At 72.6% G+C, this 115,343-nt stretch carries 83 protein-coding genes, 2 pseudogenes and 1 riboswitch (1 of these 86 cut by a window edge); of the genes and pseudogenes, 45 read left to right on the top strand and 40 right to left on the bottom strand.

Annotated elements, in window-relative coordinates; genetic code table 11:
- Window positions 1-53 precede the first annotated feature (53 nt).
- The 4 genes from ACFUJY_RS05580 to ACFUJY_RS05565 form a co-directional block, all read right to left on the bottom strand.
- On the bottom strand, window positions 54-2,429 hold the full coding sequence (locus ACFUJY_RS05580; protein ID WP_383294938.1) for an ATP-binding cassette domain-containing protein: 2,376 nt from the start codon (window positions 2,427-2,429) through the stop codon (window positions 54-56).
- An 89-nt stretch (window positions 2,430-2,518) separates the two neighbouring features.
- The gene (locus tag ACFUJY_RS05575) at window positions 2,519-2,962 is read right to left on the bottom strand and encodes a helix-turn-helix transcriptional regulator (protein WP_383294935.1); all 444 of its coding nucleotides are present in this window, start codon (window positions 2,960-2,962) and stop codon (window positions 2,519-2,521) included.
- Between the two features lie 53 nt (window positions 2,963-3,015).
- Entirely contained in the window at window positions 3,016-4,059 is a 1,044-nt protein-coding gene (locus ACFUJY_RS05570) for a hypothetical protein (RefSeq protein WP_383294933.1), read from the bottom strand.
- 111 nt (window positions 4,060-4,170) lie between these two features.
- Window positions 4,171-4,986, bottom strand: coding sequence for an SAM-dependent methyltransferase (locus ACFUJY_RS05565; RefSeq protein WP_383294930.1), 816 nt, complete (start codon window positions 4,984-4,986; stop codon window positions 4,171-4,173).
- Window positions 4,987-5,178: 192 nt separating this feature from the next.
- Between ACFUJY_RS05565 and ACFUJY_RS05560 the strand changes: the two genes are divergently transcribed.
- Together ACFUJY_RS05560 and ACFUJY_RS05555 are read left to right on the top strand one after the other, a co-directional pair.
- On the top strand, window positions 5,179-6,552 hold the full coding sequence (locus ACFUJY_RS05560; protein ID WP_383294928.1) for a lipase family protein: 1,374 nt from the start codon (window positions 5,179-5,181) through the stop codon (window positions 6,550-6,552).
- Window positions 6,553-6,835: 283 nt separating this feature from the next.
- Entirely contained in the window at window positions 6,836-8,008 is a 1,173-nt protein-coding gene (locus ACFUJY_RS05555) for a macrolide family glycosyltransferase (RefSeq protein WP_383294925.1), read from the top strand.
- Window positions 8,009-8,082: 74 nt separating this feature from the next.
- On the opposite strand, the gene ACFUJY_RS05550 is transcribed toward ACFUJY_RS05555, so the two are convergent.
- Both ACFUJY_RS05550 and ACFUJY_RS05545 read right to left on the bottom strand, forming a co-directional pair.
- Window positions 8,083-9,045 (bottom strand): electron transfer flavoprotein subunit alpha/FixB family protein, encoded by a 963-nt coding sequence (locus ACFUJY_RS05550; RefSeq protein ID WP_383294922.1) that lies wholly within the window; start codon window positions 9,043-9,045, stop codon window positions 8,083-8,085.
- Window positions 9,046-9,094: 49 nt separating this feature from the next.
- Window positions 9,095-9,880 (bottom strand): electron transfer flavoprotein subunit beta/FixA family protein, encoded by a 786-nt coding sequence (locus ACFUJY_RS05545; RefSeq protein WP_164399387.1) that lies wholly within the window; start codon window positions 9,878-9,880, stop codon window positions 9,095-9,097.
- A gap of 109 nt (window positions 9,881-9,989) precedes the next feature.
- On the opposite strand from ACFUJY_RS05545, the gene ACFUJY_RS05540 reads away from it, so the two are divergent.
- Window positions 9,990-10,742, top strand: coding sequence for a TetR family transcriptional regulator (locus ACFUJY_RS05540; protein WP_383294920.1), 753 nt, complete (start codon window positions 9,990-9,992; stop codon window positions 10,740-10,742).
- A 130-nt stretch (window positions 10,743-10,872) separates the two neighbouring features.
- On the top strand, window positions 10,873-11,274 hold the full coding sequence (locus ACFUJY_RS05535; protein WP_383294918.1) for a Zn-ribbon domain-containing OB-fold protein: 402 nt from the start codon (window positions 10,873-10,875) through the stop codon (window positions 11,272-11,274).
- A gap of 4 nt (window positions 11,275-11,278) precedes the next feature.
- Here ACFUJY_RS05535 and ACFUJY_RS05530 read toward each other — a convergent pair whose 3' ends face one another.
- The 3 genes from ACFUJY_RS05530 to ACFUJY_RS05520 all read right to left on the bottom strand — a co-directional run bounded on the left by ACFUJY_RS05530 (window position 11,279) and on the right by ACFUJY_RS05520 (window position 13,841).
- The gene (locus ACFUJY_RS05530; RefSeq protein ID WP_383294916.1) at window positions 11,279-11,923 is read right to left on the bottom strand and encodes a response regulator; all 645 of its coding nucleotides are present in this window, start codon (window positions 11,921-11,923) and stop codon (window positions 11,279-11,281) included.
- Window positions 11,914-13,086, bottom strand: coding sequence for a sensor histidine kinase (locus ACFUJY_RS05525; RefSeq protein WP_383294913.1), 1,173 nt, complete (start codon window positions 13,084-13,086; stop codon window positions 11,914-11,916). Before ACFUJY_RS05525 ends, ACFUJY_RS05530 begins: the two co-directional genes overlap by 10 nt.
- 86 nt (window positions 13,087-13,172) lie before the next feature.
- Window positions 13,173-13,841, bottom strand: coding sequence for a DedA family protein (locus ACFUJY_RS05520; RefSeq protein ID WP_383294910.1), 669 nt, complete (start codon window positions 13,839-13,841; stop codon window positions 13,173-13,175).
- 287 nt (window positions 13,842-14,128) lie between these two features.
- Here ACFUJY_RS05520 and ACFUJY_RS05515 point away from each other — a divergent pair, with 287 nt between their 5' ends.
- Window positions 14,129-16,864 (top strand): cellulose binding domain-containing protein, encoded by a 2,736-nt coding sequence (locus ACFUJY_RS05515; RefSeq protein ID WP_383294908.1) that lies wholly within the window; start codon window positions 14,129-14,131, stop codon window positions 16,862-16,864.
- 106 nt (window positions 16,865-16,970) lie between these two features.
- Window positions 16,971-17,480 carry a hypothetical protein gene (locus ACFUJY_RS05510; RefSeq protein ID WP_383294906.1) on the top strand — a complete coding sequence of 170 codons (510 nt, stop codon included), beginning with the start codon at window positions 16,971-16,973 and terminating at the stop codon, window positions 17,478-17,480.
- 89 nt (window positions 17,481-17,569) lie between these two features.
- Here the strand turns inward: ACFUJY_RS05510 and ACFUJY_RS05505 are convergent, their stop codons facing one another.
- The gene (locus ACFUJY_RS05505; protein WP_383294904.1) at window positions 17,570-18,454 is read right to left on the bottom strand and encodes an SIS domain-containing protein; all 885 of its coding nucleotides are present in this window, start codon (window positions 18,452-18,454) and stop codon (window positions 17,570-17,572) included.
- Between the two features lie 184 nt (window positions 18,455-18,638).
- Here ACFUJY_RS05505 and ACFUJY_RS05500 point away from each other — a divergent pair, with 184 nt between their 5' ends.
- The 13 genes from ACFUJY_RS05500 to mmuM all read left to right on the top strand — a co-directional run bounded on the left by ACFUJY_RS05500 (window position 18,639) and on the right by mmuM (window position 29,892).
- The gene (locus ACFUJY_RS05500; protein ID WP_383294902.1) at window positions 18,639-19,439 is read left to right on the top strand and encodes a DeoR/GlpR family DNA-binding transcription regulator; all 801 of its coding nucleotides are present in this window, start codon (window positions 18,639-18,641) and stop codon (window positions 19,437-19,439) included.
- 334 nt (window positions 19,440-19,773) lie between these two features.
- Window positions 19,774-20,949, top strand: coding sequence for a Gfo/Idh/MocA family protein (locus ACFUJY_RS05495; protein WP_383294899.1), 1,176 nt, complete (start codon window positions 19,774-19,776; stop codon window positions 20,947-20,949).
- Window positions 20,950-21,227: 278 nt separating this feature from the next.
- Complete coding sequence (locus ACFUJY_RS05490; protein ID WP_383294896.1) at window positions 21,228-22,226, top strand: MBL fold metallo-hydrolase; 999 nt, start codon at window positions 21,228-21,230, stop codon at window positions 22,224-22,226.
- 62 nt (window positions 22,227-22,288) lie between these two features.
- Window positions 22,289-23,641, top strand: a complete 1,353-nt coding sequence (locus ACFUJY_RS05485) for an ATP-binding protein (protein WP_383294893.1) — start codon at window positions 22,289-22,291, stop codon at window positions 23,639-23,641.
- Entirely contained in the window at window positions 23,638-24,063 is a 426-nt protein-coding gene (locus tag ACFUJY_RS05480; protein ID WP_073966247.1) for a roadblock/LC7 domain-containing protein, read from the top strand. The genes ACFUJY_RS05485 and ACFUJY_RS05480 overlap by 4 nt, the downstream gene beginning before the upstream one ends.
- Entirely contained in the window at window positions 24,060-24,413 is a 354-nt protein-coding gene (locus tag ACFUJY_RS05475; RefSeq protein WP_018105822.1) for a DUF742 domain-containing protein, read from the top strand. Before ACFUJY_RS05480 ends, ACFUJY_RS05475 begins: the two co-directional genes overlap by 4 nt.
- Complete coding sequence (locus ACFUJY_RS05470) at window positions 24,391-25,005, top strand: ATP/GTP-binding protein (RefSeq protein ID WP_383294889.1); 615 nt, start codon at window positions 24,391-24,393, stop codon at window positions 25,003-25,005. The genes ACFUJY_RS05475 and ACFUJY_RS05470 overlap by 23 nt, the downstream gene beginning before the upstream one ends.
- On the top strand, window positions 25,002-26,276 hold the full coding sequence (locus ACFUJY_RS05465; RefSeq protein ID WP_383294886.1) for a cytochrome P450: 1,275 nt from the start codon (window positions 25,002-25,004) through the stop codon (window positions 26,274-26,276). The genes ACFUJY_RS05470 and ACFUJY_RS05465 overlap by 4 nt, the downstream gene beginning before the upstream one ends.
- 186 nt (window positions 26,277-26,462) lie before the next feature.
- On the top strand, window positions 26,463-26,861 hold the full coding sequence (locus ACFUJY_RS05460; RefSeq protein ID WP_383294883.1) for a cell division protein SepF: 399 nt from the start codon (window positions 26,463-26,465) through the stop codon (window positions 26,859-26,861).
- A 9-nt stretch (window positions 26,862-26,870) separates the two neighbouring features.
- A complete protein-coding gene (locus tag ACFUJY_RS05455) occupies window positions 26,871-27,230 on the top strand; it encodes a nucleotide pyrophosphohydrolase (RefSeq protein ID WP_383294880.1) in 360 nt (119 codons plus the stop codon).
- A 146-nt stretch (window positions 27,231-27,376) separates the two neighbouring features.
- The gene (locus ACFUJY_RS05450; RefSeq protein ID WP_383294877.1) at window positions 27,377-27,913 is read left to right on the top strand and encodes a DUF6099 family protein; all 537 of its coding nucleotides are present in this window, start codon (window positions 27,377-27,379) and stop codon (window positions 27,911-27,913) included.
- Window positions 27,914-28,010: 97 nt separating this feature from the next.
- On the top strand, window positions 28,011-28,934 hold the full coding sequence (locus ACFUJY_RS05445) for an LLM class F420-dependent oxidoreductase (protein ID WP_383294874.1): 924 nt from the start codon (window positions 28,011-28,013) through the stop codon (window positions 28,932-28,934).
- A gap of 13 nt (window positions 28,935-28,947) precedes the next feature.
- The gene (mmuM, locus tag ACFUJY_RS05440; RefSeq protein WP_383294871.1) at window positions 28,948-29,892 is read left to right on the top strand and encodes a homocysteine S-methyltransferase; all 945 of its coding nucleotides are present in this window, start codon (window positions 28,948-28,950) and stop codon (window positions 29,890-29,892) included.
- A 57-nt stretch (window positions 29,893-29,949) separates the two neighbouring features.
- Here mmuM and ACFUJY_RS05435 read toward each other — a convergent pair whose 3' ends face one another.
- Window positions 29,950-30,804, bottom strand: coding sequence for an RCC1 domain-containing protein (locus ACFUJY_RS05435; protein ID WP_383294868.1), 855 nt, complete (start codon window positions 30,802-30,804; stop codon window positions 29,950-29,952).
- Window positions 30,805-30,893: 89 nt separating this feature from the next.
- Here ACFUJY_RS05435 and ACFUJY_RS05430 point away from each other — a divergent pair, with 89 nt between their 5' ends.
- From ACFUJY_RS05430 to ACFUJY_RS05410, 5 genes are all read left to right on the top strand, one after another.
- Window positions 30,894-32,417: a 3' terminal RNA ribose 2'-O-methyltransferase Hen1 gene (locus ACFUJY_RS05430; protein WP_383294865.1), complete on the top strand. Its 1,524-nt coding sequence runs from the start codon at window positions 30,894-30,896 to the stop codon at window positions 32,415-32,417.
- Complete coding sequence (locus tag ACFUJY_RS05425) at window positions 32,414-34,993, top strand: polynucleotide kinase-phosphatase (protein ID WP_383294862.1); 2,580 nt, start codon at window positions 32,414-32,416, stop codon at window positions 34,991-34,993. The genes ACFUJY_RS05430 and ACFUJY_RS05425 overlap by 4 nt, the downstream gene beginning before the upstream one ends.
- Before the next feature lie 77 nt (window positions 34,994-35,070).
- Window positions 35,071-36,303, top strand: a complete 1,233-nt coding sequence (locus ACFUJY_RS05420) for an arginine deiminase (protein WP_383294859.1) — start codon at window positions 35,071-35,073, stop codon at window positions 36,301-36,303.
- Window positions 36,304-36,413: 110 nt separating this feature from the next.
- Window positions 36,414-37,415, top strand: coding sequence for an ornithine carbamoyltransferase (gene argF / locus ACFUJY_RS05415; RefSeq protein WP_383294856.1), 1,002 nt, complete (start codon window positions 36,414-36,416; stop codon window positions 37,413-37,415).
- 180 nt (window positions 37,416-37,595) lie between these two features.
- Window positions 37,596-39,020: an amino acid permease gene (locus ACFUJY_RS05410; RefSeq protein ID WP_383294853.1), complete on the top strand. Its 1,425-nt coding sequence runs from the start codon at window positions 37,596-37,598 to the stop codon at window positions 39,018-39,020.
- A 3-nt stretch (window positions 39,021-39,023) separates the two neighbouring features.
- Here the strand turns inward: ACFUJY_RS05410 and ACFUJY_RS05405 are convergent, their stop codons facing one another.
- Complete coding sequence (locus ACFUJY_RS05405) at window positions 39,024-39,443, bottom strand: ATP-binding protein (protein WP_383294850.1); 420 nt, start codon at window positions 39,441-39,443, stop codon at window positions 39,024-39,026.
- Between the two features lie 240 nt (window positions 39,444-39,683).
- Between ACFUJY_RS05405 and ACFUJY_RS05400 the strand changes: the two genes are divergently transcribed.
- Together ACFUJY_RS05400 and ACFUJY_RS05395 are read left to right on the top strand one after the other, a co-directional pair.
- On the top strand, window positions 39,684-40,511 hold the full coding sequence (locus ACFUJY_RS05400; protein ID WP_383294847.1) for an enoyl-CoA hydratase family protein: 828 nt from the start codon (window positions 39,684-39,686) through the stop codon (window positions 40,509-40,511).
- Window positions 40,508-42,793, top strand: a complete 2,286-nt coding sequence (locus tag ACFUJY_RS05395) for a bifunctional salicylyl-CoA 5-hydroxylase/oxidoreductase (protein WP_383294844.1) — start codon at window positions 40,508-40,510, stop codon at window positions 42,791-42,793. Before ACFUJY_RS05400 ends, ACFUJY_RS05395 begins: the two co-directional genes overlap by 4 nt.
- Here ACFUJY_RS05395 and ACFUJY_RS05390 read toward each other — a convergent pair.
- Genes ACFUJY_RS05390 through ACFUJY_RS05380 form a run of 3 tightly spaced genes read right to left on the bottom strand, consistent with a single transcriptional unit; the run spans window position 42,780 to window position 45,706 of the window.
- Window positions 42,780-43,211, bottom strand: coding sequence for a hypothetical protein (locus ACFUJY_RS05390; protein ID WP_383294841.1), 432 nt, complete (start codon window positions 43,209-43,211; stop codon window positions 42,780-42,782). The two genes, ACFUJY_RS05395 and ACFUJY_RS05390, sit on opposite strands and share 14 nt — an antisense overlap.
- Window positions 43,204-44,049 carry a PaaX family transcriptional regulator C-terminal domain-containing protein gene (locus tag ACFUJY_RS05385; protein WP_383294838.1) on the bottom strand — a complete coding sequence of 282 codons (846 nt, stop codon included), beginning with the start codon at window positions 44,047-44,049 and terminating at the stop codon, window positions 43,204-43,206. Before ACFUJY_RS05385 ends, ACFUJY_RS05390 begins: the two co-directional genes overlap by 8 nt.
- Before the next feature lie 4 nt (window positions 44,050-44,053).
- Window positions 44,054-45,706, bottom strand: coding sequence for an AMP-binding protein (locus ACFUJY_RS05380; protein ID WP_383294835.1), 1,653 nt, complete (start codon window positions 45,704-45,706; stop codon window positions 44,054-44,056).
- Window positions 45,707-45,835: 129 nt separating this feature from the next.
- Between ACFUJY_RS05380 and ACFUJY_RS05375 the strand changes: the two genes are divergently transcribed.
- Both ACFUJY_RS05375 and ACFUJY_RS05370 read left to right on the top strand, forming a co-directional pair.
- Entirely contained in the window at window positions 45,836-46,963 is a 1,128-nt protein-coding gene (locus ACFUJY_RS05375; RefSeq protein WP_383294832.1) for an acyl-CoA dehydrogenase family protein, read from the top strand.
- Window positions 46,960-47,361 carry a RidA family protein gene (locus ACFUJY_RS05370; RefSeq protein ID WP_383294829.1) on the top strand — a complete coding sequence of 134 codons (402 nt, stop codon included), beginning with the start codon at window positions 46,960-46,962 and terminating at the stop codon, window positions 47,359-47,361. Before ACFUJY_RS05375 ends, ACFUJY_RS05370 begins: the two co-directional genes overlap by 4 nt.
- A gap of 59 nt (window positions 47,362-47,420) precedes the next feature.
- Here ACFUJY_RS05370 and ACFUJY_RS05365 read toward each other — a convergent pair whose 3' ends face one another.
- Genes ACFUJY_RS05365 through ACFUJY_RS05345 form a run of 5 tightly spaced genes read right to left on the bottom strand, consistent with a single transcriptional unit; the run spans window position 47,421 to window position 52,792 of the window.
- Window positions 47,421-48,554, bottom strand: coding sequence for an FAD-dependent monooxygenase (locus tag ACFUJY_RS05365; protein ID WP_383294826.1), 1,134 nt, complete (start codon window positions 48,552-48,554; stop codon window positions 47,421-47,423).
- 52 nt (window positions 48,555-48,606) lie between these two features.
- The gene (locus ACFUJY_RS05360) at window positions 48,607-49,176 is read right to left on the bottom strand and encodes an ATP/GTP-binding protein (RefSeq protein ID WP_383294823.1); all 570 of its coding nucleotides are present in this window, start codon (window positions 49,174-49,176) and stop codon (window positions 48,607-48,609) included.
- Between the two features lie 6 nt (window positions 49,177-49,182).
- Window positions 49,183-49,605 (bottom strand): DUF742 domain-containing protein, encoded by a 423-nt coding sequence (locus ACFUJY_RS05355; protein WP_383294820.1) that lies wholly within the window; start codon window positions 49,603-49,605, stop codon window positions 49,183-49,185.
- Window positions 49,602-50,039 carry a roadblock/LC7 domain-containing protein gene (locus tag ACFUJY_RS05350; RefSeq protein WP_383294818.1) on the bottom strand — a complete coding sequence of 146 codons (438 nt, stop codon included), beginning with the start codon at window positions 50,037-50,039 and terminating at the stop codon, window positions 49,602-49,604. Before ACFUJY_RS05350 ends, ACFUJY_RS05355 begins: the two co-directional genes overlap by 4 nt.
- Window positions 50,036-52,792, bottom strand: a complete 2,757-nt coding sequence (locus ACFUJY_RS05345) for a nitrate- and nitrite sensing domain-containing protein (RefSeq protein ID WP_383294815.1) — start codon at window positions 52,790-52,792, stop codon at window positions 50,036-50,038. The genes ACFUJY_RS05350 and ACFUJY_RS05345 overlap by 4 nt, the downstream gene beginning before the upstream one ends.
- A 337-nt stretch (window positions 52,793-53,129) precedes the next feature.
- Here ACFUJY_RS05345 and ACFUJY_RS05340 point away from each other — a divergent pair, with 337 nt between their 5' ends.
- The 7 genes from ACFUJY_RS05340 to ACFUJY_RS05310 all read left to right on the top strand — a co-directional run bounded on the left by ACFUJY_RS05340 (window position 53,130) and on the right by ACFUJY_RS05310 (window position 63,831).
- Window positions 53,130-56,039 carry a Na+/H+ antiporter subunit A gene (locus ACFUJY_RS05340; RefSeq protein ID WP_383294813.1) on the top strand — a complete coding sequence of 970 codons (2,910 nt, stop codon included), beginning with the start codon at window positions 53,130-53,132 and terminating at the stop codon, window positions 56,037-56,039.
- On the top strand, window positions 56,036-56,650 hold the full coding sequence (locus ACFUJY_RS05335) for a Na(+)/H(+) antiporter subunit C (RefSeq protein ID WP_383294811.1): 615 nt from the start codon (window positions 56,036-56,038) through the stop codon (window positions 56,648-56,650). The genes ACFUJY_RS05340 and ACFUJY_RS05335 overlap by 4 nt, the downstream gene beginning before the upstream one ends.
- Complete coding sequence (locus ACFUJY_RS05330; RefSeq protein ID WP_383294808.1) at window positions 56,647-58,302, top strand: Na+/H+ antiporter subunit D; 1,656 nt, start codon at window positions 56,647-56,649, stop codon at window positions 58,300-58,302. Before ACFUJY_RS05335 ends, ACFUJY_RS05330 begins: the two co-directional genes overlap by 4 nt.
- Window positions 58,299-58,940, top strand: a complete 642-nt coding sequence (locus ACFUJY_RS05325) for a Na+/H+ antiporter subunit E (RefSeq protein ID WP_383294805.1) — start codon at window positions 58,299-58,301, stop codon at window positions 58,938-58,940. Before ACFUJY_RS05330 ends, ACFUJY_RS05325 begins: the two co-directional genes overlap by 4 nt.
- Complete coding sequence (locus ACFUJY_RS05320; protein ID WP_383294802.1) at window positions 58,937-59,272, top strand: monovalent cation/H+ antiporter complex subunit F; 336 nt, start codon at window positions 58,937-58,939, stop codon at window positions 59,270-59,272. The genes ACFUJY_RS05325 and ACFUJY_RS05320 overlap by 4 nt, the downstream gene beginning before the upstream one ends.
- Complete coding sequence (mnhG, locus tag ACFUJY_RS05315) at window positions 59,269-59,622, top strand: monovalent cation/H(+) antiporter subunit G (protein ID WP_383294799.1); 354 nt, start codon at window positions 59,269-59,271, stop codon at window positions 59,620-59,622. Before ACFUJY_RS05320 ends, mnhG begins: the two co-directional genes overlap by 4 nt.
- A 135-nt stretch (window positions 59,623-59,757) precedes the next feature.
- Window positions 59,758-63,831 (top strand): molybdopterin-dependent oxidoreductase, encoded by a 4,074-nt coding sequence (locus ACFUJY_RS05310; RefSeq protein WP_383294796.1) that lies wholly within the window; start codon window positions 59,758-59,760, stop codon window positions 63,829-63,831.
- 7 nt (window positions 63,832-63,838) lie between these two features.
- Here ACFUJY_RS05310 and ACFUJY_RS05305 read toward each other — a convergent pair whose 3' ends face one another.
- Together ACFUJY_RS05305 and modA are read right to left on the bottom strand one after the other, a co-directional pair.
- Window positions 63,839-65,746: an ABC transporter permease gene (locus tag ACFUJY_RS05305; RefSeq protein WP_383294794.1), complete on the bottom strand. Its 1,908-nt coding sequence runs from the start codon at window positions 65,744-65,746 to the stop codon at window positions 63,839-63,841.
- Between the two features lie 18 nt (window positions 65,747-65,764).
- Window positions 65,765-66,529 carry a molybdate ABC transporter substrate-binding protein gene (gene modA, locus ACFUJY_RS05300; RefSeq protein WP_383294792.1) on the bottom strand — a complete coding sequence of 255 codons (765 nt, stop codon included), beginning with the start codon at window positions 66,527-66,529 and terminating at the stop codon, window positions 65,765-65,767.
- 176 nt (window positions 66,530-66,705) lie between these two features.
- Between modA and cbiE the strand changes: the two genes are divergently transcribed.
- Together cbiE and cobM are read left to right on the top strand one after the other, a co-directional pair.
- On the top strand, window positions 66,706-67,980 hold the full coding sequence (cbiE, locus tag ACFUJY_RS05295) for a precorrin-6y C5,15-methyltransferase (decarboxylating) subunit CbiE (protein WP_383294789.1): 1,275 nt from the start codon (window positions 66,706-66,708) through the stop codon (window positions 67,978-67,980).
- Window positions 67,977-68,726 carry a precorrin-4 C(11)-methyltransferase gene (cobM, locus tag ACFUJY_RS05290; protein ID WP_383294786.1) on the top strand — a complete coding sequence of 250 codons (750 nt, stop codon included), beginning with the start codon at window positions 67,977-67,979 and terminating at the stop codon, window positions 68,724-68,726. The genes cbiE and cobM overlap by 4 nt, the downstream gene beginning before the upstream one ends.
- A gap of 17 nt (window positions 68,727-68,743) precedes the next feature.
- On the opposite strand, the gene ACFUJY_RS05285 is transcribed toward cobM, so the two are convergent.
- A complete protein-coding gene (locus tag ACFUJY_RS05285; protein ID WP_383294783.1) occupies window positions 68,744-69,859 on the bottom strand; it encodes a cobalt-precorrin-5B (C(1))-methyltransferase in 1,116 nt (371 codons plus the stop codon).
- Between the two features lie 11 nt (window positions 69,860-69,870).
- On the opposite strand from ACFUJY_RS05285, the gene ACFUJY_RS05280 reads away from it, so the two are divergent.
- Entirely contained in the window at window positions 69,871-70,629 is a 759-nt protein-coding gene (locus ACFUJY_RS05280) for a cobalt-precorrin-6A reductase (protein ID WP_383294781.1), read from the top strand.
- Here ACFUJY_RS05280 and ACFUJY_RS05275 read toward each other — a convergent pair.
- The 3 genes from ACFUJY_RS05275 to cobG are packed head-to-tail and all read right to left on the bottom strand — an operon-like array spanning window position 70,614 to window position 74,163.
- Window positions 70,614-72,146 (bottom strand): precorrin-2 C(20)-methyltransferase, encoded by a 1,533-nt coding sequence (locus ACFUJY_RS05275; protein WP_383294778.1) that lies wholly within the window; start codon window positions 72,144-72,146, stop codon window positions 70,614-70,616. The two genes, ACFUJY_RS05280 and ACFUJY_RS05275, sit on opposite strands and share 16 nt — an antisense overlap.
- A complete protein-coding gene (locus ACFUJY_RS05270) occupies window positions 72,143-72,769 on the bottom strand; it encodes a precorrin-8X methylmutase (RefSeq protein ID WP_383294775.1) in 627 nt (208 codons plus the stop codon). Before ACFUJY_RS05270 ends, ACFUJY_RS05275 begins: the two co-directional genes overlap by 4 nt.
- A gap of 59 nt (window positions 72,770-72,828) precedes the next feature.
- The gene (cobG, locus tag ACFUJY_RS05265; protein ID WP_383294772.1) at window positions 72,829-74,163 is read right to left on the bottom strand and encodes a precorrin-3B synthase; all 1,335 of its coding nucleotides are present in this window, start codon (window positions 74,161-74,163) and stop codon (window positions 72,829-72,831) included.
- A gap of 140 nt (window positions 74,164-74,303) precedes the next feature.
- Window positions 74,304-74,380, top strand: a riboswitch (cobalamin riboswitch).
- 84 nt (window positions 74,381-74,464) lie between these two features.
- On the opposite strand from cobG, the gene cobN reads away from it, so the two are divergent.
- Window positions 74,465-78,124 carry a cobaltochelatase subunit CobN gene (gene cobN / locus ACFUJY_RS05260; RefSeq protein WP_383295404.1) on the top strand — a complete coding sequence of 1,220 codons (3,660 nt, stop codon included), beginning with the start codon at window positions 74,465-74,467 and terminating at the stop codon, window positions 78,122-78,124.
- A 4-nt stretch (window positions 78,125-78,128) separates the two neighbouring features.
- Here the strand turns inward: cobN and ACFUJY_RS05255 are convergent, their stop codons facing one another.
- From ACFUJY_RS05255 to ACFUJY_RS05245, 3 genes are all read right to left on the bottom strand, one after another.
- Window positions 78,129-78,824 (bottom strand): L,D-transpeptidase, encoded by a 696-nt coding sequence (locus ACFUJY_RS05255; protein ID WP_383294769.1) that lies wholly within the window; start codon window positions 78,822-78,824, stop codon window positions 78,129-78,131.
- 100 nt (window positions 78,825-78,924) lie between these two features.
- A complete protein-coding gene (locus tag ACFUJY_RS05250) occupies window positions 78,925-81,084 on the bottom strand; it encodes a SpaA isopeptide-forming pilin-related protein (protein ID WP_383294767.1) in 2,160 nt (719 codons plus the stop codon).
- A gap of 127 nt (window positions 81,085-81,211) precedes the next feature.
- Window positions 81,212-82,450: a ThuA domain-containing protein gene (locus tag ACFUJY_RS05245; protein WP_383294764.1), complete on the bottom strand. Its 1,239-nt coding sequence runs from the start codon at window positions 82,448-82,450 to the stop codon at window positions 81,212-81,214.
- A 401-nt stretch (window positions 82,451-82,851) separates the two neighbouring features.
- On the opposite strand from ACFUJY_RS05245, the gene ACFUJY_RS05240 reads away from it, so the two are divergent.
- On the top strand, window positions 82,852-84,990 hold the full coding sequence (locus ACFUJY_RS05240) for an RICIN domain-containing protein (protein ID WP_383295401.1): 2,139 nt from the start codon (window positions 82,852-82,854) through the stop codon (window positions 84,988-84,990).
- Window positions 84,991-85,005: 15 nt separating this feature from the next.
- Window positions 85,006-86,397, top strand: a complete 1,392-nt coding sequence (locus ACFUJY_RS05235; RefSeq protein WP_383294761.1) for a ricin-type beta-trefoil lectin domain protein — start codon at window positions 85,006-85,008, stop codon at window positions 86,395-86,397.
- A gap of 25 nt (window positions 86,398-86,422) precedes the next feature.
- On the opposite strand, the gene ACFUJY_RS05230 is transcribed toward ACFUJY_RS05235, so the two are convergent.
- The gene (locus ACFUJY_RS05230; RefSeq protein ID WP_383294758.1) at window positions 86,423-87,385 is read right to left on the bottom strand and encodes a helix-turn-helix domain-containing protein; all 963 of its coding nucleotides are present in this window, start codon (window positions 87,383-87,385) and stop codon (window positions 86,423-86,425) included.
- Between the two features lie 190 nt (window positions 87,386-87,575).
- On the opposite strand from ACFUJY_RS05230, the gene ACFUJY_RS05225 reads away from it, so the two are divergent.
- Window positions 87,576-88,106, top strand: a complete 531-nt coding sequence (locus tag ACFUJY_RS05225) for a putative immunity protein (protein WP_383294755.1) — start codon at window positions 87,576-87,578, stop codon at window positions 88,104-88,106.
- 19 nt (window positions 88,107-88,125) lie between these two features.
- Here the strand turns inward: ACFUJY_RS05225 and ACFUJY_RS05220 are convergent, their stop codons facing one another.
- The 5 genes from ACFUJY_RS05220 to ACFUJY_RS05200 all read right to left on the bottom strand — a co-directional run bounded on the left by ACFUJY_RS05220 (window position 88,126) and on the right by ACFUJY_RS05200 (window position 101,210).
- Window positions 88,126-89,550: a lamin tail domain-containing protein gene (locus ACFUJY_RS05220; RefSeq protein WP_383294753.1), complete on the bottom strand. Its 1,425-nt coding sequence runs from the start codon at window positions 89,548-89,550 to the stop codon at window positions 88,126-88,128.
- Window positions 89,551-89,931: 381 nt separating this feature from the next.
- Window positions 89,932-92,205 carry a UvrD-helicase domain-containing protein gene (locus tag ACFUJY_RS05215; protein ID WP_383294751.1) on the bottom strand — a complete coding sequence of 758 codons (2,274 nt, stop codon included), beginning with the start codon at window positions 92,203-92,205 and terminating at the stop codon, window positions 89,932-89,934.
- Window positions 92,202-99,173: a DEAD/DEAH box helicase gene (locus ACFUJY_RS05210; protein ID WP_383294748.1), complete on the bottom strand. Its 6,972-nt coding sequence runs from the start codon at window positions 99,171-99,173 to the stop codon at window positions 92,202-92,204. The genes ACFUJY_RS05215 and ACFUJY_RS05210 overlap by 4 nt, the downstream gene beginning before the upstream one ends.
- Window positions 99,174-99,279: 106 nt before the next feature.
- Entirely contained in the window at window positions 99,280-99,918 is a 639-nt protein-coding gene (locus tag ACFUJY_RS05205; RefSeq protein WP_346171113.1) for a hypothetical protein, read from the bottom strand.
- Window positions 99,915-101,210, bottom strand: coding sequence for an AAA family ATPase (locus ACFUJY_RS05200; protein ID WP_383294745.1), 1,296 nt, complete (start codon window positions 101,208-101,210; stop codon window positions 99,915-99,917). The genes ACFUJY_RS05205 and ACFUJY_RS05200 overlap by 4 nt, the downstream gene beginning before the upstream one ends.
- Before the next feature lie 215 nt (window positions 101,211-101,425).
- On the opposite strand from ACFUJY_RS05200, the gene ACFUJY_RS05195 reads away from it, so the two are divergent.
- On the top strand, window positions 101,426-102,472 hold the full coding sequence (locus tag ACFUJY_RS05195; RefSeq protein ID WP_383294742.1) for a beta family protein: 1,047 nt from the start codon (window positions 101,426-101,428) through the stop codon (window positions 102,470-102,472).
- Window positions 102,473-102,490: 18 nt separating this feature from the next.
- Here the strand turns inward: ACFUJY_RS05195 and ACFUJY_RS05190 are convergent, their stop codons facing one another.
- From ACFUJY_RS05190 to ACFUJY_RS05180, 3 genes are all read right to left on the bottom strand, one after another.
- Window positions 102,491-106,363 (bottom strand): AAA domain-containing protein, encoded by a 3,873-nt coding sequence (locus tag ACFUJY_RS05190; protein ID WP_383294740.1) that lies wholly within the window; start codon window positions 106,361-106,363, stop codon window positions 102,491-102,493.
- Window positions 106,360-106,779, bottom strand: a complete 420-nt coding sequence (locus tag ACFUJY_RS05185; RefSeq protein ID WP_383294737.1) for a hypothetical protein — start codon at window positions 106,777-106,779, stop codon at window positions 106,360-106,362. The genes ACFUJY_RS05190 and ACFUJY_RS05185 overlap by 4 nt, the downstream gene beginning before the upstream one ends.
- A gap of 102 nt (window positions 106,780-106,881) precedes the next feature.
- Complete coding sequence (locus ACFUJY_RS05180) at window positions 106,882-107,277, bottom strand: ATP-binding protein (protein WP_383294734.1); 396 nt, start codon at window positions 107,275-107,277, stop codon at window positions 106,882-106,884.
- Between the two features lie 194 nt (window positions 107,278-107,471).
- Here ACFUJY_RS05180 and ACFUJY_RS05175 point away from each other — a divergent pair.
- Together ACFUJY_RS05175 and ACFUJY_RS05170 are read left to right on the top strand one after the other, a co-directional pair.
- Window positions 107,472-108,331, top strand: a pseudogene (locus tag ACFUJY_RS05175) (helix-turn-helix domain-containing protein).
- Window positions 108,328-108,531 (top strand): annotated as a pseudogene (locus tag ACFUJY_RS05170) (DUF397 domain-containing protein). The pseudogenes ACFUJY_RS05175 and ACFUJY_RS05170 overlap by 4 nt, the downstream one beginning before the upstream one ends.
- Before the next feature lie 50 nt (window positions 108,532-108,581).
- On the opposite strand, the gene ACFUJY_RS05165 reads toward ACFUJY_RS05170, so the two are convergent.
- Window positions 108,582-113,768 (bottom strand): class I SAM-dependent DNA methyltransferase, encoded by a 5,187-nt coding sequence (locus ACFUJY_RS05165; protein WP_383294731.1) that lies wholly within the window; start codon window positions 113,766-113,768, stop codon window positions 108,582-108,584.
- A 13-nt stretch (window positions 113,769-113,781) separates the two neighbouring features.
- A protein-coding gene (locus ACFUJY_RS05160; RefSeq protein WP_383294728.1) for a DEAD/DEAH box helicase crosses the window boundary here: on the bottom strand, window positions 113,782-115,343 show its 3' portion. It continues 1,402 nt past the right edge of the window; only the last 1,562 of its 2,964 coding nucleotides appear in the window; the start codon falls outside the window, past its right edge — the gene reads right to left on this strand; the stop codon is at window positions 113,782-113,784.

Raw genomic sequence — 115,343 nt, 5'->3', positions numbered from 1 at the left:
CCATGTCCGCGCGCCCCCGGCCACCACGGGCCGGGGGCGCGCGACGAGGACGCTCAGGCGCCCACGTACTGCGCCAGGTGCTCGCCCGTGAGGGTGGAGCGCGCCGCGACCAGGTCGGCCGGGGTGCCCTCGAAGACCAGCGTGCCGCCGTCGTGGCCGGCGCCGGGGCCCAGGTCGATGATCCAGTCGGCGTGCGCCATCACCGCTTGGTGGTGCTCGATGACGACCACCGACTTGCCGGAGTCCACCAGCCGGTCGAGCAGCCCGAGCAACTGCTCCACGTCCGCGAGGTGCAGCCCGGTGGTCGGCTCGTCCAGCACGTACACCCCGCCCTTCTCGCCCATGTGCGTGGCGAGCTTCAGCCGCTGCCGCTCACCGCCGGAGAGCGTGGTGAGCGGCTGGCCGAGGCCGAGGTATCCGAGCCCGACGTCCACCAGCCGTTCGAGGACGCGGTGCGCGGCCGGCGTGTGCGCGTCACCGGCGCCGAAGAACTCCTCGGCCTCCGCGACCGACATCGCCAGCACCTCGCTGATGTCCCGTCCGCCCAGCCGGTATTCGAGCACCGACGCCTGGAACCGCTTCCCCTCGCACTCCTCGCAGACCGTGGCGACCCCCGCCATCATCGCCAGGTCCGTGAAGACCACGCCCGCGCCGTTGCACGTCGGGCACGCGCCCTCCGAGTTGGCGCTGAACAGGCCCGGCTTCACGCCGTTGGCCTTGGCGAACGCCTTGCGGACCGGGTCGAGCAGCCCGGTGTACGTGGCCGGGTTGCTGCGCCGCGAACCGCGGATCGCGCTCTGGTCGACCGTGACCACACCGTCCCGCCCGGCCACCGAGCCGTGGATCAGCGAGCTCTTCCCGGACCCGGCGACGCCCGTGACGACGGTCAGCACGCCGAGCGGGATGTCCACGTCGACGCCGCGCAGGTTGTTCGCCGAGGCGCCCCGCACCTCCAGCGCGCCGGTGGGCTCGCGGACGGAGTCCTTGAGCGCGGCCCGGTCGTCGAAGTGGCGCCCGGTGACGGTGTCCGAGGCGCGCAGCCCCTCGACGGTGCCCTCGAAGCAGACGGTGCCGCCGGCCGCACCGGCGCCGGGACCGAGGTCCACGACGTGGTCGGCGACCGCGATCGTCTCCGGCTTGTGCTCCACCACCAGCACGGTGTTGCCCTTGTCGCGCAGGCGCAGCAGCAGGTTGTTCATCCGCTGGATGTCGTGCGGGTGCAGCCCGGCGGTCGGCTCGTCGAACACGTACGTGGTGTCGGTCAGCGAGGAGCCGAGGTGGCGGATCATCTTGACGCGCTGCGCCTCACCGCCGGACAGCGTGCCGGCGGGGCGGTCGAGCGCCAGGTAACCGAGGCCGATCTCCACGAACGAGTCGAGGGTCTGCCCGAGCGCGGTGAGCAGCGGCGCCACCGAGGGCTCGTCCAGGCCGCGAATCCAGGCCGCCAGGTCGCTGGTCTGCATCGCGCAGGCGTCCGCGATGCTGATGCCCGCGATCTTCGACGACCTGGCGCCCTCGCTGAGCCGGGTGCCCTCGCAGGCCGGGCAGGTGGTGAAGGTGACCGCGCGCTCCACGAAAGCCCGGATGTGCGGCTGGAGCGAGTCCTTGTCCTTGGACAGGAACGACTTCTGGATCTTGGGGATCAGACCCTCGTACGTGAGGTTGACGCCCTCCACCTTGACCTTGGTGGGCTCCCGGTACAGGAAGTCCTGCATCTCCTTCTCGGTGTACTTCGCGATCGGCTTGTCCGGGTCGAGGAGGCCGGACTCGGCGTAGACCCGGACGGTCCAGAAGCTGTCGGACTTCCAGCCGGGGATCGTGAACGCGCCCTCGGCCAGCGACTTGGAGTCGTCGTAGAGCTGGGTGAGGTCGATGTCCGAGACGGTGCCCCGGCCCTCGCACTCGGTGCACATGCCGCCGGTCCGGTTGAAGGTCGCCTTCACGGTCTCCTTGTTGCCGCGCTCGACGGTGATCGCCCCGCTCGCCTTCACGGACGCGGTGTTGAAGGAGTACGCGCTGGGCGGGCCGATGTGCGGGGTGCCGAGGCGGCTGAAGAGGATGCGCAGCATGGCGTTGGCGTCGGTCGCCGTGCCCACGGTCGAGCGGGTGTCGCCGCCCATCCGCTGCTGGTCCACGATGATCGCGGTGGTCAGCCCTTCCAGGACGTCCACCTCCGGCCGGGCCAGGGTGGGCATGAAGCCCTGGACGAAGGCGCTGTACGTCTCGTTGATCAGCCGCTGCGACTCGGCGGCGATGGTGTTGAACACCAGCGAGCTCTTGCCGGACCCGGAGACGCCCGTGAACACCGTCAGCCGGCGCTTGGGGATCTCGATGCTGACGTCCTTGAGGTTGTTCACGCGTGCCCCGTGCACACGGATCAGATCGTGGCTGTCGGCGGCGTGCGGTCGCGTACCCGTGGCCCTGCTCATCGTGTCTCCCTGGATTGGCGGAGCCGCCGCACGGCCCCGTCGTCGCCGCCCGTCCTCACCGGCGGCCCTTCCCCGTACACCGCCTCACGCTACGGTGTCCCCGGCAGCGGGGCTTCTCGATTCCTGACCGGCCGCGTCACCTGCTTCGCGACGCAGGACGGCATCCCCGCGGTCGCCTGCGCCGCCTCCTGCCGGTAGACGCTCGGCGGCATCCCGACCAGCTCCGTGAAGCGCGTGCTGAACGTGCCGAGCGAGGAGCAGCCGACCGCGAAGCACACCTCGGTGACGCTCATGTCGCCCCGGCGCAACAGCGTCATCGCGCGCTCGATGCGCCGGGTCATGAGGTAGCCGTACGGGGACTCCCCGTACGCCCTGCGGAACTCGCGGCTGAGGTGGCCCGCCGACATGTGCGCGCCGCGCGCCAGCGCCTCGACGTTCAGCGGCTGGGCGTACTCGCGGTCGATCCGGTCGCGGACCCGGCGCAGCCGCGCGAGGTCGCGCAGGCCGTGCGCCGCGTCGGGTTTGCTCGTCACGCCCGAAGCGTACGTCGTGGGGGCGCGCGCCGCCCGGGTATCGCGCCCCCCGGTCAGGTGCGGGTCGCGGTGTCGCAGTCCGAGGCGTCGCGGTCCCCCATCCGCTCGTCCATCGACGTGCCCCGCTCGTACGGGTCGATCCTCTTGCCGTCGTCCGAGGGCCCCGGCTCCTTGCCGAACTCGGGGACGAAGTAGCCGGTGGTGTTGTCGCAGCCCCCGTTGGCGGAGTCCAGCCGGTACGACTTCAGCGAGAAGGTCCCCGGCGCGATGACGACCTTCTCCGGGTCGTCCCAGCTCATCACGATCTCCCGGCGGGCGATCGTCCGGGCGACCTCGTCGCCGTCCCCGGAGGCCCGCACGAGGGGGTAGACGAAGGTGACGTCGGCGGTGACCTCGACCGCGCCCCGCTCGCCCTCCCGGTAGGTGATCCGGCCGCGCGTCTTGATCACGTCACCGGCCAGGCGCGCGTACGAGGGGTCGAAGCGGCTGAACAGCAGCAGCGGGTCGTTCTTCCGGGTCGGGGTGTCGAAGGCGTTCGCCAGGTACTCCTTGACGTCGGCCTGCTTCGGGTTGAGCGCCGCGATCGCCTTCACCGGCCGTTCCCCGCGCAGCACCGCCGGATCGAGGCCGGCGTCGGAGAGGAAGGCGAGGCTGCTGTCGAGCGCGTCGGACACCTGCTTCTCGCTCATCCACCCGGTCGCCCGTGCGGAGGGCATCGTGATCCCGGCCGTCCCGGCGGCCCAGTGCTCGGCCGGTGAGCCCTTGAACGGGGCGTCCAGCGTGGGCTGTCCGGGCGCCGCCGCGGAGTCGCCCCCGCCGGGGAAGCCGAGCCAGCCGGCCGCCCGGCCCGGGACCAGCGCCACGACGAGCAGCGCGACGACGACCACCAGGCCCACCACGTACCAGACCCGGCCGCGCCGCCGGGGCGGCTGATGGCTGCGCCACACCGGGGGAGGGGCGCTGTCCTCGCGCAGCCGCTGGGCCACCATCCGGGCCCGGGCGGACGGTTCCTCGGGGGCGCCGGGGGTCCCGGCCTCGGCCTCCCGCAGGAAGCGTTCCCACTCCTCGTCCGGTATGGATGACCCGCCGTTGCCCACGTCGCGCTCCCGCCCCTTCCGGCCTGCCCGCCGGTCCGATTTTCCGTGCATCATCACACAGCCCGGTGACACCCACGTGTCAACCGGGCCGCTGCGGATGAGGCCCGGGCGCTACGGCTTGCGGCCGACCGCGACGTACCCGGGGGTGACGACCTCGCCCGTGCCGGGGACCGGCTCGCCGAGCTCCGGGTGCCAGGCCTCGGCGGCGACGATGCCCGGCTCCACGATCTCCAGCCCGTCGAAGAACGCGGCGAACTGGTCGCGGCTGCGCGGCGCCAGCGTCAGGGTGTTGGCCTTGTACATCTCGTCCACCTGGCGCGCCTCCTCCGGGTGGAAGTCGGCGGTGATCTGCGAGATGACCATGTAGCTGCCGGGCGCGAGGACGTCGGTCAGCCGGCTCACCAGCTCGTACGCGCCGTCCTCGTCGCTCACGAAGTGGAGCAGCGCGATCATCGACAGTGCGACGGGCTTGCCGAAGTCCAGGGTCTTGCCCGCGTGTTCGAGGATGGTGTCGACGTTCCGCGCGTCCGCCTGGACGTAGTCGATGACGCCCTCGGGCGTGCCCTTGAGCAGCGCCTCCGCGTGGGCCAGCACGATCGGGTCGTTGTCGCAGTAGACGACCCGGGTCTCGGGGGCGGCCGTCTGGGCCACCTGGTGCAGGTTCGGCTCGGTGGGTATCCCGGTGCCGATGTCGAGGAACTGGCGGACGCCCTGGGTGGACAGCCATCGGGTGGCACGGTGCATGAAGGCGCGGTTGATCTTCGCCATCACCGGGACGTTCGGTTCCACGGCCAGCATCTGACGGCCCATGGCCTCGTCGACCGGGTAGTTGTCCTTGCCGCCCAGGAACCAGTCGTACATCCGCGCGGGATGCGGCTTGCTGGTGTCGATGAGCGGGGCGGTGGGGTCGTTCTCCGGTCGGGACATGGCCAACTCCAGGGTGCGGGAGGCTGCGGATGATCAGCTCGGGCCCACCTTAAGCAACTTGGGCGCCGAGCAGGGAGAGTTCAGCCGCCGATGACAGTTACCAATGCGTAACTTACTGATGGGTTACCACCGGTAAGCCCTGCTGTTAGCTTGCGCTCACCCGTACTTCCGGAGCAGAGCGAGGAGTGAGCCTTGAGCCGCAAGGACCGTTCGCGTTCCACCCTTCCCCCACGCCGCGTCCGTCCCCTGCGCGCCGCGGCCGTCGCCGTGACCGCGGCGGCCTGCGTGGCCGCGTACGCCGCGCCCGCGTCCGCCACGGACGGCACCGAGCCCGTCGTGTCCCGGGGCGTGACCATCCCCGCCTTCTACACCCCGCCCGCCCAACTGCCCGCCGCCAACGGGGCACTGATCCGGACCGAGCCCCTGCCGCTCGCTCTGAGCCTGCCCGGCCTGGACGGCCGCCCGATGCCGGGCACCGCAACCCGCCTCATGTACCGGACGACCGACTCCAACGGGCAGCCGGCCGCGGTGACCGGCGCCTACATCGAACCCTCGGCCGCCTGGAAGGGCGGCGGCGCCCGCCCGCTCGTCGCGGTGGCCTCGGGCACCATGGGCCAGGGCGACCAGTGCGCCCCCTCGCTGGCCCTCCAGCACCCGCTGACCGCCACCACGGAGACCGTGTCGATCGGCTACGAGACCCTGTCCGTCTACCGGTTGCTGTCCGCCGGTGTCGCCGTCGTCGTCACCGACTACGTGGGCCTGGGCACCACCGACCGCCTCCACACCTACGTCAACCGGGTGGACGAGGGCCACGCGCTGCTCGACGCGGTGCGCGCCGCCCACCAGCTGCCCGCCACCTCGCTCACGCCCGACTCGCGGACGGGCCTGTACGGCTACAGCCAGGGCGGCGGGGCCAGCGCGTCGGCCGCCGAGCTCCAGCCCTCGTACGCCCCCGAGATCCAGCTCGCCGGTACGTACGCCGGGGCCCCGCCCGCCGACCTGACCGCGACCATGAAGGGCATCGACGGCAGCGCCCTGGCCGGCGCCCTCGCCTGGTCGATCAACGGCTTCGCGCAGGCCGACGCCGACCTGCGGGACGTCGTGGAGGCCAACATCAACGACGCCGGGCGGGCCGCGCTGAAGGACGCCTCGACCATGTGCGTCGGCGACGCGATACTCGGCTACGGCTTCGCGAAGAGCACCAAGTGGACCACCACCGGCAAGTCCCTCGGCGAGATCATCGCCGCCGAGCCCAAGGCGCGGGCCGCGCTCGACAAGCAGCGCATCGGCACCCTCAAGCCGTCCGGCCCGGTGCGGGTGGCGACCGGCACCCAGGACGACATCGTGCCGCACGCCCAGGCACGTCAGCTCGCCGTCGACTGGTGCCGCAAGGGCGCCGACGTCACCTACGACGCCGTCATCCTGCCCAACCTCGGCGACAAGATCCTCACCAACCACATGGTCCCGCTCATCACCGACCAGGGCGACGCCATCTCCTGGATGACCGACCGCCTCGCCGGCAAGCGGTCCGTCTCCAACTGCTGGTCGATGCCGATCCAGCCCTGACCCCGCAGTCCCCGCCCGCCCCGGTCCACCCGGGGCGGGCTTTCCCGTGCACCGCAGGTGGACGGGCCGCCGCCCGGAAAGCGCGTGCGCGCGGACCGGGCGGCGGTTAGGGTCGCCGAATGAACATCGTCCAGCTCTACGGCTGACGCGGCGGGGGGGGCACGCTCCCGGCCCCGTCCGGCACACCGCGCACCCGCGCCCACCGCCCGGCCGACGCCAGGGTGGCGACGCGGCGGTCTGCCGTATCCACTTCCGCCGCAGAACTGAAACGAGTTGATTCCTCATGTCACGTCGCCGTGCCCACATCGCCATGGTCGGCATCCCCGCCGTGAGCCATGTGCTGCCGAGCATCGAGATCATCCGCGAACTGGTCGCCCGCGGCCACCGCGTCACCTACGCCAACGACCCCGTGATGGCCGAGCGCATCGAGGCCACCGGCGCCACCTTCGTGCCGTACGGCTCCGTGCTCCCGGTCGGTGACCACCACTGGCCCGACGACCCGATCGCCGCCATGGGCCTCTTCCTGGACGACGCCGTCCAGGCCCTGCCGCAGCTGCGCGCCGTCTACGACGAGGACCCGGCCGACCTCTACCTGTACGACATCGGCGCCTACCCGGCCCGGGTGCTGGCCGAGTCCCAGAACCGCCGCCTGATGCAGCTCTACCCGACCTTCGTCGGCTGGCGGAGTTACGCCGAGGACGTGGCGGCCCAGCTGTGGGCGCTGCCCGGGGCCGACGCGTACCGGGCCAGGTTCACCGAGTGGCTGGCCGGGAACGGCGCGACCACGCTGGACATGGAGGACTTCACCGGGCGTCCCGGCAACACGCTCGCCCTGATTCCCCGGGCGATGCAGCCGCACGCGGACGACGTGGACATGGACACCGTCACGTTCGTCGGGCCGTGCTTCGCCGGGCGCGGCGAGGAGACCTGGACCCGGCCCGCCGGGGCCGAGAAGGTGCTCCTGATCTCGCTGGGCTCGGCGTACACCAACCGCCCGGAGTTCTACCGCAACTGCCTGGCGGCCTACGGCGACCTGCCCGGCTGGCACGTGGTGCTCCAGGTCGGCAAGCAGACGGACCTGGCGGAGCTGGGCACCGTACCCGGCAACGTCGAGGTGCACCGGTGGGTGCCCCAACTGGCCATCCTCCGGCAGGCGGACGCCTTCGTCACGCACGCCGGGATGGGCGGCAGTTCCGAGGGCCTGTACAGCGGGGTGCCGATGATCGCCGTGCCGCAGGGCGTCGACCAGTTCATGAACGCCGACAGGCTCGTGGAGCTGGGCGTCGCCCGCCGCGTCGACACCGACGACGCCACCCCGGAGGCCCTGCGCGAAGCGCTCACCGCACTGGTCGGCGACCCGGAGGTGGCCCGGCGGTCGGCGCGGCTGCGCGCGGACGCCCGGGCGGAGGGCGGCACCCGGCGGGCCGCCGACCTGGTGGAGGAACTGCTCGGCTGAAACGGGCCCGGCCGGGGCGGTGAGCGGTTCGTCCGCACTCACCGCCCCGGCCGGGCGCGACAGCCGAGGGGGTATCAGCCCTTGCGGGTGTTGATCTCCTCGGTGAGCTGGGGGACGACGTCGAAGAGGTCGCCGACGACGCCGTAGTCCACGAGGTCGAAGATCGGGGCCTCGGCGTCCTTGTTGACCGCGACGATCGTCTTCGAGGTCTGCATCCCGGCCCGGTGCTGGATCGCGCCGGAGATGCCGGAGGCGATGTACAGCTGCGGGGAGACGGACTTGCCGGTCTGGCCGACCTGGTTGGTGTGCGGGTACCAGCCCGCGTCCACCGCCGCGCGCGACGCGCCCACCGCGGCACCCAGCGAGTCCGCGAGCGCCTCGATGACCGCGAAGTTCTCCGCGCCGTTCACGCCGCGGCCACCGGAGACCACGATCGCGGCCTCGGTCAGCTCCGGACGGCCCGTCGACTCACGCGGCGTACGCGAGAGCACCTTCGTACCGGTCGCGGCGGCGGAGAACTCCACCGCCAGCTCCTCCACCGCACCCGCGCCCGCGGCCGGCTCGACCGGGGCGGAGTTCGGCTTCACCGAGATCACCGGCGTGCCGTGCGTGATCCGGGACTTCGTGGTGAACGAGGCGGCGAACACCGACTGGGTCGCCACCACACCCTGCTCGCCGGCCTCGACGTCGACCGCGTCGGTGATGATGCCGGACCCGATCCGCACCGCGAGCCGCGCCGCGATCTCCTTGCCCTCGGCGGAGGAGGACACCAGCACCGCGGCCGGGGACACCGCCGCGTACGCGGCCTGGAGCGCGTCCACCTTCGGCACGACGAGGTAGTCGCCGTACTCGGCGGCCTCGGACACCAGGACCTTGACCGCGCCGTGCTCGCCGAGCACACCCGCCGTACCCGACGCGCCCGCGCCCACCGCGACCGCGACCGGCTCGCCGATCCGCCGCGCGAGCGTCAGCAGCTCCAGCGTCGGCTTACGGACCGCACCATCCACATGATCGACAAAGACGAGAACTTCAGCCATCAGACTTCCCTACTCCTGCACTTCAGCGACAACGACCACACGCGACGGGCTAGATGAACTTCTGGCCGGCCAGGAACTCGGCCAGCTGCTTGCCGCCCTCGCCCTCGTCCTTCACGATCGTGCCCGCGGTACGGGCCGGACGCTCGGTCGCGGAGTCGACCGCGGTCCACGCACCCGCCAGACCCACCTGCTCGGCGTCGATACCCAGGTCGTCCAGGTCCAGGGACTTCACCGGCTTCTTCTTCGCCGCCATGATCCCCTTGAACGACGGGTAACGCGCCTCACCGGACTGGTCGGTCACCGACACCACCGCCGGCAGCGACGCCTCCAGCTCCTCCGACGCACTGTCCCCGTCACGACGGCCGCGCACCACACCGCCCTCGACCGACACCTGCGACAGCAGCGTCACCTGCGGCACACCCAGCCGCTCCGCCAGCAGCGCCGGAACCACACCCATCGTGCCGTCCGTCGACGCCATCCCCGAGATCACCAGGTCGTACCCGGTCTCCTCGACCGCCTTCGCCAGCACCAGCGACGTACCGAGCGCGTCCGTACCGTGCAGATCGTCGTCCTCGACGTGAACCGCCTTGTCCGCACCCATCGACAACGCCTTGCGCAACGCGTCCTTGGCATCCTCCGGACCCACCGTCAACACGGTGACCTCCGCGTCATCAGCCGCCTCCGCGATCTGCAACGCCTGCTCGACCGCGTACTCGTCCAGCTCCGACAGCAGACCGTCGACATCCTCACGGTCCAACGTCAGGTCATCGGCGAAATGCCGGTCACCGGTCGCGTCGGGCACGTACTTCACACAGACAACGATCCTCAAGCTCACGCCGGCTCTCCCTGTACCTGGTGGTGTCCTGCGGGAATTCTATGGCACTCAGTACCCTGCGTAAAGGTACCCAGTGTCGGCGAGCTGATTTCGGTGTTACGTTTCCGGCATGACCGAAGACCGCCGGCCGGCCAAGAAGCCCCCCATGCGTGACGTGCTCGCCGAGGCGGCCTTCGCACTCTTCCTGGAGCGCGGTTTCGAGCGGACCACGGTGGACGACATCGTCGCGCGGGCCGGGGTGGGGCGGCGGTCCTTCTTCCGCTACTTCCCCTCCAAGGAGGACGCGGTCTTCCCCGACCACGAGCGGTGCCTCGCGGACATGACCGCGTTCCTGGCGGACGCCGACGGAACGGACCCGGTCGCCACGGTGTGCGACGGCGCCCGGCTGGTGCTGCGCATGTACGCGGAGAAGCCCGAGTTCTCCGTGCAGCGCTACCGGCTCACCCGCGAGGTGCCCGGACTGCGCACGTACGAACTGTCCGTGGTGCGCCGTTACGAGAGGACCCTCGCCGGCTACCTGGAGCGGCGCTGGGCCGAGGACCCGGACGCCGGGCCCGACGCCGCGCTGCGCGCCGAGGTGATCGCCGCCTCGGTCGTCGCCGCGCACAACAACGGGCTGCGGTCCTGGCTGCGTTCGGGCGGCGAGGGCGACGCGGGGGCCGAGGTGGACCGGGCCCTCGAACTGGTGCGCGCGGTGTGGAGCGGGCCGGACGCGCGGCCCGCCGCACCCGCGCCGGAGCCGGAACCCGCCGCCGTGTCCTCCTCCGGGGGCGACGACGAGGTGATCGTCATGGTCGCGCGCAAGGGCGCCCCGATGTGGCGCGTGGTGCAGCACATCGAGTCCGCGCTCGGCACCGCCTGAGGGGCACCGCGCGACTCCTGTCGCCATTTTGCGGCACTCAGTGCCTTTACTCCTGGAACTAAGTGCCATACGGTGCCGGTGTGCCGTCGCCGGAGGTGCGGCGCACCGAGTCGAGCGCGGGAGGCGGAACGTGTTCAGTACCGGAACGGACGTGGGGCCACGGGTCGGCGAGGGCGTGGCGGCGCACAGCCAGGAAGGGCTCGTCTACCAGGTGTGCCGCTGGTGCCACACCGCCTCCTTCCGCAAACTCCTGTGCCCCGTCTGCGCGTCGAGCGACCTCGAATCCGCGCACAGCGACGGCCACGGCGTCGTCATCCGCTCCAACGTCGTCAACCGCTACTCGCGCGTGATGCGCAACGAGTCCCTGGTCCGCTTCCCCGAAGGCTTCGTCTACCGGTGCCGGATCGTGGGCGCGGCCCCCCACCTGGTGAACGTCGGTGACCGGGTGCGCCCTCTCGGCGGGCGCACCTCCGTGGCCGGCGAGGTCGTGCTCGAACTCTGCGACCCGCCCGGCTCGGCCGGCTGGTACTGAGGTCTCACCCCTCCAGATAGCGCAGCACGGCGAGGACGCGCCGGTTGTAACCGGTGGTGTGCGCGAGACCCAGCTTGTCGAAGACGGTGTTGAGGTTCTTCTCGACGGCACTCAACGAGATGTGCAGCTTCCGCGCGATGGCCGCGTTGGTGTGGCCCTGCGCCAGCGCCTCCAGGACGGAGTGCTCGCGCGGGGTCAGCCGCGACAGCGGATCACCGTGCGTGCTGCGGATGACCAGCTGCCGCACGACCTCCGGGTCGAAGACGGCCCCGCCCGCGTGGATGCGTTCCAGCGAGTCCAGGAACTCCTCCACCTGCGCGACCCGGTCCTTGAGCAGATACCCGACCCGCTCCGCGTTCTCGGCGAGCAGCTGGGCGGCGTAGTTCCGCTCCACGTACTGGGAGAGCACCAGCACGCCGACGTCCGGCCGCCGCGCCCGGATCTCCACCGCCGCGCGCAGCCCCTCGTCCTTGTGCGTGGGCGGCATCCGGATGTCGGTGACGACGACGTCCGGCGCGTGCGCCGCGACCTGCGACAGCAGCGACTCGGCGTCACCCACCGCGGCCAGGACCTCATGGCCCTCCTCGGTGAGCAGACGGACCAGGCCCTCCCTGAGCAGGATCGAGTCCTCGGCGAGAATCACACGCACGGCAGCTCCGCGGTCACGGTGGTGGGGCCCCCGGCGGGGCTGTCGACGTCCAGCATGCCGTCGATCGCGGCGACCCGGCCGCGCAGCCCGGCCAGCCCGCCGCCTTCCGGGTCGGCGCCGCCGCACCCGTCGTCCCGGACCCGCACGGACAGCACGCCGTCCCGCCGGGCCACGTCCACCACGACGCCCTCGGCGCCGGAGTGCTTGGCCGCGTTGTTCACCGACTCGGACACCACGAAGTACGCGGCCGTCTGCACGGGCGACGGCAGCTCCCCGGAGACCTCGTACACCACCCGGACCGGGATCGGGCAGCGCTCCGCCACCCCGCCCAGCGCCTCCCCGAGCCCCACGCTGTCCAGCGCCGTCGGATACACCCGCCAGGCCACCTCGCGGAGTTCGGCGAGCACCTCGCCCGCCTCCCGGTGCGCCTGCGCCAGCAGCGCGTCGGCGCGCTCGGCGTCCCGGGCGCGGCGGGCCCGGCCCAGCAGCATCGCCAGCGCGACCAGCCGCTGCTGCACCCCGTCGTGCAGATCGCGCTCGACGCGCCGCCGCTCCCGGTCCACCGCCCGCACCACGGCGGCCCGGCTGGCGGCGATTTCACCGATGCGCCGCCTCAGCAACTCCCGCTCATCCGGCCCGAAGCACTCCCGGGCCAGCCTGGCGTCCAGCGCGGCCAGTGAGAACAGCCCCTGCACGTCGAGGAAGAGCAGGACGGAACCGAGGGCCACCTGGGCCGGCAACTCGCCCCAGCCCAGCGTGGAACGGGCCACGCCCACCGCGAGCAGCCCGGCCAGCACCAGGCCGAACCCGAGCAGCGCCGTCACCACCGCGCACAGCAGCCCCGAGGAGATGCGGCCGGCCAGATAGCGGAGGACCTGCCGGTCGGAGGCGCGGTGCGCGGGGAACCGGTCACCGAAGAAGACGGACCGGCGCCACCGCTCGGCCTCCGCCAGCCTCCTGGCGCCCGCCACCAGGAGGCGGCGCGCGGGGACCCGGGTGCGGGGCCACAGCAGGAACGCCCCCAGGAGCGCCCCGGCCACCGCGAAGTACCCCAGCCCGGCGAGGGCCGTCGCGCAGCCGAGCAGCGTCCCCGCCACCCGGGACAACCGCCCCGCCGGGCCGCGGCCGGTCGCGCCCGGCACTCCCGCCGAATCCTCCAGCACCCTGCCCCGCCCCTCCGCCTCGCGCCCGGGGTCCCTGTGCGACGGCCCGGTCGGGCGAACCATAGTTCCCGGCCCGCTCCCCGGCATCACGCGCCCCGGCGGTGCCTCGCCCGCCCCGCCGCGCGGGCCCGGACGCGCACGACGACGTACAGCACGAGCGCCACCGCGACCAGCAGCAGTACCGCCTCGGAGAGCACGCCCACGTAGTCGCCGACGGTGTCCCACTGGTCCCCGAGCCAGTAACCCGCCAGCACCAGAACGGAGTTCCACGCCAGACTGCCCAGCGCGGTCAGCCCGAGGAACGTCGGCAGCGGCATGCGTTCCAGGCCCGCCGGCACCGAGATCAGGCTCCGGAAGATCGGCACCATCCGGCCCAGCAGCACCGCCTTCGTGCCGTGCCGCAGGAACCACGCCTCGGTGCGCTCCAGGTCGGCGGCCCCGACCAGGGGCAGCCGCGCCCACAGGGCGTGCACCCGGGCGCGCCCGAACAGCGCCCCGATCCAGTACAGGGCCGCCGCCCCCGCCACCGAACCGAGTGTCGTCCAGAAGAGTGCCGAGGCGAGCGACAGCACCCCCTGGCCGGCGGCGAACCCGGTCAGCGGCAGGATCACCTCGCTCGGCAGCGGCGGGAACAGATTCTCCAGGGCGATGGCCAGACCTGCCCCCGGAGCGCCGAGGGTGTCGATGAGGTCGGCCGCCCAGCCGGCGAAACCTCCGGCGGGTTCCTGGGGGAGAGCGAGCGGGACGGGGTGCATGCGGGGCTCCAGACGGACGGGCCGCCGGGGCGCCCTGCCCCGGCTCCCAGCCACGCTAGGAAGCCCCGGACCGCGCCGGTATGAGGGTCGCCGCCGTCCGGGGTGTGGTTTACCGCAGGGACGCCCGTCGAGGGCAGCACGCCCGAGTCATCCGATGAACCTTGCCTCTTCTCTTCTCCCGGAGGGGCGACGCCGCTACCATCGGGACGCGAAATGGGAGCGCTCCCACATCCGTTCACGCCCTTGACCGCCCTTGTCGGCGGACCCTGTTCGGAGAGGACGTTTCCGTGCGCTCAAGCGCAAGACCCTTTGCCACCCTGGTGGCGGCACTCACCCTCACAGCGGGGCTCTTCGCCGCCGGCGCCCCGGCGTCGGCGCAGGACAGCGACGCCGCGCCCGCCACCCAGGCATCCGATGTGTCCCTCGCGGCGGACACATACGACTGGAAGAACGTCCGCATCGACGGCGGCGGTTTCGTCCCCGGGATCGTCTTCAACCGGTCCGAGAAGAACCTCGCCTACGCCCGTACCGACATCGGGGGCGCCTACCGCTGGGACCAGGCCGGCAAGCAGTGGAAGCCGCTGCTCGACTGGGTGGACTGGGACCACTGGGGCTGGACCGGAGTGGTGAGCCTCGCCTCCGACTCCGTCGACCCGGACAAGGTCTACGCCGCCGTGGGCACGTACACCAACGACTGGGACCCGACCAACGGCGCGGTGCTGCGCTCCTCGGACCGGGGCGCGACCTGGAAGGCGAGCACGCTGCCCTTCAAGCTCGGCGGCAACATGCCGGGCCGGGGCATGGGCGAACGCCTCGCGGTCGACCCGAACAAGAACTCCGTGCTGTACCTCGGCGCGCCCAGCGGCAACGGCCTCTGGCGGTCCACCGATTCGGGCGCCACCTGGTCCGAGGTGACGGCCTTCCCCAACCCGGGCGACTACGCCCAGGACCCCACCGACACCAGCGGCTACGGCAACGACAACCAGGGCATCGTCTGGGTGACGTTCGACGAGCGCACCGGCAGCGCGGGCAGCGCGACCCAGGACATCTACGTCGGGGTCGCCGACAAGGAGAACACCGTCTACCGCTCCACGGACGGCGGGACCAGCTGGTCGCGGATCGCGGGCCAGCCGACCGGATACCTGGCGCACAAGGGCGTACTCGACTCCGACAACGGCTACCTGTATCTGACCCTGAGCGACACCGGCGGCCCGTACGACGGCGGCAAGGGGCAGATCTGGCGCTACACCACCGCGACCGGAGAGTGGAAGGACGTCAGCCCGGTCGCCGAGGCGGACACCTACTACGGCTTCAGCGGGCTCACCGTGGACCGGCAGCATCCCGGCACGGTGATGGCGACCGCGTACAGCTCCTGGTGGCCCGACACCCAGATCTTCCGCTCCACGGACAGCGGCGCGACCTGGACCCAGGCGTGGGAGTACACCAGCTACCCCAACCGCTCCAACCGCTTCACCCAGGACGTGTCCTCGGTCCCGTGGCTGACCTGGGGCGCCAACCCGTCGCCGCCGGAGACCACGCCCAAGCTGGGCTGGATGACGGAGGCGCTGGAGATCGACCCGTTCGACTCGAACCGCATGATGTACGGCACCGGCGCGACGATCTACGGCACCGAGAACCTCACCAACTGGGACTCCGGCAGCCAGTTCAAGATCACGCCGATGGTGAAGGGCCTGGAGGAGACCGCCGTCAACGACCTGGCCAGCCCGCCGTCCGGGGCGCCGCTGCTCAGCGCGCTCGGTGACATCGGGGGCTTCCGGCACACCGACCTCGACACCGTGCCGGACATGATGTTCACCTCGCCCAACCTCACCTCCACCACGAGCATCGACTTCGCCGAGAGCAGCCCGAACACGGTGGTCCGGGTCGGCAGCGCCGACGCCGCCCCGCACATCGGCTTCTCGACGGACAACGGCTCCAACTGGTTCCAGGGCTCCGAGCCGTCCGGGGTGACCGGCGGCGGCACGGTGGCGGCGGCGGCCGACGCGAGCGGCTTCGTCTGGAGCCCCGAGGGCGCCGGCGTCCACCACACGACCGGGTACGGGAGTGCGTGGTCGGCGTCGACCGGGATTCCGCAGGGTGCGACGGTCGAGTCGGACCGGAAGAACCCGAAGAAGTTCTACGGGTTCAAGGCCGGCACCTTCTACGTCTCCACGGACGGCGGCGCGACGTTCACGGCCAAGGCGTCGAGCGGCCTGCCCACCGAGGGCAACGTCCGCTTCAAGGCGGTCCCCGGCACCGAGGGCGACATCTGGCTCGCGGGCGGCGCCACGACGGGCGCCTACGGCCTGTGGCACTCCACCGACTCGGGGGCGACCTTCACCAGGCTGAGCGGCGTCGACGAGGCGGACTCCGTCGGCTTCGGCAAGGCGGCCGCGGGCGCCTCGTACCGGACGATCTTCGTGTCGGCGAAGATCGGCGGGGTGCGCGGCATCTTCCGGTCGACCGACGCGGGCGCCTCCTGGACCCGCATCAACGACGACGCCCACCAGTGGGGCTGGACCGGCGCCGCGATCACGGGCGACCCGCGCGTCTTCGGCCGGGTGTACGTGTCCACCAACGGCCGCGGGATCATGTACGGCGACTCCTCGGACGGCGACGGGGGCGGCACGGACCCGGGCACGGACCCGGGCACCGATCCGGGCACGGACCCGGGCACGGACCCGGGCACCGACCCCGGGGACGCTGCCTGTTCGGTGACGTACAAGGTCACCAACCAGTGGTCCGGCGGTTTCCAGGCCGATGTGACGCTCACCAACACGGGCAGCACGGAGCTGGACGGCTGGAAGCTCGCCTGGACGTTCCCGGACGGGCAGAAGGTCGGCCAGATGTGGAACGCGACGCCCGCGCAGGACGGGGCGAAGGTGACGGCCACCAACGTCTCCTGGAACGGCCGGGTGGCGCCGGGCGCGTCCGCGGGCTTCGGCTTCACGGGCACGCTGAGCGGCGGCAACACGGCACCGGACACCTTCTCGCTCGGTGAGGAGGTCTGCGCCACCGGCTGACGCGGGGCGCGGGGCCCCGCGTCGGGGGGCGGGCCGGGCGGCCCGGGCCCGTCCCCCGGCACGGCCTTACTGGCCCCGTACAGGTTCGTCGGCCATACTGCCCGCCGTGGACCAGCGCATAGACCCGAAGACCCAGCCCGCGTACGCCGCAGGGACCGACCCGGCGTACATCCCCGGTCTCACGACCCCCCGACCCGCCGAAGAGGTGGAGGAGGCGCCGGAGAACACTGAGGAGCCCGCCCCGGCGGACGCCGTCGCCGAGCCGGCCGACGAGGCGCCCGTGGCGCAGGAGGAGGACGAGGAGGAGCAGGAGGAAACCGACGAAGAGGCCGCCGAGGGGCCGTCGTTCGAGGTGAGCGACCGGCGCGGCTCGATCTCGGCCGGGCCCGGGGGTGTCCGTTTCACGCTCGACGACCAGCAGGCCGACTTCGGCTGGGACGAGATCGGCGCGGTCGAGCTGAAGCCGGCCCGCTTCGGGCGCCGATTCACCGTCACCGTCCACCTGTCGTCCCAGCGCTGGTTCAACGGCGAGGTCGAGGCGACGTCCCGTAGCAGCCTCAAGGAGTGGACCGAGGGCTTCGACGCGGTCCTGGACGCCCACTTCGAGGAGTCCTGACCGGGGGCGTTGCCCCCGGACCCCGGTCCTCGTGCGCCGGACGGACCGCATCCCGGCCCGTCCGGCGTACGCGGCGCGGTACGGCGGGATCAGGCGTCCGCCAGGACCACCGAGCGGGTCAGGTGGCGGGGGGCGTCCGGGTCGAGGCCGCGGGCGGCGGCGCGGGCCACGGCCAGGCGCTGGACGCGGACCAGGTCGGCCAGCGGGTCCAGGTCGCCCGCCACCCAGCGGGCGCCGGTCTCCAGGAGCTGTGCGCGCAGGCCCTCGGGCGCGGCGCCGAACATCCAGGTGGCGGTGGTGTCCGTGGCGATGGAGATCGGGCCGTGGCGGTACTCCATCGCGGCGTACGACTCGGTCCAGGAGAGCGACGCCTCCTTCATCTTGAGCGCCGCCTCGTTCGCGAGCCCGGCCGTCCAGCCGCGCCCGAGGAACGTGAACTGCGTGCAGTCCACCAGGCCCTCCGGCAGCGGCTCCGCGAGCGCCCGCTCCGCGTCCCGGACCACGGCGTCGGTGTGCAGGCCGAGGTGCGCGCGCAGCAGCGTCAGCAGCGTGGTGGCGAACCGGGTCTGGACGACGGACTGTTCGTCGGCGAAGTCGAGGACGACGACCGCGTCGGCGGCCGTCATCACCGGGGTCTCCGGGGCGGCGGTGATCGCCACCGTGGGCGTGGTGCCGCTCAGCCGGCCGAGGAGTTCGAGGACCTCCGTCGTGGTGCCGGAGCGGGTGAGCGCGACGACCCGGTCGTAGCGGCGGCGGCCGGGGAACTCGGACGCGGCGAAGGCGTCGGTCTCGCCCTGTCCCGACTCCTCGCGGAGCGAGGCGTATGCCTGAGCCATGTAGAACGAGGTCCCGCAGCCGACGACGGCGACGCGCTCGCCGGGCGCGGGCAGCACGGCCGCGTGACTCGGTGCCAGCTCCGCGGCGCGGCGCCAGCACTCCGGCTGACTGGCGATCTCGATCTCGACAAATGACACTCTGCGCTCCGTACTGGTGAGGGGATGCTCGATTACGCACGTTACCCGCGATGAGCGAGCATTATCAAGCATTCTGCTTGCACGGGGCTTGACTCGCGGGAGCCTTGTGCGACGCTTGCGCCTGTCCGGTGATCGCGCCCAAGGGGACGGGCGCACGCAGCCCGGACCCGTGAGGAGAACCGCCTTGTCCAGGGATGCCCGGTGGAACGCACTGCTGGAACTCGTAGGTAAGCACGGCCGGGTGGACGTCGAGGACGCCGCGAGGACGCTCGACGTCTCGGCCGCGACCATCCGGCGGGACCTGGACCAGCTCGCCGAGCAGCAACTGCTCACCCGTACCAGGGGCGGCGCGATCGCCCACGGCGTCAGTTACGAGCTGGCCCTCCGCTACAAGACGGGCCGCAACGCGCCGGAGAAGCAGGCCATCGGCCGTGCCGTCGCCGAACTCGTCGCGGTCGGCGAGGTGGTCGGCCTCACCGGCGGGACCACCATCACCGAGGTGGCCCGCTCGCTCGCCGTCCGCGCGGACCTGGTGGGGGAGGGGGCCGGCGGGGCGTCCGGGCAGCCGACGCTGACGGTGGTGACCAACGCCCTCAACATCGCCAACGAGCTGGTGATCCGGCCGCAGATCAAGATGGTCGTCACCGGCGGGGTCGCCAGGCCCCAGTCCTACGAGCTGACCGGCCCGCTGGCCAGTGGGGTGCTCGGCGAGATAACGCTGGACGTGGCCGTCCTCGGCGTCAACGCCATCGACACCGAACGCGGCGCGTACGTGCACCACGAGGGCGAGGCCAGCATCAACCGGCTGCTCGCCCAGCAGGCCCAGCGCGTGGTGGTCGCCGCCGACTCCTCGAAGATCGGCAAGCGGGCCTTCGCCCGGGTCTGTGACCTCTCCCTGGTCGACTTCCTGGTCACCGACCGGGGGATCGCCCCCGAGGCGTCCGCCCGCTTCACCGAAGCCGGTGTCACGGTCATCGCCGTCTGACCCCTGGTCGTACCCGCAGCAGGCCGCCGCGCGCACCACGCGCGGCGGCCCGCTCCTGCGTGCGCGCCCCGGTGCGTGAAGGGGAGCGCGATCAGGCACCACCACGCACGAGGGGCGGCGGTATCGACGGAAGCACCACGCATTCCGGTGCCGCGTGCCCGTAGATGTTCGTTGGCTCCCTGAAATGAACAACTCTTGCCACAACGGTGCGCGGTCGTGAACTATGTGCCTGTCGCCGCGGAGCCTCCTCGTACGACTTCCCGTGCGGCGCATCGTGCCGTTCGCCGGCAGGCGGCCTCCGCCCGCACGACCCGCACCAACTGAAGGGAATCCCGTGTCAGACCTGCGACTCGGCGTCATCGGGCTCGGCCTGCGCCGGTCCATCGCGATGTCGGCCCACCACCCCGGCAAGGGATCGGCGATCACCGCCGTCTGCGACCTCGACCCGGAGGTGCGCCGGCGCGAGGCCGAGCACTTCGGCGCCGAGACCGCGGTCGAGGACTACAAGGCGCTGCTCGGCCGGAACGACCTCGACGCGATCATCGTGGCGACCCCCGACGACACCCACGAGACCATCGCCGTCGACGCCCTGAGGGCCGGCAAGGCGGTCTTCGTGGAGAAGCCCCTCGGCATCTCCGTCGAGAGCTGCGACACCATCCTGCGCGCCGCGTACGAGACCGGCAGCCGGCTCTACGTCGGCCACAACATGCGCCACATGGGCGTCGTCCGGCTGATGCGCGACATCATCGTGCGCGGCGACATCGGTGAGCCCAGGACCGTCTGGGTGCGCCACTTCGTGGGCTACGGCGGCGACTACTACTTCAAGGACTGGCACGCCGACCGCACCCGCACCACCGGTCTGCTGCTCCAGAAGGCGGCCCACGACATCGACGTGCTGCACTGGCTGGCCGGCGGCTACACGCGGCGCGTCAACGCCCTGGGCGACCTGCTCGTCTACGGGAACCTGCCGCGCCGCGCGCCGGACACCCCGCGCCCCGAGAACTGGCTGCGCGAGTTCGACTGGCCTCCGACGGCCCGCAAGGACCTGCACCACATCGTGGACGTCGAGGACGTCTCGGTGATGAACATGCAGCTCGACAACGGCGTCGTGGCCGCCTACCAGCAGTGCCACTTCACCCCCGACTACTGGCGCAACTACACGGTCATCGGCACCGAGGGCCGGCTGGAGAACTTCGGTGACGGCCCCGGCGACGAGGTCAAGGTCTGGAACAGCGGCCCCAGCGGCTACCGAGCCGACGCCGACATCACCTACCGGGTGCCCGAGGCCAAGGGCTCCCACGGCGGCGGCGACAGCGGGATCATGCGGGAGTTCGTCCGCTTCGTCCGCGAGGGAGGAGTCACCGACACCTCGCCGGTCGCCGCCCGGATGAGCGTCGCCGCCGGTGTCCTCGCGACCCGCTCGCTGCGCGAGGGCGGAGCCCCCCACGAGGTGCCGCCCCTCGACCCCGAGCTGATCGCGTACTTCGAACGCGGCCAGGTCCGTTCCTGACGCTCAGGCCCTGGGCCACGGGTCCCCGGCGCACCGCTCCACGCGGTTGCGCCGGGGACCTTTCGTCATCTGTTTTCAGCCATGCTCAATGGGTAATCGGCCCCTTCCGGTTTGACAGCGCCGTATCCCGTAATAGTGACGAAGCCGGTCCGAAGTGGTCTCGTACGGTCACCACCCGGCCGCCCGCGCGACCGGTCAAGGGCTGTTTCAAGCCAATCGCGTGTCCGTATGGCCGGTCTCGAACGCGCGACCGGAAACCGGTCGGCATAATCGCGTCCATGTCGATCACGGGTGGGGATGTCGTTGACCTTGGCAGGGGCCTGTACGCCTGGCTCCCGCCGAAGCGTGGCTGGGGGCTGGCCAACTGCGGCCTGCTCGTCTCCCCCCGTGGCGCGCTGTGGATCGACACCCCGTACGACCCCGTGCTCGCCGGTCAGTTCCTCGCCGAGTCCACCAAGCGGCTGCCCGACGGCGTCACCATCGACCGGGTGATCGTCACGCACGCCAACGGCGACCACTTCTGGGGCGCGGGCGTGCTGCCGGACGCCGAGATCATCGTGACCCGCGAGGCCCGCGAGCACATCCACTACGAGCCCTCGCCGCAGCAGCAGCACGCGCTCGTCACCGGCGGCGACCCGGCCACCCCGCTCGGCGCCTACCTCGCCCGCCACTTCGGCCCGTTCGACTGGTCGCGGACCGAGCCCGTCCGGCCGACCACCTACTTCACGGGCGAGCTCGAACTGAGCCTCGGCGACTACCCGGTGCAGATCACCTCGCTCGCGCCCGCGCACACCACCGGCGACCTGATGGTCCACCTGCCCGCCCAGTCCACCGTGTTCAGCGGCGACATCATCTTCTCGTCGTCCCCCGAACAGCCCGGCGACCACCCGATCCACTGGGAAGGCCCGCTGAGCAACATCATCGGGGCCTGCGAACAGGTGCTGGCCACCGGTGCCGAAACGATCATCCCCGGTCACGGCCCCGTCCTGGACCGGGCCGGCGTCCGCGAGCACATCACGTACCTCGCATACATCCGCGAGCGCGCCCACACCCTGCACGCCGCGGGCGTCCCCTCCATCGACGCCGCCCGCCAGGTCATCGCCGAGGGCCGGTACCCCGGACTCGGCCTCCCCGAACGGCTGGTGGTGACCATCGGCAGCGAATACCGGCAGCTCGACGGCTCGGAGCGGCCCAGCGTGGTCCAGGTCATGACCGACGTCGCCACCGTCGCACACGAAGTGGAGCAGGTCAGTGAGCCGGCAGGCAGCGCGGGCTGACCGCGCGGTCCCGCCCGACGCGCGACGGCGGACCGACCCGACGAGAGAAACGCGGTAACGGCATGGCATGGATCGTCGCACTGATCGCCGTCGTCGCCGCGGTGGCGGGCTTCACCCGCGCCTACCGGACCGGCCTCTCCGAGCAGATGGCCGTCACCCGCGCCGAACTCGCCGAACGCCAGGCCAAAGCCGCCGAGGCCCGCACCGCCGCCCTCCTCGACGAGATCCGTCAGCTCGCACGCCGGCGCATACCCGCCGCCGCCCTCGCCCTCTCCCACCCCAGCGCCACCGTCCCCGGACTGCGCGAGGCGGCCGAGGTCGACGGCGGCGCCGCCCTCCTGCTCACCGAGGCCGTCCAGGCCGCGCGCACCGCCGTCCTCGAAGAGCGCGGACGCGTCGACGCCGCGGCCCGCGCCGCGATGCGCGGCACCTCCGCCAAGATCCAGTCCCTGCTGAACCAGTCCCAGCAGCTGCTGCACGAGCTCCAGCACGAGTACGACGACCCGCGCATCCTCCAGCTCGACTTCCGCAACGAACTCGCCCTGCGCCGCACCCAGTCCACCGCCGTCCTGTGCGACGCCTGGCCCGGCCTCGCCCGCCAGAACTCCCCCTTGGTCGAGATCGTCCTCGGCGCCCAGTCCCGCGTCGCCGGCTACGAGCGGATCAAGGTCTCCAACCACCTGCGCGACGAACGCCTCGCGCTCGCCGCCCGCGCCGCCGAACCCCTCGCCATCGCCCTGGCCGAACTCCTCGCCAACGCCACCGCGTACTCCCACCCCGACACCGACGTCCAGGTCACCGTCCAGCAGAGCGGCGGCCGGGGCGCGTTCCTCGTCGTGGACGACGCCGGCATCGGCATGGACGAGGACGCCCTCGAACGAGCCCGCGCCCTGCTCGCCGGCCCGGCCGAGGTCCTGCTCACCGAACTGGGCGACCCACCGCAGACCGGCTTCGCGGTCGTCGGCCGGCTCGTCGTGCAGTACGGCTTCGAATGCCACATCGAGGCGTCCCCGTTCGGCGGCATGCGGACGATCCTGCGCGTCCCGGCCCACCTGCTCACCGTGCTGGACGAGGACCGGAACCTCTCCGCCCTCGCCCCCGCCCCCGTAGCGGGCGCCGCCCCGGCCCAGCCCGCCCCGACCGGAACGGACACCCCCGCACCGGCCGCCGCCGAGCCCGCCGGACTGCCCAGCCGGCGGCGGCGGGCACCGCGCCGCACACCCGCCGCGGCCACCGCCGCCCGGGCCGCCGAACCGGCCGCGGACCGGATGCCCCGTACACCGGAGGCGGCAGGGGCTTCCTGGGCGGCCCTCCAGCAGGGCACCCTCAACGGCAGGAGCGTCACCGGGCAGCCGCCCGCACCGGACACCGGCGCCCCCGACCACCAGGACGACCAAGGAGACGACGAGAAGTGAGCGCCCCCAGCCCCACCTCAGGCGACCTCGCATGGGTGCTGACCCCGCTGCTTGAGCTGCCCGGAGTCCAGCACGCCGTGGTCGCCACCGGCGACGGCCTGGTCGAAGGCGCGTCCCCCGGCCTCGACCGGGCCTCCGGCGAACGGGTCGCCGCGATGACCGCCACCCTGCACGCCGCCGCCCGCGCCTTCACGACCGCCTTCACCGACGCCGAGGCCCCGCAACTGGCCCAGACCGTCGTGGAATCGGACCTGGGCTTCGCCATCGTCGTACCGGCGGGCCGCAACACCACCCTCGCCCTGTTCGCCGAACCCGGCGCCAAACTCGGTGACATCGCCTACCAGATGCAGGTCCAGGTCACCGCGCTCACCCGGGCGATGCACGCACCCGCCCGCCAACCGGACACCGCCGCCCGGCCATGACCCCCGGCCCAGCACGCCGCCTGATCCCCGCCTACCTGGTCACCGGCGGCCGGTCCCGCCCCGCCGGCCCCGCCCTCGACCGGCTCGCCGTCCTCGTACGCACCGACGCGCCCGTGCCCGACGACGCCGGTACCCAGGCCCGCAGACTCTGCGACCTGCTGGAACCGGGTGCCCTCACCGTCGTCGAGTGCGCGGCCCACCTGGACCTGCCGGTCAGCGCCACCGTCTTCCTGGCCACGGACCTCGCGGCCACCGGACTACTGCTCACCCGACCGCCGATACCCAGTGCCGGGCAGATCGACAGGTCGCTTGTCGAGAGGCTGCTCGATGGACTCCGCTCCCTCCCCTGACCGGACCGGCGTCGGCTACCTGCCGGCCGCCGCCCGGACCCTGATGAAACTCGTCGTCACGGGCCCCTTCGGCGTGGGCAAGACCACCCTGATCCGCACCCTCTCGGAGATCGCCACCCTCCACACCGAAGAGGCGATGACCCAGTCCAGCACCCGCGTCGACTCCACCGCCGGACTCCCCGACAAGACCACCACCACGGTCGCCATCGACTTCGGCCGCCTCACCGTCCCCGACGACCTCGTGCTCTACATGTTCGGCACGCCCGGCCAGGAGCGGTTCCTGCCCCTGTGGGAGGACATCGCCCGCGGCGCCCTCGGCGCACTCGTCCTCGTGGACACCCGGCGGCTCGCCGACTCCTTCGCCGTGATGGACATGGTCGAGGAGCAGGGACTGCCGTACGCCGTCGCGGTGAATCGTTTCCCCGACGCCCCCGCCCACAGCGACGACGTCCTGCGCAAACACCTCGACCTGGACGACACCACCCCGCTCATCCAGTGCGACGCGCGCGAACGCCGCGGCAGCATCGACGCCCTGATCGCACTCGCCGAACACGTGCTGACCCGCATGCCGCAGCCCGAGGACGCCTCATGACCACGTACGCACCGCCGCCGCAGCCCCTCGCGCTGTTCGGCCCGGCCTTCGCGGCCGACCCGCAGGGCCACTACCGCGCCCTGCGCGAGCACGGCCCGCTCGCCCCGGTGCGCATCGCCCCCGACGTCGAGGCGCTGCTCGTCACGGACTACCAGGCGGCCATCGACCTGCTCCGCGACACCCACACCTTCAGCAAGGACCCCCGCGCCTGGCAGGCGACCATCCCCCCGGACTCACCCGTGCTGCCGGTGCTCGGCCACCGCCCCACCGCCCTGTTCAGCGACGGCGCGGTGCACGCCCGCTATCGCGAGGCCATCAACGACAGCCTCGCGCTCATCGAACCGCACATCCTGCGCGCCGAGGTCGCCCGCGTCGCCCGCCAGCTCATCGGCCGGTTCGCCGCCGCCGGCAGCGGCGACCTCATCGCCCAGTACGCCCGACGGCTCCCCATGCACATCTTCGTCACCTGGTTCGGCGCCGACCCCGAGGACGGCGAACGCATCGTGGACGGCGTCGCCGGGATGATGAACTCGGCCGCCGACGCCGCCGCCGCGTACGCCGACCTGGTCGACGTCGTCACCCGCCTCGTCGCCGACCGCCGCGCCCGGCCGCGCCGCGACCTGACCTCGTACTTCCTGGCCCACCCGGCGGGGCTCGACAACGACGAGACGGTCCGCCAGATCACCCTCGTGATGAGCGCCGGCAACGACCCGATGACCAACCTCATCGGCAACGCCACGCTCCACATGCTCACCGACGAACGCTACGCGGGCTCCCTGCACGGCGGCGCGATGACCGCCCACGAGGCCATCAACGAGGTGCTGTGGCGCGACCCGCCGCTCGCCAACCTGGCGGCCCACTACCCGCGCCACGACACCGAGTTCCACGGCGTACGGCTGCGCGCCGGACAGCTCGTCCTGGTCTCCTACGCCGCCGCCAACTCCCAGTCCCCGCCGCCCGTCTCCGACGACGGCCTCCGGTCCGGGGCCAGCGCCCACCTCGCCTGGTCGGCCGGCCCCCACCGCTGCCCCGCCAAGCAGCCCGCCCTGCTCATCGCCATGACCGCCATCGAACAGCTCACCAGCCTCCTGTGCGACGCGGAACTCGCCGTGGCGCCCGGCGAACTGCTGTGGCGGCCCGGCCCGTTCCACCGCGCGCTGGCGCACCTCCCCATCCGCTTCACCCCGCTGGACACCACCGCCGCCCCGAGCGGCGCCATCACGGTCACGGACCCCTCGGACGTGATTCCGGCGGCGGCAATCGATTCCTAGGGCGTGTTTCGACAGGAGCGCCGTCCGCCCGCAGGGCGGGCCAGGCGTCGCCGGGCAGGCGGTACTGTCGAAACACGCCCTAGCCGTGTCGCTCGTAGGCCGAACGGGTGAGGGAGGGGACAATCGCCCGATGAACAGTGAGCGCAGCCGGCACAACGCCGACCGATGTGCGGACGGGGTGGTCCGGTGAGTAGGTACGACAGGTACGACGTCACGGACGAGCAGTGGGAAGGGCTGGCCCAGGTCGTACCGCTGCGCAGCCGCAACGAGTGGCCCTCCCGGGTGGACCACCGCACCGTCCAGGACGAGCCGGAGCCCGCCGAGCAGCGGCGCATGGTCGTGCTGCGGGTCCAGGTGTTCGCGGACGCCCGCGAGGTCGCGGAATACCTGGTCGCCCAGGTGCCCGTGCTGCTCGACCTGACCAGCGCGGAGAGCGATGTGGCCAAGCGCATCCTGGACTTCGCCAGCGGTGTCGTCTTCGGGCTCGGCAGCGGCATGCACCGGGTGGACCGCAACGTCTTCCTGCTGTCGCCCGCCGGCATGGAGGTCGAGGGCGTCACGGCGGCCGGGGTGCCCGGGGCGTAGGACGAGCAGGTGACCGAACTCGACGTACACACCCTCCAGCGGCGGCTGGCCGCATTCGCGGACGCGCGCGACTGGGGGCAGTACCACACCCCGAAGAACCTCGCCTCGGCGCTGAGCGTGGAAGCCGCCGAACTGGTCGAGATCTTCCAGTGGCTGACGCCCGAGCAGTCGGCGCGGGTCATGGAGGACCCGGCGACGGCGCCCCGCGTGGCCGACGAGGTCGCGGACGTGCTCGCGTACCTCCTCCAGTTCTGCGAGGTGCTCGGCATCGATGCCCTGTCGGCACTCGCGACCAAGATCGAACGGAACGAGTCGCGCTTTCCGGTCCCAGAATCAACGAGCGGCCAAGATCGTCACTCTTCGGAGTGATCGACTTGTGCACACTCGATTGAGTGTCCACAGATTTCCGAAATCCTCTGGCGTTCCGGTGCGGTCGCCCTCACTGTGGGTAATGAACGTGGTGAGCGGGTTTTCCGCGTCGATGAGCGGGTTTTCGTGTCGAACGGGGGCAGTCGATGGAAGCGGAACGGCTGGTAGCGGTCATCAGGCAGGCACTGGCGCAGAGCCGGGGCACGCCGGACATCATCGCCGAGGCGTGGCAGGCGCAGGCCCTGGCCCAGGCGGTCGGCAGCCGGCTGGCGGCCGGCGGCCCCAAGGAGCTGAGGGCCGAGGCGGGCGCCCTCAGCGAGATCGGGGGCCGGAGCAGCGGCGCGCTCGACCACCCCGCGGCCCGCGCCGGGGTGGCCCGCGCGGCGCGGCTGACCGAGGTCGCCGATCCCCGCGCGGCCCTGACGGGCCTGGCCGCGCTGCTCGGGGAAGTCGGTATAGCCCTGGTCGGGGTGGCGTGCGAGACCGATGAGCAGGGCCTGTACTGGCAGTGCATGGAGGCGATCGACGCCGCCGACGAGTCCACGGACCGGGTCCACTCCATGCTCCGTCTCCTCGACGAACGGGAGCGCGAGCGGCGCGAGGACCTGGAGCGCGGCCGGGAGTGCGACGGCCCGCACGGGGTGCTGCACGACCCGGTGGGCCCGGTGACCGGCATCCAGTGAGCGGCCCGCCCCCCCGGTACGCCCACCGGGGCCGCGACTTCATGCGGACGGTGCCCCGGAGCAGGGCCTACGGCGCCCGCGGGTGCAGGATGGAGGCATGGATCTTCGCATTTTCACCGAGCCCCAGCAGGGGGCGAGCTACGACACCCTGCTCACCGTCGCCAAGGCCACCGAGGACCTCGGCTTCGACGCCTTCTACCGGTCCGACCACTATCTGCGCATGGGGCAGGGCGACGGCCTGCCCGGCCCCACCGACGCCTGGATCACACTGGCCGGGCTGGCCCGTGAGACCAAGCGCATCCGCCTGGGCACGCTGATGACCGCGGGCACCTTCCGGCTCCCCGGTGTCCTCGCCATCCAGGTGGCGCAGGTCGACCAGATGTCGGGCGGCCGGGTCGAACTGGGCCTGGGCGCGGGCTGGTTCGAGGAGGAGCACACGGCGTACGGCATCCCCTTCCCGAAGGAGAAGTTCGGCCGCCTGGAGGAACAGCTGGCGATCGTCACCGGGCTGTGGGCGACCGAGGTCGGCAAGACGTTCAGCTATGACGGCACGTACTACCAGCTGAAGGACTCGCCGGCGCTGCCCAAGCCGGCGCAGGCCAAGGTGCCCGTGCTCATCGGCGGGCACGGCGCGAAGCGCACCCCGCGCCTCGCCGCCCAGTACGCGGACGAGTTCAACATCCCGTTCGCCTCGCTGGAGGACAGCGAGAAGCAGTTCGGCCGGGTCCGGGAGGCGGCCGAGGCGGCGGGCCGCAAGCCGGACGACCTGGTGTACTCCAACGCGCTGGTCGTCTGCGTCGGCCGGGACGACGCGGAGGTGGCCCGCCGGGCCGCCGCCATCGGCCGCGACGTGGTGGAGCTGAAGGCGAACGGCCTCGCGGGGTCGCCCGCCGAGGTGGTCGACAAGATCGGCCGGTACGCGGCGATCGGGGCGTCGCGGGTCTACCTCCAGGTGCTCGACCTGGACGACCTGGACCACCTGGAGCTGATCTCCTCCCAGGTCCAGTCCCAGCTGGGCTGAGAGCGGGGCCGCGATGACACCGGGGCCCGGGCGCCCGCTGGCCGCCGCGCTGGCCGAGGGCACGCTCGTCCTCGACGGCGGGCTCTCCAACCAGTTGGAGGCGCAGGGCTGCGATCTGTCCGACGCGCTGTGGTCCGCCCGGCTGCTCGCCGACGGACCCGGGCAGATCGAGGCCGCCCACACCGCGTACGTGCGGGCGGGGGCCCAGGTGCTCATCACGGCCAGTTACCAGGCGAGCTACGAAGGGTTCGAGCGGCGCGGAATCGGGCGGGACGAGGCGGCCGGGCTCTTCGCCCGCAGCGTGGAGCTGGCACGTCGGGCGGCCGGCACGGTCGAGCGGGACGTCTGGGTGGCGGCCTCGGTCGGCCCGTACGGGGCGGTCACGGCGGACGGGGCGGAGTACCGGGGCCGCTACGGGCTCAGCGTCCGGGAGCTGGAGCGCTTCCACCGCCCCAGGATCGAGGCGCTGGCCGCCGCCGGGCCGGACGCGCTGGCCCTGGAGACGGTGCCGGACCTGGACGAGGCGCGGGCACTGCTGCGGGTGGCGGGGGAGTACGGGCTGCCCGTGTGGCTGTCCTACACCGTGGCCGGGGGCCGGACCCGGGCCGGGCAGCCCCTGGACGAGGCGTTCGCCCTGGCCCGGGCGCACGACGAGGTGATCGCGGTCGGGGTCAACTGCTGCGCCCCGGCCGATGCGGAGGCCGCCGCGAGGGCGGCGGTCCGGGCGACCGGGAAGCCGGCCGTGGTCTACCCGAACAGCGGCGAGCACTGGGACGCGGGGGCCGGTGCCTGGACCGGGGCGGCCACGTTCACCCCGGACCGGGCGGCGTCCTGGGAGCGGGCCGGCGCCCGGCTGATCGGCGGCTGCTGCCGGGTGGGCCCGGAGGCGATCGCGGAGCTGGCGGCCGCGCGGCGGGGCGCGTCCGGGGACCCCACGGGGGGAGCCGGGGCGGGGTGACACCGCGTGGGCCCGCGCGGAGGTGCCGGTCGGCGTCGGGGGGCGTGGTCCGTGGGATTACCGCAGATGGATGCCGGACCAGGCGGCGACCTCGCACTGCCCGTCCGCGTTGTTCCCCGTGCTGACGACCGTGCCGTCGGTGCGCAGGCCGAGCGTGTGCGTCGAGCCCGCCGCCACGGCGACGATGTCGCGCCAGCCGCCGACCTCGCACTGCCCGTGCCCGTTGTCGCCCGCGGCGATGACCCGTCCGGACGCCGTGGCCCCGATGGTGTGGTAACTGCCCGCGTCCAGCGCCACCACGTCCTCCCACGCATCGACCGCGCATGCCCCGGCCGCCCGGTCGCCGGTGGCCACGGCGCGCCCGTCAGCCCGGAGGCCGACCGTGTGGAGGTACCCGGCCGAGACGTCGGCCAGGCCGCGCCACTCCGCCACGGCGCACTGCCCGCGCCGGTTGTTCCCCGTAGCCACCGCGGAACCGTCCGCCCGGACGCCGACCGAGTGCCAGTCACCGCACGAGAGGGCGACCACCTCGCGCCAGGGCCCCGCCTCGCACTGCCCTTCCGCACCTCGTCCGGTCGCCAGTACGCGGCCGTCGGCGAGCAGCCCGAGCGTGCGGCGCCAGCCCGCGGCCACGGCCGTGACGCTTCGCCAGCCGGAGACGTCGCACTGCCCGTCGCCGTTCCACCCCGTCGCCAGCACCGTGCCGTCCGAACGGAGGCCCACCGTATGGGACCTGCCCGCGTTCCTCGCGGTGTGGACGTTGCCCGCCGCGACCGAGACCACACCGTCCCACCGGCCGACACGGCACTCGGCGGTCGTGAGCGCGCTGCCCGCCGCGCACACGGTGCCGTCCCGGCGCAGACCGACCGAGTGACGCCGCGCGGCGGCCAGCACCGACGGGCGGATGAGCATGGCGCCTCCTGGAAGCTCGGTGGGAGCACGTGTGGCGGGACACGGAAATTGCCTGGTGGGAGGTGAGCGGTCGGATCATACTCACACGTGTGTTCCTGACGATCAGTACAACCGGCTCCCCGGAACGTCCCGCCACCGACCTCGGCTTCCTGCTGCACAAGCATCCCGAGCGGGCGCAGGCGTTCTCCACCTCCCACGGCACCGCGCACGTCTTCTATCCCGAGGCGTCCGCGGAGCGGTGCACGGCGGCCCTGCTGCTGGAGGTCGATCCCATCGCCCTGGTGCGCAAGGGGAAGGGCAAGGGCCGGGGCGGGGCGCCCGACTCGGCGCTCGCGCAGTACGTCAACGACCGTCCCTACGCGGCATCCTCGCTGCTGTCCGTCGCGATGAGCACCGTCTTCAAGTCCGCGCTGAGCGGTGCCTGCAAGGCGATGCCCGAGCGGGCGGCGGCCCCCATGGAGCTGCGGATCGAAGTGCCCGCCCTGCCGGCCCGTGGTGGTGCCGAGCTGGTGCGCAAGCTCTTCGGTCCGCTCGGATGGACGCGGGTGGAGGCGGAGGCCGTACCGCTGGACGAGACGTTCCCGGGCTGGGGCGACTCGCGCTACGTACGGCTGGTGCTCGAAGGCGAGCTGCGGCTCGCCGAAGCACTGCGCCAGCTGTACGTGCTGCTGCCGGTGCTGGACGACGCCAAGCACTACTGGGTCGCGCCGGACGAGGTCGACAAGCTGCTGCGGGCGGGCGAGGGCTGGCTGGCCGAGCACCCCGAGCACAAGCTCATCACCAGCCGGTACCTGGCGCGGCGCTGGGGGCTGACCCGGCAGGCGATGGAACGGCTGGAACTGGTGCGGCTCGCGGAGGCGGACGACCTCGACGTCGAGAGCGTCGACAACGCCGTGGACGAGGGCTCCGACACCGAGGAGCGGCCGGTGCCGCTGGCCGTGCGGCGCCGGGACGCCATCCTGGCCGCGCTCACCGCCGCCGGAGCGGGCCGGGTGCTCGACCTGGGCTGCGGACAGGGGCAGTTGGTGCAGGCGCTGCTGAAGGACCCGCGCTTCACGGAGATCGTCGGCCTCGACGTGTCCATGCGCGCCCTGACGATCGCCTCGCGCCGGCTCAAGCTGGACCGGATGGGGGAGCGGCAGGCGTCCCGCGTGACGCTGCGCCAGGGCTCGCTCACCTACACGGACAAGCGGCTCAAGGGGTACGACGCCGCGGTGCTCAGCGAGGTCATCGAGCACCTCGACCCGGAGCGGCTGCCCGCCCTCGAATTCGCCGTGTTCGGCTCCGCGCGCCCCCGCACGGTGCTCGTGACCACGCCGAACGTCGAGTACAACGTCCGCTGGGAGACCCTTCCGGCCGGGCACACCCGACACGGCGACCACCGCTTCGAGTGGACCCGGGCCGAATTCCGGGCCTGGGCCGAGGCGGTGGCCGGCCGGCACGGGTACCGCGTGGAGTTCGTGCCCGTCGGCCCGGACGACCCCGAGGTCGGCCCGCCCACGCAGATGGCCACGTTCTCCCTCAGCACCGACACCGCCGGCACGGCCCCCACCGGCACAGGCACGACCACCCCCACCACCGACGAGACCGAGAAGGAGGCGAAAGCCGCATGACCAGTACCAACGAGACCGGGCGCGCCCCGCACCGCACCCTCCCCGTCACCGACCTCTCCCTCGTCGTGCTCGTCGGGGCCAGCGGGTCCGGCAAGTCGACCTTCGCGCGGCGGCACTTCAAGCCGACCGAGGTCATCTCCTCGGACTTCTGCCGGGGCCTCGTCGCCGACGACGAGAACGACCAGAGCGCCAGCAAGGACGCCTTCGACGTCCTGCACTACATCGCGGGCAAGCGCCTCGCCGCCGGCCGGCTGACCGTCGTGGACGCCACGAACGTGCAGCCGGAGGCCCGGCGCCAGCTCGTACGCGTGGCCCGGGAGTACGACGTGCTCCCCATCGCCATCGTGCTCGACCTGCCCGAAGAGGTCTGCCTCGCCCGCAACGCGACCCGCCCGGACCGCGCCGACCTGCCCCGCCACGTCATCCAGCGCCACCGCCGCGAGCTGCGCCGCTCGCTGCGCGGCCTGGAGCGCGAGGGCTTCCGCAAGGTGCACATCCTGCGCTCCGAGGAGGAGGCCGAGCAGGCCGAAGTGGTCCTGGAGCGCCGCTACAACGACCTGCGCCACCTCACCGGACCGTTCGACATCATCGGCGACATCCACGGCTGCCGCTCCGAGCTGGACACCCTCCTCGGCAAGCTGGGGTACGTGGACGGCGCCCACCCCGAGGGCCGCACCGCGGTCTTCGTCGGCGACCTCGTGGACCGCGGCCCCGACAGCCCCGGCGTGCTGCGCCGCGTGATGTCGATGGTGGCCGACGGGAACGCCCTGTGCGTCCCCGGCAACCACGAGAACAAGCTCGGGCGCTACCTCAAGGGCCGCAAGGTGCAGCTGTCCCACGGCCTCGCGGAGACCGTCGAGCAGCTGGAACGCGAGGACGCGAAGGACCCGGAGTTCCGCAAGCGGGTCGGCGCGTTCATCGACGGGCTGGTCAGCCACTACGTGCTGGACGGCGGCCGGCTCGTCGTCTGCCACGCCGGACTGCCCGAGAAGTACCACGGCCGCACCTCGGGCCGGGTCCGCTCGCACGCGCTGTACGGGGAGACCACCGGCGAGACCGACGAGTTCGGGCTGCCCGTGCGCTACCCGTGGGCCGAGGACTACCGGGGCGGCGCCGCCGTGGTCTACGGCCACACCCCGGTGCCCAACACCTCGTGGATCAACAACACCATCTGCCTGGACACCGGTGCCGTCTTCGGCGGGAAGATGACCGCGCTGCGCTGGCCGGAGCGCGAGCTCGTCGACGTACCGGCGGAGCGGGTCTGGTACGAGCCGGTGAAGCCGCTGGCGACGGAGGCGCCCGGGGGCCGGGAAGGCCGGCCGCTGGACCTGGACGACGTACAGGGCCGGCGGATCGTGGAGACCCGGCACATGGGCCGCCTCGCCGTCCGCGAGGAGAACGCGGCCGCCGCCCTGGAGGTCATGAGCCGGTTCGCGGTCGACCCCCGGCTGCTGCCGTACCTGCCGCCGACCATGGCGCCCACCGCCACCTCGCGCGAGGACGGCTATCTGGAGCACCCGGCCGAGGCGTTCGGCGAGTACCGGGCGGCCGGCGTGGCGAAGGTGGTGTGCGAGGAGAAGCACATGGGCTCCCGCGCCGTGGCCCTGGTCTGCAAGGACGCCGCCGCGGCCCGGGAGCGATTCGGGACCGCGGACACCGGCGACGGCGGGCCCACGGGCGCGCTGTACACCCGCACCGGCCGCCCCTTCCTGGACGACGCCGCGCTCACCGAGACGGTGCTCGGGCGGCTGCGCGCGGCCGTGACCGCGGCCGGGCTGTGGGACGAGTGGGGCACCGACTGGGTGCTGCTCGACGCCGAGCTGATGCCCTGGTCCCTGAAGGCACGCGGCCTGCTCCGCTCCCAGTACGCGGCCGTGGGCGCCGCCTCCGGCGCGGTGTTCCCCGCCGCCACCGGGGCCCTCGCGGCAGCCGCGGCGCGCGGTGTCGACGTGGGCGCGCTCGCGGACCGGCAGCGGGACCGGGCCGAGGACGCGGCGGCGTTCACGCAGGCGTACCGCCGCTACTGCTGGGGCACCGACGGGCTGGACGGCGTGCGCCTGGCGCCGTTCCAGATCCTCGCCGTGCGGGGCCGCTCCCTCGCCTCCGTACCGCACGACGAGCAGCTGGCCTGGCTGGACCGGCTGGTGGAGCACGACCCCACCGGGCTGCTCCAGGTCACCCGGCGGCTCGTGGTGGACACCGCCGACGAGGCGTCCGTCCGCGCGGGCACCGACTGGTGGCTGGAGATGACCGGCCGGGGCGGCGAGGGCATGGTCGTCAAGCCGCTCGGCGCGCTCGTCCGGGACGGCAAGGGCCGCCTGGTGCAGCCCGGCATCAAGGTGCGCGGCCGGGAGTACCTGCGGATCATCTACGGCCCCGAGTACACCCGCCCGGACAACCTCGACCGGCTGCGCGGCCGCTTCCTCGGCCACAAGCGTTCGCTGGCCCTGCGCGAGTACGCCCTCGGCCTGGAGGCCCTGGACCGGCTCGCGGACGGGGAGCCGCTGTGGCGGGTCCACGAAGCGGTGTTCGCCGTCCTGGCGCTGGAGTCGGAGCCGGTGGACCCCCGGCTCTGAGACGCGCCGGGCCGGGCCGGCGGAACAGGCTGGCGATTCGCCGGGTGAACGGCGCGCCGCGCGGTGAGGATGTGGGCATGGGATTCCATGTCGACTCCGAGGCCGGGCGGCTGCGCCGCGTCATCCTGCACCGCCCCGATCTGGAACTGAAACGGCTCACGCCGAGCAACAAGGACGCGCTGCTCTTCGACGACGTGCTCTGGGTGCGCCGGGCCCGCCAGGAGCACGACGGTTTCGCGGACGTCCTGCGCGACCGGGGCGTCGAGGTGCACCTCTTCGGCGACCTGCTGCGCGAGTCGCTGGAGATCCCGGTCGCCCGGCGCCTCGTGCTGGACCGGGTCTTCGCCGAGAAGGAGTACGGACCGCTCGCCACCGAGCACCTGCGGGCCGCCTTCGAGGAGTTGACCGCGGCCGAGCTGTGCGAGGCGCTGGTCGGCGGGATGACCAAGCGGGAATTCCTGGAACGGCACGAGGAGCCGGTCTCGGTGCGCTTCCACGTCATGGACCTGGACGACTTCCTGCTCGGGCCGCTGCCCAACCACCTGTTCACCCGGGACACCTCGGCGTGGATCTACGACGGGGTCTCGATCAACGCCATGCGCTGGCCGGCCCGGCAGCGCGAGACGGTCCACTTCGAGGCGATCTACCGACACCACCCGTTATTCACCGGGCCGGAGGCGGGCGCCTTCCACCACTGGTCCGAGGGGCAGGACGACTACCCCTCCACCATCGAGGGCGGTGACGTCCTCGTCATCGGCAACGGCGCCGTGCTCATCGGGATGAGCGAGCGCACCACCCCGCAGGCCGTGGAGATGCTGGCCCGGGGGCTCTTCGACGCGGGCTCGGCCCGGACCATCGTGGCGCTGGACATGCCCAAGAGCCGGGCCTTCATGCACCTGGACACCGTGATGACGATGGTCGACGGGGACACCTTCACCAAGTACGCGGGCCTCGGCATGCTCCGCTCGTACACCATCGAGCCCGGCGACGGGCCGCGCGACCTCAAGGTCACCGACCATCCGCCCGAGCAGATGCACACCGCCATCGCCCAGGCGCTCGGCCTCGGCTCGATCCGGGTGCTCACCGCGACGCAGGACGTGCACGCGGCCGAGCGGGAGCAGTGGGACGACGGCTGCAACGTGCTGGCGGTCGAGCCCGGGGTCGTCGTCGCGTACGAGCGCAACGCCACCACCAACACGCATCTGCGCCGGCAGGGCATCGAGGTCATCGAGATCCGGGGCAGCGAGCTGGGCCGGGGCCGGGGCGGTCCGCGCTGCATGAGCTGTCCGGTCGTGCGGGACGCGGTCTGACGGGCGGCCGGGTCCGTACCGCAAGACGGCGCTGTATAGCGATGCATTGCGTCGTATACAGTTCCAGCGTTACGGTATGCGTCCCCCCGCCCGACCCAGGAGCAGTCACCATGGCCATAGATCTCGCAGGCCGCCACTTCCTCAAGGAGCTGGACTTCACGGCCGCGGAGTTCCGCGGTCTGATCGAGCTGGCCGCCGAGCTCAAGGCCGCCAAGAAGTCGGGCACGGAGACGCGGTCGCTGAGCGGCCGGAACATCGCGCTGATCTTCGAGAAGACGTCGACCCGCACCCGGTGCGCGTTCGAGGTCGCCGCCGCCGACCAGGGTGCCTCGACCACGTACCTCGACCCCTCCGGCTCCCAGATGGGGCACAAGGAGTCGGTCAAGGACACCGCGCGCGTCCTCGGCCGGATGTTCGACGGGATCGAGTACCGGGGCGACAGCCAGGCGGCCGTCGAGGAGCTGGCGGCGTACGCCGGGGTGCCCGTCTTCAACGGGCTGACCGACGACTGGCACCCGACCCAGATGCTCGCCGACGTGCTGACGATGACCGAGCACAGCGAGAAGCCGCTGGAGGAGATCGCCTTCGCCTACCTCGGCGACGCCCGCTTCAACATGGGCAACTCCTACCTCGTCACCGGCGCCCTGCTCGGCATGGACGTGCGCATCGTCGCGCCCAGGGCGTACTGGCCGGCCGAGACGGTCGTCGCCGAGGCCCGCGCGCTCGCCGAGAAGTCCGGCGCCCGGGTCACGCTCACCGAGGACGTGGCCGAGGGGGTGCGCGGCGCGGACTTCGTCGCCACCGACGTCTGGGTCTCGATGGGGGAGCCCAAGGAGGTCTGGGACGCCCGCATCGCCGCCCTCGTGCCGTACGCCGTCACGATGGACGTCCTGCGGGCGACCGGGAACGCCGGGGTGAAGTTCATGCACTGCCTGCCCGCGTACCACGACCTCGGCACCGGGGTGGGGCGCGAGATCCACGAGCGGCACGGGCTGAGCGAGCTGGAGGTCAGCGACGAGGTCTTCGAGTCCGAGCACTCCGTCGTCTTCGACGAGGCGGAGAACCGCATGCACACGATCAAGGCCGTGCTCGTGGCGACGATGGCCGGCTGACGGCCGGCGACCCCGCATGTTCATGCATCCAATTGGGTGAATATGCGGGCAGGTGTCTATGATGGTGCCGATTGGTGGGGTTCGAGCTCGCACGCTCGAACCCCCTTTTCGTGCGCGCGACGGCCCCCACCGCCCGAACGCGCCTCCCCCCACGCGTACCACCGGAAATGAGACACCGTCGTGAGCCCCCTGCGCCTCCCCGGCCCCCCGCACCGCGTCAAGGACCCGCACCGGCTGATCGCCGAGTCGGGCGCCGACCTGGAGGGGCACGGCCTCAAGCGCACCATGGGCCTGTTCCAGCTGGTGTGCTTCGGGGTCGGCGCGGTCGTCGGGACCGGCATCTTCGTGGGCCTGTCCGACAGCGTGGCGGAGGCCGGGCCCGCCGTCGTGGTCTCGTTCGTCCTCGCGGCCGTCACCTGCGTCTTCACGGCGTTCTCCTTCGCCGAGCTGGGCAGCGCCATTCCCGTCTCCGGCAGCTCGTACTCCTTCGCCTACGCCACGCTTGGCGAACGCCTCGCCTTCCTCGTCGGCTGGTGCCTGCTCCTGGAGTACGGCGTGTCGGTCTCCGCCGTCGCGGTCGGCTGGAGCCAGTACGTCAACGAACTCCTCGACAGCCTCTTCGGCCACCAGCTGCCCGCCGCGCTCTCCGCCGGACCGGCGGACGGCGGCGTGATCAACCTGCCCGCCGTGATCGTGGTCATGATGGCCGCGACGCTGCTGGTGCGCGGCGTACGGGAGAGCGCCGGGGCCACCGCCGCGATGGCCGTGCTCAAGCTGGTCGTCCTGGCCCTGTTCTGCGTCATCGCGTTCACCGCGTTCGAGCGCGGCAACCTCGCCCCGTTCGCCGCCCATGGCGCGGGCGGCATCACGGCGGGCGCGTCGCTGGCGTTCTTCTCGTACATCGGCTTCGACGCGATCACCACGGCGGGGGAGGAGGTCAGGAACCCCCGGCGCAACATCCCGCTCGCCATCATGATCTGCATCGGCCTGGTCACGCTGCTCTACTGCGCGGTCGCCCTCGCCGCGATCGGCGCGCTCGGCCCGGAGGCCGTCTCCGACAAGCCCGCCGCGCTCTCGCTGATCGTCGACCAGGTCACGGGCTCCTCCGTGGGCGGCGGTGTCATCGCCTTCGGCGCGGTCGTCGCCATCGCCTCGGTGGTCCTCGCGGTGATGTACGGGCAGACCCGCATCTTGATGTCGATGTCCCGGGACGGCCTGGTGCCGAGGGTGTTCGAGCGAGTTTCGCCGCGCACCGCGACGCCGGTCGCCAACACCTGGATCGTCGCCGTCGTCTTCGCGGTCCCGGCGGCCTTCTCCTCCCTCGACATGGTGGTGAACCTGACCACCATCGGCACGCTCGCCACCATGGTCGCCGTCAACGCCGCCGTCCTCGTGCTGCGCCGCCGCAACCCCGAGGTGCGCGGCTCCTTCCGGGTCCCGCTCTACCCGCTGAGCCCGCTCATCGGGATCGGCTTCTGCGTCTATCTGATGTACGGCACCGGCTGGACGACCTGGGTGCAGTTCGCCGTGTTCCTCGCGGCCGGCGCGCTCGTCTACGCGTTCTACGGGCACCGCCGCTCGCGGCTGGCCTCCCCGGCCGCATAGCGGCTACGCGGGCGGCAGCCGGAACCAGACCGCCTTGCCGCGCTCGGTCGGGCGGTGACCGCAGGACGAGCTGAGCGTGCGGATCAGCAGCAGCCCCCGGCCGTGCTCCTGCCACGGGTCCGGTACGTCGCCGGGCTCGGGGCGGGACAGGTCGCCGGGCGGGGCGGGGTCGCCGTCGTGCACCTCCACCTGGCAGCCGGCCGGCAGCAGCTCCACCACCAGCTCTATGGGGTCGTCGCCCGGGGTGTGCTCCACCGCGTTGGCGACCAGCTCGGCGGTCAGCAGTTCGGCGGTGTCGCTGTCGGCGGGGGCGTCGATGTCCGTCAGCACCGAGCGGATCAGCGCGCGGGCGATCGGCACGGCGGCCGTGGAGTGCGGCAGGGAGATGCGCCAGGAGGGGGGTGGCGGTCCGTCGGGGGGCACGAGGGTTTCCGTTCGGGTGAGCGCGGGGGTCCTGGGCTCAGACGGTTCCGCGCTCAAGACGTGTCGGGTCCAACCTTACGAAGCGGGGCGACGGCGACAAGGGCCTGCGGTCCGGCACAGAGGGGACGTTCGTCACTGGACCCCGTACGCGCCGATGTATCGCGTAGTCGTGACGGCAGTCACGTAACGGTGATAAATTCGGGGTCAGGCAGCAGCGACGGCCGAAGGGGACACCCCGCCATGAGCCCGTTCACCGGCTCCGCACCGCGTACGCAGCACTGGCGCCACCTGCGGGTCACCGCCGAGGACGGCGTCGCCACCGTCACCCTCGCCCGGCCCGAGAAGCTCAACGCCCTGACCTTCGGCGCCTACGCCGACCTTCGCGACCTGCTGGCCGAGCTGGCCCGGGAGCGTTCCGTGCGGGCCCTGGTGCTGGCCGGCGAGGGGCGCGGCTTCTGCTCCGGCGGCGACGTGGACGAGATCATCGGCGCCACCCTTTCGATGGACACCGCCCAGCTCCTGGACTTCAACCGGATGACCGGCCAGGTCGTCCGCGCGGTCCGCGAGTGCCCCTTCCCCGTCGTCGCCTCGGTGCACGGGGTGGCCGCCGGGGCCGGCGCCGTCCTCGCCCTCGCCGCCGACTTCCGCGTCGCCGACCCCACCGCCCGGTTCGCCTTCCTCTTCACCCGGGTCGGGCTCTCCGGCGGCGACATGGGCGCGGCCTATCTGCTGCCCCGGGTCGTCGGCCTCGGTCACGCCACCCGGCTCCTGATGCTCGGCGAACCGGTCCGCGCCCCCGAGGCCGAGCGGATCGGCCTGATCAGCGAGCTCACCGACGAGGGCGACGCCGACCGGGCCGCCGCCGCACTGGCCCGCCGCCTCGCGGACGGGCCCGCGCTCGCCCTCGCCCAGACCAAGGCGCTGCTCACCGCCGAGCTGGACATGCCGCTGGCCGCCGCCGTCGAGATGGACGCCGCGACCCAGGCCCTCCTGATGCACGGCGAGGACTACGCCGAGTTCCACGCCGCGTTCAGCGAGAAGCGGCCCCCCGCCTGGCGGGGCAAATGACCGCCGCCGGCCCGCACCGGATCGCGGTCATCGGCGGCGGGCCCGGCGGACTGTACGCGGCGGCGCTGCTCAAGCGCCTCGGCCCGGACCGCGAGATCACCCTCTGGGAGCGCAACGCCCCCGACGACACCTTCGGCTTCGGCGTCGTCCTCTCCGACGAGACCCTCGGCGGCATCGAACACGCCGACCCGGTCGTGCACCGCGCCCTCCAGCGCGAGTTCGTCCGCTGGGACGACATCGACATCGTGCACCGGGGCCACACCCAGACCTCCGGCGGCCACGGCTTCGCCGCCCTCGGCCGCCGCCGGCTCCTGGAGATCCTGCACGAGCGCTGCGCCGGGCTCGGCGTCGGCCTCCGCTTCCGTACCCAGGCCCCGCCCGCCGCCGAACTCGCCGCCACGCACGACCTGGTCATCGCCGCCGACGGGGTGCGCAGCGCCACCCGCGACGCCCACGCGGACAGCTTCCGGCCCCGGATCACCGGACACCGCTGCCGTTACATCTGGCTCGCCGCCGACTTCGCCCTGGACGCCTTCCGCTTCGAGATCGCCGAGACCGGGTACGGCGTGATGCAGCTCCACGCCTACCCCTTCGCGCGGGACGCCTCCACGGTCATCGTCGAGATGCGGGAAGAGGTCTGGCGCGCGGCCGGCTTCGACGCACCCGACCCGGCGGAATCCATCCGCCGGTGCGCCGAGATCTTCGCGGACGCCCTCGGCCACCGGCCGCTGCGGTCCAACAACTCCGCCTGGCTCACCTTCCGTACCGTCGTCAACGCGCGCTGGTCGCACGGGAACACCGTCCTCATCGGGGACGCCGCCCACACCGCGCACTTCTCCATCGGCTCCGGCACCAAGCTCGCCGTGGAGGACGCCCTCGCGCTCGCCGCCTGCGTCGAGGAGCAGCCCTCGCTGCCCGCCGCGCTCGCCGCGTACGAGAGCGAGCGGCGGCCCGTCGTGGAGTCGACGCAGCGCGCGGCGGCGGCCAGCCTCCGCTGGTTCGAGGAGCTGGGTACGTACGTGGACCAGCCGCCCCGGCAGTTCGCGTTCAACCTCCTCACCCGCAGCCGCCGCGTCACCCACGACAACCTCCGGCTGCGCGATCCCGCGTTCACGGCCGGAGTGGAGGAGGAGGCCGGCTGTCCGCCGGGCACCCCGCCGATGTTCACCCCCCTGCGGCTGCGCGGCCTGGAACTGCGCAACCGCGTGGTCGTCTCGCCGATGGACATGTACTCGGCCACCGACGGCGTCCCCGGCGACTTCCACCTCGTCCACCTCGGCGCCAGGGCGCTCGGCGGCGCCGGACTCGTCATGACCGAGATGGTCTGCGTCAGCCCCGAGGGCCGCATCACCCCCGGCTGCACCGGCCTCTACACCGACGAACAGGCGGCGGCCTGGACCCGGGTCACCGACTTCGTGCACACCGCGTCCCCGGGCACCGCCATCGGCCTCCAGCTCGGCCACTCCGGCCGAAAGGGCTCCACCAAGCTCATGTGGGAGGGCATCGACCAGCCCCTGGACCACGGCAACTGGCCGGTGACCGCCGCCTCGCCGCTGCCGTACGCGCCCGGGGTCAACCAGGTCCCGCACGCCCTGGACCGGGCCGGCCTGGACGAGGTCCGGGAGCAGTTCGCCGCCGCCGCCCGGCGCGCCGAAGCCTGCGGGTTCGACCTCCTCGAACTGCACTGCGCGCACGGCTATCTGCTCTCCGGCTTCCTCTCGCCGCTCACCAACCACCGCACCGACGCCTACGGCGGACCGCTGGCCCAACGCCTCCGCTTCCCCCTCGAAGTCTTCGACGCGGTCCGCGAGCGGTGGCCCGACGACCGGCCGATGACCGTCCGGATCTCCGCCACCGACTGGGCGGAGGGCGGCACCACCGCCGAGGACGCGGTGGAGATCGCCCGGGCATTCGTGGCGCACGGGGCCGACGCCATCGACGTCTCCACCGGCCAGGTCGTCCCCGGCGAGCGGCCCGAGTACGGGCGGTCCTACCAGACCCCGTACGCCGACCGCATCCGCAACACCCTGTGCGTGCCGGTGATCGCGGTCGGCGCGATCTCCTCCTGGGACGACGTCAACTCCCTGCTCCTGGCCGGCCGCGCCGACCTCTGCGCGCTGGCCCGCCCCCACCTCTACGATCCGCACTGGACGCTCCACGCGGCGGCCGAGCAGGGTTACACCGGCCCGGGCGCCCCCTGGCCCCTCCCGTACCGCGCGGGCAGCCGCACCCCGCCCACCGGCCGCACCGACGCCCCGAAGCCGCGCCTCACCCTGGGATGACCCGCAGGCACTCGTGGCACAGGCACGGGTCCGGGTGCGGGGCCGCGTGGTGGGTGTTCCGGCCCAGGCGCGCGGTCCGCTCCAGCCGCTCCGCCCACTCCACCGCCTCCTCGCGCGTCCACACGTGCCACTCCGCGCAGCGCCGCAGCACGGCGGGGGAGTACACCAACCGGGCCCGGAACGTGTGCAGATGGCGGGTGCCGGTGTCGATGGTGATCCAGTGACCGGTGTGCCGGCCGTGGCCGACCGCCGTCAGCTGCTCGTTGCCCATCCCCGGGTAGGTGTCCACCACGTAGACCTTCGCGCCCGGCCGGAACGCCTTGGTGCCGGAGCGGAACTCCTGGCCCAGCTCCCCGTACCGCCGCCACCGCACCACGTTGGCCGCGACCAGCCAGCGCGGCTCGGGGGCCTCAGCCACGGCCCGGCTGCGCGCCGGCCACCAGCCGTTGCGCGAAGTTTGCCCCCGCGTCCCGCAGCCGGTCGTGCAGCGCCCGGAACACCTCGGCCGATCTGGCACCCGGCCACCCCTCGGGCAGCAGCTCCCGGGGCAGTCCCGGGTCGGCGTAGGGCACCCGGCGCCAGGAGTCCAGCGCCGTCAGGTAGTCCCGGTAGGCCGCCTCCGGGTCGGCCGCCGCGTCGCCGCGCGCCTCCCAGGCCCTGAGCACCGGTTCGTGGCGCTCCAGGAAGCCGTGGTGGAGCCGGGCCACCGCCGCCAGGTCCCACCAGCGGGCCACGGCCTCCCGGGTCGCGCTGAAGCCCAGGTGGTCGCCCCGGAACAGGTCGACGTACGGGGCGAGTCCCAGCCGTTCCAGGGTGTGCCGGGTCTCGTCGTAGAGCCCCGCCGGGGCGATCCAGACACCGGGGGCCGCCGTGCCGAACCCGAGCCGGGACAGCCGTGAGCGCAGCAGGTGCCGCTTGTGGCGCTCCGCCTCGGGCACCGAGAACACCGCCAGCACCCAGCCGTCCGCCAGCGGTGGGTCCGGGTGGCGGTAGATGCGCCGGTCGCCGTCGTCCAGGAGCTGGCGGGCGTCCGCCGACAGCGCGTATCCGGCCGCCCCGTCCGCCGTGCGCCCGGCGACCAGCAGCCCGCGCCGCTTCAGCCGGGAGACGGACGAGCGTACGGCGGGGGCGTCCACACCGACGGCACCGAGCAGCCGGACCAGCCCGGCCACCGGCATCGGCCCGTCGCCGGGGGTGCGGCCGTACGCCCCGTACAGGGTGACGATCAGCGAACGGGGGGTGTGCGGTTCGACCATGTGATCATTCTCGGCCAAGCGCGGGCCCCGCCGCACCGGGTCCGCCCGCCCGGAGCCTGAACCGTTGCAGTTTCCCCGTGGCGGTGCGGGGAAGAGCCGGCAGGAACGTGATGCTGCGGGGGCACTTGTGCGGGGCCAGCTCCGCCCGCATGAACGTCCGCAGCTCGTCCGCGGTCGGCTCCGCGCCCTCCCGCGGCACCACGTAGGCCGCCACGATCCGGCCGCGCAGCTCGTCCGCCTGCCCCACCACCGCCGCCTCCGCCACGTCCGGATGGCGCAGCAGGGCCTCCTCGACCTCGGGGCCCGCGATGTTGTACCCGGAGGAGATGATCATGTCGTCGGCGCGGGCCACGTACCGGAAGTAGCCGTCCGCGTCGCGCACATAGGTGTCGCCGGTGATGTTCCAGCCGTGCCGTACGTAGTCGCGCTGCCGTTCGTCCGCGAGGTAGCGGCAGCCGACCGGGCCGCGCACGGCGAGCAGGCCGGGCTCCCCGTCCGGAACGGGCACGCCGTCGGCGTCCACCACGCGGGCCTGCCAGCCGGGGACCGGGACGCCCGTGGTGCCGGGGCGGATCGCGTCGTCGGCGGCCGAGACGAAGATGTGCAGCAGTTCGGTGGCGCCGATGCCGTTGATGATCCGCAGCCCGGTCCGCTCGTGCCAGGCGTGCCAGGTCGCCTCCGGCAGGTTCTCGCCCGCCGAGACGCAGCGGCGCAGCGCCGACAGGTCGTGCCCGTCGAGCCGGTCCAGCATCACCCGGTACGCGGTCGGCGCGGTGAACAGCACCGAGACACGGTGCTCCGCCAGGGCGGGCAGCAGCTGCTTCGGCCCGGCCTGTTCGAGCAGCAGCGCCGATGCGCCCGCCCGCAGCGGGAACACCACCAGGCCCCCGAGCCCGAAGGTGAATCCGAGCGGCGGGCTGCCCGCGAACACGTCGTCCGGCCGGGGCCGCAGGACGTGCCGCGCGAAGGTGTCGGCGATGGCCAGCACATCGCGGTGCAGATGCATGCAGCCCTTGGGCCGGCCGGTGGTGCCCGAGGTGAACGCGATCAGCGCCACGTCGTCGGACGCGGTGTCCACCGCCCGGTACGGGCCCGGCCGGGCGGCGGCCAGTCGCAGCAGGTCGTCCGGCGCCTCACCCCCGTACGCCGTGATGCGCAGCCCGGGCACCTCCGCCTGCGCCAGGTCCTCGACCGACCGCGCGTCGCACAGGGCGTGGCTCACCCGGGCGATCGAGCAGATGGTGGCCAGCTCGGACGCCCGCTGCTGCGCCAGTACGGTGACGGCGATCGCGCCCGCCTTCAGGACCGCCAGCCAGCAGGCGGCCAGACGGGGCGTGGTGGGGCCGCGCAGCAGGACCCGGTTGCCGGGGACGATCCCGAGGTCCGAGGTGAGGACATGGGCGATCCGGTCGACCAGGTCGCGCAGCTCCCCGTAACTCAGCACCCCGCCGTCCGGTGTGCGGAAGGCGGGGCGGGCGGGGCCGAGGCGGTCGGCCGTGCGGTCCAGGAGTTCGGCGGCGCAGTTGAGCCGGTCCGGGTAGTGCAGCTCGGGCAGCTCGAAGAGCAGGTCCGGCCACTGCTCCACGGGGGGCAGGTGCTCCCTGGCGAAGCCGTCGATGTGCGCTGAGGTCTTCGGGTCCGTGGTGTTCGCGTCCATGAAGGATCGCCCCCTTGTCGCCCTTGGAGCGTATCGTTTGGGTGACGGTAGTCAACGGTCCGCGATAAAGATGCTCAGGTGCCATCGATTTGAAAATTTTTGATCAGATTCGACCAGAGAGGCGCCGGTATGACGGCATTCTCGCTCGATCCGGCACAGTCCGCCTGGTGCGAGGAGCTGCGCACCCTGGCCCGTGACCGGCTCGCCCCGCTCGCCGCCGAGGGCGACCAGGGGCACGTCAACCGCCCGCTGCTCGCCGCCCTCGGCGGACTGGGCCTCCTCGACCGGCTGTTCGGCTCGGGCGCCCTGGACCTCTGCCTGCTGCGCGAATCGCTCGCCCGGGGCTGCACCGAGGCTGAGACCGCCCTGGCGCTCCAGGGCCTCGGCGCCTTCCCCGTGCTCCGCTCGGGCACCCCCGCCCAGCGCGAGCGATGGCTCCCCGGGGTCCGCGCGGGCCGCTGCGTCGCCGCCTTCGCGCTCAGCGAGCCCGGCGCCGGCTCCGACGCGGGAGCCCTCGCGCTCGACGCGGCCCCGGACTCCGGCGGCTGGCGGCTGACCGGCGAGAAGTGCTGGATCTCCAACGCGCCGGAGGCCGACTTCTACACGGTCTTCGCCCGCACCACCCCGGGCGCCCGCTCCCGTGGCGTCACCGCGTTCCTGGTCCCCGCCGACCGCCCGGGGCTGACCGGCACCGCCCTGGACATGCTCTCCCCGCACCCGATCGGGGCCCTGGCCTTCGACGGGGTCCGCGTCACCCCCGACGACCTGCTCGGCGAGCCGGACCGGGGCTTCGCGGTCGCCATGGACACCCTGAACCTCTTCCGCCCCAGCGTCGGCGCCTTCGCCCTCGGGATGGCCCGGGCCGCGCTCGACGCCACCGTGGAGCACACCGCGACCCGGACCGCCTTCGGTGCGCCCCTGTCCGCCCTCCAGGCGGTGTCGCACCAGGTCGCCGAGATGGCCACCCGCACCGAGGCCGCCCGGCTGCTGGTCTACGCGGCCGCCGCCGCCCACGACGCCGGGGAGCCCGGGGTGCCGCGCAGGGCCGCGATGGCGAAGCTGTACGCGACGGAGACCGCGCAGTACGTCGTGGACACCGCCGTCCAGCTGCACGGCGCCCGCGCCCTGCGACGCGGCCACCTGCTCGAACACCTCTACCGGGAGGTCCGCGCCCCGCGCATCTACGAGGGCGCCAGCGAGGTCCAGCGCACGATCATCGCCAAGGAGCTGTACGTGAACCGGGAGCCGACCGCATGAGCCCGATCCACCGCATCAACCCGCACGAACTCTCGCCCGCCTCCGGCTTCTCGCACGCGGTCACCGCGACCGGCGGCCGGCTCGTGTTCCTGGCCGGGCAGACCGCCCTGGACGAGCACGGCGCGGTCGTCGGCGACACCCTGCCCGAGCAGTTCACGACCGCGCTGGGCAACCTGCTCACCGCCCTGCGCGCGGCGGGCGGCTCGCCGGCGGACCTGGCCCGGGTCACGGTGTACGCCACCGACGTCGCCGACTACCGGGCCCACGCCCCGGAACTGGGCCGGATCTGGCGCCGGCTGGCCGGCCGCGACTACCCGGCCATGGCGGTCATCGGGGCGGCCCGGCTCTGGGACGAACAGGCCCTGGTCGAGCTCGACGGGACGGCGGTCCTGCCCTGAACGGCTCACGCCCCCGCCGGTCCCGGAGGCCGGGCCCGGCGGGGGCGTGACGAAGCGCGTCAGTACGGCTGCACCAGCACGTGCGCCGCGCCCGGGATGCCGGTCTTCAGCAGCTCGTCCTCCTCCGGCGTGGTCTCCCCGCCCGTCTCCTGCTTCAGCACCGCACGCGACATGGCCTGCACCCACATGGCACGCGGACGGCGACGGGCCTCCCACGCGTCCAGCGCCGCGTCGACGTCCGCCTCGGCGTCCAGCGACTCGGCGAGCACCAGCGCGTCCTCCACGGCCATCGCCGCGCCCTGCGCGATGTGCGGGGTGCTCGCGTGCGCGGCGTCACCGGCCAGGACCACCCGGCCCACGTGCCACGGCTCCTCGACCGTCACCTGGGAGATCCGGGAGTAGACGACCGCCTCCGGCCCGGTGACCGCGGCCAGCGCCTCGGCGACCGGCCCCGAGAACATCGCCAGCCGCTCCTTCAGCTGCTCGTGCGCGCTCGAAGGGTCCGGCCGGAAGTCCTCGGCCTCCGCGAAGACCGAGCCCAGGTACATCAGCTCGTCGGTGATCGGGGTGAGCAGCGCCTTCGCGGCCTGACCCGCGGTGCCCATCACGACACCCCGCACCTGCTCCTGGCGGGGCACGGTGACGCGCCAGTTGGCGAAGCCGGTGTACTGGGGGGTGTAGCGGTCCCCGTACAGCCGGGTGCGCAGCGGCGAGCCGATGCCGTCGAAGCCGACGACGAGGTCCCAGCGGCCGGCCGAGCCGTCGGACAGGGTGACGTCCACGCCGTCGCCGTCGTCGATGAGCTCGGTGATGGTCGCGCCGAACCGGATCTTCGCACCGGCCGCGGTGGCCGCCGCGTTCAGCACCCGGGCCAGCGCGGGGCGGGGGATGCCGTTGTTGGACGGGGCGTCGCCCATGCGCGGCTGCGGTATCTCGGCCAGGGTGTTGCCGGCCGGGTCCGCGATGGTCAGCACCTCCCACTCGAAGCCCGCCGCCAGGCACTCCTCCAGCACCCCGATCTCCCGCATCACGTGCAGGGCGTTCGACGGCTGGATGATGCCGACGCCGAGGGCGTCGAGCTCGTCGCGGAGCTCGGCCACCTCGACGGTGTGGCCCCGACGGGCCAGGGCGGTGGCGAGCGTCAGCCCGCCGATGCCGCCGCCGTGGATCAGGACGCGCAGAGGTGTTGCCATGTCGGATCTCTCCAGAGCGAGAAAGTGAGGGAAGGGGAGGGGCGGGCCGGGATCAGCCCGCCGCCACGGGCAGGCTCATCAGGTGGTCCACGAGGGCCAGCAGCACGTCCCGGCCGAACGGCCGCTCGCGTACGTCGCCGACCAGCAGCGGCACGTGCGGGTCCAGGTCCAGGGCGGCCCTGATCTCGTCCGTGGTGCGGGTGTTGTGCCCGTAGAAGCAGTTGATCGCGACGACGAACGGGATGTCCCGGCTCTCGAAGAAGTCGATCGAGGCGAAGCTGCTCTCCAGCCGTCGGGTGTCGGCGATCACGACCCCGCCCAGGGCCCCGTTGACCAGGTCGTTCCACATGAACCAGAAGCGCTCCTGGCCCGGTGTGCCGAACAGGTAGACGACCAGGTCCTGGCTGACCGTGATCCGGCCGAAGTCCAGGGCCACGGTCGTCGTGTCCTTCTGGCCGACGCCGGCCAGGTCGTCCACGCCGATGCTGGCCGTGGTGAGAAGCTCCTCGGTGCGCAGCGGGGCGACCTCGCTGACGGCCCCCACGAGGGTGGTCTTGCCGACGCCGAAGCCGCCGGCTATTAGGATCTTGACGGCGGCGGGCGCCGCCTGACTGGTGGTCATCTTGGGTCAGAGTCTCCGGAGTCCGTCGCGAACAGCGGCCAGTACGCCCATGTCGGCGCCGCCGGACGCCCGGGCCACCGAGAGCGGGGCCCGGGCGATCAGGAGGCCGGTGGCGACCAGGTCCGCCAGAAGGATCTTGGTCACCGAGATCGGCAGGTCGAGGTCCGAGGCGACCTCGGCGACCGCCGCGGGCCGCCGGCAGCGGTCCAGGATCAGCCGGTGCTCCGGCTGGAGCCGGCCCGGGCGGGCCGCCGCGCCGTGCTCGTCCCGCGGATCGTGCGCGGTCGTGAGCACGGTGATGAGGGTGAGGTCGTCCCGGTCGGGGGCCGTCCTGCCGCGGGTGATGGTGTACGGGCGCACCATCGTTCCCGCGGCGTCCTCGCCGTCGTCCTCGAAATCCCCCTGCCCGTAAGGCCAGTGGCCGGTCACGCCCGCGGCCTGTCCCCGGCGCCGAAGGCGTCGAAGTCGTCCCGCGCCGGGGTGCTGAGCTTCTGGCCGACCTGGAGTACGAGGTTGTGCATGGCGAGCGACATGATCTCGGCGTCCACCTCCTGGGAGGCGATGACGGCCAGGTGGGTGCCCTGGCCCGCCGAGATGATGAAGAGCCACAGGTCCGCCAGTTCGACGATCACCTGGTGGACGCCACCGCCGTTGAAGAGCTGGCCCACACCGCGGGCCAGGCTCTGCTGCCCGGTGCAGATCGCGGCCAGCCGCTCGGCGTCGGGCCGCGCGATGGTGCGCGAGTGGCTCACCACCAGCCCGTCGTCCGAGAGCAGGACGGCGTTGATGGTCTCGGCCACCGAGTCGACCAGACCGTCGAGGAGCCAGTCGAGATCCTGGCGAGTGGCGGTTGTGCGTGTCATGTCCGTTCTTCTCTCGTGAGGTCGGGCTGCGTCGGCGGCTCGTCGGTGACGCGGGCGGCGCGGGAGCGGCGCTGGAAGGCTCCGATGGCCGCGCCCGCGCGGTGCGGTGCGGTCCGGGGCGGCGGGTCCTCGGCCCTGACCCGCGGCCGGGCCGCGGCGGCCGGTGCGGACGGGTCGACCCGCAGTTCGTCGGCGAGGCTGGCCTGACGCACCCGGCGCGGCAACGGCGGCTCCCCGGCGGCCCCGGCCGGAAGGCCCGGCCCCGGCGCGGGCTCCGGGAGCTGTGCGGGCTGTACCGGCTGCTGCGTGGGCTGGGCGGCGTGCCCGGCGTGCCCCGGGTGCCCGGCGTGCCCCGGGTGCCCGATGTGACCCGGGTGCCCCGCGGCCGGTTCCGGCTGCGGGGGCAGGGACACCGGGAAGCCGTCCGCGTCCAGTTCGCCCGTCAGATACGTGTCCGGGTAGGGCTGCCGCGGAGCGCCGTACGGCTCCGCGGGCTCCGGGTACGCCTGGTGCGCGACCGGGTACTGCCCCTGGGCCGTCATGTACGGCTGTCCGCCGTCCGGGTACGCGCCCTGGTACGCGGCGTCGTCCTGCCGGACACCCCCGAACGTGTCGTCCCGGTGCCCGTACGCGTGCCCGTCCGTACCGTCGTACGGGCCCTCGGGTGCGGGTTCCGGTGCGGGCACGGGTTCCGGTGCGGGCGCGGCCGGCGTGTGCAGGGCGGTGACCCCGGCGAGTGCCCTGCCCCGGCCCCGGCTGGGCAGCGCGTCGGTGTCCCGGAGCGGGGCCGGGGCCTGGACGGGCTCCTGTGCCTCGGGGGCGGGGACGGCCACCGGACCGGCGTGCGGGCCGGGCACGGTGAGCGCGTCCGGGACCAGCACGACGACCCGGGTACCGCCGAACGCCGACCGGCGGAACTCCACCCGCAGCCCGTGCTGGTCGGCGAGGCGCGCGATCACGTACAGACCGAGGCGGATGTCGTCGGCGTGGGCCAGCACGTCCATCCGGGGCGGCCGGCTCATCAGCTCGTTGGCCGCGGCGAGCTGGTCCTCCTCCATGCCGAGCCCGCGGTCCTCGACCTCGATGGCCAGGCCCCGGCTCACCTGGGCGGCCCTGACCTCGACGGGGCTGGGCGGCCGGGAGAAGGTGAGGGCGTTCTCGATCAGCTCCGCCAGCACGTGCGAGACGGGTCCCACGGCCCGGGCGGCGAGCCACGGGGAGCCGTCCAGGTCCAGCACCACCCGCTGGTAGTCCTGCACCTCGCCCTGGGCGGAGCGCATGACGTCCAGCAGCGGTACGGGCTTGCGCCACCGCCGGTGCGGGGAGCCGCCCGCGAGGATCACCAGGTTCTCCTCGTACCGCCGCAGGCGGGCGGTGAGGTGGTCGAGGTCGAAGAGGCCGTCCAGCACCTCGGGGTCCTCGTGCTTGCGCTCCAGCTCGTCCAGCTTCTTCAGCTGCTGGCCGATGAGCTGCTGGGTGCGGCGGGCGATGCGCTGGAGCAGCCGTTCGAAGCCGCGGTGCTGGTCGGCCTGGTCGACGGCGGCGCGCAGGGCGCTGGTGCGGGCCAGGTCGAGCGCGTGGCCGAGCTGGGCCAGCTCGTCCGTCGCGCCGGGCTCGCCGCCGTCCCCGATCGCCCGGGCCTCGGCCTCGACGTCGATGCGCTCACCCTTGCCGAGCCGTTCGACCACGTCGGGCAGGGCCTTCTCCAGCTCCTCGGCCCGTTCCTGGAGCCGGCTGATCCGGCGGCGCAGGTTCCGGGAGAGCCGCCAGGTGAACCAGATGACCGCGACGACGGCGGCGAGGCCGACGACCGTGGTCAGGACGACCTTGATCAGGAGGGAGATGACACTGTCCTTGCCCTCCGCGACCACCACGTCGGTGCGGGCCTCCATCAGTTCGACCAGCTGGGGCGTGAGCTCGTCCATCGCCCCGCGCCAGTCCGCCTCCTTCGCGCCGAGGGCGACGGAGCCGGACGCGTCCGGGTCGGCCGGGCGCAGCACCTGGGCCTCCACCCGGGCCTTGGCCTTCCAGGCGGCAGAGCCGAAGACCTCCTGCCAGGCGGCCTTCTCGTCGGCCGGGAGATACGGGACGACCTTGGTCGTGTACTGGAACGACTGGGCGGAGACGGCCCGCCGGACCTCCTGGAGGTCCGCGGTGCTCAGCCGGCCCTTCGTCCACCCCCGGGCGAGCAGGGCGTCCGAGCGGGAGATCATCTCCTTGGCCCAGAACAGGTCGACCAGCGGCTGCGAGATCGTGGTGATCCGGCCGTTGTCGACATGGCTGAGGGCCGTGAAGAGCCTCAGGTCGACGGCGATCAGGTCCGTGTAGTAGCGGTACACGGCCTTCTGCTGGTCGTTGTCGCCCTCGTCCACGAGCGCCCGCTGGGCCGGGAGTTGGGTGATCGCCGTCCGGGCCTCGCCGACCGCGTCCCGTACCTCGCCGGGGGCGTCGTCGGTGTCGGTGTCGGACAGCGACTGGAAGCTGGTGATCGCCTTGTCGGTCAGCTTGCGCTGCTTGCGCAGCGCGTCGCTCGCCCCTCCCTTGCGGGCCAGCACCTCGGCGCTGAGCCGCCGTTCCTCCTGGAGGTTGTAGTACACGATGTTGGACGGCTGGCCGGCCTTCTGGGCCAACTGCCCTTGAGCCGCTTGCTTCTGGAAGTCGAGCAGAGTCTGACCACTGGTGACGGCCCAGAGGGCGGCCAGGGCAACACCGGGGACGACGGCCAGTACGAGCAGGGCCGTCCGCAGCGCCATTGTGGTCGAGCTGCTCCGCCGTGACGCGCGCGTGCGCAGGGCATGCTCCTTGACGTGGTACCGACCTCACGGCCGGTCAAATCCATTGAGAACCAGGACGGATAGATAGTAGTCACAGTGCAAAAAAGAAAAGGAAGTGGGATCACATGTTCAACATCTGTCGAGCACATGATCGCCATATCGCGGTGACGCCCCCTCCGATGTGACGGGCCGCCCGGGGTGCGGCGGGTCGGACGGGTGAAGCGGCGCCGGGGATATATCTGTATTTAGTGCCCTCTGTCCGCTCGGTAGCCCCGCAGACCCCGCCGCCCGCCGCCGCACCCCCCAGCCCCGCCGCATGATCGCGCTCATCGTCGCCCACTTCGTCCTCGCGGCCTTCGCCCGTCCGCTGGTGCGACGGCTGGGCGCGCGCGCCTTCCTCGTCCTCGCGCTGCCGCCCGCCGCCACCACCTGCTGGGCGTTCACCCGGTGGGAGACGGCCGCCTCGGGCTCCTCGGTCGACTGGTCCTGGGCCTGGATGCCCGACTACGGCGTCTCCGTGGACCTCCGCCTCGACGCGCTCGCCGAACTCATGGTGCTGCTCGCGTCCGGCGTCGGCACGCTCGTCCTGCTCTACTGCGCCTCCTACTTCAGCGACACGACACCCCGGCTGGCCGGCTTCGCCGGGAACCTCCTCGCGTTCGCCGGGGCGATGCTCGCCCTCGTGCTCAGCGACGACCTGATCTCCCTCTACGTCTTCTGGGAACTCACCACCGTCTTCTCGTACCTCCTCATCGGGTACGACAGCGAGCAGCGCCACAGCAGACGCTCCGCCCTCCAGGCGCTGACCGTCACCACGCTCGGCGGCCTCGCCATGCTCATCGGCTTCCTGATCGTCGGTCAGCAGGCCGGCACCTACCGCATCTCCGCGATCCTCGCCGACCCGCCGCAGGCGACCGCCGCCGTCCAGGCCGCCGTACTGCTCATCCTGTGCGGGGCCCTGTCCAAGTCGGCGGTCTGGCCGTTCAGCCTCTGGCTGCCCAACGCCATGGCCGCGCCCACCCCCGTCAGCGCCTATCTGCACGCCGCCGCGATGGTCAAGGCCGGGGTCTATCTGATCGCCCGGCTCGCCCCCGCCTTCGCCGACGTGCCCGGCTGGCGGCCCGTGGTCATGGTCTTCGGCGCCGCGACCATGCTCCTCGGCGGCTGGCGCGCCCTCAGACTGCACGACCTGAAGATCGTCCTGGCGTACGGCACCGTCAGCCAGCTCGGCTTCCTCACCCTCCTCGCGGGTGTCGGCAACCGCGACGCCGCACTCGCCGCCGCCGTGATGATCCTCGGCCACGCCCTCTTCAAGGCCCCGCTCTTCCTCGTCACCGGCATCGTGGACCACGCCGCCGGCACCCGCGACCTGCGCAAGCTCTCCGGCGTCGGACGCGCCCTGCCCCAGGTGTGCGCCGTCGCCGTGCTCGCCGCCGCCTCCATGGCCGCCCTGCCCCCGCTGCTCGGCTTCGCCGCCAAGGAGTCGGCGTTCGAGGCGCTGCTGCACGGCGGCACGGCGGACCGCTGGGCGCTCGGCATCACGGTCGCGGGCTCGGCGCTCACCGTGGCGTACACCGCCCGGTTCATCTGGGGCGGCTTCCTGCGCAAACCGGGGGTCGCCGACACCCCCGTGCACCGGGTCGGCCCGGCCTTCCTCGCCGCGCCCGCCGCGCTCGCCCTCTGCGGGCTCGTCCTCGGTCCCGGCGTCGGCTGGACCGACCGGCTGCTCAGCGCCTACGCCGACGCCTTCCCGGCCCCCGCCCACCCCTACCACCTCGCGCTCTGGCACGGCTGGGGCACCGCCCTCCTCCTCTCCGCCGCCGCCACCGCGGGCGGCGCGGTCCTCTTCGCCGCGCGCGACCGGGTCGCCCGGCTCTCCCGGCGCATCGCCTGGCCCACCGCCGACGGCGTCTTCGGCCAGCTGCTCCTGGGCCTGGAACGCCTCTCCCTCCAGGCCACCGGCTTCGTCCAGCGCGGCTCGCTCTCGGTGTACCTCGCCACGACCCTGCTGGTGATGCTCGCCGGACAGCTCGCCGTGCTCGTCGCCGACCGCCCCTGGCAGGGCGCCTCCGCGCCCCGGCTCTGGGACGTCCCGCTCCAGGGCGCCGTCGCCGCCCTCACCTGTGCGGCGGCCCTCCTCTGCCTCACCGTCAGACGCCGCATGAAGGCTGTCGTGCTGGCCGGTCTCACCGGCTACGGGACCGCCCTGCTGTTCGTCGTCCAGGGCGGCCCGGACCTGGCGCTCACCCAGTTCTGCGTCGAAACCGTGTCGATGATCGTGTTCGTGCTGGTCCTGCGGCGGATGCCGGTCCACTTCCAGGAGTCCGTCAGCACCTGGCGGCGGGCCGTGCGCATCCCGGTCGCCCTGGCCGCCGCCGCGACGCTCGGCGTGGTGGTCTGGGTCGCTGCCGCCGCGCGCACCGCGTCCCCGGCGGGCGCCGCCATGGTCGAGGAGACCGAGCACCACGGCCTCAAGGACGTCGTCGCCACCATCCTCGTCGACCTCCGGGCCTGGGACACCATGGGGGAGTCCGCCGTACTCGCCGCCGCGGCGATCGGCGTCACCAGCCTCATCTACCTGCACCGCCGCGCCGAAGGGACGGCCGCGCCCGCCGAGACGCGGGACCGCACCGCCTGGTCCGTGACCGCCGAGCCGCTGACCGGGGTGCCCCAGGGGGACGAGGGGGCGCCCGAGCGCGGCTGGCTGGCGGCCGGCGCCACGCTCGCCCCCGAGCACCGGTCCGTCGTCTTCGAGGTGGTGACGCGGCTGCTGTTCCACCCGATCCTGGTGCTCTCGGTCTACCTGCTGTTCTGCGCCGAGAACATGCCGGGCGGCGGCTTCGTCGGCGGACTGGTCGCCGGCCTCGCCCTGATCACCCGCTATCTCGCGGGCGGGCGCTTCGAACTCGCCGAGGCCGCGCCCCTGCAACCCGGCCTGTTCACCGGGCTCGGCCTCTTCGTCTCCACCGGCGTGGCCCTGATCGGCCTCTCCGACGGAACGGTCCTGCACGCCTGGACCTATCACGGCCACTGGCCGCTCGTCGGCGACTTCGAGTTCGGCACCCCGGTCATCTTCGACTGCGGCGTCTACCTGCTGGTCCTCGGCGTCGTCCTCGACATCGTGCGGGCCCTCGGCGCCAAGATCGACCGGCAGATCGAGCGCGCCGCCGCCGAGAAGGCCGCCGCCCGCCGGGCCGGACCCGAGCCGGGGGAGGCCACCCCGTGACCGTCAGCGCCTCGCTCCTGGCCACCGCGGCGGTCCTCTGCGCGGTCGGCGGCATCCTCATGCTGACCCGGCCCCTCACCCGCATCCTGCTCGGCGCGGTCATCGCCGGCAACGGCATCAACCTGTTCATCCTGTCCGCCACCGGCCGGGCGGGCCGCGAACCGCTGCTGTACGGCGTCGACCTCGGCCGGGTCACCGACCCGCTCCCCCAGGCCATCGCGCTCACCGCGATCGTCATCACCCTGGCCACTACCGCGTTCCTGCTCGCCATGGCCTACCGCGGTCACCAGCTGACCGGCACCGACGAGGTCCACGACGACCTGGAGGACCGCCGCATCGTCCTGCGCGCCGAGGTGCTGGACGAACGCGACGAACTGCGCGCGCGGTTCCGGGCCGACGGCGACCGCAGCGCCGAGGCGCGCCGCGCCTACCGCGCCGAACGCCGCCGCCTCCGGGCCCGGCTGCGCGCCGACCGCGCCCTCCAGGCCAGGGGCCGCGACGCCACCGGCGACCTGTGGCACGACGTCCTCGGCGCGGACCCCGAGGACTACGCGAAGAGCGCCGAGGACCCGCACGGGCCCGGAACCCACGACCCGGGAGGCACCGGATGAACGCCCTCGTCCCGCTGCCGGTGCTGCTGCCGCTCTGCGCGACCGGCCTGAGCCTCGCCTTCGGCACCCGGCTCAAGCAGATCCAGCGCCTCATCAGCGTCGCCGTGCTCACCGCCGTGCTCGGCCTCTCGGTCACCCTGATGATCGCCGCCGACACCGACGGTCCGCTCTCCGTGCACCTCGGGGACTTCGCGCCGCCGCTCGGCATCACCCTGGTCGCCGACCGGCTCTCCGGGCTGATGCTGACGGTCTCCTCCGCCGTCACCCTGTGCGTCCTGGTCTACTCCCTGGGCCAGGGCATGGCGGACCGGGACGAGGAGACGCCCGTCGCCGTCTTCCACCCCGCGTACCTGATCCTGGTCGCCGGGGTCTCGTGCACCTTCCTCGCCGGGGACCTGGTCAACCTGTACGTCGGCTTCGAGATCATGCTCGTCGCCAGCTTCGTCCTGCTGACCCTCGGCGGCACCGGTCCGCGCATCCGGGCGGGCTCCACCTACGTGATCATCTCGCTGTTCTCCTCGATGCTCTTCCTGACCGCCATCGCCATGACGTACGCGGCGACCGGCACCGCCAACTTCGCCCAGCTCGCCGAGCGCCTGGGCACGCTCCCCCTGGGCGTCCAGACCCTGATCCAGGCCATGCTGCTGACGGTCTTCGCCATCAAGGCGGCCGTCTTCCCGCTCGCCGCCTGGCTCCCCGACTCCTACCCGACCGCGCCCGCCCCCGTCACCGCCGTCTTCGCCGGGCTGCTCACCAAGGTCGGCGTCTACTGCATGCTGCGCACCGAGACCCTGCTCTTCCCCGGCAACCGGCTCGGCGACCTGCTGATGGCGGCCGCCCTCGCCTCGATGATCGTCGGCATCCTGGGGGCCGTCGCCCAGACCGACCTCAAGCGGCTGCTCTCCTTCACCCTCATCAGCCACATCGGCTACATGGTCTTCGGCATCGGCCTCGCCACCCGGGACGCGTACGGCGGAGCGATCGTCTACGTCGTCCACCACATCACCGTCCAGACCACGCTGTTCCTGGTCGCCGGCCTGATCGAACGCCGGACCGGCACCACCGAACTCACCCGGATCGGCGGCATCGCCCGGGCCGCCCCCGCCCTCGCCGTCCTCTTCTTCGTGCCCGCGATGAACCTCGCCGGCATCCCGCCGCTGTCCGGCTTCATCGGCAAGCTGGGCCTCATGCGCGCCGGCGTCGCCGACGGCGGGGTGTGGGCCTGGATTCTCGTCGCCGGCGCGACCGCGACCAGCCTGCTGACGCTGTACGTGATGGCCAAGGTCTGGAACCTCGCCTTCTGGCGGGCCGCGCCCCCGGGCCAGGCCGCCGCCGGCACCGTCCTGGAGTCCGACGACGACAGCGACGACGACGACGCCGACGAGGGCCCGGACCGGATGGCGGGCACCGGCGACGAGGGCGTCCGCGTCCGCCACCAGCCCGCCGGGCTCGCCGTCGCCGCCACCCTCCACGGCCACGCCGTCACCACCACCAGCGTGCTGCCCCGCCCGATGACCTGGGCGACGGCCGCCGCGGTCGGACTCGGCCTCGCCTTCACCGTGTTCGCCGGCCCGCTCACCTCGTACACCGACCGCGCCGCCGCCGAACTCCTCGCCCGCACGCCGTACACCCAGGAGGTGCTGGGCCCGTGAAACGCCTCGTCACCCTCTCCTTCCGGAACAAGGACCTGCCGCCGTTCAGCGCCGCGTTCGGCGCCCGGCACCGGAGGGTGCTCGACCTGCCGCTGATCGCCTGGCTCACCGTCATCTGGGTGCTGCTCTGGTCCAGCCTGAACTGGGCGAACCTGCTGACCGGGGCCGTGGTCGCGGTGGTCGTCTGCCTGGCCTTCCCGCTGCCCAAGGTCGACCTGGGGCTGCGGCTGCACCCCTGGGGCATCCTGCGGCTCGCCGGCTATCTGCTGTACGACATGTACACCTCCGGCATGAAGGTCACCCGGCAGATCCACGGCCGGCAGCCCCGCCGGGCGGCCGTCATCGCCGTACCGCTGCGCTGCCGCTCCGACCTCATGCTCACCGCGACCGCCGTCGGGGTGTCCAACGTGCCCGACAGCTCGGTCGTCGAGGTGCGCCGCGCCACCGCCACCGTCTTCGTGCACGTTCTGGACGGCCGGCCGGCCGAGCTGGCGGCAGCCAGGCGGTCCGTATGGCGCATGGAGGAGCTGATGGTACGGGCCTTCGGCACCCGTGACGAGATCGAGCGGGTCGCCGCCCCGCCCCCGGACCCGCCGGACACCGGCGAGCGGCCGGGCGGCCGGAAGGAGGGCACATGAGCGCGCCGGAGACCGTGGACCGGGTCCTGCTCATCGCAGCGGTCGTCGTGACCGTCGTCGCCGGCGCGCTGCTGCTCGCGCGCATCTGGCGCGGTCCGTCGATGCTGGACCGGGCCATCGCCCTGGACGTCTGCGCCGCGCTGATCATCGCCGGTCTCGGCGCCAAGTCCGCCTTCGCCCGCGACCCGTTCTACTTCCCGATCATGCTGGTCCTGGCGTTCCTCGGCTTCACCGGCTCGGTCGGCATCGCGCGCTTCATCGCCGTGCGCGACCGGCCCCCGGGCCATGCGCACGGGGAGCGGGCCCGGAACGGCGGGGAGGAGAGGCCATGAGCGTCTGGCTCCAGATCCTGGACACGGCGGGCGCGGCGCTGGTGCTGCTCGGAGCGGCGGTCTGCCTGCTCGGCGTCATCGGCATGCTGCGCCTGCCGGACGTCCTCTCCCGCAGCCATGCCGCGACCAAACCGCAGGCGCTCGGCATGCTCATCGTGCTCGCCGGGGTCGCGCTGCGGCTGCGCAGCGGCATGGACCTGGCGACGCTGGCGCTGATCGGCTTCTTCCAGCTGTTGACCGGCCCGGTCGCCGCGCACCTGGTCGCCCGCTCCGCGTACCGGACCGGGCAGGTCGACCATGCGGAACTGCTCTTCGACGACCTGGACGAACAGCTCACCGAGGAGACCTGACCGGCCGGTCTTCTCACACCGGCGGCCCGCCCGGTGTGCGACGAGCGTTACCGCCCATGATCGGCCGGTGCCACACCGGCGTAACGGCGCCTTCCTACCGTCGGAGCACGATCCGATTCACGGAAGGTCTCCCCGGTGCCCCCACAGAGCTCGTCGGCCGACGCCACTCAGGTCCGTACGGTCTGCTCGTACTGCGGGGTGGGCTGCGGCATGGTCCTCGACATCGCCGCAGGGCCCGACGGACGCCGTACGGTCCTCAAGGCGTCCGGCGACAAGGCCCACCCCGCCAACGCGGGGCGGCTCTGCACCAAGGGCGCGACCACCGCCGACCTGCTCGCCGCCCCCGGCCGGCTGACCACCGCCCTGGTGCGGCCGGAGCGCGGCGCGGAGCCCGTGCCGGTGGGCGTGGACGAGGCGGTCGCGTCCACCGCGCGGCGGCTGCGGGCGGTCATCGACACGCACGGACCGGACGCCGTCGCGTTCTACGTGTCCGGGCAGCTGGGCCTGGAGGCGCAGTACCTCGCGAACAAGCTGGCCAAGGGGTTCGTCCGCACCAACCGCGTCGAGTCCAACTCGCGGCTGTGCATGGCGAGCGCGGGCAGCGGCTACAAGCTGTCGCTGGGTGCCGACGGGCCGCCCGGCTCCTACGACGACCTGGACCGCGCGGACGTCTTCCTCGTCATCGGCTCCAACATGGCCGACTGCCACCCGGTCCTCTTCCTGCGCCTCCTGGACCGCGTCAAGGCCGGCGCCAAGCTGATCGTCGTGGACCCCCGGCGCACCGCCACCGCCGACAAGGCCGACCTCTTCCTGCGCGTCAACCCCGGCACCGACCTGGCCCTCCTCAACGGCCTCCTGCACCTGCTGCACGCCAACGGGCACACCGACCCCGCGTTCATCGCCGCGCACACCGAGGGCTGGGAGGAGATGCCGGAATTCCTGGCCGACTACCCGCCCGCCGCCGTCGCGGAGATCACCGGCGTCCCGGAGGACGACCTGCGACAGGCCGCCCGGTGGATCGGGGAGGCGGGGGAGTGGACGAGCTGCTGGACGATGGGGCTCAACCAGTCCACCCACGGCACCTGGAACACCAACGCGCTGATCAACCTCCACCTGGCGACCGGCGCGATCTGCCGCCCCGGCAGCGGCCCGCTCTCGCTCACCGGCCAGCCCAACGCCATGGGCGGGCGCGAGATGGGCTACATGGGCCCCGGCCTGCCCGGTCAGCGCTCCCTCCTGGACGACGAGGACCGCGCCTTCACCGAGGAGCTGTGGGGCCTCGCCCCCGGCACCCTCCGCGAGGACGAGTGCGGCCGGGGCACGGTCGAGATGTTCGAGCGGATGGCGGCCGGTGACATCAAGGCGTGCTGGATCATCTGCACCAACCCCGTCGCCTCCGTCGCCAATCGCCGCACCGTCATCGAGGCGCTGGAGGCCGCCGAACTCGTCATCACCCAGGACGTGTTCGCCGACACCGAGACCAACGCCTACGCCGACGTCGTCCTGCCCGGCGCCCTGTGGACCGAGACGGAGGGCGTACTCGTCAACAGCGAACGCAGCCTCACCCTGGCCCGCCCGGCCGTCGAACCACCCGGCGAAGCCCTCGCGGACTGGCGGATCATCGCCCGTATCGCCTGCGCCATGGGGTACGAGGACGCCTTCACGTACGACAGCGCCGAGGAGGTCTTCGAGGAGCTCAAGCGCGCCGCCAACCCCCGCACCGGCTACGACCTGCGGGGCGTGACGTACGAACGGCTGCGCACCGCCCCCGTCCAGTGGCCCGCGCCCACCGCCGACGGCCCGGACCGCAACCCCGTCCGCTACCTCACCCCGGACGGCGGCGGACCGGTCTTCCCGACCCCGACCGGACGCGCCCGCTTCTTCGCCCGCCCCCACGTCCCGGCGGCCGAGATGCCGGACGACGACTACCCCTTCCTGCTCAACACCGGCCGGGTCCAGCACCAGTGGCACACCCTCACCAAGACCGGCAAGGTCGACAGGCTCAACCGGCTGAACCCCGGCCCGTTCGTGGAGGTGCACCCCGAGGACGCGGAACGTCTCGGGCTCGCGGAGGGCGACTCGGTGGAGGTCGAGTCACGGCGCGGACGGGCCGTGCTGCCGGCCGTGGTCACCGACCGGGTGGCGCCGGGCTGCTGCTTCGCGCCCTTCCACTGGAACGACCTGTTCGGCGAGTACCTCAGCGTCAACGCGGTGACCGGCGACGCCGTGGACCCGGTCTCGTACCAGCCGGAGTTCAAGGTGTGCGCGGTGACGCTGACGAAGGTGGCGGCGGCGCCCGTTCCCGTCGCGGCACCTGTGGAGACCGCGACCCCGGCGTCCCCCGGGACCGCCGCCGTCTTCGGCCTGGACACCACCCCGCCCCCGGTCCTCGCCGAGCACGAGCGCCAGTACCTCGTCGGCTTCCTCGCCGGGCTGCCCCTGGGCGCCCCCGGCGTCCCCGTCCTGCCGCCCGGGGCACCCTTCAGCGCCGAGCACGCGCGCTGGGTGAACGGCGTCCTGGCCGGCATGTACTCGCGCACCGGGCCGCCCGCCGACGAGCCCGCGCCCGTCCCCGCCGACGGTCCCGGCCGCGAGGTCGTCGTGCTGTGGGCCTCGCAGACCGGCAACGCCGAGGAGTTCGCCGTCGCCACCGCCGACCGGCTCACCGCCACGGGCCACCGCGCCCGGCTCCTGGGCATGGACCAGGCGGACCCGCGCGCCCTGCCGCCCGCCGCCGACCTCCTCCTGATCACCAGCACCTTCGGGGACGGCGACGCGCCCGACAACGGCTCCGGGTTCTGGGAGGCCCTGACGGCGGCGGACCTCCCGCCCCTGGACGGCAGGCGGTACGCCGTCCTGGCCTTCGGCGACTCCTCGTACGACGACTTCTGCGGGCACGGGCGGCGGCTCGACCGGCGCCTGGACGAGCTGGGGGCCGTCCGCCTCGCCCCGCGCACCGACTGCGAACCCGACTACGAACCGTCCGCGCTGAGCTGGCTCGACCAGGTCCTCGCCGGCCTCACCGCCCCGCCCACCGCACCGGCCCCCGCGCCCCCGGCCGCCCCGGCGCCCACCCCGGTCCGCACCCCGAAGCCGGCCCCCGTCACCGCCCGGCTGGCCGGCAACCGGCTGCTCGGGCTGCCCGGCTCCGGCAAGGAGGTCCGCCGGTTCACCTTCGACACCAGCGGCACCGGGACCGCCCTCGACTACGCGGCCGGTGACGCGCTCGGCGTCCACGCCGTCAACCACCCGGACCTGGTGGCCGAATGGCTCTCCGTCACCGGCCTGGACGATGACGCCGAGATCACGGCCGGCGGCCTCGGCGGCCTCCGGCTCGGCGACGCGCTCCGCACCCGCCTGGACATCACCCGCCTGACCCCGGCCCTGCTCGGCTTCGTCACCGAACGCACCGGCGACCGGGACCTGAAGAAGATGCTGAGGCCCGACAACAAGGGCGAGCTGGCCCGCTGGTCCTGGGGCCGCCAGGCCGTGGACGTCCTCGCCGAGTACCCGGTCAAGGCCACCCCCGACGAGTGGGCCGGCATCCTCAAACCGCTCCAGCCCCGCCTCTACTCGATATCGTCCAGCCCGCTCACCGACCCCGACCGTCTCTCCCTGACCGTCTCCGTGGTCCGCTACGAGAACACCCACGGCCGCCCGCGCGCCGGGGTCTGCTCGCCGTTCCTCGCGGACGCCGGCCCCGACACCCGCGTCCCGGTCTTCGTCCGCCGCGCCCCGCACTTCCGGCCCCCGGCCCGCCCCGACGCACCGATGGTCATGGTCGGTCCCGGGACCGGCGTCGCCCCCTTCATCGGCTTCCTGGAGGAGCGCCGGGCCCGCCGAGACCCCGGGCCCAACTGGCTGTTCTTCGGGGAGCAGCACCGGGCCACCGACTTCTACTACGAGGAGGAGCTGACGTCCTTCCTCGCCGACGGCACCCTCACCCGCCTGGACACCGCCTTCTCGCGCGACCAGCGCGCCAAGGTCTACGTACAGGACCGGATGCGCGAGCACGGCGCCAAGCTGTGGTCCTGGCTGCGCGACGGCGCCCACTTCTACGTGTGCGGCGACGCGGCCCGGATGGCGAAGGACGTCGACCGGGCGCTGCGCGACATCGCCGTCGCCCACGGCGGGCTCGACCCGGAGGCCGCCGCCCTGTACGTGAAGCAGCTCGCCGCCGACAAGCGGTACGTCCGGGACGTCTACTGAGCCCCGCTCACAGCGCCACGAGGGTCACTTCGGTCGCCTTCACGCTGGTCCACACCGCCACCCCGTCCGCCAGGGACAGCTCGGCGGCGGCCTGCGGGGTGATCTCGGCGACCAGGTCCGGCGCGTGCTCCGAGCCCACCAGCACCCGGAGCCGGCTCCCGCCCGCCGTGATCTCGCGCACCGTCCCCGGCCACACGTTGCGCGGGCTCCCGCCCGGCTTCTCCCGGTGTACGGAGACGGCCTCGGGCGCGATGACGGCGAGCGCGGGCGCTCCGGCGGGCAGCGGGTCGGCCGCGACGAGGTGACCGCCGCCCGAGGGCGCCAGGCCGTCGGCGGTGGCGGTGCCGGGCCAGGCGTTGCGGCCCAGCATCCGGGCGACCCAGGGCGAGCGCGGGTGCCGGCTCACCTCGGCGGGCGGGGCGTCCTGGAGCGCACGGCCGTCCTCCAGGACGAGGACCCGGTCGGCGAGCGCGACGGCCTCCACGGGGTCGTGCGTCACGATGAGGCAGACGCCGCCGAACCCGTCGAGATGGCGGCGCAGGGTGTGCCGGACCTGGGACCGGGTCGTCTGGTCGAGCGCGGCGAGCGGTTCGTCCAGCAGCAGCAGGCGCGGGCGGGCGGCCAGCGCGCGGGCCAGTGCGACGCGCTGTGCCTGGCCGCCGGACACCTGGGCGGGGCGGCGTGCGGCCAGGTGCCCGACCCCGAGCCGGTCCAGCCACTCCCGCGCGGCGCGGCGGGCCTCGGCGCGCGGTACGCCCCGTGCGCGCAGCCCGTAAGCGGTGTTGGCGAGGATGCTCAGGTGCGGGAACAGGGCGCCGTCCTGCGGGACCCAGGCGACGCCCCGGCGGTGGGCGGGCAGGGCGGAGACGTCGGTGCCGCCCAGGAGGAGACGGGCACGGGCGCGCGGGGTGAGGCCGAGCAGGGCGCGCAGCAGGGTCGTCTTGCCGGCGCCGTTGGGGCCGACGACGGCGATGGTGGTCCCGGCCTCCGCGTCGAGCGTGAGCGTGTCGAAGCCGGTGACCTCGGCGTGGAGGGGACAGGGCTCCGAACCGGACGGCTCCGGGAGGGGCTGCCCGGGTACCGGCACGGCGTCGTCGTCCCCGGCCTCCCGCCGCGTCCGCTCCGGCGGCCTCCCCGTCCACCGCCCCCGCAGCGCGAGCAGCACCGCCATGGCGATGACGAGCAGCAGCAGGGACACCGAGGTCGCGGCCTCCGGGCTGTCCTGGAGCAGCAGGTACACCTGGAGGGGCAGGGTCTGCGTGGTGCCGGGGAGGTTGCCCGCGAAGGTGATGGTCGCCCCGAACTCGCCGAGCGCCCGCGCCCAGGTGAGCGCCGCTCCGGCGGCAAGGCCGGGGGCCACCATCGGCAGGGTGACCGTGAAGAACACCCGTAGCGGCGAAGCCCCCAGGGAGGCCGCGGTCTCCTCGTAGCGGGGGCGCAGCCCGCCGAGCGCGCCCTCCAGGCTGATGACCAGGAACGGCATGGCGACGAAGGTCGCCGCGAGCACCGCGCCGGAGGTGTGGAACGGCAGCGTGATCCCGAACCAGTCCTCCAGCCACGGCCCCAGCAGCCCCCGGCGGCCGAAGCCGAGGAGCAGGGCGACCCCGCCGACCGTCGGCGGCAGCACCATCGGCAGCAGCACCAGTGAGCGGACGAAGACCTTGCCGGGGAAGTCGACCCGGGCCAGCAGCCACGCCAGCGGCACCCCCAGGACGAGGGAGAGGGCCAGTGCCCAGCCGGAGACGACCAGCGACAGCGTCAGCGCCCGGGTGGTGCCCTCGCCGGTGAGGTGGGTGCCCAGCTCGCCCCATGAGGTCCGGGCCAGGATGCCGGCCAGCGGCAGCAGCAGGAACGCCACGGCCAGGAGCGCGGGGAGGGCCAGCAGGAGCGGCGCGCGGCCGCGGGGTCGGTTCATCGGTGCTCCTCGTCCCCGCTACGGCTGCTGGAAGCCCGCACCGGTCAGGATCGTGCGTGCCTCGGGCGAGGACAGCCACGTGACGAACGCCTCGGCCGCCGCGCCGTGCTCGCCGGCCTTCAGGGTCGCCGCCGGGTACGAGGCGACGGCGTTCTGCTCGTCCGGGATGTCGACCGAGCCGACCTTGCCCGCGGCGGCGGAGACGTCGGTTTTGTAGACCAGCCCGGCGTCCGCCTCGCCCAGTTCTACCTTGCTGAGCACCGCGCGCACGTTGGGCTCCTGCGACACCGGCTTCACGGTGATCTTCTGCGCGTCCAGGATCTGCTCGCTGTACCGGCCCACCGGCACCTCGGGCGCGGCGAGGACCACCTTCAGCCGGGTGTCCGCGAGGTCCCCGAGGCTCTCGATCTTCTCCGGGTTGCCCTTGCCGGTCGCGATGACGAGACGGTTCCTCGCGATGACCGTGGGCGTGCCGGTGTCCGACCTCAGGCCGTCCATCGTCTTCGTGTCGGCCGTGACCAGCACGTCGGCGGGGGCGCCCTGCTCGACCTGCGCGGCCAGCTCCTGCGATCCGGCGAAGGAGAACGTCACCTTCGTGCCCGGGTGCTCCTTCTCGTACGCCGCGCCCGCCTCCTTGAACACATCGGTGAGCGAGGACGCGGCGAGGACGGTGAGGCCGGTGCTCGTGTCGTCGGTGTCGCCGCCGCACGCGGTGAGGGGCGTGAGCAGGCCCACGACGACGAGGGCCGCAGCGGCGCGCCGCTGGGGGGAGGCAGGAGTCATGGAGAACAGCATGTGCCAAAGAGTATGGGTGATCACATCGCATTTACAGCCTTCCATGGGAAAACACATGGCAGGTGCGGCATCCTCTGGAGGAAGCTCCCAGGCACCCTGCGGGCCGCCCGTGACCGGCCAGTAGAGTGCGGGTGCGCCAGCCCCCGAGACCCGAGGTACCGTCCGTGACCCCCGAGCACCCCCGCCCGCCCGCAGTCACCGTGGTCGGGATCGGCGCCGACGGATGGGCCGGACTCACCGGACCGGCGCGCGCGGCACTGACGGACGCCCAGGTCCTCATCGGCGCCGACCGGCAACTGGGCCTCCTGCCACCGGAGTGCGCGGGCACCCGCGTGCCCTGGCCCTCGCCCCTGCGCCCCGCCGTCCCCGGCCTGCTCGCCGCGCACGCGGACCGCCGCATCGCCGTCCTCGCCAGCGGCGACCCCATGTTCTACGGAATCGGCCGGGCCCTCACCGAAGTCCTGGGCGCTGAACGGCTGCACGTCCTGCCGCACCCCTCGTCCGTCTCCTACGCCTGCGCCCGCATCGGCTGGCCGCTGGAGGACACCGAGGTCGTCACCCTCGTCGGCCGCCCCGCCGCCCGGCTGGCCGCCGCCCTGCACGAAGGGCGCCGGCTGCTCGTCCTCAGCGCCGACGCCACCACCCCGGGCACCGTCGCCGCACTGCTGCGCGACCACGGCTTCGGGCCCAGCCGCATGCGGGTCCTGGAACAGCTCGGCGGCGAGGACGAGGCGTGCGCCGAGGGCACGGCGGACACCTGGGACCACCCCGCCGGGGACCCGCTCAACGTCGTCGCCGTCGAGTGCCGGACCGCCCCGGGGACGCCGCGCCTCGGCGCCGTACCGGGCCTGCCCGACGAGGCGTACGCGCACGACGGACAGCTGACCAAGCGCCACGTCCGGGCCGCCACCCTCGGCGTGCTCGCCCCCGCCCCCGGCGAACTCCTCTGGGACATCGGCGGCGGCTCCGGGTCCATCGCGATCGAGTGGATGCGCGTCCACCCCTCCTGCCGGGCGGTCACCGTCGAACGCGACCCCGTCCGCGCGGTGCGCATCGCGGCCAACGCCGACCGGCTCGGCGTGCCCGGCCTCCGGATCGTCACCGGCCGCGCGCCCGACTGCCTGGACCGACTCCCCGCCCCGGACGCCGTGTTCATCGGCGGCGGCCTCACCGCACCCGGCCTCCTCGACACCTGCCTCGCCGCCCTCCCGCCCGGCGGCCGGCTGGTCGCCAACACGGTCACCCTGGAGTCCGAGGCGCTGCTCGCGGCCCGGCACAAGGCGCACGGCGGCGAGCTGGTCCGCCTCGCCGTCGCGCACGCCGTGCCCGTCGGCACGTTCACCGGCTGGCGCCAGGCGATGCCCGTCACCCAGTGGTCCGTACGCAAGCCCACGGACACCGCAACGGCCCCCGCACAACCCTCAGGAGACGACAGATGACCGTGTACTTCATCGGCGCGGGCCCCGGCGCCGCCGACCTGATCACGGTGCGCGGCGCGCGCACGCTCGCCGCCTGCCGGGTGTGCCTGTACGCGGGCAGCCTGGTGCCCCGCGAGCTCCTGGCCGAGTGCCCGGACGACGCCCGCCTGGTGGACACCGCGCAGCTCGACATCGACGCCATCACCGCCGAACTCGTCGCCGCGCACCGGGCCGGCCACGACGTGGCGCGGCTGCACTCCGGCGACCCCTCGGTGTTCAGCGCGGTCAACGAGCAGATGCGGCGCCTGGACGAGGCGGGCGTGCCGTACGAGGTCGTCCCGGGCGTGCCCGCGTTCGCCGCCGCGGCGGCGGCCCTCAAGCGGGAGCTGACCGTGCCGACCGTCGGCCAGACCGTCATCCTGACCCGGATCGCCCAGCGGGCCACCGCCATGCCCGAGGGCGAGGACCTGGCGACGCTCGGCCGCAGCGGCGCACTGATCGTCCTGCACCTCGCGGCCCGCTACGTGGACCGCGTCGTCGAGGAGCTGCTGCCGCACTACGGCGCCGACTGCCCGGCCGCCGTCGTCGCGATGGCCTCACGCCCCGACGAACTCGTCCTGCGCGGCACCCTGGACGACATCGCCGCACAGGTGAAGGACGCGGGCGTCCTCCGCACCGCCGTGATCATGGTCGGCCGCACCCTGGGCGCCGAGCAGTTCCACGACAGCCACCTCTACTCGCCCGCCCGCGACCGCCACAGCTGCTGATCTTCCGGCCGGGCGGGTCACCGGACGGGGCTGCGCCCCACCACGTTCCCCGCCCGGTCGACGCAGATCACGTCCACCGCCACCGGCGCGCCCCGCAGCACCGACAGCGCCTCGTCCCGCGCGGCCACGGCCACCAGATCGCCCAGCGGCACCCCGCGCGCCTGGCACAGCTGGAGCGCGGCGAGACCGGTGTTGGCCACGGCGATGCCGGCGGCCAGGGCCTCGTCGGCACCGCCGCGCCGGGCCAGCTCCGCCAGGTGCGCCTTGTCGACCTGGGAGCGCCCCGAGTGGAGGTCCAGATGGCCGGCGGCGAGCTTCGACAGCTTGGCGAACCCGCCGCAGATCGTGAGCCGGTCCACCGGGTGGCGGCGTACGTACTTCAGCACCGCGCCCGCGAAGTCGCCCATGTCCAGCAGCGCGATCTCCGGCAGCCCGTACTCGGCGACCACCGTCTTCTCCGAGGTCGAGCCCGTGCACCCGGCGACATGGGTGTGCCCGGCCGCGAGCGCCACGTCCACGCCCCGGCGGATCGAGTCGATCCACGCCGAACAGGAGTACGGCACCACGATCCCGGTCGTGCCGAGGATCGACAGCCCGCCCAGGATGCCCAGGCGCGGGTTCCAGGTGGAGCGGGCGATCTCCTCGCCGTCGTCCACGCCGATCGTCACCTCGACGTCCCCGGACCCGCCGTGCGCCGCCGCGACCTCGGCGACGTGGTCCCGGATCATCCGGCGCGGCACCGGGTTGACCGCCGGTTCGCCGACGTCCAGCGGCAGCCCCGGCAGCGTCACCGTGCCCACACCGGGCCCGGCCCGGAACACCACGCCCGAGCCCGGCGGCAGCGCCCGCACGGTCACCCGCACCAGGGCCCCGTGCGTCACGTCGGGGTCGTCGCCCGCGTCCTTCACCACGCCCGCCGTCGCCCGCCCGTCGGCCAGCTCCTCCACGGCCAGCGCGAACGCCGGGGTCTCGCCCTTGGGCAGGGTGATGGTCACCGGGTCCGGGAAGTCCCCGCTCAGAAGCGCCGTGTACGCGGCCGTCGTGGCGGCGGTCGCGCAGGCACCGGTTGTCCAGCCGGGCCGCAGACCGGTGTGCTTGAGTTGGGCGCCGCGCCCGCCTTTCGCCTCACTCATGGATGGTCCCCGTGCACGTACTGATTCTGGGCGGGACGACGGAGGCCCGTCGGCTCGCCGAGCTCCTGGTGGCCGAGCTGCCCGCCGGAAGCCGGGTCACCAGCTCCCTCGCGGGCCGGGTCACCCGGCCGAAGCTGCCGCCCGGGGAGGTCCGGGTCGGGGGCTTCGGCGGAGCCGACGGACTCGCGGACTGGCTCCGCGCGCACCGGGTGCACGCACTCATCGACGCCACCCATCCTTTCGCCGGGACGATCACCTTCAACGCGGCTGTCGCGGCCGCCGCCGCCCATGTTCCCCTGCTCATGCTGCGCCGGCCCGGCTGGGTGCCCGGTGCCGGTGACGACTGGCACCCGGTCGGCTCCCTGGCCGAGGCGGCCGGGGCGCTGCCCGCGCTGGGGCGGCGGGTGTTCCTCACCACGGGCCGCATGGGCCTCGCCGCCTTCGCGGGCCTGGACGAGCTGTGGTTCCTGATGCGGTCCGTGGACGCCCCGGAACCGCCGTACCCGGCCCGGATGGAGACCCTGCTCGACCGGGGCCCCTTCACCCTGGAGGGCGAGCGCGAGCTGATCCGCCGCCACCGGATCGACGTCCTCGTCACCAAGGACAGCGGCGGCGCCGCGACCGCCCCCAAGCTGACCGCCGCCCGCGAGGCCGGCATCCCGGTGGTCGTCGTCCGCCGGCCACCGGTCCCCGAGGGGGGTGCGGTGGCCGGCAGCCCGGAAGAGGCGCTGACCTGGCTGAACCGGCTGACGGATCAGTCCTCCGGGTAGCGGCGCGGCGTCCACACGATCTGCGTGCCGTCGCCCCGCCGCCCCCAGCGGGTCTGCGACGACCCGACGATCAGGATCGTGCGCATGTCCACCTCGGCCGGATCGAGGTCGCCCAGGCGCACGGTCCGCACGCTCTCGCCCGGCCCGCCGACGTCCCTGCCGAGGACCACGGGCGTGTCCGGCGAGCGGTGTTCGAGGAGCAGGTCCCGCGCCTTGCCGACCTGCCAGGTCCGGCTCCGCGAACCGGGGTTGTACAGCGCGAGCACCAGGTCCGCCGAGGCGGCTGCGGCCAGCCGGCGCGCGATGACCTCCCACGGCTTGAGCCGGTCCGACAGCGAGATCGTCGCGTAGTCGTGGCCCAGCGGCGCACCCGCCCGGGCCGCCGCCGCGTTGGCCGCCGTCACCCCGGGCAGCACCCGCACCGGCACGTCCGCGTACTCCTCCTGCGACGCCGCCTCCAGCACCGCCGTCGCCATGGCGAAGACCCCCGGGTCGCCGCCGGACACCACGGCGACCCGCCGCCCGCGCCGGGCCAGGTCGAGCGCGAACTCCGCCCGCTCCGACTCCACCCTGTTGTCCGAGCCGTGCCGGACCTGCCCCGGCCGGACCGGCACCCGGTCCAGGTACGTCGTGTAGCCGACCAGGTCGTCGGCGGCGGCCAGCGCGCCGCGCGTCTCGGGCGTCAGCCACAGCGGACCGGCCGGACCCGTGCCGACGACGGCCACCTCGCCGTCGCCCGGGGCGCGTTCGGGGCGGGCGTCGATCCGGCTCGGCAGCACGGCGACCGCGAAGTACGGCACCGAACCGGCGTCGGTGTCCGCGAGCTCGCCCAGCCGCTCACCGGCCATCGTGGCGCGCTCCACATAGCGGGCCTCGGGCAGCCGGCCCGACGCCTCGAACGCCCGGCGCACCGCGGGGAAGGTGCGGCCCAGCTTCATCACCACCGCCGCGTCGGTCGCGGCCAGCCGGGCGGTCAGCTCCTCCTCCGGCAGGGTGCCGGGCAGGATCGTCAGGACCTCCTCGCCCTCCGCGAGCGGGGTGCCGAGCCGCGCGGCGGCGGCGCTGACCGAGGTCACCCCGGGGATCACCTCGGTCGGGTAGCGGTCCGCCAGCCGCTTGTGCATGTGCATGTACGAGCCGTAGAACATCGGGTCGCCCTCGGCGAGCACGGCGACCGTGCGCCCCGCGTCCAGGTGCACCGCGAGCCGGGCCGCCGCCTCGGTGTAGAAGTCCTCCAGCGCGCCCCGGTAACCGCCCGGGTGGTCCGTGGTCTCCGTGGTGACGGGGTAGACCAGGGCCTCCTCGATGTGGTCGGCGCGCAGGTGCTTCGCCGCGATGGACCGGGCGATGGACCGCCCGTGCCGGGCGCTGTGGTAGGCCACGACGTCCGCCTCGGCGATGACCTCCACCGCGCGCAGGGTCATCAGGGCGGGGTCGCCGGGGCCGAGCCCGACCCCGTAGAGCCGTCCCGTCCGCCGCACGTCCGGCCGTCCCGTCTGCTGCTCGCTCACGGTCACTCTTCCTCGCTGGCGATGGCGTTGAGCGCGGCGGCGGCGATGGCGCTCCCGCCGCGCCGGCCGCGCACGATCAGGTGGTCAAGATCCGACGGGTGGGCGGCCAGGGCGTCCTTGGACTCGGCGGCGCCGACGAACCCGACCGGCACCCCGATGACCGCGGCGGGGCGCGGGGCCCCCTCCTCGATCATTTCGAGCAGCCGGAACAGGGCGGTCGGCGCGTTCCCGACGGCCACGACCGCCCCGTCGAGGCGGTCCCGCCACAGCTCCAGGGCGGCGGCCGAGCGGGTCGTGCCCAGCTCCGCCGCGAGCCCGGGCACCGCCGGGTCGGACAGGGTGCACACCACCTCGTTGTCCGCGGGCAGCCGCTTGCGGGTGACCCCGCTGGCGACCATGGCCACGTCGCACAGGATGGGCGCGCCGGCCCGCAGCGCCGCGCGGGCCCGGGCGACCGCGTCGGGCGTGTAGCCGAGGTCGCGTACGAGGTCGACCATCCCGCAGGCGTGGATCATCCGGACGGCGACCTGGCTCACGTCCGCGGGCAGCCCGGCGAGGTCCGCCTCCGCCCGGATGGTGGCGAAGGACTGGCGATAGATGGCCGGTCCGTCCTTCTCGTACTCGTACACAGTGGTGTCGCTCTCTTCTCAGGGCGGGGGGGTCGGACAGGGAAAGTGCGGGGAGGCGATCAGGTGTGCGGGGTACGGGCCGCCGCCACGGCGTCGGCCAGCGCGGCGGGGCCGTCGGCGACGCGCACCGGGGCGCCGTGCTCGCCGTCCCGGACGACGGACACCCGGTAGCCGCCGTCCGGGCCGGCGACGACGTCGACCCACGCACCGCGCGGGTGCCCGCACCGGCGCTCGCACCCGGACCAGTGGACGGGCAGGGCACGGTCGGGCCCCCCGGTGGGCAGCGCTGACGCGGCGTCACCCCGCACATCGGCCCGGGACTTCGCGCACCCCGGCCGGCCGATGCACGCGTTCACCCCGGACCACGGCGAGCCGGGCCCGGTGACCAGGCCCACGGCCTCCAACGCGTCGAGCGCTCCGGCCGCCCGCGTCCGCCGGACCCCGGGCACGACGACTCCGCGCCACGGGGTGAGCCGCAGTTCGCCGGCGCCGTGGTCCCGGGCGAGATCCGTCAGCGCACTCCACCGCGCCGCGTCCGCCCGGCCGAGGGGCAGCCCGACCGACAGCGCGTCCGTGCCCCCCGGGCTCGCCACCACCCCGAGCACCGGGGGAGCCCCGACCGGTACCGGCGCGGTCGCGCGGGCGACGGGCAGCCCGGCCGCATCCAGCCTCCGCACCACCTCGTCGAACAACGGCCCGGCACCCCCGGGCAGGTCGGCGACCCGCCACGCACCGGAAGCCTTCGCCATGGACAGGAACACCGTCGCCGCCAGCAACGCGGCGCGCGGCGCCTCGCCGCCCGGAATCCGGGCCACCGACTCCAGCGCCCCGACGCGCAGCTCCGCGTCCCCGTCCGCCCGCGCCCGCAGCGTCACATCCGCGCCCAGCGCGTCCACGTCGCCGCGCCCGTCGTCCAGCGCGAACAGGAACCGGCCCGACAGGCCGGCCGCCTCCTCGCTCGCGCACACCAGCGCGTCCAGCGCGGTCAGCCACGGGCGGACATCACGCGCGCCGTGCCCGTCGAGCCCGGCCAGCGGAGAGGTCACCACGTTGCGGACCCGCTCATGCCGCTCGGAGGGCAAAAGTCCCATTTCGTACATCCGGGAGGCCAGTTCGCCCCCGCACCCCGCACCCAGCCCGCGCAACTGCACATTGCCGCGCGAAGTGAGATACAGCTCACCATCGCCCAGCTCGCCGGCCAACTCCCGCAGCCCGTCCGCCTGCTCCACGGCGAGCACACCACCGGGCACCCGGACCCTCGCCAACGCCCCGTCGTCCGCCCGGTGCAGGCGCAGCGCACCGGGGCAGGCGTCGCCGCGCGACCGGAAACGGGCGTCGTCGGGCTGGGCGAAAGGGGGGGCTGGGGGAGGCATGGCGGCGAGCATACCGACCATCTCATCCGATCCGTATGACCCGTCTTCCGATCCGTATGACCCGTCGGGCAGCCCGGCCCGTACTATGCCTGCGGGGCCCGTCTTCGCGGACGGACCCCGGCGGACCTCCGGGTCCGTCGTCGCCACAGACGGCGACAGGGGAGGAAGCCCGGTGCGATTCCGGCGCGGTCCCGCCACTGTGAGCCCGGCCCCACCAGGCCGGGCGAGTCAGGAACTCCCTTCCCCGCAGGTTCGGCAGGTCCGAGCAGGGGATCTCGACACTGCCCGGGGCGTGGACACCCCGAGGAAGGCCAGACGCCGCATGATCCTGCTCCTGTCGACGTCCGACACCGACCTGCTGAGCGCCCGCGCCTCCGACGGGCCCGTCCGCTACCGGTACGCGAACCCCTCCCGCCTCCCGCTCCAGGACCTCCCCGCCCTCCTGGACGGCACCGACCTCGTCGTCGTACGCCTCCTCGGCGGGGTCCGCGCCTGGCAGGACGGCCTCGACCAGCTCCTGGCCACCGGCCGCCCCGTCGTCGTCCTCACCGGTGAACAGGCCCCCGACGCCCAGCTGATGGCCGCCTCCACCGTGCCCATCGGGATCGCCGCCGAGGCCCACGCCTACCTCGCGCACGGCGGCCCGGCCAACCTGGACCAGCTCGCCCGCTTCCTCTCCGACACCGTCCTGCTCACCGGCCACGGCTTCGAACCGCCCGCCGCCGCACCCTCCTGGGGCCCGCTGGAGCGCACCCCCCGGGCGGCCGGGGACGGCGCCCCCACGGTGGCCGTGCTCTACTACCGCGCCCACCACATGAGCGGGAACACCGCGTTCATCGAGACCCTGTGCCGGGCCGTCGAGGCCGAAGGCGCTAAGGCCCTGCCGCTGTACGTCGCCTCGCTGCGCACCCCCGAACCCGGACTCGTCGAGACCCTGCGCGGCGCCGACGCGATCGTCACCACGGTCCTCGCGGCCGGCGGCACCCGGCCCGCCGAGGCGTCGGCCGGCGGCGACGACGAATCCTGGGACGCGGGCGCGCTCACCGCGCTCGACGTGCCGATCCTCCAGGCGCTCTGCCTCACCGGCTCCCGCACCGACTGGGAGGACAACGACGAGGGCGTGTCCCCGCTGGACGCCGCGAGCCAGATCGCCGTGCCCGAGTTCGACGGCCGGCTGATCACCGTCCCGTTCTCCTTCAAGGAGATCGACGAGGACGGCCTGCCCGCCTACGTCGCCGACGACGAGCGCGCCGCCCGGGTGGCCGGCATCGCCGTACGGCACGCCCGGCTGCGCCACATCCCGAACGCCGAGAAGCGCGTCGCGCTCGTGCTGTCCGCGTACCCGACCAAGCACTCCCGGATCGGCAACGCCGTCGGGCTCGACACCCCGGCCAGCGCGGTCGCCCTGCTGCGCCGACTGCGCGAGGAGGGCTACGACTTCGGTACGGACGAGGTCCCCGGCCTCGCCTCCGGCGACGGCGACGAGCTGATCTACGCCCTCATCGAGGCGGGTGGCCACGACCAGGCCTGGCTCACCGAGGAACAGCTCGCCCGCAACCCGGTCCGCATCCCGGCCGCCGACTACCGCCGCTGGTACGCCACCCTCCCCGCCGAACTCCGCGAGGCCGTCGAGGAGCACTGGGGGCCGCCGCCCGGCGAGATGTTCGTGGACCGCTCGCGCAACCCGGAGGGCGACATCGTGCTCGCGGCCCTGCGCCGGGGCAACCTGCTCATCCTCATCCAGCCGCCGCGCGGCTTCGGCGAGAACCCGATCGCGATCTACCACGACCCGGACCTGCCGCCCTCGCACCACTATCTGGCCGCCTACCGATGGATCGCCGCCCGCGCCGACGACAACGGCTTCGGCGCCGACGCGATGATCCACCTCGGCAAGCACGGCAACCTGGAATGGCTGCCCGGCAAGAACGCGGGCCTGTCCGCCACCTGCGGCCCCGACGCGGCGCTCGGCGACCTCCCGCTGATCTACCCGTTCCTTGTCAACGACCCGGGCGAGGGCACCCAGGCCAAGCGCCGGGCGCACGCCACGCTCGTGGACCACCTGGTGCCGCCGATGGCCCGGGCCGACAGCTACGGGGACATCGCCCGCCTCGAACAGCTCCTGGACGAGCACGCCCAGATCGCCGCCATGGACCCGGCCAAGCTGCCGGCCGTCCGCGCCCAGATCTGGACCCTGATCCAGGCCGCGAAGCTCGACCACGACCTGGGGGTCGAGGACCGCCCCGAGGACGAGGGCTTCGACGACTTCATCATGCATCTCGACGGCTGGCTCTGCGAGATCAAGGACGTCCAGATCCGCGACGGCCTCCACGTCCTGGGCGCCGCGCCGACGGGGGCCGCCCGGGTCAACCTGATCCTGGCCATCCTCCGCGCCCGCCAGATCTGGGGCGGCACGACGTCCCTGCCGGGGCTGCGCGAGGCGCTGGGCCTGGACGAGTCGGCGGCGACCCGCACGGACGCGGACGCGGTGGAGGAGCGGGCCCGCGCCCTGGTCCAGGCGATGGAGGACGCGGGCTGGGAGCCCTCGGCCGTGGCTGCGGTCGCCCAGTCCGCTCCCGGTTCGTCGGCACGGGGCCACGCCCCGGACCCCGCTGCGCAATCGCCGCAGGGGCTCGATTCCGTCGCCGCGATCCTCGACTTCGCCGCCGAAGAGGTCGCCCCCCGCCTGGCCAGGACCACCGACGAACTGGACCACTGCGTTCACGCCCTCAACGGGCGCTTCGTCCCCGCGGGCCCCTCCGGCTCGCCCCTGCGGGGACTCGTCAACGTGCTCCCCACCGGCCGGAACTTCTACTCCGTCGACCCCAAGGCCGTTCCCTCCCGCCTCGCCTGGGAGACCGGCCAGGCCCTCGCCGACTCGCTCCTGGAGCGCTACCGCACGGACAACGGCGACTGGCCCGAATCCGTCGGCCTCTCCCTCTGGGGCACGAGCGCCATGCGCACCGCCGGCGACGACGTCGCCGAGGCGTTCGCCCTGCTCGGCATCCGCCCGGTCTGGGACGATGCCTCACGCCGCGTCACCGGCCTCGAACCGATCCCCGCCGAGGAGCTCGGCCGCCCCCGCATCGACGTCACCCTCCGCATCAGCGGCTTCTTCCGCGACGCGTTCCCGCACACCATCGGCCTCCTGGACGACGCCGTGCGCCTGGCCGCCTCGCTGGACGAACCCGCCGAGCTCAACCACGTACGGGCGCACAGCCAGGCCGACCTGGCCGAGCACGGGGACGAGCGCCGGGCCACCACCCGTATCTTCGGCTCGCGCCCCGGCACGTACGGCGCCGGGCTGCTCCAGCTCATCGACTCCCGCGACTGGCGCACCGACGCCGACCTCGCCGAGGTCTACACGACCTGGGGCGGCTACGCCTACGGCCGCGACCTGGACGGCTGCCCGGCCCGGGAGGAGATGGAGACCGCGTACAAGCGCATCGCGGTCGCCGCGAAGAACACCGACACCCGCGAGCACGACATCGCGGACTCGGACGACTACTTCCAGTACCACGGGGGAATGGTCGCCACCGTCCGCGCCCTGAAGGGGACCGCCCCGGAGGCGTACATCGGGGACTCGACCCGCCCCGAGACGGTCCGCACGCGCACGCTGACCGAGGAGACCTCCCGCGTCTTCCGCGCCCGCGTCGTCAACCCGAAGTGGATCGAGGCGATGCGTCGCCACGGCTACAAGGGCGCCTTCGAGCTGGCCGCGACCGTCGACTACCTCTTCGGCTACGACGCCACGACGGGCGTGGTCGCGGACTGGATGTACGACAAGCTGACCGAGACCTACGTCCTGGACCCGGCCAACCGCGCCTTCTTCGAACAGGCCAACCCGTGGGCGCTGCACGGCATCGCGGAACGTCTCCTGGAGGCGGAGTCGCGCGGCATGTGGGCCAAGCCCGATCCGGCCGTGCTCGAAGCGCTGCGCCAGGTGTTCCTGGAGACGGAAGGAAACCTGGAGGGCGAGGAGTAGGCCGTCAGCCGGCGGTGCCGGGCTTCACGCCCCAGACGTATACGACGTCGTCGAGCGCGAGCAGATCCCACAGCTTCGCGGCGTCGTCCACCGTCAGGTTGACGCAGCCCGCCGACCCGCCGCCGTCGTACAGATCGCCCGGGTGCCCGTGCAGTGCCTGACCGCCGTCGAAGAACTGCGAGTACGGCATGGGGGCGTCGTCGTAGAGGTCGGAGACGTGGTCGCGGTCGCGCCAGTAGATGGTGTGGCGGCCCGGCCGCGTCTCCTGCGCGTCGCGGCCCGTCCGGATGGGCACGGGCCCGAACACGACCTTGGTCCCCTTCTGCACCCACAGCAGCTGGCGGTCCATGTCGACGCAGGTCACCCGGCCGCTCTCGACGGGGCAGTTCCCGGCGGCGTTCGGGTCCGGCGCGGCCTCGACCACGAGCATCGCGCGGTACGTTCCGAGGTCGGCGAACCCGTCCGGGTGCGGGCGGCCCCGCTCGGTCTGGAAGGACCGGATGGCCCGGCAGTCGGCGTCGGACTGACGCCCGTCCACGGGCCGCCCGAGGTGCTGCTCCAGCTGCCGCTGGTACGGCCCGGCCGGCGCGGTGCACGCGGCGTCGCGGCCGGGGGAGGCGGCCGAGGGGGCCGCGGTGCAGAGCAGCGCCAGCGCCGCCGTGGCGACGGCGGCACCGGTGAGGCGGTGGGGACGGGACACGGCCGGACCTCCTGCGGGATCAAAGGGAGCGGTGTGGTGCCGAGCCAATCAGCACGAACGCCCGGCCGCCCACGCGTGGGCGGCCGGGCGGGTGACCGCGTCAGCCGCGAGCGGCCTTGTGCGTGTCGTCCTTGCAGTCCTTGCCCTTGCACGGCTCACCGCGGTCGTTGGCCAGCTCCACGGTGACGCCCTCCTCGCTGTTCTCCTCCGTCACCTCGAACGGCCCGGAGACGGGGTTCGCCGGCAGCACGTAGCCCTCCGGGACGGCGATCTCGCGCAGGTAGTACTCACCCAGCGGCAGGTCGTCGAAGGTGCACTGCCCGTCCTGGTCGGTCGAGCAGCCCGCGTCCGCGAGGGTGTCGGGGTCCGCCCCGTCCGCCTGGAGCCCGGGCACGTCGTTGCTCTCACGCCACAGCTCGAAGACGGCCCCCGGCAGCGGCTCCCCGTTCTTCGCGTCCGTCTTGTCCAGCGTCAGCGAACCCGTCACGGGCGGCACGGGTGTCCGGCTGTTGACGGCTTCGGTCTGGACGCCGTCCTCGGCGTTGTCCTCGGTGAGGGTGAGGGGTCCGAAGACGTCGGGGTCGGGGAGGTCGTAGCCGTCGGGGGCCTCGGTCTCGCGCCAGTAGTAGGTGCCGGGGATCGTGGTCGTGGTGCAGATGCCGTTGGCGGGGGTGGTGCAGTCGGAGACGTGGGTGTCGGGGTTGATGCCGATCGTCTGGAGGCCCGGGGTGTTGTTGGTCTCGCGCCACAGCTCGAAGTCGGCCCCGGCGAGCGGGGCGCCGGTCTCGGCGTCGGTCTTGCGGACGCGGACCTCACCGGTCACGGGCGGTACGGGCGTGCGGCTGTTGACGGCCTCGGTCTGGACGCCCTGGTCCGCGTTGTCCTCGGTCAGGACCAGCGGCCCGAAGACGTTCGGGTCGGGCAGCTCGTAGCCGTCCGGAGCTCCGGTCTCGCGCCAGTAGTACGTACCCACGGTCGTGGTGTCGGAGCAGACGCCGTCCGCCGGGGTGGTGCAGTCGGAGACGTGGGTGTCGGGGTCGGCACCGTCGGTCTGGAGGCCGGGCACGTCGTTGGTCTCGCGCCACAGCTCGAAGTCGGCCCCGGCCAGCGGGTCACCCGTCTCGGCGTCGGTCTTCAGCACGCTCACCGCGCCCGTCACCGGCTGCGGACCACCGCAGTCCGGGAGGTCGCCGTCGAAGGGGTAGGCGTGGAACTCCACCCCGGCGTTCTCGCTGGTGTGGGTGAGCGAACCGGTGGTGAAGAACCTGCCGTTCATACCGGGCAGGGTCACGGTGCTCATGGACGCCTGCTCGCCCACCAGGACGCTGCCCTGGAACTGCCCGGACCCGATGAAGGACGCCGTGGTGGCGTCGGGCAGGTTCCACAGCAGCCGCTCGCGGTACTGGCCCAGCGTGTCGCTCCCGCTGGTGGTGTTGATGACCCGGTTCTCCCCGATCACGTTGACCAGGACCGTCGCGCCGGCGGGGATGCCCGTGAACTCGATGGACTGGCTCCCGTTGGGGGAGTTCGGGTTGACCAGGTCGAAGTCGACGTTGAACACCTGGAGGCCGGACGTCCCGTCGCCGGTGAACAGCGTCCGGTAACCCTCGTTGACCGCCGTCCCGGTCGGCGTCCGGAGCTCGCCGTCCGGCCGCGCGTAGCACCGGCTGGCCGCCGTGAGCTCGTCGCGGAGGCCCACGTACGGGGCCGTCGCGTCGTCGTCCTGGACGGTCCTCCCGGTGACGGTCCCGGTCAGCGCGCCCGCGTAGCGCACGGTGCCCACCTCGTTGACGAGGCCGCCCGTCGTGTCCAGGGTCTGCCCGGCTGCGATGGTCACGTCCCCGCCGGCGGCCAGGAAGTCCGAGTCGACGGGCGGCGCGACGCGCGACCCCACCCCGACGATCCCGAGGTTGTACAGGCCGCCGGTGATCGGGTCCTTGTTCTGGTCGAAGTCGTCGAGCACGACGACCCGGCCCTCGGCCTCCGCCGCACGCCCCCGGACGAGGAAGTCGTCGCCCACGAAGATGTTGACGGCGTCGTCCCGGCCGGCGATGTCGCCGTTGTTGACGTCGGGGAACGGGTCCGGGCACTCGCCCGGCACACACGGCCCGAGACCCCCGGGCAGGGTGGCGGCGGCGGCCGGCGTCGCGCCCAGGCCGAACGTGAAGGCGGGGACGACGGCTGCCAGGACGGCACAGGCCGCACCCGTGGTGCGGGCGCGCGAGCGCAGCGTGGCCAGGCGCTTGGGCATGGGTTTCATGGCGGCATCCTGGGCGGCCCGGGTCTCCGCTCCGCGCGCGCGACACGAGGCGTTGGCCCATGCGGCGGGGCGGGGCCACCCGGACGGAGGGGCGACCCGGCCGGCCCGCCCCGGCCGGCCCGCCCGGTCAGGCCGGGCCGGTCCAGAGCTGGTTGGCGCTGCCGTAGCAGGTCCAGAGCTGGAGCCGGGTGCCGTTGGCCGAGCTGGGCCCGGTCGCGTCCAGGCACTTCCCGGACGCGGGGTTCACCAGCTCGCCGGTGCTCCGGTGCCGCCAGACCTGCGCCCCGGTGCCGTTGCACGCGTAGAGCTGCACCGCCGTGCCGTTCGCGGTCCCGGCCGCGGCCACGTCCAGGCACTTGCCGAGCGCCCTCAGCGTGCCGTCGGAGCCGGCCGTCCACCGCTGGGCGTCGGTGCCGTTGCAGTCGTAGAGCTGCACCGCCGTGCCGTCGGCGGAGCTCGCCCCCGCCACGTCGACGCACGTGCCGCCGTAGCCGGTGATCCGTCCGGTGGGGCCGTCGTCGGGCGGGGTGACCGGGCCGCCGTCCTGCCCGGCGGCCCAGGCGATCTCCTGGAGCAGCAGCCGGTTCTGCCGGTCGCCGGAGAAGGTGGAGGAGAGGGCGGTGTCCGTCGCGTAGTCCATCGCGTTGTGGCCGAAGTTGTTGTAGACCATCCGGTAGTCGCGGTTCGACCACACGATCGGGTAGTCCCCGCTGTACCACGTCTGGTCGGGGTCGGTGCCAATGGGGAACGTCGAGGGCGCCATGGACGCGAGGACGTCGATCGCGGGGTTCTTCCGCAGGTCGTTCTGCCAGCTGTACCACTCGCTGACCGACGAGGTGATGGTCGCCGGGAGCCCCGCCGTCGCCGGGTGCCCGGGGTCGTCCACGCGCAGCGTCTCCTGCGTGGGGCCCCAGGTGTTGGAGCGGAACCCGCCGGTGCCGAGGAAGGTGTCGTGGTACCAGGGCCAGTCGCCGGCGTCCGTGGTGAACGCGGACACGTGGAAGCCGACGAACCCGCCGCCGCCGCGCATGTACGACTGGAACGCGGAGCGCTGCGCGGCGGTGTGCGGGTAGTCGTCCAGGAACATGACCACCTGGTAGTCGGCCGGCTCGGTGCCGACGAGCCGGTTCCAGTCGGTCGTGGCGGTGTACGTGAAGCCGTGGGCGGCGCCCTGCTGGGCGAACCAGGCGTTCGCCTCGTGGTCGAAGCTGATGTGCGCCGCGTCGTAGGTGCCGTCGTAGAAGGCCAGCACCCGGAACGTTCCGGCGGCGGGGGCGGAGTGCGCCGGGGCGGTTTGCAGGCCGAGCACGAGCGCGGCGAGGGCGAGGAGCCGGAGCAGGAGTGCGGTGCCGTGTCTGACGCGCATGGGGGACTCCAGAGAGGGGCGGCGGAGCGCAGCGGCTGAGCAGACCGGAGTCTGCGCGTGTACACGACACCCCGTCAAGATATCTGTCAGGAAACTTTCCTGGCAGAAAATCGCGCACCCCTCGAACACCGCACGTCATCACACCTGACCTGCCCCTTCAGAAGGCGTACGGCCCTCCTGCGGGTTTCCATGGGCGCGGCCCGACTGCCTACAGAAGGTGAAGTGCCGGTCCGTGCGCAGGGGTTGACGAGTGGTCGGCGGCGGGCCTAGCTTCACGGCTTGAAATAAGCCGGACCGTGCCACCTGTCATGCACCTGACCCCACCCGGCGCCCCCACCACAGGAAGGCCCCCCATGCCGAGACCACCCCACCGCCGCAGACGGCGGGCCGCACCCCTGGCCATGACGGTGTCCGCCTCGCTGGTCGCCGCCGGGGCGCTCGTCGCCCTCGGCACCGGCACGGCGGGAGCCGCCACACCCGGTGCCCTGACCAACACCGGCAACGGCAAGTGCCTCGACGTCACCGACGGTTCGACCGCCGACGGAACGCCCGCCCAGATGTGGACGTGCTACCCCGGCAGCCAGAACCAGAGCTGGACCCTGAACAGCGACGGCTCACTGACCGCGAAGGGCAAGTGCCTGGACCTGGCCGCGAACGGCACGGCCAACGGCACCGCCGTGCACCTGTGGACCTGTTACGGGAGCGTCGCCACCCAGAAGTGGCGGCTGACCTCCGCCGGTGACCTGGTCAACACTGCCGTGGACAAGTGCCTGGACATCAAGGACAACAGCAACGCGGACGGCGCCCGGCTGCAGATCTGGGACTGCGCGGGCACCGGCAACCAGAAGTGGAGCTTCTCCGGCGCCGTGGACCCGACCGACCCCACGGACCCGCCCACGGGGAACAACCCGGACCTCGGCCCGAACACGGTGGTCTTCGACCCGTCGATGTCCGCCTCGTCCATCCAGTCGAAGCTGAACAGCATCTTCAGCCGGCAGCAGTCCAACCAGTTCGGCTCCCAGCGCTACGCGGTGCTGTTCAAGCCGGGCACGTACAGCGCGGACGTCAACGTCGGCTTCTACACCCAGGTCGCCGGCCTCGGCCTGTCCCCGGACGCGGTGAACATCAACGGGGCCGTCCACGCCGAGGCCGACTGGTTCCAGGGCAACGCCACCCAGAACTTCTGGCGCGCCGCGGAGAACCTGTCCGTCACCCCGAACGGCGGCAGCGACCGCTGGGCCGTCTCGCAGGCGGCCCCGTACCGCCGCATGCACGTGCGCGGGAACCTCAAGCTGGACGACGGCGGCTGGTCCAGCGGCGGCTTCATCTCCGACTCGAAGATCGACGGGCAGATCCAGTCGGGCAGCCAGCAGCAGTTCCTGACCAAGAACAGCAGGATGGGCTCCTGGTCCGGCTCCAACTGGAACATGGTCTTCGTCGGCGACCAGGGCGCCCCCGCCCAGTCCTTCCCGACCTACACCACCGTCGCCTCCGCCCCGGTCAACCGCGAGAAGCCCTTCCTGTACGTGGACGACGCGGGCGCCTGGAAGGTGTTCGTGCCCGCCGCGCAGACCAACGCCTCCGCCACCACGTGGAGCGGCAGGACCCAGGCGGGCTCCTCGCTGCCGCTGGACGACTTCTACATCGCCAGGCCCGGCGCGAGTGCGGCCGACATGAACGCCGCCCTGGCCGCCGGCAAGAACCTCCTCGTCACCCCGGGCGTCTACCACCTCGACCAGACGCTCGACGTCACCCGCCCGGACACCGTCGTCCTCGGCATGGGCCTCGCCACGCTCATCCCGGACAACGGCATCACCGCGCTCACCACGGCCGACGTCGACGGCATCAAGATCGCGGGTGTCCTGGTCGACGCCGGTACGACCAACTCCCAGACACTGATGCGGATCGGGCCCGACGGAGCGTCGGCGAACCACGCCGCCAACCCCGTCACCCTCAACGACGTGTTCTTCCGCATCGGCGGCGCGACCGTCGGCAAGGCCACCCGGTCACTGGTCGTCAACACCGACGACACGATCATCGACCACACCTGGATCTGGCGCGCCGACCACGGCAACGGCGGCACGGTCGGCTGGAACACCAACACCGCCGACACCGGGCTCGTCGTCAACGGCCGGAACGTCACCGCGTACGGCCTGTTCGTGGAGCACTACCAGAAGACCCAGGTCATCTGGAACGGCAACGGGGGCCGCACGTACTTCTTCCAGAACGAACTGCCCTACGACCCGCCCGATCAGAGCGCCTGGAAGAACGGGAACACCGACGGCTACCCGGCGTACCAGGTCGGCTCGGCCGTGACCAGCCACGAGGCGTGGGGCCTCGGCAGTTACGCGTACTTCAACGTCAACCCCTCGGTGGTCGAGGACCACTCCTTCGAGGTGCCCCAGACCTCCGGCGTGAAGTTCCACGACATGGTGACCGTCGTCCTCGGCGGCGCCGGAACGATCCGCCACATCATCAACAGCACCGGGGCGACGGTCACGCCCAGCAGCAACGTCGCGTACCTCACCACCTACCCGTAACCGGAGGGAACCCCCATGCCCGTATCCCGCAGCAGATGGCTCACCGCCCTGCTCGGCGTCGTGCCCCTGGCCGCCGCCGGCCTGGTCGCCACGGCCGCCGCCCCCGCATCCGCCGCCGCCAGGCCCGGCCCCGGCTTCCCCGCACACTACGCGGCCCCGTACGCGGAGATGTGGAACAGCCCGTCCAGCCTGATGAACGCGTACAACGCGACCGGCAACAAGTACTACACCCTCGCCTTCATCGTCAGCCAGGGCACCTGCAACGCCACCATCAACGGCGACACCCCGGTCACCGACTCCGGCTGGAACAACGCGATCAACAGCCTGCGCGCGGTCGGCGGCGACGTCATCGCGTCGTTCGGCGGCGCGAGCGGCAGCGAACTCACCTCCTGCGGCTCGGTGTCCGCGATGCAGGCCCAGTACAAGAAGGTCATCGACCAGTTCAACCTGACCCGCATCGACCTGGACATCGAGGGCAGTACCCTCGACAACACCGCCGCCAACGACCGCCGCAACCAGGCACTGGCCAACCTCCAGAAGGACTACGCGGCCCAGGGCCGGAAGCTGGACGTCGACTTCACCCTCCCGGTGAGCCCGAGCGGCCTGGAGTCCAACGGCATCGCGCTCCTGAAGAACGCCAAGAGCCACGACCTCGACGTCAACCTCGTCAACATCATGACCATGGACTACGGCCCCGCCATGGACATGGGCCAGGCCGCGATCAGCGCCGCGAACGGCCTGCACGGCCAGCTCGGCCAGATCTGGACCGGCAAGTCCTCCGCCGAGCTGTGGGCGATGGAGGGCAACTGCCCGATGATCGGAATCAACGACACCGCCGCCGAGGTCTTCACCGTCCAGGACGCCCAGGAACTCGAAGCCTTCGCCGCGAGCAAGGGCATCCAGGAGCTCACCTTCTGGTCCCTCGGCCGCGACAACCAGGGCGAGAGCGGCACCCCGCAGAGCACCTGGCAGTTCACCAACACCTTCAAGGCCCTCACGGGTGGCGGCGGCCCCGTCGACCCACCGGCCGGCACCACCGCCATCAAGGGCTACGGCGGCAAGTGCGTCGACGTCGCCGGCGCCAACAGCGCCAACGGCACCAAGGTCGACCTCTACACCTGCAACGGCACAGCAGCCCAGCAGTGGACCCGCACCGGCGACACCTTCCGCGCCCTCGGCAAGTGCCTCGACGTCACCGCCGCCGGCACCGCCAACGGTACGAAGGTGCAGCTCTACGACTGCAACGGCACCGCCGCCCAGTCCTGGACGACCGGCGCCAACGGCAGCCTGGTCAACTCCGGTTCGGGCAAGTGCCTCGACGTCACCGACTGGAGCACCGCGGACGGCAACCAGCTCCAGATCTGGACGTGCGGCGGCACGGCGAACCAGTCCTGGACCCTGGTCTGACCGGCCCGGCCCGGCGCGACCGGCCTCACCCGCGCCGGTGATGCTGATCGCGCCAGGCCCGTGGCGACACCCCGTACGCCGCCTTGAAGACCTTGCTGAAGTGGGCGGCGTTCAGGAAACCCCAGCTCCGCCCGATCGCCGCCACGGTGCGCGCCCGCCCGGCCGCCCCGGCCAGCTCCCGCTTGCACGCATCCAGCCGCTGGGCACGAATCCAGTCCCCGAGGCCGATCCCCGCCCGGGACAGCACGGTGTACAGATGCCGTACGGAGACGCCGTGCGCGGCAGCGATCCGCGCCGCCGACAGATCGGGCTCGGCGAGATGCTCCCGGATGTAGTGCGTGATCCGCAGGGCGAGCGTCGCCTCCATCGGCTCCTTCGCCGTCCCGGCGTCCGCGTGCCGGGATACCAGGACGGCGCGCAGCAGCTCCACGCTGGGCGCCAGCACGGCATCGGCACGGTCACTGCGGTGCAGCTCGTCGCTCCGGGCGAGCTGCGAGAAGTACGTGTACGCCAGCCGCGCGAGCGGGTCCCCGGCGCCGAACGTGAGCGTGGTGGTGTCCCGGATCAGCCGGTCCGGCAGCGCCAGCACGGAGAGGGGCAGCCGCAGGAAGTGGTGGTCGACCCCCTCGTCGAAGAGCAGGGTGTACGGGGCGTTCGACCGGAACACCGCGAACTCACCGGGCCCGACGACGCATTCGCGCCCGTTCTGCGCGCCCATCCCGGTGCCCGTCACCTGGAGACTGAGGAAGAGCGAGGGCTCCTCATCCTTCCGCACCAGCTGCCCGGTCCGCCGCAACGTCACCGCCGTCGACCGCGCCGAGCACACCCGCAACGGCCCGACCGCCCCCACCTCCATCCGCGCCCTGATCTCCCCGTCGGGCGCCCGGTGATCGATGTCCACCGGTACCACGGAGTCCCACACCGCGTGCCGGATGATCTCCTCCCGGTCCTGCGGCGGTATGTAGGCGGTGTCCAGCGCCGGACTCATGCGCGCCCCCTCGACATGAACGGTCCGGGACGAGTGTGGAGTACACGCTCCCACCGTGCAACGGCTGTGACGCACGGGGGACATGAAGACTCTTACCGGGCCGCCATGAAGGGGGCGCGACGCTCACGCGCGATCGTACGGTCAGGACGATCCGCGGACCCGCGGGACCGTCCGTGCGACGATCATCGGCATGACGAGCGACTTCGAACTGTCCATGGACGAGCTGAGAATCGTCGCCCGCTACGTCACCGAGGCGGCACAGGACGTCCTGCCGGTGTTCGAGGCCGCGCATCCGGGCGACGCGCGGCCCCGGGCCGCCGTCGCGGCGGCCCGGGAGTTCGTCGGGGGCGCGCCCAGGACCCGGCTCCAGCGCCTCACGTCGACGGACGCCCACCGCGCGGCCAGGGAGGCGGCCACGGAACCCGCCCGCCTCGCCGCGCAGGCGGCCGGCGACGCGGCCTCCGCCGCCTACCTGCACCCCATTGCCAAGGCCCACCAGGTGGGCCACATCCTGCGGGCCGCGGCGAACGCGGCCCGCATCGCGGAGATCGAGGCGGGGGAGGCACCCGAGGCCGCGGCCGGGGTGCTCGAAGCGGCGCGCGAACGGGCCGCCCCCGCCCTGATCGACGTCCTTTGCCGCTACCCTCCCGCACCCGGCGGCAGGAGCCGCCCCGCGCGACTCATGGCCGCGCTGGACGCCTCCCTCCGCCGGGCACCGTGACCGCGCGCCGCACCTGCGCTCAGCAGCTCACGGTGCCCCGCCGCAGGGCGTGTCCGCCGTCGTTCGCGTCGTCGGACCAGTACACCGGCTTCGACCCCGCCACGCACTCGTCCGCGTCGGCCAGGGCGAAGCCCTCGTTGTTGTAATCCGGCATGCCGCTCGGGCGGTTGTACGTCGCGCTCGGGGCGAACGCGCCCGTCGCGTCGACCGCGAGGGTCTGGTGCCGGCCGTCGCAGGTGTCGTCGCAGACCGCCCAGAGGCGGGACGCCTGGGGCTCCCACTGGAGCTCCATCACGCCGGACAGACCGCTGGCGAAGGCGGCGATCCGGGTGTACGCGCCGGAGTCGCCCAGGACATAGCCGTACACCATGCCCGTGCCCTCGACGCCGACGAAGAAGACCCCCCCGCCGTGGGCGCCGTAGCGGGCCGGGTCGTACGCCGTGCCCGTCGACGCGTCCTCGAAGCCGGCAGCGGTCAGCGCGCTGTCCGGGACCCGGGTCACCGCCTCCAGGCCGAGGTTGGAGCCGGTCGAGGGCAGATCGGAGGTGAGGTTCCACTCCTTGGTGGCGGTGAGCGACGAGCCCGAACCACTCACGTCGTACCTCAGCACCGACAGCCGGCTCGTGCCCGAGGCGTCCCCGTCGCGCTCGCTCGCGACGAAGATCCCGCCGGCGGCAGCGGTGACCCCCTCACTGTCCGGGCTGCCGGAGCCGCTCGGGAAACGCAGGGTCTTGCCGGAGGACCAGCCGTTCGCGGTGTTCGGCTTCCAGCCCCCGGACCCGTCCGGCACCAGGCGCCACAGCCTGCCGCTGTTCTGCGCCGCCCACAGCACCCCGCCGTCCTGGTAAAGCCCGCTCAGGTCCTCGCCGAACACGTCCGAGCCGTCCGCCGCGGCGACCGCACCGCCCCCGGGCCAGGCCGCGGGGGCCGTCGGGCCCTCACCCGTACCGCAGTCGTTCGCGGCGCCCAGCGTCACCGAGTCCGCCTGCCCGAACGCACCCGTGCCGTCGGGGCAGCGCGACCAGGACGGGTCCGCGTGCTCGCTCCACGAGAAGCCGTCCACCTGGGTCCGGCCGTCGGCCAGGTACAGCCGGGCCCGGTCGTCCGAGCCGAGACCGAACGCGCCGCTGACGTCGAACGCCCGGAAGCCGCCCGGCGCCAGCGTGGTTCCGGAGGGGATCTTGTACGTGTGGTCCTTGTCGTCGTCCTTCAGGACCCAGCCCGACACATCGACCGGCGCGGTGCCCCTGTTGTACAGCTCCACCGAGTCGTCGACGTCGCCGGTGGTCACCACCTCGTTGATGCGCACCTCGTCCGCCGCGGCCGCGTGCGCCGCCGGCACACCGGTCAGCGCCCCGGCGGCCAGCAGCGGCACGGCGACGAGGAAACGGGCGAGGGCGCGGGGCCGCCGTCGGCGGGAGGGCCATGTGGTCACGGAATCCATCCTGGGGTAGTCGTCGGGCGAGCGGCCCGACGCTCCCGGCCCAGCCCGAACGGGACGCCCTCCTGCGGGAGGCCGGCTCGCGAACGCCGGGCGAATTCTGCGGAGGCCTCCTGCCCCGACGCCGCCGGAACACGATCGCGCCCGCCCCGGCCCGCACGCGCGAACCGGGGCGGGCGCGGGCCTCGCCGGCGTGGCTCAGATGTCCCGGAAAAGACTTGGCGGTTATGTGACCTGCCACGATCCGTCTTCCTGAGTGACTGACCTGGGCAGATCGTCTTTCGACGGGTTTCACGGTCGTGCTCGTTGACTCGGCCGAAAGTCCCAGAGAAGTCCCAGAGGGCACCCACCGGGCGTGTTCGTGGGCTCTCGCCCAGCTCCGCGCTACTCCTGTTGCGTCAGCCCGGGGCCCAGGAACGGACTGGGGTTGCCGTGCCAGAAGACATCCACGCTGTCCCGAGCCCTGGTGGCTGCCACGAACAGCAGCGACCGGGCCCGCTGCATCTCGTGGCGGTACCTCACCGGGTCGCTCGTACGCAGCCGGCTCACCGCCTCGCGCGGCACCAGGCCGTCCGACACGCCCGCGATGATCATCCGCTGGTATTCGAGTCCCTTGAACCGGAACATCGTGCCGATGTGCACGCCGCCGTCGCCCTGCGGGCCGTCGGCACGGATCTCCACCGGCCGGATTCCGTGCGTGCCGAGCGTGTAGCCGATCTCGGCGGCCATTTGGTTCGTCGGCACACAGATGGCGATCTGTTCGTGCGGAATGGCCAGATCGGGGTCGGCGTCCCAGCCTGCGATGAGGGCCGCGATGCCTTCCCGCTCGGCGGCCCAGTCCGGGTAGGAGTGCCCTGACGGCTGCCGTCCGCTGAGTACGGACCGGTAGCCCGCCAGCGTCTCCTTGTCGCCGTCGAGGTCGTCGTAGTCCGTCTCGCCCAGCACGTCGAGCGCGGAGCGGAGAATCTGCCGCGTCGTGCGGTAGCTCAGGCTCAGCTTCGACGACCGGCCCCGGATGTTGATGCCCAGGCTGCCCAGCGTCACCTGGTTCTTGTAGATGCGCTGATGGGTGTCGCCGACCAGGAACAGGTCGTCCGCCTCTCGGGGCGCCATCGCGCGCAGCATCTTCCAGTGCGCCGGGCGCAGGTCCTGGGCCTCGTCCACCACGATGTGCCGGTACCGGTAGCGCAGCCAGCCGCCGGAGCCGTCCGCGACGTGGATGTTGTCGAGACCGCCGGCCTCCTCCCGCTGCCGCACGAGGGAGAGGATGCGCTGTTCGCGGCCCATCTCCAGCCGGGCGGCGCGCTCGGCGACCTGGTCCCAGGTCTGGCGTCCGAGCCGGTCCAGGCGCTGGGTGAAGCGTTCCGCGAGCTGCCAGATTGCGGCGCGCTCGCCCCGGGTGACGTTCCGGCCGCGGCCGGCCCGCCGGGCGCGGAAGTAGTCGGTGCGTGTGGCGACGGCCTGCCCCAGGATCACCTGGGTCCATTCGTCGTGCAGGAAATCGGGGTCCCAGCCTTCCTCGCCCAGCTCGTCGAGCAGCGCCCGCCATTCCCGTACGGCCTGGCTGTCGTCCATCACTTGCTTGCCGCTGCCCGGTTCGGCCTCGCGCACGATGCGCAGCGCCAGCTGGTCGACGTGGCTGACCTCGACCCGTGCCAGCAGCTCCTCGCCGCCCAGTTCCAGCAGGCGGGAGCGCAGGTCCGCGGCGAGGTTCTTGTTGTAGGTGGTGAGGAGGATCGGCTTGTCGCGGCCGGGCGGCAGCTGCCGCACCAGATGACGCACCCGGTGCAGGGCGACGATGGTCTTGCCCGTGCCGGGACCGCCGCCGACCCGGGCCGGACCCGAATAACGCCGTTGCACGAGCTTGGCCTGAGTGGGATGGAGGAAGACCTTCCAGCGGCTGAAGTCGCCGCCCTCCAAGGCTTCCCGGAGCGCCTCGTCGGAGGTGGTGACGACCGTGGCCGGGCGCTGCGCCGCGGCCTGGAAGTCGTCGGGGTCGACCGGCTCGGCGACGGCGACGGGCGTCGTCACCTGGTCGAGGACCTCGTCGTACGCCTTGCCGTCGAAGAGGGCGAGCAGGACCTCGCCGGTGAGCTGGGGCGCGTACTCGACGAGGCCGAGGAGCTGGTCCTCGGTGGTGAGCGTCCGGATGACCGGGAGCAGCGGCTCGGCGACGCCGAGCTCCGACAGCTGGGCGTCGGTCCAGAACGCGAAGAGCTCCTGCGGCTTGGCCGTTTCGGGCGCGGGAGCCTCGGGTGCGGTGGCCTCGGGTGCGGCCGGCGCCGACGCGGGCGGGGCGGGAAGCCGGCGGAGGACGCTCTCCTCCACGACTTCCAGGTCGACGTACTCGATGCCACCGGTGACCTGGTTGACCTGCGCCGACAGCCGGTCGTAGACGTCCTTGCGATGCTTGACGGAGACGATCAGCCAGTCGTCCTCGGCGAGCCGGATCAGCAGCGCCCGGTAGTCGTCGCTGACGCGCGCCGACCACAGCCGGCTGTCTCCCTTGAGCTGCTGGAGCTTGAGGCCGGTGGTGTGCGGGTTGGTCTTGAACTTGTGCTGGAAGTCGAAGAAGGCGCCCTTGACCGTGCGGGGGAGCTTGAGGATCTCCTTGTCGGCCTTGTCGAGCAGGCGCAGCGTCACGCCCGAGGCGGTCATCGTGTGTGCTCCCCGTCACTGGTGCTGTCATGGTTCGTGTCCAGGCCCCGTCCGAGCAGCCGGGCGGCCAGTTCGGCAGCGTCCCAGGCCGTCGCCGTACGGACGTCCCAACCGGCCGCCGCGAATGCCTTGTCCCGGTCCGCGGCCTCGTGGTCAAGTTCCGGGCCGTCGTCGCGGGCGGCGAGGACCACGCCGACGCGAGCCGCGGGCCACGCAAGTTCGGCCTGCCAGCCCCGCTCGTCGAGCTCGTGACCGTCCTCGGGCGCGGGCACCCCGGCCTCCGCCAGGGACAGGGCCAGCTCGGCCAGGCCCGCCTCGTCGGGGTCGAGGAATTCGAGCACCGGGTCCCAGCCCGGGTCCCGGCCGGTCACCGTTGCCCCGACCGGCTCGGCGGCCGCTGCCGTCACTCCGGCGGAGGCCGCGGCAGCGGCGACCGCGGCCGTCGGCGTGCCGTCCCGGACGGCGCCGACCTCGACCGCCGCCGCCTCGGCCGCGACCGGCGCCGACTCCTTCCGGGGAATCTCGGTCCTGGCGGACTGCAGCCATCCCTCGCCGCCGGTCACGGTCAGCGCTTCGGTGGCGAAGCCGTCGACGAGGCTCGTGGTGAGCTGGGCGCTGTCGCCGCCCCCGTGGTCCAGGAACTGCAGCACGTTGCTCCAGTACAACCAGGCCCGCCAGCGCCTCCGGTGGGCCCGCGCGTCGGCGATGGCCTCGGCGCTGTCGTCGAGCACGGTCAGACCCGTCCACACCGGCGGGGTGCGCCGGCCGTCCGCGGCCAGGACGAGCCGGCAGCCGGAGGCGTCGGGTCCGTACACCAGCCGGACCGGTCCCGCCTGACCCGTGACCGTACCGCCGCCCAGCGCCGACAGCAGGGCCGTCCCGAGGCCGTCCGTCCCGAGGGCGGCGGCGCGGACGCCGGCCGCGCCGATGAGTCCCGCGGCGGCGGCTTCGGCCCGCCGCTGCCAGCGTGCGGCGTCGGGCGTGCGCAGATAGGCGAGCAGGAGCCGGGCGGGGTTGACCCAGACGGCGTCGGACAGTTCGCCGGGCAGTCCTCCGCCGATGCGGCTGTAGTAGTCGCGTGCCCGGTTCTGCGCGTCCGCGGGGTAGGGCTGCCAGACCGGGTTGGCCGGGCCCGCCGCCGCGTATCCGGTGTCCCGGACGCGCTCGCGCCATTCCTTGACGTCGTCGTACGACAGCTGGAACACCCGCAGTCCCTCGCTGCGCAGACCGGTCCGCTTGGTGGCGTCGTCGGCCAGCCGGTTGTGCTCGGGGGTCGCGTGGTAGGCGAAGCCGTCGAGGTACACGGCGACGCGGGGGCCGGGCGCGTCGAGGCGTTCGAGGAGTATGTCGGGCCGGGTGCCGTCCAGGGCGCGCTGCTGTGAGACACGCCAGCTCACCGTCGCCCCGTCGTCACCCGTCAGCCGCAGGTCGAGCGCGTACGTGCCGGCCGACGTGGTGTACGCGTCGGCGGTGGCTCCGGAATCGGCGAGCCTCGACCACTCCTGGAGCGTCTCGATGAACAGGATCTCCAGATCGCTCTCGGCCTGCCGCTCCAACCGGATGTGCCGGGTCGTCGCGACGGGAGAGGTCCGCCAGCGCGAACCGTCCTCGCCGATGAGGTCCTCCAGCATCTGCCGCACCTCGTTGCGGCTGACCTTGTCGTAGTCGGCCGCAGGCACGCGCCGCAGCAGGCACTGGTGGCAGCCGTCGAGACCCTTCTCGCGGCACCCGCAGTCCTCGATGACGTCTCGCGCCTTGAGCAGCACGTCCCGGAAGCCGTCGGCGGACGCGAGCCGGTGCAGGTAGCCGGTGCCTCCGGGGAGGCGGTCGTAGACCACGAGGAAGCGCCGTGGCCAGTCGGAGCCGTCGGCGCCCAGGTGGTCGGGCATCGTCGCCTCGGCGATGTCGATGTGGTCGGGATCGCCGCCGTACTGGGCCGCGATGCCCGCGAACAGCGCCGCCGTGAACGACGCGAGGCGCTCCTTGGCACGGGCCACGGATGCGGGCAGCAGGATGCGCACCGCCTCCGTGGTGAGCTCGTGCGCGAGCAGCAGCGGCACGTCCTCCCCCTTGCCCTGCTGCTCGGCCGGTCCGGCTGCCGGTGCTTCCCTGGTGCGGCGGCGCGGACACCACAGCAGGTGGTGGGCGGCGGCCGCGGTGCTCGCCGCGCCGGAGTCCGTCAGCGCGTGCTGGGGCACGTCCACGACCGGACGGCCCTCGGCCGTCGCGCCGCCGCAACCGGTGCACACGTAGAAGGGGTTGAGCCGCACGTCCGCGCTGGCGAGCGGCACGGTGCTACTGCCCTCCTCCCGGTCGAGACCCAGGTTGAGCGTGCGGATCTTCGCGTGCCGGGTGAAGTCCACGCCGAAGACGGCCGTCTCGTGCCGCCACGACCCGGGGGTGATCCGCTCCGGGTCGACGTCGACCGTCGTCAGCACCGCGTAGTGCCGGCGGTCCCGCTCGTCGCGGTCGTCCCGCACCCGGGCGTCGTCCCGCTTGTCACGGGAGACGACGCGCCGCGGCTGGAGCACGTACTGCACGCAGCCCGCGTCGGCGATCTCCCGCCCGCCGCAGCGGGGACACGGGCTGGTGTCCTTCCTGGCGTCGTGCGTACGGACGTACCCGCACGCCGGGCAGAGCCGCCACTCGGCCCAGGCCCGTCGGTCCGGGGTGCCCACGTCGAGGGCGCGCACCACGTGCCGGTAACCGTTGACGTAGAAGCTGTTCCCGGGGGCCAGTTCGGTCAGGGCGAGCTTGCGGGAGCGCTCGTAGTCCCGCGTCTCGCTGCGGTACACCCGCTTGGCCGGGTCCCCCGCGGGGTTCTCCGGCCGGGTGTCCTCCTCGTCGTCCGGCGTCTCCGTCCAGTACAGCGTCGCTTCCAGCTGCGTGGTGGTGTCGGTGAGGCTGTAGTTCGGCAGCAGTCCGAGTTCCACCAAGGTGCCGTGCGCGCTCGACTGGCTGAGTTCACGCAGCAGGTCGCCCGCGCTGCGCCGTTCGGCGAGCAGTTCCCGGCGTTCGCGGTCCTGGACGACGTCCGTGCGGACCAGGTGCTCGGCGGCCTCGTCGATCGCGGCGATCCGGCGCCGGAGCTCCTCGCGCCGGCCGGTCCAGTCCTCCTCCGCCTCCTGCAGCGCCCGGACGATGCCGCCGGTGGCGTACGCCCTGAGCTCGTCCGCCGCGTACGGCGAGACGCCGCCGTCGGCATCGTCGCCGTCCCCCGGGAACAGGGCGAGGAACTCCTCGACCAGCGTGGCGCCGTGGGTCTGTGCGGCGTCCGCCAGGTCCTGGCACCAGCCCGTGGTGCCGAACAGGGCGGAGGACAACCGGGGCACCGGCGGCAGGAGTTCGCCGTCGGACGTCCGCAGTCCGCCGCTCGCCGCGAGGTCGAGGAGCCGGGCCGTGTACTGGCGGCGCAGGATCTCCACGGCCGACAGGTAGCAGCCGGGAGGAAGGATCGTCCCCGCGATCATCTCCGACGGCTCGTCCAGGTAGTACAGGTCGCGGGCGCGGCGCCCGCCGAAGGCGACCACCAGCGCGTTGCCCGTCCGGCGTCCCGCGCGGCCCGCCCGCTGCACGTAGTTGGCGGGGCCCTTGGGCAGGGAACCGAGCAGCACGGCGGACAACTCGCCGATGTCGATGCCGAGTTCCAGCGTCGGCGTGCACGACAGCACGTTCGGGTCGGTGTAGTGCGTGCCCGCCTTGAAGCTGCGCTCGACGCGCTCCCGCTCCGGCCTGGTGAGCATGCCCGTGTGCTCTGCGGTGACCACCCGGAACGTCCCGCCGGTCAGGTAGAGCCGGCGATAGTAGTCGCCGGTGTAGTCCCGCTCGCGGACCGCCGAGCCGAACCCGGAGGTACTGGACCCGCTGCGCGGCATGCCCGCCTGGGGCGGGGTCAGCAGTCCCTTGCACCGGTAGCGCGGGCACGGGTGCCCGTACCAGCGGGTGCGGCGCTCCGGCGCCACCACCTGCTGCCAGCCGCAGTCCTCGCAGCTGACGAACGCCTTGTTGACGACGGCGTCGTCGAGCAGTCGTGCCTCAATGTGCCCCGGCTGCAGTCCGTAGAGCCGTGTCTGCCGGTCCCGGGCGGTGCGCACCGCGAGGACCCGCTCGTCGGCGAGGGCGGGCAGCAGCCGCCGCAGGTACTCGGTGGCGCCGGCGGCGTCCAGGCCGAGACAGCGGCGGGTCCAGTCCTGGTACCAGCCCAGCCGGCCGGTGATCGCGTCGAATTCCGACCTGTCCTTCTGCCCGTCCAGCAGGAAGCGGGGCGGAGCCACGCCTTCGGGGAACGCGGGCATGCCCTCCGGCCTGCGGCCGGAGACGAGGTACCGGTTGGTGCCGGCCTCCTTCATCCAGGTGTCGAGCCACCGATGGTGCACCGCACCCCGCAGCCGCAGCCGCTCCAGCAGGCCGCGGACGTAGGCGAGGTAGCGGTCGGGCGTGGGCAGTCCGCCGGTGACGAGGAGCTGGCCCGGCAGGGCCAGGTGGATGTCGCGGGCGAGCGCCGTGACGCGCTCGGGGTCCGCGACGACCACTTCGGCCGCGGCGGTCCGCGTCAGCTCCAGGGTGCGGCCCATGCGGCTGCGCAGCCCGAACTCCATGACGGTGGCGAAGGCGAGACGCTCGCCGATCAGCTTCCACGTCCGTGCGTCGCCGGTGCCGCGTCCCGACAGGAGCCGGTCGACTCCGGGCTCGTCGTGCAGGTCGGGAGGCACGACGGCGGCCAGCGCCTCGGGGTCGTCCACCGACTCCAGGACGTGCCCGATCAGGTCGTTGAGCGCGGTTGGCGCGCCCGACTCGTCCAGGTTGTGGGCGAGCAGCGAGCGCAGCGAGAACTTGTACGAGGCGTTCGCGACGTATCCGGCGCGGTGGGCCGCGTCCTGCGTGGAGTCGTTGAAGAGCAGCGTCTTGCGCTCCTCCGGTACGAGCGCGATGTCGCCGCCCGTGAACAGCTGGGTGACGGTCGCCGAGGCGAGCGCCGCCTGCGCGGTACCGAGGAACCGGATGCTGTTGTCGGTGTGGCAGGCCGGGCAGCGGTCGTCCTTGGCGGCCCGGTCGGCCGACTTCTTGTCGAGCACGGCCAGGGCGAACCAGGCGTCGATCAGGTCGCCCGCGTCCGACGGCGTCGGCAGCCGGTAGGTGCCCTGCCCGCCGTCGAGGACCACCACCGACAGCGGGTCGACCCCGCCGCCGTCCGACGGACGCGCACCGGTCAGCGCGTCCAGCGTCTGCTGCCGCTCGCTCTGCGTGGCGGCGATGAAGTAGCGCAGGCGCCGCTTGTCCCGGCCCACGGACGCCCGCCAGATCCGGTCCTGCGCCATGACCAGCCGCTGCGGGTCAGCTTCGGGTGACAGCGCGGCCCAGCCGGAACGGCCGCAGTTGCGGCAATACACCGCGGGAAGATGCACCTCGGCGGGCCGGACCGCGGTGTCCGCCCCGGGCAGCGGCTGCGGCCGTGCCGAGGGCGACGGCCAGCCGCCGGACGATCCGTCGGACTCCTCGTCACCGGCCGGGGCGGCGTGCAGCGCGGCCCGGCGCGCCGCGGTGCGGTCGTCTTCGTACCAGCGGAACTCCGGCGCAGCCCCCACGCCCCGCAGCACCCGGGTGACGGGCCGGACCCACAGGTGGGCCTCGATGTGCAGCAGCGGCCGGGGCCGGCGCTCGTCGGACTCCGGGTCGCGCGCCGCCGACAGCAGGGCGACGAACCGCGATAGCGCCTGGAGCACGAGCTGCGGGTTCTCCCGCGCGGTGCGGCCCCACGCGTACCCGAAGCGGGCCAGCCGGTCCCGCAGCCCCCACTCGTCCAGCGGATCCCCGCCGAGCAGCGACAGCACGCCGTGGGTGAAGTCGTGGCGCTTGAGCAGCCGTCCGATGCGAAAGGCGTCGAGGCCGGAGCGGCCGAGCAGCCGCTCCGCCAGCCCGTCCAGGTCCACCAGATCGGGCTGGGCCTCCACACCCGGACCGCCCGAACACGTGATGACCTCCTGCGGTGTCGGCGGCTCGGGCAGCTCGTAGTCCACGGCGCCCGTGAATTCCTCGGCCGACATCCGCTCCTCGCCGACCACCGCGTCGGCCGGGAAGGGCATTCCGAACACCCGCGACGCCACGTCGAGGATGCCGCCGGCCTCCTTGCCCGCGGCGTCCGCCGGGCCCTCGCCCAGGGTCGCCGAGGTCGCCACCGGACAGATCGACCCGAGCGGCCGGCCCGGCCGTGACGCACCGGTCGCCGCTGCCAGCCGCCGCAACAGCATGGCCACGTCGGTGCCCTGCGCCCCGTCGTACGTGTGGAACTCGTCCAGCACGACGTACGTGAGGTCGGCGCCTTCCCACAGGGAGCGGTCCTCGCCGCGCTGGAGCAGCAGGTCGAGCATCTTGTAGTTGGTGATCAGCACGTCCGGCGGCGACACGCGCATCTCCTCGCGCCGGGTCATCACCCGGCGGAAGTCCGTGTCGGGCCGGTCGCCGATGTACAGACCGGCCGTCACCTGCGCCAGTTCCGGCCGCGCCAGGTAGTCGCCGATGCGGCCGGCCTGGTCGGTGGCGAGCGCGTTCATCGGGTACAGCAGGACGGCCTTGACGCCCCGGTTGCCGCGCGCCCGCTCGCGGCGGCAGTGGTCGAGCACCGGGATCAGGAACGACTCCGTCTTGCCGGAGCCCGTCCCGGTGGTCACCAGCGTCGGCCGGGCCGGACCGTGCAGCGTGGACAGCCGCGCCCACGCCCGGGCCTGGTGCCGGTACGGGGCGAAGCCGGGGAACCCGGCCGTCCACTCCAGCTCCCGCTGCCAGCCGTCGTCGGCCACGTGGAACGGCGTCCGGATCCGGAGATACGGCCCCCGGAAGATCCCCGTCTCGGGATGCCCGAGGAAGCGCTCCAGGGCACGCCGGGTGCCCTCGTCGGCGAGGGCGTACGTCGTCGTGAGGTACTGCGTCAGACTGCCGCGCAACTGGGCGGCGGCCATGGTGGGCTTCACGACGGTCCCCTTTTTCTTGCCGATGCCCTGATGATCGATACCACCGTATAAGGAAGCCGATCCCTACACTGACGCCCCTCTGCAGGAGAGGAGCGGTGGAGGTGACCTACGTAGCCCAAGTGGCCAATTCTGCAGCAAAGTCCCGGAATGACCGATTGTTGCCCTTGGGTTTAGCGCTGACATGGCCGTTCTGTACGGCTGCCTCCATGATCAGCGGCGAGTCGGATTCGCGATACGGAGGCTTGCCCAGGTGTCGTCGCAGATGTTCCTTGGGATTCGGCACATACGCGAGGTCTCTGCGGCAGTCCTCGGGGCGCATCGCCCAGCCTCGTCGCACCTTCGGGAAGGCGTCGGGGAACTGCATTAGCCACGCCTCCATCTCCACTGCTGCCAATGCCAGAGCGGACGGGCAGGGCAGGCCGTTGGCCAGTTGAGCAGAGACCCGGGCTCGGACTCTGTCGTAGTTTTCGTCGGCCACACCGTCGAGGTCCGCATGGACAACGACACCGGCCAGTTCGGCCTTGCAGTCCTTCGCCTTGGCCAGAGCATTCTTGCGGAGGGTCTCGACGCGAGGGCTGAGCTGATTGATCGCCGCCGCCAGCTTGATCTTGTCCTTGATCATTTCGATCTTCGGGCACGGACCGGGATGCAGCGCGCGTATCAGATGCCGGAGAACCTCGCGGTCGTTGTCGCTCTCGCCGGCGACGATGATGACGGATGGGGGCTTCCGAGACCGCTGATTCACAGGGCGCCTCCCAGGGACCCGGAGTACCAGAGGTTGCCCATGGGCTCGTACTCTGACTCCTCGATCACTTCACGTAGGTCCTTGAGCCTGCGGGCGGGGATGACGGAGGCTCCATTGGGGCCGCGCTCACAGGGGACGAACTCCTCGGGCTCCAGCTCGCTGACGAAGACAGGTGAATGGGTGGTGACCAGGTACTGACTTCTCTCGCTCGCCTCGCGGAGTCGCTCCGCCATCAGGCTCAAGGCATGCGGATGGATTCCGTGGTCGATCTCTTCGATACAGGTGAGGAGCGGAGGGTTCGGATCATGGAAGATCGCGAGCATGCACAGGATACGGACGGTGCCCCAAGACGCCTCCGCCAGGCGGGTTCGACCTCGTAGCCCATTCTCTTCCAGCTCCACCGCGGTTCGATGCGACACGAGACCGGGCGGGTCCACGAGATGGATGTTCCGGATCTGAGGAACCACCTTCCGGACGTCCTCGACAAGCAGCTCCCAGGCGTCCCCGTCTTCCTTGAGCCCGCGCAGGAAGTCGGCCAGGTTGGCGGCGTCGCTTCTGAGGTGCCCGCCGGACTCGCTGATGCCCCACGGCTTGCGGGCGAGCCTGACGTCCGGGTCGAACACACGGATCCGGGCGAGATGATGCCGTACGTTGCCAATGGCCCTGGCCGACGGGCTGTCTCTGTGAAGGGGTAGTGCCCGATCGCCCTGCAGGGCGGAGGACAGTCGACCGATCTTGGCCGTCCCGCACGGATGGTCCGCCTCAAGCGGGCTGTCGACTGTTAGTGCATCATTCGTCAGTCCGACCGTGGTCTCGACACCCTCCAGCGGATGCTGGGTGAACCGCTCACGCCGGTACATGGTGTGGCTCTGCCGGGAGCCTTCCGGCAGCCGGCGGCGGTCGATGCTCAGCTCGTACCGGTCGGGCTCGTCCTCCGAGGCGAAGTCCGACCAGATGCCCTCGATGCCGACCGATATCCGCGACACCGGCCTCGGGCCGCCGCGGAAGGCCAGCACATCGAACCCGCCATGGGTGTTCAGCGCCGGTTCGATCCCCTCACGGGAAACATCGCCCAGGAAGTTCAGGGCGTGCAGGACGTTCGACTTGCCCGCGGCGTTGGGTCCGACCATGACCGTCAGCGGGCCCATCGGCAGCTTCACGTCCGTCAGGGTGCGGAAGTTCCGGACCGTCAGTGCGAGAATCCGGTGGTTCAAACGCGTGCCCAATCGTGGAGCAGCCGGGCGCAGCACGGCCGGTGTCGACAAGCGGTGCCACGGCAGACGCACGGTCATGTACGTGCAGACGTCGTGGGGTTCGGCTGCCGAGCTTCACGAACAGTACCTCGCTGGTCACAGCGCTACCAGGTTCTTGAACGTTCCAGCCAAGAAGGCTGAAAAGGCGTCATTACGCACAGCGGCGATGCGGCGGATCCTGAAGCAGCGAGCAAGAAGGAACGAGGGAGAAGCGCGAGGGAAGAGGACGCGGGCCGAGCCGAGGGGGAGCCGCCATGTCCGGACCGCTGTACGTTCCCGTCCTGCCGACGAAGCCGCACGCTCGTCAGGCGTACCGGCAGCTGAGTCCAGCTGTACAGGTGGCTGTCGTGCCGCTGTGGAACCTTCCGCCCCGTGCGGGCCTGCACCCTGACGTACTCGCCACCGATGTGCGACAGGACGTACGCGACGTGAGCAGAGTCCAGCGCCACCATCCGGCCTGGGTCGACGCCCCGTTCGCCGACGAGGCACAACTGTCTGTCCTGGCTGATGTGTTGTCTGCGGACGCCGAAGTGAGTCCGCTGCGCCCCGTGACGGGTCCCGAGCGTCCTGAGGGGCATCAAGCCGCGACGCTGGAGCACGCTCGGTCCACGGGGAACGGGCTCGCCATACGGGTGATGATGCCCGGTGAGTGGGACGACGCCGTCGGTCATGACGTCCGTGATCTGGTCGCCCGCGTCGATCCCGCAGTCGAGGCGGACCTCCTGCTCGACCTGGGCGCCGTGCGCGCCGACCGGCCCGACGCGGCGAAGGAGTCTCTGCGCGCGCTCGACGCCTTGGTACCGCTGATGCCGTGGCGGACGGCCGCCGTCCTGGGTGGCGGCTTCCCCGATGTGACGGCCCGACTCCTGGAGCACGGCACGGCTGTGGAGCCCCGCTGGGACTGGCTCGCCTGGCGCGAGCTGACCAGCAGCTCCCGCGAGTTCGTCCGCCGGCTTGTGTACGGTGACTACGGCATCGACTCCACCCGCGGCATCACTCGCGGACCCTCCTCCGGCAAGGGCGGTCCACCCTGGGGCGTACTGCGATACACCACTGACGAGTCGTTCGTCCTCATGAAGGTGCCGACGCGAGGCGACGACCGGGCCGCCACCATCCGGGCAGCCGCTCAGGAGGTCCTCGCCTTACCGGACTTCCGCGGCACGACGGCCGGCGCGGGCGAGACCTGGCTGCGCGACTGCGCGCGAGGCCAGGGCCCGCAAGGTACCGGAAACGCAGCGGTCTGGCTGCAGACGGGCAATGTCCAGCACATGACGTACGTTGCCCGAAGCCTGCAGCCCTGACCCGGTCGCGGTCCGCCCTCAGGCGAAGAGCGGCTCCAGCATCGTCTCGCCCGCCAGGATCCGCCACGCCGGCACCCGGATCGTCCGTGCCACCGGTCCGGGCTTCGCGCCGGAGCCGCCGGACGGCAGCCCGGGCAGCAGGTCGCCGCGCGCGTGCGTCAGACGCAGGTGGCGGGCCGGGTCCTGCCCGTGTTCGGGCCCGGTGTCGACGAGGACGGCGGTGTTGGCGCCGTCCACCGTGAACAGCAGGTCGACGACGTGCCCGCCGACCACCGCCTCGCGCTCCAGGTCGGTGACACCACGGCGCCCGAGGAAGTCCTGGAGCCGGTCCGTGAGCTCCTCCCGGAAGGCACTCCGCGACCTCGCGCCGAAGCCCGCACCCGGCCGGTCCGCCGACGATCCCGCGCCCAGCACCTCCGACCGCCTAGCGAGGAGTGTCGGAAGCCCCGACTGGCCCTGCCAGAAGTCGTGGCTTCCCACCGTGATCAGCTGCGACTTCGCCCGGGTGACGGCGACGTTCCACAGGTTGACCTGGCTCGACACCCAGTGCGTCGTCCGGGGCGGGGTGTTGCCGGTGGCCACCGGGCTGAGGACCATGACGTCCCGCTGCCCGCCCTGGAAGGCGTGCACCGTGCCGACCCGCACGCGGTCGTCGTCCGCCCACACCCGCGCCAGGGCATCCTTCTGCGCGCGGAACGGCGTCACCACACCCACTGTCGCGTCCTCGGGAAGCCGCGCGAGCAGTTCGTCCACCGTCTCCCGCACCCGGGCGGCCTCCGCCGCGTTCCGCGAGGACCGGCCACCCGGGCCCAGTGCCGACGCGCCGTCCGGCACGTCCACCCAGCCGAGGGCGGGAGCAGGTCCGCCCGATCCGACCGGATCGAGCGCCGGAACCTGCCTCCTGACGTCGGTGAGGACCTGCAACTGCCCGGCGTAGCAGTGACCGTTGACGACGTCGGCGATCGCCGGATGGCACCGGTAGTGCTCGTCGAGCAGCAGCGTCTCCTCGCCGTGCTGCGCCGCGGCGTGGTACGCGGAGTACACGTGGTAGGCGAGCCGGTGATCCTCCAGCTGTGCCGCGCTCAGCCCCGCCCGCACGCGGGCCTGCCGCTCCTGCTGCGCCGTGATCCCAGGAATGTGCCCGAGCTGCATCGGGTCCCCGATGACCAGCGCCCGCTTGGCCCGGAACAGCAGCGGCAGCACCGCCGGGATCGAGCACTGGCTGGCCTCGTCGATCACGACCAAGTCGAAGAGCTTCGGGACCAGTTCGAGCTGACGCACCGAGTGCGTGCTGATCGCCCACCCCTTCAGGTGCGCCATCAGATTGCGCTGGCTCCTCCAGAAGCCGGAGCGCCGGCGCAGGGCCTGCAGCCGCTGGGCCATCAGCGACCGCCCCCGCGCCATCGCCTCGGCGGACACGGCCCGGGCCAGCTCGCCCGACACCTCCGACAGACCCGCCCGGCTCTCCAGCCGCGCCTGTTTCAGCACCTCCTCGTCCAGGGCGAGAAGCCCCGGTACGAGGCTCCTCAGCGCGCCTTCCACTCCGGCGGCCTGGGTGAGGGCGAGCAGCAGCTCGGACGGTACGGGCCGTGCCGCGGCCCATTCCGGCCACGCGCCCGCACCGCCCTCCCCGGCCGAGGCGACGAACGCGGACAGCGCCCGCCCCCTGCGCCACCGGCCGAAGGCGTACCAGCGGGCGACGGCGGCCCTGCGCGCCCGGTCCTCCCAGTCGGCGAGCGCCGCGCTCCCGTCCTCGGACCACGCCCGCTCCAGCAGCTCCACCGGCAGCCCGAGCTCGTCCGCACGGCGCGCCCGCTCCCGCAGCAGCTCCAGCAGGCGCGCCTCCTCGCCGACCAGCCGCGCCGCCTCGGCCTCGTGCTCGGAGGCCCGGGCGTGCCGGTTCCTGAGGTCGCCCGCCACGGTCGCCGCACCCCGCGGCGGGGCCTCGACCGACTCGGCGAGCAGCCGCTCCAGTTTCGCGGCCTCGGCTTCCAGGGCCTCCGAGTTCCCCGTCCGCATGAGCAGCCCGGGGGAGATGGCGTCGCAGCGCTCGGCCACCACGTTCACGGCCTCGTTGTTCGTCGAGGCGACGAGGACGGACTGCCCGGCGGCCACCGCGGTGGCGACCACCGCCGCCACCACCTCGCTCTTCCCGGTGCCGGGCGGCCCGGTGGAGACGGTGAGCGGCCGGGTCATCGCCGACGTGATCACCCGCGCCTGGCTCTCGTTGCACGGCCCGGGGGAGACCAGGACGGGCGGCGCGTCGCTCCCGCCCGGCCCGCCGTCGCCACCACCGGTGAGCAGCGCGTCCAGGGCGGTGCCGGGGATGCGGTCGGCACGCGTGGACATCTGGAGCAGGTTCTCCACGAGCCCTTCGGACGCGGTCCGCTCCAGACCCGAGGGCGTGAGGAGGACAGCGGCGTTGTGGGCGCCGGGACGCAGCGAGTCCATGACGGACCGCTCGCTGAGCACGGACAGGTCGAGCGGCTCCAGCTCCGGGAGTTCGAGCCGCGTCAGGAGCTCCCGCACCGCCTTCACCATCTGGGCGGCGTTGCCCTCCTGCCAGGTCGGCTGCCAGCGGCCGAGCAACTCGGCCGCCTCCTCGTCCTCCAGCAGTTCCATGAGCACACCGCTGTGCAGCGACGGCACCCCGCTCGGCCGCAGCCGGTCCCGCCCGTCCTCGTCGGGCGCCAGATTCATCGGCTGGACCAGCAGCGGCGCGATGCGCACGGCGCCCCGCCGGCCGCCGTTCCCATCGCGCTCGGGCAGCGTCACGGCCGGGTACCCGTACCAGTACTCCTGCAACCCGGCCTCGTCGACCTTCGCACCCGTGCTCTTCGCCTTCGGCAGCCCACCGGGCGCGGGAAGACCGGACCCCAGTCCCGACTGGATCGTCTCCGGCCCCTGACCCAGCAGGAAGTAGTCGGAGCCCCGGCCGCCGTCCCGGTCGGGCAGCATCTTCGACTCGGCCTGCGCCCGCAGGCAGTGCGCGTAGTAGCGCAGCAGACGCTCCCGGTCCACGCCGTCGTGCGCGTCCTGCGCGACAAGGCCGCGGGCCTTCGACAGCGCCGAGGAGACCGGGAGACCACCACCGGCTTCCGGCGGCGGCTCGGGGAGCTGGACGGACCGCGCCACCGAGCGGGCCAGGGGCAGGGAATGCGTCGCGCGGATGGTGGACTTCGTGGGCCGCTGCTCCTCGGGCACGTCGCTGCGTACCATCTGCGCGGTCAGGTACTCGAACAGGTCGTCCGGCGTGATCCAGCCGCTGTCCTTGATCCGCCCGCTGCGCAGCCCCTCGACGATCTCCCCGGTGAACCGGGACGTGCCGAGGGAGGAACCGGCCGGAGCCAGTGCCGAGGCGGGCTGGAGGGCGTCCGAGGCGGTGATGAAGTACACGCCGGTCGGCCGCAGCAGCGTGCTGGGCGCGGGACGTACGTCGTCGGCCGCTCCCTTGGCCGTCCAGCCCTGCACGACGGACCCGCTGGAGCAGCAGTCGAGCAGCACGACCTTCGAGGAGGCCCGGCACGACGTGAGCATCCGCTCCAGGAACTCGGCCGGCACGGCGGTACCCGGCAGGTCGTCCGGATCGGCGTCCCGGGTCAGGAAGTACAGCTGCCCGTCCGCCTCGCAGAACTCCCCGTGCCCGCTGAAGTAGAGCAGCGCCGTCTCGCTGGCCTGCCGCTCCTCCAGGAACGTCTCCACGGCGTGCAGCATCTCGGCGCGCGTCGGCTCCGCGACCATCGCGCAGTCGTTGTACATGCCGATCTCGGTGCTCTCCAGGACCGCCTGCATGTAGTGCAGGTCCGCCCGCACCGCCGGCAGGTCGGGGTACCGGTCGCTGTCGTACGTGGAGACGCCGATCAGCATGGCGTACCGGTCGTTGTCACTCACGCCGCGCCCTGCCCGCCCTGCGCGCCGCCCTCGTCCGCCGAACCCGCACCACCGTTGAGGAACCGCTCGATCTGCGCGTCGTCCGCGCGGGCCTGCTTCCCGGAGATGGTCAGCGTCGCCCCGTCGGGCCGCGTCACGACGATCGTCCGCTGCGGCACCCGCGCCAGCCAGAGCTGAAGCGTGGCGGCGGCCAGGGAGCCACCGGCGAACACCAGACCGAGGAGGTCCGCGACCGGTCCGCCCTTGTCGGTGGTGGTGGTCGCGGGTCCGGCCGGGAGGTCGAGCGCGGCCTGCGGGTCGGTCTCGGCGAGGGCGGCGAGCAATTCGCGGGCCTCACGCCGGGCGCGCAGCGGATCCTCGTCGACGAGGGAGACGCGGTAACCGGCGGCCGGGTCGGTGTGGGTGGTGCTGCTCACGTGCGCTGTTCTCCTTTGGGCTCCCCCGTGCAGTACACACGGACGAACGACGCTAGCGGCAGGCACGGACAGGCCGTCGGCTCGTTTCCGAAAAACCGCTGGTCATTGGCGTGAAAGGCACAGCTCGGCCCAGACGGTCTTCCCCGGAGCGCCCATGCGCGCCACCACCGCCCACCGACTCGCCAGCCGCGCCACGACCAGCAGCCCCCGCCCCGACTTGGCGTCCCCGGGCGGCTCGTGGGAGGAGAGCAGCGGTACGCGCTCGGTACGGGTGTCGGTGACCTCGATACGCAGGGTGTCCGCCGAGTCGATGAGCCGGAGGTGGAAGTCCCGCCCAGGCACGTGCCCGTGACGCACGGCGTTACCGGTCAGCTCGGCGGCGATCAGCGTCATCGTCTCGTTGGCGGTCGAGGTGTACGGGTGCCCCCAGCAGTCCAGACGGTGAGAGGCGAGCCGCCGGGCGAGGCGGGCGCCGCGCGGGGAGGACGTGAAACGCATTGCGAACTCAAGGGCAAGGGACGCGGGTGAAGTTTCGCTGTTCATGGGACACAGGCTGGCGCGTCCCGCTTACGCTGAGTAAGGCTCGACGTGCGTACAGGGGGCAGCGGTAGGCGCGGTGTCGGTGCCTGTAGGCGGCGCGGAGCGTGACGGCCGACGCGGAGCGGCGTTGGCCGGTGGAGGTGAGGGCGGGCATGAACGAATCCACCCAGCGGGCAGATGATGACGATGCGGCAGGCGACGCCGCAGGCCCGGACGGGGGCTCGGGCATCCTGCGCGTCTTCGGCCGCCAGCTGAAACGGTTCCGGGTACGGGCCGGGGTGGAGCGGTCGGAGTTCGGGGCGAGGCTGGGGTACTCGGCGTCGACGATCGCGGCGTACGAGCAGGGCCGGAGGGTCCCGCCGCCTCGCTTCATCGACCAGGCGGACGAGCTGCTGGACGCGGGCGAGGTCCTGAAGGAGATGAAGGAGGAGGTGGCGCGGGCGCAGTATCCGGCGTTCTTCCGGGATGCGGCGAAGTTGGAGCCGGAGGCGGTTGAGCTGCATGTGTACGACACGCACATCGTCAACGGGCTGCTGCAGACCGAGGAGTACCCCGAGCCGTCTTCACCATGAGGCGGCCGCTCCTGAGCGAGGACACGATCGAGGAGCGCGTGCAGGCCCGACTGGCCAGGCAAGGCATCTTCATCCGGCAGCCCTTGCCGACCACCAGCTTCGTCATCGAGGAGTCGGTACTCACGCGTCCCCTCGGTGGCGGAGGCGTGATGCGAGGCCAGTTAGAGCATCTTCTGCTCTGTGGCCAGCGGCGTAACGTGGAGATTCAGGTGATGCCGAACGGGCGGGAGGAGCATGCCGGCCTGGCCGGACCCTTCACCTTGATCGAAACGATCGATGGACGGAGGATTGCCTATGTGGAGGCCTACAAACACAGTCGCCTCTACACGGAGCGGAAGTCTGTCCGGGAGCTTGAAGAACAGTACGGCCTTCTCCGCGCCCAGGCCCTCACTCCGCGTGAATCGCTGGACCTCATTGAGAAGTTGCTTGGAGCGACATGAAGAAGGCAACACCTGACCCGAGCGAGCCGGACCTGCGGTGGGTCAAGAGCAGCTACAGCAGCGGCTAGGGCGGCCAGTGCGTCGAGGTGGCTGAACGCCTGGGCAGCGTCCACGTGCGCGACTCCAAGGACACGCGCCGTCCCGGGCTCGTGGTCGACGGATCTGCCTGGACCGCCTTCGTCGGCTTCGCCAGCCGGTAGTACAACGACGTGGCTGCCCCGGACCTCGAAGGGCCCGGGGTAGCCACGTGTCATGCCGCGCTTTCGATGGTCGCCTTACGCGCCGGAGGCGTCCAACGGCCGAGCTCGATCTCCTTGTCCAGCCGCGCCTGGAAGTGCGCGTGCGCGGCCCGCATCTCGGCTTCACGGTCGGTCTTGTAGAAGGGCCCGACGTAGCCGGCGGGGGGTGGGGTGTTGGCAGGGTCGGAGAGGTGGGCTTCGAAGTCGAGCCAGTCCTGCTTGGTCTGGCCGTAGCCGTAAGTGTTGTAGTTGGCAGCGATCTTGCGGCCGTTGGCGTCGAAGTAGGTTTGTGCCTCGTAATCGTGGAGGATTGGGAAACGCGTCTTGTAAATAGCGGCGATCTGGTCAGCAGTGATGCCAAGCCAGACTGAGACAAGTGCGTCGATCTCAACGAGGGCAGCGCGCCGTTCATACTCGGTTCGGAGCGGCGTGGCGTACTCCCACGTGGCCGTCAGGCCCGATGCGAGGGGATTGAGCCCCGGCCAGTCAGGGTTGGCCCAGTCCTCGTAGCCTGCCCAACGCGGGTCGTACAGCTCTTCCCAGAGAGGGGCGTAGTGGTTCGTGAGGGTGTTGAGACGGAGAGTCCGGAGAAGTAGGGCAGGGGCCAAAGGGTGCCGAGGGTCAGGGGCGGGCATCTTGCGAGCCTCGGCTACCTGGAGGTGAGAGCGACCAGTAATGCGCAAGAGGTAGTCGAGGGGGAGTGCCGCCCAGAAGCCAGCGTTGAGGGCAGTGAGAAGATTATCTGTCATGGCCATGGACTGCACTGTGTGAACGTGCGCGGGGCCAGGGGGGATCAGGGCAGCGAAGAGGCTGCGCTCAGTGATAAATGGAATCATGGCACGCCATGCAAGCCGGAAGTATGACGAAGAGGGCTCACCGTGCCAGGAGCTCTGTGACGTGAGGTAGGTGTCTCGGTCGGTGGCGATATTGTAGTTGGTCGCCGGAGTGTGGTCGGCTGCCATTCGGTTTGCTGCGACTGTGTTCCAATCGCGATGACTCCTGCAGGGAATTCTGGGTTCCTTCGCGAAGGGATGGGCTACCGAGATATGAGGTCCCTGGATGATCACGTCAGACAGATCTTGCACGGCTTGACTGTTCCAGCGGATCAGGCCATCTTGCTTGGCTGTAGTTTCGAGGAAACCGATTGTGATCATGGGGTCAAAGGCGGATAGGCGTGGAGCGTGGGCCGCGATAGCCTCGATTGCGCCCTCTTCGCTCACTAGAACCGGATAAAGCAACGGGGTTCGAAGTAGGGGCCCCTCGAAGTCAGTGAGCCTCTGCCATGCCGCAAGAAGCGTGATGTCAACGCGTACGACGCGACTGAGGTGCGGGCGAATGTCCCAAGCGCCGTTGTGCTTGATCCCAGGCACCGGCCCATGGCCGTCGTGGGTCAGTGAAGCTGGCAGGGTTTCAGCACTGCGCAATTCGCTGAGATGGAGGAAGTTCGGTTCCCTTTCGGATCCATAGATGTGAACACCGAACTCTTGCGTTCGGCCTAGGTCTTCGAAGGCCCAGTTTGCAGAGTTCATGAAATGGGCGTGTACGCGCAGGTGTCGGTATGCAGCTTCGCGAATGGCCCCTTCGTGAACTCCTCCAAAATGAGTGTCTGGATGGATGAGGCCGCCTCGTCCGGCGTGGCCCAGGTGACGCAAAACCTGTGCCATGAATGCGCGGTAGAGATCTCCGCGAGTTCCTACTAGAAGCGGGTAGGTGGCAGGGCTTCCCATCATCGCGACCATGCCGGTGATCATGGCCAGCTCGCGGAGCATGAACGACGCATGGCTTTGCTCGCCAGCCAGTGCCTCCTCTTTCCTCAGTCGCCACTCTGCCGCGCTTGGCTTCTCGGCGAGCTTGAACCAAGGGTCTAGCTCCGCCAGAACCGCATCCTCTTGCCAGTCCGGCCTCACCCACGGCGGATTCCCCACCTGCAGATCAAACCCGCCCCGCCCCCCAAATACCTGGGCGTACTCCAACTCCCAATGGAAGAACCCCTGCCGCTTGGCCACATCCCACGCGACCCCCACCCACGGGAACCGCCCCTCCAGCCAGTGGGAGCGGTCCATTCCCATCCAGTCCGGCAGCTCGTCCTCGTACCGCTCCAGGTCGCCAAGCGAGTCGAACGACGCCACCAGCGACTCCGCCGGCACGTCGTGCGTGCCAAGCAGCGCCTCCGCGAAGTCCAGCCAGTCGTTCAGGTTCGCCAGCGGGATGACTTCGCGGCGCTGGCCCGCGAAGGACTGCTCGCCCTTGCGCGTGCCCTTGCGCCGCTTGTCGATGTCGCCGCGCCTGACCTCCTTTACCGTGACGTTCCCGAGGAGGTCGACCTCCTCGTACGTACGGATCACGTCCGACGCCCCGGACTCCGCAGCGGCCCCGCCCTGCCCCGCAGGTACGACCTCCGCCCGCTCGTACCGCGCGTCCGTCCCGTCCAGCAGCGCAGCCTCCTGCACCGGCCAGAACCACAGCGCGCACCACGTGTCCATGAACTTCTTCAGCCGCCAGTACGGGGTGTCCACGGCCGTCAGGTCGGCCAGCACCTTCTCCCGGGGCACGGCCTCCTTCGGCCGGCGCAGCCACTCCGGCTCCGCCTCCCACACGTCCACCCGCCGCGAGATCTCCCGCTCGGAGATCGTCAGCCTCTGCACGACCAGGTCCCACAGGTACTCCGTGCGCCGGGCGAGGCCCTGCAACCGGGCCGTCTGCTTGGCCGTCGGGGACTTCGTGACCGCCTTGCGCCACGCGCCGAGCGCCTTCGCGGCCTCCGGCGCCAGTGCCTTCGCCTCCTTCTCGGCGGCGACCGCGCCCCACTCCTTCGCCGGGAGCAGGAAGTGGTGCACCGCGCCCTCCGGCAGCGGGACGCCCGCCTGCGCGTCCGCCAGCGGGTAGCGCTCCGGGGTCGCGCCGAGCCAGCCGCCCTTCTTCAGGCGTTCGGGGCCGTACACCTCCCGGCGGCCGCCGATGAGGGAGTTGCCGCGTCGCAGGTGGAGGCCGAACCAGGGGGCCTCCATGCCGGGGTGCATGGTGTTGAGCCACAACGACACCTCGGCCAGCTCGACGGCGGTCTCGTTGAGGTCGACGCCGTACGAGTTGTGCAGGGCGATGTACGCCTTGGCCTTCTGGAGCTCGACGGCGTACTGCTCGGTGTCGATGGAGCGGCCGAGTTCCTCCTGCCGGCGGCGCAGGTATTCGGCGGCGACCTGGTTGATGGCCTCGTTGAGGAACGCGCCCGAGCCGAGGGCCGGCTCGCAGATCTTCCAGTCGAGGAGCTCGCGGGCCTCGGTGACCGTGCCGTCCTGGTCGAGGCGGTGCTGGAGGGCCAGCTGCACGGTGACCTTGGTGAGGGACTCCGGGGTGTAGTAGGAGGCCGAGGTCTGGCGGTCGCGGCCGGAGAGCCGGTAGACGAACGAGCCGGGGGCGTACCGGACGCGCAGCTCCTCGCCCGTGTTGCGGTCCGGGCGTCGGACGAAGACCGTGTCCGGGTACTCGTCGGCCGTCGACTTGGGCACCAGCCAGGAGCCGTCCTTCGGGTCGCCGCCCTTGGCGACCTCGTACAGCTCCTCGCCCGCGATGAAGCCGGAGTACGACATCAGGCCCTCGTACACGGCGCCGAGCTGGTTGATGCCCAGCTGGGCGTACGAGATGAAGCCGCCGCGCTCGCCCTTTTTCCCCTTGGTGAGCATGAGCTTGTGCAGGACCTCGTACAGGGTGGCGTTGCGGAGCCGGGTGTCGAGGTAGCGGACGCGCTCGCCGCGGGCGAGGGCCTCGTCGGCGTCGTGACGGGGGTCGACGACGGCGTCCGCGCCGATCAGCTTGATCGAGTCCCGCTCGAAGAGCGTGGAGTGCAGGGGCTCGAAGCGCAGGCCCAGGTCCTCGCTGGTCTTCGCGCCGACAGTACCGACCGCGTCGGCGGTCTCCGCCGTCTCCGCCGCCTCGCCGTGGGTGCGGCGCGGCCGGTAGCCGTCCTGGACCTTACGGAACAGCAGGTCCAGGGACTCGTACAGGTAGAAGCCGCGACGGGACTTCTCGTCGACGAGGTCGCGCTCCGCGACGAGTTCGCCGAGCCGGCCGAGGCCGTAGCCGAGCTGGTACTCGGGATAGTCGGACGGCAGGATGCCCAGCTCGGGGCGGGCCTCGGCGTACAGCAGGAAGAGGATGCGGTAGAGGTAGCGCAGCGACTCGCGGGTCAGCTGGCGGCCGAGTTCGGGGAGTTCACCGATGTCCTGCGGGCGTACGCCCTGCTCGCGGAGGCGTTCCAAGACCTCGTTGGCGATCAGCTCGACGCTCAGCCGCAGGCCGTCGCGCAGCTCGCTGGAGACGCCCACCGCGTGCTTGGTGGACTTGCCGACGAGTTCCGCGAGCGGGTTCTCGCCGCCCTCCTCTGGGGTGCGGAGCGAGTCGACGCCGAACAGCGCCGCGACGGTGTCGAGTTCGCCGCCCGGGCGGGTGTCGTTGCGCTGGAGCGCGGTGTCGAGGGAGACGGCGAGGTAGCGGCCCTCGCCCCACGCCATCCGGTCGGCGAGGACGACGACGCCGCCGACGAGCAGCAGGACATAGCGCGGGGCCTCGTCGCAGGCGAACAGGAACGAGGCCAGCTTGGAACCGGTGGTCAGGCTGTTCGAGCCGTCGAGGACGACGGGGTCGAGAAGGCGGCCCGGACCGTCGGGGTCCAGGGCGGCGTCCGCCTCGGCGGCCCAGCCGCAGTCGACGGCGACGAGGCCTTTCTCGGCGTGCGCGACCGTGATCTCATGGCTCTGGCCCGCCCGCCAGACGGTGAGGCTGCCGGGCTTCGCGTCGTAGCCCAGTGCGTGCAGGACCTCGGCGTTCAGGGCGTGGACCCGCTCCCGCCAGGCGGGGGCGTCGTACGTCAGCGCGTCGTCGCCCGTGTCGGGCGTGGAGGCGGTGCCCTCGGCGTCCTCGGGGAGGGCGAAGAACGAGCGGGCCCGGAAGTAGTCGCGGCGCAGTGCCCGGAGACCGGCCCGCGGAGTGACGGGCAGGGTCCGCTTGGTGTCCTCGCGCAGGATGTCGGAACCCTCGGAGGGCGCCGCCCCGGCGTCGTCCGTCCCGATCGGGGGCTTCGCGGCCTCCTCCCGCTCCTTCCAGGTCTGGAGCAGGCCCGTCCCGAGGTCCTTGGGCAGCACCTCGGCGAGGTAGTGGGCCGAGAAGTAGTCGCCGCGGTTGACCAGGGAGTCGTACGTCATGACAGTGGCTCTCTCAGAGGGCGGCGGGCGTGGTGGGCAGGGGCGCGGACGCGGCCGGTGGTGCGTCGGGGTCGGGCAGCAGCACCGCGAGGACGCGCAGCATAGGGCGCTGCCCGGTGGTCAGCAGGTCGTCGGCGAGGTCGGTGAGCCGCCGCTTGGTGTGCTCGCCCGCCAGCGTGGGCTGCTCCCAGTCGCCGAGCCGCAGCTTGTGGCGCTCGATCGACTCGCGCAGCGGCCGGTCCCAGGCGTCCCGGTGCCGCTCCATGAAGGCCTCGGCGGCCTCCAGTACGGCGGGGATGGCGGCGGCCAGCGGGGCGGGGTCCCGGTGGCGGAGCTTGTTCGCCATCGTCGGGCCGACCCCGGAGCGGCGCAGCAGCGACACCATGTCGTCGTCCACGGCCCCGCTGCGCGTCACGCCCATCCACTTGACGACCGTCGGCCGGCCCAGGGCGTTCGAGTACACGCCCTGGACGAGATAGGTGGGCTCCGCCACCTCCGCCGTGATCATCGGCGCCTCCTGGCGCCCGAGCCGTACGAGGACCTTGTCCGTCAGCCACTCGACCACTGGGTGCAGGTCGGTCAGCAGCGAGATCTCCGGCCAGCTGGAGGTGGAACCCGCCTCGCGGGCCCGCTGGAGCGAGTGCTGGGCGAGACGCCGGTTGAAGGTGACCAGCAGCCGCTCCCGCAGTCGCTGTTCGCGCAGGTAGTCCACTGGCAGCGCCTTGAGGCGGTGGAGGAGGTCGGCCGGGGGGCGGAAGGACAGCAGGCCCGACTGCTCGTCACGGTCGAGGTCCAGGCGGTCCCGGGCGTCCGGGTACACCTCGCGCAGCGCCTCGTCCAGGAAGTGGGCGGTCGAGTCGAAGAGACGGGGGAGGACGGAGCCCGTGCCCTCGCCCGTACCCGCGCCGGCAGCGCCTCCGGCCGCCGCCTCGGGGGCGGACTCGGCGGCGGTTCCGTCCTCCGCCTGCGGCTCGTCGCCGACCGAGCCGAAGAAGTCCGCCAGGAAGTCGTCCATGGCATCCGTGCCGGCGTCCTCGCCGGACCGGCGCCCGTCGAGGGACTCGTCCACGGTCCTGCCGCGCAGCAGATCCTGGATGAGGGACTTCTCCTCGGCCTCCGCGCGGTAGAGGCCGGTGACGGCCTCCGCCGTCCCGAGCGAACGGTGCGCCTGGTCCTCGCGCTCCAGAAGCCGCTCGGAGACCAGGGTGTCGTCCTTCGCGCCCTCGGTGTCGCTCGTGAGGATCAGGGCGCGGAACTGCGGTGGCTGGGCCTGACCGTAACGGTCGATGCGGCCGTTGCGCTGCTCGATGCGGATCAGCGACCACGGAACGTCGTAGTGGACCAGCTGGTGGCACTGGCGGTGCAGGTTGACGCCCTCGGAGGCCACGTCGCCCGTCAGCAGGATCCGTACCGGGGCGCCGGCCAGTCCGAACTCCTCCACGACCCGCATCTGCTGCTCGTCGGACAGACCGCCGTGCATCACGCGCAGGCAGTCCTTCGCGGTCCGGCCCCGGAAGCCGAGGGCGGCGGGCAGGACGGTGGCGAGCCACTCCAGGGTCTGGACGCGCTCCGAGA

Origin of the sequence: Streptomyces sp. NPDC057249 (genome assembly GCF_042669245.1) — a bacterium.
Classification (GTDB): Bacteria; Actinomycetota; Actinomycetes; order Streptomycetales; family Streptomycetaceae; genus Streptomyces.
This window is presented reverse-complemented; position numbering and strand designations above follow the sequence as displayed.

Coding starts and splice junctions, on each gene's coding strand:
- ACFUJY_RS05580 (WP_383294938.1), bottom strand. CDS start 2,429: ATGAGCAGGGCCACGGGTACGCGACCGCACGCCGCCGACAGCCACGAT.
- ACFUJY_RS05565 (WP_383294930.1), bottom strand. CDS start 4,986: ATGTCCCGACCGGAGAACGACCCCACCGCCCCGCTCATCGACACCAGC.
- ACFUJY_RS05555 (WP_383294925.1), top strand. CDS start 6,836: ATGTCACGTCGCCGTGCCCACATCGCCATGGTCGGCATCCCCGCCGTG.
- ACFUJY_RS05550 (WP_383294922.1), bottom strand. CDS start 9,045: ATGGCTGAAGTTCTCGTCTTTGTCGATCATGTGGATGGTGCGGTCCGT.
- ACFUJY_RS05540 (WP_383294920.1), top strand. CDS start 9,990: ATGACCGAAGACCGCCGGCCGGCCAAGAAGCCCCCCATGCGTGACGTG.
- ACFUJY_RS05520 (WP_383294910.1), bottom strand. CDS start 13,841: ATGCACCCCGTCCCGCTCGCTCTCCCCCAGGAACCCGCCGGAGGTTTC.
- ACFUJY_RS05490 (WP_383294896.1), top strand. CDS start 21,228: ATGTCGATCACGGGTGGGGATGTCGTTGACCTTGGCAGGGGCCTGTAC.
- ACFUJY_RS05485 (WP_383294893.1), top strand. CDS start 22,289: ATGGCATGGATCGTCGCACTGATCGCCGTCGTCGCCGCGGTGGCGGGC.
- ACFUJY_RS05475 (WP_018105822.1), top strand. CDS start 24,060: ATGACCCCCGGCCCAGCACGCCGCCTGATCCCCGCCTACCTGGTCACC.
- ACFUJY_RS05470 (WP_383294889.1), top strand. CDS start 24,391: ATGGACTCCGCTCCCTCCCCTGACCGGACCGGCGTCGGCTACCTGCCG.
- ACFUJY_RS05465 (WP_383294886.1), top strand. CDS start 25,002: ATGACCACGTACGCACCGCCGCCGCAGCCCCTCGCGCTGTTCGGCCCG.
- ACFUJY_RS05450 (WP_383294877.1), top strand. CDS start 27,377: ATGGAAGCGGAACGGCTGGTAGCGGTCATCAGGCAGGCACTGGCGCAG.
- ACFUJY_RS05445 (WP_383294874.1), top strand. CDS start 28,011: ATGGATCTTCGCATTTTCACCGAGCCCCAGCAGGGGGCGAGCTACGAC.
- mmuM (WP_383294871.1), top strand. CDS start 28,948: ATGACACCGGGGCCCGGGCGCCCGCTGGCCGCCGCGCTGGCCGAGGGC.
- ACFUJY_RS05435 (WP_383294868.1), bottom strand. CDS start 30,804: ATGCTCATCCGCCCGTCGGTGCTGGCCGCCGCGCGGCGTCACTCGGTC.
- ACFUJY_RS05425 (WP_383294862.1), top strand. CDS start 32,414: ATGACCAGTACCAACGAGACCGGGCGCGCCCCGCACCGCACCCTCCCC.
- ACFUJY_RS05420 (WP_383294859.1), top strand. CDS start 35,071: ATGGGATTCCATGTCGACTCCGAGGCCGGGCGGCTGCGCCGCGTCATC.
- argF (WP_383294856.1), top strand. CDS start 36,414: ATGGCCATAGATCTCGCAGGCCGCCACTTCCTCAAGGAGCTGGACTTC.
- ACFUJY_RS05400 (WP_383294847.1), top strand. CDS start 39,684: ATGAGCCCGTTCACCGGCTCCGCACCGCGTACGCAGCACTGGCGCCAC.
- ACFUJY_RS05395 (WP_383294844.1), top strand. CDS start 40,508: ATGACCGCCGCCGGCCCGCACCGGATCGCGGTCATCGGCGGCGGGCCC.
- ACFUJY_RS05385 (WP_383294838.1), bottom strand. CDS start 44,049: ATGGTCGAACCGCACACCCCCCGTTCGCTGATCGTCACCCTGTACGGG.
- ACFUJY_RS05380 (WP_383294835.1), bottom strand. CDS start 45,706: ATGGACGCGAACACCACGGACCCGAAGACCTCAGCGCACATCGACGGC.
- ACFUJY_RS05375 (WP_383294832.1), top strand. CDS start 45,836: ATGACGGCATTCTCGCTCGATCCGGCACAGTCCGCCTGGTGCGAGGAG.
- ACFUJY_RS05370 (WP_383294829.1), top strand. CDS start 46,960: ATGAGCCCGATCCACCGCATCAACCCGCACGAACTCTCGCCCGCCTCC.
- ACFUJY_RS05365 (WP_383294826.1), bottom strand. CDS start 48,554: ATGGCAACACCTCTGCGCGTCCTGATCCACGGCGGCGGCATCGGCGGG.
- ACFUJY_RS05360 (WP_383294823.1), bottom strand. CDS start 49,176: ATGACCACCAGTCAGGCGGCGCCCGCCGCCGTCAAGATCCTAATAGCC.
- ACFUJY_RS05350 (WP_383294818.1), bottom strand. CDS start 50,039: ATGACACGCACAACCGCCACTCGCCAGGATCTCGACTGGCTCCTCGAC.
- ACFUJY_RS05345 (WP_383294815.1), bottom strand. CDS start 52,792: ATGGCGCTGCGGACGGCCCTGCTCGTACTGGCCGTCGTCCCCGGTGTT.
- ACFUJY_RS05340 (WP_383294813.1), top strand. CDS start 53,130: ATGATCGCGCTCATCGTCGCCCACTTCGTCCTCGCGGCCTTCGCCCGT.
- ACFUJY_RS05330 (WP_383294808.1), top strand. CDS start 56,647: ATGAACGCCCTCGTCCCGCTGCCGGTGCTGCTGCCGCTCTGCGCGACC.
- ACFUJY_RS05320 (WP_383294802.1), top strand. CDS start 58,937: ATGAGCGCGCCGGAGACCGTGGACCGGGTCCTGCTCATCGCAGCGGTC.
- mnhG (WP_383294799.1), top strand. CDS start 59,269: ATGAGCGTCTGGCTCCAGATCCTGGACACGGCGGGCGCGGCGCTGGTG.
- ACFUJY_RS05305 (WP_383294794.1), bottom strand. CDS start 65,746: ATGAACCGACCCCGCGGCCGCGCGCCGCTCCTGCTGGCCCTCCCCGCG.
- modA (WP_383294792.1), bottom strand. CDS start 66,529: ATGACTCCTGCCTCCCCCCAGCGGCGCGCCGCTGCGGCCCTCGTCGTC.
- cobM (WP_383294786.1), top strand. CDS start 67,977: ATGACCGTGTACTTCATCGGCGCGGGCCCCGGCGCCGCCGACCTGATC.
- ACFUJY_RS05285 (WP_383294783.1), bottom strand. CDS start 69,859: ATGAGTGAGGCGAAAGGCGGGCGCGGCGCCCAACTCAAGCACACCGGT.
- cobG (WP_383294772.1), bottom strand. CDS start 74,163: ATGGTCGGTATGCTCGCCGCCATGCCTCCCCCAGCCCCCCCTTTCGCC.
- cobN (WP_383295404.1), top strand. CDS start 74,465: ATGATCCTGCTCCTGTCGACGTCCGACACCGACCTGCTGAGCGCCCGC.
- ACFUJY_RS05250 (WP_383294767.1), bottom strand. CDS start 81,084: ATGAAACCCATGCCCAAGCGCCTGGCCACGCTGCGCTCGCGCGCCCGC.
- ACFUJY_RS05245 (WP_383294764.1), bottom strand. CDS start 82,450: ATGCGCGTCAGACACGGCACCGCACTCCTGCTCCGGCTCCTCGCCCTC.
- ACFUJY_RS05240 (WP_383295401.1), top strand. CDS start 82,852: ATGACGGTGTCCGCCTCGCTGGTCGCCGCCGGGGCGCTCGTCGCCCTC.
- ACFUJY_RS05235 (WP_383294761.1), top strand. CDS start 85,006: ATGCCCGTATCCCGCAGCAGATGGCTCACCGCCCTGCTCGGCGTCGTG.
- ACFUJY_RS05230 (WP_383294758.1), bottom strand. CDS start 87,385: ATGAGTCCGGCGCTGGACACCGCCTACATACCGCCGCAGGACCGGGAG.
- ACFUJY_RS05225 (WP_383294755.1), top strand. CDS start 87,576: ATGACGAGCGACTTCGAACTGTCCATGGACGAGCTGAGAATCGTCGCC.
- ACFUJY_RS05220 (WP_383294753.1), bottom strand. CDS start 89,550: ATGGATTCCGTGACCACATGGCCCTCCCGCCGACGGCGGCCCCGCGCC.
- ACFUJY_RS05215 (WP_383294751.1), bottom strand. CDS start 92,205: ATGACCGCCTCGGGCGTGACGCTGCGCCTGCTCGACAAGGCCGACAAG.
- ACFUJY_RS05200 (WP_383294745.1), bottom strand. CDS start 101,210: ATGACCGTGCGTCTGCCGTGGCACCGCTTGTCGACACCGGCCGTGCTG.
- ACFUJY_RS05195 (WP_383294742.1), top strand. CDS start 101,426: ATGTCCGGACCGCTGTACGTTCCCGTCCTGCCGACGAAGCCGCACGCT.
- ACFUJY_RS05180 (WP_383294734.1), bottom strand. CDS start 107,277: ATGCGTTTCACGTCCTCCCCGCGCGGCGCCCGCCTCGCCCGGCGGCTC.
- ACFUJY_RS05165 (WP_383294731.1), bottom strand. CDS start 113,768: ATGACGTACGACTCCCTGGTCAACCGCGGCGACTACTTCTCGGCCCAC.